Here is a 115,343-nt window from a genome sequence, read left to right on the forward strand (position 1 = left end):
CCCCAATTGCATCACCTTCCATTGATGGTATTAGGGTTTTGCTAACCTCCAAACGTTCAAGTAGTTCGGATGGGAATAAATCTAGCGGTATAAATCTGTTTTTATTATCAGGACTTGGTATTTTAATTCCGTTAACTAGCGTGTTGATGTATCGCTTTTCCATACCTCTAATAATTGGATACCTACCTTCGCCAGAACTGCTCCTTTCGATGGTAACGCCCGATACCCTTTGCATTACGTTTGCTACAGTAATATCTGGCGAAAGCTCAATATTTTGAGCTGAAATGATATTCAGAACCTGTGTTGCATTGCGCTCCAAAGTTCTAGCACGCCTATCGTTCGATATTTGATTGGCTACAACTCCAGTTTCATTTAACATCACTGCATCGGGCTTCATTTCTACATTAACAATAGAAACACCCTTGCCAACGGTTACTTTAGCCTCTTTATTAACGTAAGATAAAATGCGGAATTGAAGTGTGTACGTTCCTGCTTTAATGTCTTTGAAATTGTAAAACCCATCTAACTGTACAGGTTGAACTTTGCCGGTTTCTTTAATTTTTACGTTAGTACCGATTAGAAACTCTTTAGTTACAGCATCAGTTACACTGCCCTTTATAGTTTGAGCAAAAGCTGGTATTGTAAAAAATGTTGCTAGATAAATTAAAAATAATTGGCTTAACTTATGGCCTTTCTTCATAAAAAAAGTATTTTTTTTTGGCGAATATAGGTCACGAAATGTGTAGTAAAACCGCAGATAATCGGTTAACAGAAGACTTTATGATTTGATAATATTGAGGTAATATTCGACGCCAAAAAACAAACTTTTGTTAACGTTTTGTTAACATTGATAATGAGAATTTAGAATAATTCTCTGCTGTTTTTAATATTGAATGGAAAGATTAGAATTAAACAAGAGGGATAATTTTTAGGAAATGCTTCAATTTTTTACCAAATTTATTTGAGTAATAATTGAAATTTAAGAACAGACAGATTGATGTTTATCCAAACAATTCATCGTAAACATCATTTATTAATTCAATAGTTTTGGCTAATGTTTCTGATGTGCGTTTCGTAACTAAACGACTTTTTATAGTCAATAATCTTGGTGCTTAATAAATTGTCGCTTAGCTATCGGGCGTAAACTTTAAACTTTTTTACCCTAAACCTTTCACCTTCCAACCCTCAGCTAAGCCGCTACTTCCCTCATATCTACTGCTACAACCCTCGAAACGCCTTGTTCTACCATTGTTACGCCGTAAATAATATCCGTACTGGCAATGGTTCTTTTGTTGTGAGATACAATTATAAATTGCGATTGATCTGAAAATTTGCGGATGATGTTATTGAATTTATCAATGTTGGTATCATCCAAAGGTGCATCAACTTCATCAAAAATACAAAATGGTGCCGGTTTTAATAGGTAAAGTGAAAATAGGAGAGCGGTTGCTGTTAATGTTTTTTCGCCTCCGGACAATTGGTTGATGGAGAGCGGTCGTTTGCCTTTCGGACGCGCAATAATATCAATATCGGCTTCTAACGGGTTATTTACATCCGATAAGATTAAATCGCAACTGTCTTCTTCATTAAAAAGAGAACGAAATACAACAATAAAGTGTTCGCGCGCTTGGGTAAAGGCTTGCATAAACTTGTCTTTTGCGGTATCGTCAATTTCTTTGATGGTTTGTAATAAATCGGTTTTGGCTGCGTTCAAATCTTTTTTCTGGTTTTGGATAAACACATATCGTTCTTCCATTTCTTTAAAAGCTTCCATCGCCATCGAATTTATGGCACCGAACTCATCCAAATTACGTTTTAATTTTTCAACTTTCTGCCGTAATTCAAACTCGCTCTCAACCCCGGCCTCAACCTCAGCCTCGCTCTCAACCTCGGTCTCAGTCTCAACCTTAACCTCAGTCTCAGTCTCAGCCTCAACCTTGTTCTCATTCTCAACTTCCAATAGGTCGTTAATGTCAATGTTAAATTCTACCGCTAATCGTTCTTTTAACGAGTTTAAATCAATTTTAAGCGTATTTTTTTTGTCCTTTAACTCAGTTATTATAAAATCGGTATCTTCTCTATTCTTACGGATTAGCATTAAATTGCTTTCCATATCATTAATACTTCCTTTGGCTTCAAAGTATTCTTTTTCAGCTTCGGCAAGTGCTTTTTCCATTTCTTCGCGTTGCTGATACATCTCTAAAAGTGTATCATCGCTTAAATCGGTATGCTGTAAAGTTGCCGTAATTTGGTTCAAGGCTTCTTGCAATTCCTTGTCATTTTGCTCAATGCGCTTGTTTAAAGCTTCTTCTTGCACAAAGCGATAATCTAAATCCTTTTCTAAACCAGCTAATTTATTTTGTTGCTGATGAAAGCGGATGTTATCTTGATTGTATTTGCCAGCATTTTCATTCACATCTTCAGCAAGTTCTTGGTAATTTTGCTGTTGCTCCTGCAAATTCAAATGGTCATCCTGTTGTTTCTTCTGCAATTCAATTAACGTAGGTAATTTTTCTGAAAGTGATTTTTCAATGGAAGCAATTCTTTGCGCAATGTCGCTTTTGCGGTTTTCGCTGGTGGTAATAAAATCCTGATATTGATCTCGGCGGGTTTGCACAGAAATGTGCTCATTGCTTAACCGATTTAACTCTTGTTGAAAAGTATTAATTTGATCAATTTTTGACGATTCTTTTAAATTAAATATGCTTTCTGTAGCCGTACTTATCGCTAAATTATATTGGTTAACTAATAAATCTGATTGCTTAATTTCCTTAATTAAATTTTCTAAATTTTTAGCGCGACCAATCCTTTTGCCTTCAAATAAACCAATTGATCCACCTGCCAACGTAAATTTAGTTTGTGCATATTTTCCGTTTTGGGCTAAAACAGTTAAGCCCTCTTTTGGGTTTTCTTTAAAAATATTTTCTTGCTCAGCTACCGCGATGTAAACATTTTGCAAAAGTAAATTGCAAAGAACTTGATATTTTTTATCTACCTCAATTACCGAAAGTGCAGCAATTAAGCCTTCATAAACTCCAATTGATACATTTTTATCGGGTATGTTTTCCAATATAAAAAAATTGGCTCGGCCTCTGCTTGCGTCCGTTAATAAATTAATTGCAAGTACCGCATCACTGTATTTCTCTACAACGTAATGGTTCATTACAGGCTCTAGGTAGTTTTCTATGGCAATGCGATAGTCTTCTTTACAAAATAAAATATCAGATAGCAACAATGCTGATTTTGCAAAAGCATTATTTTTTTTAAGAAATCGAATAGATTCCGGAAAGCCTTCTAAACTATCAACAAGTGATTTTGTGAGGTTGTATTCGTTCTGTTTTGCGTCTTTCTTGCGGTTTTCGGCAGTTAGTTTTTCCTTATTCGAACTTAAATTTTGTTCAGCTTCGGTTAACTTCTCTTTTAAAATTTCTTCTGCCTCTTTAAAATGTTTAATTTTACTTTGTTTCTCGGCAATTGAAAGGTCAAGTTCTGCCAATGCATGGTCGAAGGCTTTTAATTCTGATGTTTTGGTATCTGTATCATCAACATTTCTGCTGGTTTCTTGCACCAAAGCATCTTTCTGGATGTTTAAAATATCGATGTCTTTTTGCGCTTGATAAACCTGATTCTGAAAATCGTTGGTTGATTTTACAAAATTATCTAATCTATTTTTCTCTATTTGCTGTTGTTCCCTGAGGTTCTCAAGAGTTGTTTTTAGTAAATTTAAGTCAGATTCTATTCGGCCAAATATTTCAGTTTCTATAACTACTTCTTCATTTAAGCGCTTAATATTGTATTTAACGTGGTTAACCTGATTTTTATCTTTCTCTAACTCACCCGATAATCTGTTTTCTTTTTCTTGTAAAAAACGCATTTGTTCATTTTTTACTTTTTTCTCACTTTCGTAAGCACGAATTTTAGCTACCAACTCATTTGTAGCCTTTTGCTGTACCGAAAGGTTTTTTTCTTGATGAATACTGCCCAGTTTGATTTTTTGTAAATCAGCTTCTTGCAAATCTATTTTTGAACTTAAAGTTGTGCGATTAATCTGTTCATTTTGTTCTTGCGACTCTAACGCATTTAAATCCGTACGAAAAAAACCAATTCTATGCGTTGCCAATTGCACGCTTAAATCTCGATATTGTTCTTTTATTTTATAATATCTTTCAGCTTTTTTGGCTTGGTTCTCTAATGTTTTTAAGTTTTTTTCAATCTCGAAAAGTAAGTCTTCCACCCGTTCTAAATCGGCTTCTGTATCCTTTAACTTACTAAAAGTTTGTTTTTTACGTAATTTGTACTTAGAAATTCCCGAAGCTTCTTCAAACAACGAGCGCCTACTATGTTCTTTATTTGAGATGATTTCATCAACCATTTTCAGCTCGATGATGGAGTAACTATCTGAGCCAATTCCAGTATCTAAAAATAAATCTGTAATGTCTTTTAATCTACATTGAACATCATTTAAACGGTATTCGCTGTCGCCATTTCGATACAATTTTCGGGTAACTGTAATTTGCGAGTAGGCCGTTGGTAAAATGTTTTTTGTATTATCAAAGCTTAAAGAAACTTCTGCTAATTGCGATTGTTTTCGATTTTTTGTGCCATTAAAAATGATGTTTTCCATCTTTTCAGATCGAAGTGCTTTGGTGCTCTGTTCGCCCAAGACCCATCGCATGGCATCAATAACGTTCGATTTTCCACAACCATTTGGGCCAACAATGCCAGTTACGCCCTCATTAAAATTGATGATTACCTTATCGCCAAAGCTTTTAAAACCTTTAATTTCTAATCGAGTAAGTTGCATGGTTAACCGCTGCAGAAGCGATTTCAATATTAACGATAATTTTGCTGTATTTCAAGTTTTTGGATGGATGTATTTAAAAAAGATGATTTTAAAGTTTTAAATATTTTATCGGACTAAAACTTTTTTACTATTTAAATGGTAGTATTGATGAATAAAACATTAAAAATGGAATATAGAAGATTAGGCAAATCGGGTTTGCAAGTAAGTGCACTTAGTTTAGGAAGTTGGTTAACTTTTGGAAATCAGATTAGTGATAAGGTTGCCGATGAATTAATGGGCATTGCTTACGATGCTGGTGTAAACTTTTTCGATAATGCGGAAGGTTATGCAGAAGGCAAATCTGAAATAACGATGGGCAAAATTTTAAAAGCTCAAAAATGGGATAGGGATAGTTTTGTAGTATCGAGCAAGGTGTTTTTTGGCGCTGAAAATAAAGGGCCAAATCAAATGGGTTTATCGCGTAAACATGTTATTGAGGCTTGCAATGGCGCTTTAAGTCGTTTACAGGTTGATTATTTAGATTTATATTTTTGCCATCGCCCTGATAAAAATACACCAATTGCAGAAACTGTTTTGGCGATGAATACTTTATTGCAACAAGGTAAAATATTGTATTGGGGAACATCAGAATGGAGTGCTGCGGAAATAACCGAAGCGATTGGCGTTGCTAAGGATTATCGTTTAATTGGCCCTACAATGGAGCAACCGCAATATAATTTACTAACTAGAGATAAATTAGAACAAGAATTTTTGCTACTTTTTAGAGATCATGGTATCGGCACAACCACTTGGTCGCCATTGGCTTCGGGTTTATTATCTGGCAAATACACCAAAGGTGATGTTAAAGACACTCGCTTAGATATGAAGGGTATGGAATGGCTTAAAGACCGTACTTTAGCTGATGAGCGGATGAAAAAAGTTGGCGATTTACAAAAATTAGCCGATAAATTGAATGTTTCTTTGGCAAAAATGTCGGTAGCTTGGTGTTTAAAAAACCCAAATGTGAGCACGGTTATTTTAGGTGCGAGTAAAGCTGCGCAGTTGAAAGAAAATTTAACTTCGTTAGAAGTTTTACCATTATTAACAGACGAGATTATGCTTCAAATTGATGAAATGATGGGTACTAAGCCTGTACAGCCACAGTTTTAAATTTAGTTAAAGACGTTGTCTCATATCTATAAGTTTTTCATTCTGAGCTTGTCGAAGAACTCGTAAATTATTTTTAGGTATTTCGACAGGCTCAATGTGACAGATTTAATTAATAATTTTTATAATTCATTGACTTCGGCTTGGTTATCGACTAAATGAAATATTTTATGATGAAAAAAGCACTTCCTATATTTTTTTTGTTAGCCTGTTTGCAGGCTTGTACATCAAAAACTGAAACAAGAATAGGTATTTTTGATATATCCAAGGATGACGAAATAATAATTTTCACATGGTACTATGGTAGCGGTGCGACTATTTTGAGAGTGGATATTGATGGAAAGAACCTACAGCCTGTATCTCCATTTTCTAAAGATAGTAGTTATGTAAATCCAAAATATAATGAAAAAGGTACTAAATTATTATATATAGGAAGGAAAAATGGAGATGTCAGTAACAGTTCTGTATATATAGCTGATGCCGATGGGGGTAATAGATATTTGTTGGCTAAAGAGTCTGGAATTATTGACGAAGCTTTTTTCTCATCATGTGATGATTTGATTTATTATATAAAGTCAAGAGAATTTGGTAATAGCTCCCCAGTAGCTAGGCCGCAACCTCATGGTTCAGATGTCTATTCCCTAAATATTAGAACAGGAAAGAGCAATCAAATAACAAATTTTGATGCATATGGTCTATATCGTCCATCAGAATATGATTGTCAAAGCATGATCTTACATATGCCCCTAAAAGGTATGATTAAAGTCCCTACAGATGGTTCCAATAAACAGTATGATATAAACCCGATAAACGATCCTAGGAAAGATACATCTTTGTATGGCTCGCCGTTATTTTCCAAAAAAAATAATATATTGTTTTTCTTGGCACCTTATGAAATGTACACTATGAAAATGAAAGATAGAATGGCAAAATTAATAATAAGAGACGATGACATGATTAATAATTTTAGGCTTTTTAACAGACAAAAAAAAATTATTTATACAAATTATAAAGAAAATTATTTTTATACTATAGACTATAATGGAAAAATTATAAGGAAGATAGAAGTAGATCTTAACGCTAATTGAAATTTGAGACCATGAAATACAGAACCCCTCGTTTTCATGAAAAAAAGAGACAGTTTTTATGCCTGATAATAAAATTCAATCGTTCTTTAGTTTATAATCTACCCTTTCACAATCATCAGTTTTGCAAACTTCAATAATAACTGTTTATTTCCTAATCCTTGAAAAAATACCGTTGCTTTAACATCTGGCAGGTTTCCTTCTAAACTAATAATCTTCTCACGGTTTGGATTTGCAATCCGAACCCGTCGAGTAGAGGATTAAAAATCCTCAGTTCAATAAGTCAGGAAAGTATTTCGTGACTGGCGAATTTTCTTTAATGCACTAAACTTTGTTTCTAAACCCGATAGCAATGTAAAGCCCGATTTTTCATCGGCTTGGAATGTATAGCGGGGCTACCGAACCTGTGAAATACAGAACCCCTCGTTTTCATAAAAAAAAGAGACAGTTTTTATGCCTGACAATAAAATTCAATCGTTCTTTAATTTATAATTTACCCCTTTACAATCATCAACTTTGCAAACTTTAACAACAATTGCTTATTCCCTAAACCTTGAAAAAACACGGTTGCCTTAACATCAGGCAAATTTCCTTCTAAGCTAATGATCTTTCCGAAACCAAATTTTTCATGTTCTACTTCCATGCCTCCTTGAAATTCGTGAGGTAACGATGGCGCAAAACCCGGCGTTGGTATATGTGCTTTAGCAAGTAGCGACGTTGTTTTTGGTCGAACGGGTGGGGCAGAAGGTGCCGTTGCACCAGCTTTCGGTTTAGTTAAAAAATTACGTGGTTGCGAAGTCCAACTTTTCTTTTCATCATCAAAATTACCCTCAAAAACATTACTTTTTGCAGGTTTTACATCAAGTTCTAAGTATTTTTGGTCAATTTCATTAATAAAACGGCTAGGTTCACAATTGGTTAAAGTGCCCCAACGATAACGAGATGTGGCGTAAGTTATAGTCAATTTAATTTCTGCACGGGTTATTGCCACATAAAATAAACGGCGTTCTTCTTCTAAATCCGCTCTAGAATTTACCGATAATTGTGAGGGAAACAAATTCTCTTCCAAGCCAACAATAAACACATTTTTAAACTCCAAACCCTTGGCAGAGTGTATCGTCATTAACGAAACAGTATCTTTATTTTTATCACTGTCTTTATCATCATTGGTTAAAAGCGCAACATCTTGCATAAAAATATCAAGTCCTTTTTCTTCAATATCTTCACGCTCAGAAAACTCTTTAATACCGTTTAAAAGTTCCTGTATATTTTCGTACCTACTTCTACCTTCTACACTATCATCTGTATAAAGTTCTTTTAAAATACCGGCATGTTGTGCAATAAATAAAGCCGTATCATAAGCATCAAGTTTTTTCGCTTCCGCTTGGAAACTTTGTATCATTACCGCAAAATCGTTCAGTTGATTGGCTAAACGACCTTCTACAAACATGTGTGGATTAGAAATCACCTCCCACATGGTTTTATCATTTTGATCGGCAGCTACAATTATTTTATCAATAGAGGTATCGCCAATACCACGTTTCGGATAATTAATTACCCGTTTTATCGCCTCTTCATCCTTCGGATTAAAAGTTAAACGGAAGTAAGCAATTAAATCTTTAACCTCTTTACGTTGGTAAAAAGATTGCCCGCCGTAAATTTTATAAGGAATGTTTAATTTGCGTAAACCTTCTTCCATTGCCCTGCTTTGGGCATTTGTACGGTATAAAATTGCAAAATCTTTATGGTTGTATCCTTTTGTGGTGCGTTCTTGAATAATAGATTCGGCAACCATTTTGCCTTCTTCATTATCGGTAAATGCTCGGGTAATCTTAATCCGATCTCCCTCCAGATTTTCTGAAAAAACATTTTTTTCGAGCTGATTTTTATTTTTTGCAATCACACTGCTCGCTGCATCAACTATGTTTTGTGTAGAACGGTAATTCTGCTCAAGTTTATAAACTTTTAAATCGGGGTAATCGCGTTCGAAATTTAAGATGTTTTGGATATTCGCTCCACGGAAAGCGTAAATACTTTGTGCATCATCACCCACTACGCAAATATTTTGGTAAGCAGCTGCCAATTTTTTCACAATTGTATATTGCGAAAAGTTGGTATCTTGATACTCATCAACCATTAAATACTTAAACTTTTGCTGGTATTTATTTAAAACATCTGGGTGCTCTTTAAGTAAAATGTTGGTTTTGAAAAGTAGATCGTCAAAATCCATTGCACCTGCTCTAAAGCATCGCTTTGCGTAAGTTTCGTAAATTTGCCCAATTAAAGGGCGCTTATTTTGAATATCTTCTGCCTGAATTTGATCGTTTACTTGGTATTCGCCCCAAGAAATAAGGTTGTTTTTTGCTGATGATATTCTATTAAAAACAAAGTTGGCGGCGTATAATTTATCGTCTAATTGCAACTCTTTTAAAATAGCACGGATTACACTTTTGCTATCATCGGTGTCATAAATGGTAAAATTACTCGGGTAGCCAATTTTTTCGGCCTCTACACGTAAAATTTTGGCAAATACAGAGTGAAAAGTACCCATCCAAATGTTTTTTGCTTCAGCACCACACACTTTACCAATACGCTCGCGCATATCTTTACTCGCTTTGTTGGTAAACGTTAAAACCAAAATATTAAAAGGATCGGTGCCGGTTTGGATAAGGTGCGCCACACGGTATGTAATTACGCGTGTTTTGCCCGATCCGGCGCCTGCAACAATCATTACTGGTCCTTTTGTGTTCTCTACTGCTGCTCTTTGTTGTGGGTTTAATCCTTCTAAATAATCCAAAATCGGCTCCTCTTTTCTTAAAATTCAAAAATAACAAATCTAAAAGGTTTTAGCGATTGTGTTGGTAATTAGTTGCATATTGGTTTAGCTTATTTTTTGGAAAAGCGAAAGCAGTGGTCGTTTTTTCTGTAGTGCTTTGTACTGAAGGTATTCTTTTGGAACTTATGCTCCATAACTGCCTAAGACAGTTAGGCGCCTGCAGGCCTTGAGTTTTTGACCGGTATCCGCTACGCCAAGTTTAAATAATTTTCTTCTGTGCTATTAATAAAGGATTTAGAACAAAGTTGTGCTAACAATATGCCAAAATTTCATCCTTTTTGTTTGGGTACAGAATTTGATATATAAGTGTTATGGAAAATACTAATATTGAATTTACCGATCTTCCTGAGGGAACTAACCCAGATATTTACGCCAATTTAAAAGAGAAATTGGAAAGTGTTGAGAAATTTCCTGGTATTTATAATTTCAAATTTATAATTACTGGTGGCTTAGATAAAATAGAGGAGTTACGATCGATCTTACCCGACGATAAATTTATAGAGCAACCCTCTAAAACGGGTAAATATGTTTCTATTACTGTAAAAAAAGAAATGCAAAACGCCGATGATGTAATTGCTATTTACAAAGCAGTAGGAGAGATTAAAGGAATTATGATGCTCTAAAAAAAATATATAGCTGTTCGAAATTTATTAAAAACGTTTCGAACAGTTAATTAAGTTTTGCCTTAACTGTAAATTTCGTACAGTTAATTTAAAGTATCAAAGCTAAACGCCTGCCAATTAATAGGGATTGAGTTTTACCCTCTAATCTTTGTTCTTTGCTCCTTGGCTTTGCTCCTTAATCAAAGTTTTACATCCAATCTTCATTACCACTTTCTACTTGGTAGAGCCAATAATTTACCAAAAGCTTAATCTCCGTGTAATTGCCATATTTAAAATGGATTTTACCCGCGGCGGTATGCAAACACAAATGGCCAACATCTATACTTTTATGCCATGGATATTGAAATGTAGTAATAGCCTGTATTTTATTTGGCGAAACAATTTCTTTTGATATATCCCAAATTCCACTAGATTTAATTATAAAATATTGACTAACAGCGATTCTATGTTTTCGGTAGCTGATATAAATCATTAAAATACCAATTACCGAGTAAGGAATTGCTAAACCAAAAAAGGATTTTACCTCTGGCACATTAAATCCTACGATCAGAAAAACAGCTACCGGAAACACGATTTTGAAGAATATTGGTAAATTTAAAAAGCGCCAATTTGGAACAAAAGTTTTTCCATTTAGGGGTTGTTGACCTAAAATCATTTTGAGCAACTCATTTTTTTCTTTTAAATTACAGCCAGGTATGTCTATTGTATTGCCCTGCATTTCGTGGCCTTTTTTACTTTCGCCAAAATGAGCTTGCTTTAAACTCATGTTTAGTATGTTCAGTTTCTTTTGGAAGTAATTTTGGCTGTATTTCGAAATCTGAACTTTATTCGGACTTACCAAAGTGGTTTTTTTGGCTATTAAACCAAAAGATATTAACAGAGAATGTTCATGCTTTGTAATTTCGAGCTCAAAATATTTGTAAAATGTTCTAACTAGGTTAATAACTAACAATAAAATTAAAATGGCTGCGATTAGAATTATAAAAGTTGCGATGGAAACCATGCTGGATAAAGTAGATTGGATTTCACCTTTGTCGATTTTAAAACTATCTACCAAATGTCTTAATTCGTAAATTCCGTATAAAAATGCTACAATACTCAACAAGCTCCGGCCGTAGTTAGAGGTTAGCCCCACTTTTAATAAAGTAAGCGAGCTAATTCTTAAAAATGGAGTCTGTTTAATTTGGTTATGGATCTGCTCTACCAAAGTGTCATCAACATTAAAAGCTTTTTTATTTAATAAATGTTCTTTTAAGTTATAGGCAGATGCTTCATCAATGGCCTTTATACTCACTTCTTCTCCATTCGAACCTGCGGTATCAATCTTCAAACCGTAAACACCAATTATTTTCTGCAATATGGATTGATTGATGTTAACCTGTTGGATTTTATTAAAAGGTATTGTAACCTGATCACGGTTAAAAATCCCTTTGTTAACAACAAATTCTTGTTTAGTTTGATCTAAAAAGAAAGTAAAATTTATGTACCACAAATACGCAAAAACAAAGCTTAGTAAAATTATTAGGCCTATACCCAAAACCATGTAAGCAAGATAGTTACTTGGTGTTTTTACAAAGGCTAAAATAATTAAAACCCCAAACGCTTTACCTAGTTTTACAACAGTATGCGCGGCCATAATGATAATCCCAAAAGCAGATTGACGCTGAGGCTTACTAAAATCGTACGCCATCATTCTGCGTTTTTAGTGATTTGGTTTTCAGTTAAGTCAAGTTTCTTCAGTATCATATCTCTTAAACTTTTTGCCTCATCAATCGGGATACCCGAAATGCGGATATGGCCGGTTTGCCCACCTGCAGTAAATATTTGCAAAGTGCCGAGTTGATACATCCGAGAAAAAACACCTTGGTTTAATTCGATATGCTGAATTCTATTTAAGGGCACAATGGTGGTGCTTTCTACAATTATTCCGCTCTTGCACATTACATCGTGTGCCCGAAAAGCATAGCCTCTATTTTTAAAACTAAGTCTAAAAAACAAGAAGAGAATTAATGTTAATGCGCTATAAATACCGATAATAAACTTGGCTTCTGCCCGATATTCGACAAGCGTTAATGTTAATACAATGGCGCCGATGCCAATTATCCCTAAAAAAATAAGCAGATTTATAACAATAATTTTCCAATAATTTGAGTGTGGTTTGTAGAGTTCAACTACTTCGTATTTTGGAAGTGCGGGTATATCAATCGTATCGTTTGTGAAAAGCTGCATTTAAACAGAATTTGAAATCATTAAAAAATAAAATCTATACCAACTACGACTCGCGTTTTGGGATATTGTTACCTTACTACAATAAATTTCTTAGTCGCATTGTGTGAGCCGGACTCGGAACTGACTTTAAAAAAATATACACCAGGAACCATGTTTGTGGTATTTATTTCTAAAGTATGTTTACCTGTATTTAGGTAATCTTGAATAACTGTTTGAACCAAACGACCCATTATATCATAAATTTGTACATCAATTTTATCCGCTTCAGGCAATACAATGTCCAATTTGGTAAATGTATTAGCAGGGTTTGGATAATTCTGTGTCACCACAAACTGTAAAAAATTATCAAAAATAGCCTTGTTTATTGCATCAAATATTACAAAGCTAATTATTTTATAACCCCTCTCGTTGGGATGATAGGCATCTTGATACAAAGCAAAGTTACTTCGCAGTGCGCCATTAATATTTGCTAAGTATATTTTATTTTCTGAGGCGATTTTTCTGTAAATGGTGTTTAAGCTTTTTATGTGCTTATTTACGGTTACGTTTATTGTACTTTCCCGATCATCTACATTTTGTAATGTACAAATAATTGGTATTAGCTTTTTCGCAATTACAATTTTAATAATTGCGCGCATATTTGCCTCTGTTTCGGTAATTTTTAATTTTCCATTCGTGATCGCAACAGCATCATTAATGCCCATATTTACCACAACAAAACCAGTTCTGTTTTTTATAGCATCATTTATTCTTAGTAATCCTTGCGCAGTAGTTTCACCGCCTATACCATGATTTGTAATGTCAACAGTTTTTCCACTGTAACAATTTTTAAAGTGCTCGACTAAAAATTTTTGGAATCCGAAGCCTTTAACGCCTTGAACAGTGCTTGCACCGAACGTTACAATGTTTATACTGTCTTTAGCATAATATTTTGCGGCCTCTGGGCAACTTAATGCTGTATTACTCGGCTTTTTTTGCGCTTGTACATTAAATATTGAAAACGCAACCAATATTAAATACAGCAATATAGTCTTGTTTATTTTCATTTAATTACTCGGCGCGATTGGTTTTAGTGAATTTTAATCGTGCAATTTAATAAAATTTAAATGTAATAAACGTTCATATTTTGTTTTTATTGGTTATTAAAACCTGCTTATTATTCACTTTTTGAGCCTTAAACATTTATATTTGCTTAAACTAATTTGTTATGCAAGAGATTAAAAAATATGTAGAAACGCACAAACAGCGTTTTTTAGATGAGTTGTTTGAATTATTGCGTTTTCCTTCGGTTAGCGCCGATCCAAAATACAAAACTGATGTTTTAAAAACTGCAGATTTTGTTGCCCAAAAACTTAAGGATGCTGGTGCCGATAAAGTTGAAATTTGCGAAACTGCGGGCTATCCAATTGTTTATGGTGAAAAATTTGTTGATGCTTCGTTGCCAACTGTGTTAATTTATGGGCATTATGATGTGCAACCTGCAGATCCATTGGAGTTATGGCACACGCCACCATTTGAACCTACTGTTCGTGACGGTAAAATTTATGCCCGTGGTGCTTGTGATGATAAAGGACAGTTTTACATGCACGTTAAGGCATTTGAATTGATGATGGAAACCAATACTTTGGCCTGTAACGTTAAGTTTATGATTGAAGGGGAGGAAGAAGTTGGTTCTGCGAACTTAGGTATTTTTGTTAAAGCCAATGCCGAGCGTTTAAAAGCAGATGTTGTGTTGATTTCTGATACTTCGATGATTAGCATGGAGCATCCATCAATAGAAACTGGTTTACGTGGTTTAGCATATATGGAAGTTGAGGTTGTTGGTCCAAATCGCGATTTACACTCTGGTGTTTATGGTGGTGCAGTGGCAAATCCTGCAACTATTCTTTGTAAAATGATCGCTTCTTTACACGATGAAAATAACCACATCACAATTCCAGCTTTTTATGATAAAGTTGTTGAACTTAGTGATGCTGAAAAGAAAGCTTTAAACGGTGCACCTTATAATGAGGAAGAATATAAACAAGATTTAGCGATAGATGCGGTTTGGGGTGAAAAGGGTTATTCTACTTTAGAACGTACAGGTACACGCCCTACTTTAGAAGTTAATGGAATTTGGAGCGGATACATTGGCGAAGGCGCAAAAACGGTTTTACCAAGTAAAGCCAATGCAAAAATTTCGATGCGTTTGGTGCCAAACCAAAGTTCAGAAGAGATTGCAGCAATTTTTACCAAACATTTTGAAAGTATTGCACCTAATTATGTAAAAGTAAAAGTAAAAGCACATCATGGTGGCGAACCCGTAGTTACCCCAACGGATAGTATTGCTTATAAAGCTGCAGAGAAAGCCATTCAAGAAAGTTTCGGTAAAACAGCGATTCCAACCCGTGGCGGTGGTAGTATTCCTATCGTTGCTTTATTTGAAGATGTTTTAGGTATTAAATCGGTGCTTTTTGGCTTTGGTTTAGATAGCGATGCTTTACATTCTCCAAATGAGAAGTACGATATTTATAATTATTACAAGGGTATTGAAACTTTGCCATTGTTTCATAAGTATTTTGCCGAAATGAGTAAATAAAATAATTTATAATTTTTTGATAAAGCCCTGAATATTTGTTATTCAGGGTTTTTTTGGTTAAAAGTTACTAACGCTAAATAGCAGAGAGCACATCAGCGTTAGTGATGCCATTTTTAATTATTATCTAGACCAAAGAATCAGATTAATTATTTAACCATTAAGGAATTAAGAAAATTAAGTCGGACTATTTATTATGCAATTGGTATAACTTTGAGCTTGTCTTCTTTATCCCGAGTATTGGGATTTTAAACCATAAAAAAAGCCGACACTTTTTTGGGTATCGGCTTAATTATATGCTAATGCTTTTTATTCAAAATATTCTTTCATTCTTTCGAAGAAGCTTTTATCATTTTTACCAGGTTGTGGCTTAAAATTAGCCGAATCGCGCAGGTTTTCCAAAACATCTCTTTCATCGCTACTTAAAGCTTTTGGCGTCCAAATGTTAATGTGGATAATCTCATCGCCTCGATGGTAAGAATTAACTTCTGGTAAACCTTTACCTTTTAAGCGCAATAACTTGCCACTCTGTGTACCCGGTTCGATTTTAATTTTTGCTTTGCCATCAATTGTAGGTACTTCAATACTTGTACCTAACGCTGCATCAACAAAACTCAAATGTAAATCGTACACTACATTATTGCCTTCGCGTTTTAGGGTTTCATGGGCGCTTTCTTCAATTAAAATAATTAAATCGCCTGGTATGCCACCATTTTGTGCTGCATTTCCTTTTCCGCTCATGCTCAATTGCATGCCTTCGCTCACACCAGCAGGAATGTTAATGGTAATTGTTTCTTCGCCACGTACCACACCCTCGCCGTGGCAAGATGTACATTTTGAAGTAATTTGTTCACCATTGCCATTACAAGTAGGGCAGGTAGATGCAGTTTGCATTTGGCCCAAAATGGTATTTGTTACCCTTCGAACCTGACCACTGCCACCACAAGTGCTACAAGTACTAACTGATGATTTATCTTTTGCGCCACTACCATCGCAGGTTTTGCAAGCAATTAGCTTATTTACTTTTATTTTTTTCTCGGCACCATGCGCAATTTCTTCAAGAGTTAATTTAACCTTAATCCTCAAGTTTGTGCCCTTGGTTACTCTGCGTCCGCCACGTTGCTGACCGCCACCGCCAAAAAAGCTTTCGAAAGGATTATGACCACCAAAAACATCTCCAAAATTACTGAAGATATCATCCATATTCATACCGCCACCACCATAGCCACCGCCACCTGCACCGCCAACACCCGCATGACCGTATTGGTCATAGCGTTGCTTTTTCTCGGCATTGCTTAAAATTTCGTAAGCTTCTGCAGCCTCTTTAAATTTATCTTCAGAAGCTTTATCGCCAGGGTTTTTATCCGGATGATACTTGATAGCCATTTTACGGTAAGCTTTTTTGATTTCATCTGCTGATGAACCTTTGCTTACACCTAATATGTCGTAATAATCTCTCTTACTCATGTTTTTTATAATGTACTAATTAGCTAATTAACCAATTAGCAAATTGACTAATTTTATGCTCCAACAACAACTTTAGCAAAACGGATTACATTATCATTTAATGTATAACCTTTTTCTACCTCATCAATAACTTTGCCTTTTAACTTTTCGGTAGGGGCGGGTACGTTCGTAATGGCTTCGTGATAATCAGTATTGAAATCATTATTAATGCTATCAACCTCTTTTAAACCCTTTTGAGCCAATAAATTTTTCAATTTATTGTTTACTAGCAAAATACCTTCTTTAACAGGTGCTACATCTGTAGCCGTTTCCATTGCTTTTAAAGCACGGTCAAAATCATCCAACACTGGTAATAATGAAACGATAATATCTTTACCTGCAGTTTGCAATAATTCAACACGTTCTTTTTGTGTACGGCGTTTATAATTATCAAATTCTGCATACATTCTTAAATACTTATCATTAAGTTGTTGCACTTCTGCCTGTAACTTTTCCTCTGCAGATAATTCAATAACTTCCTCTTGATTATTTTCTGCATCAGGGTTTTCTATATTTTCTGGCGTAGTGTTTTCTAACGGCTGTTCAGTATTCATTATATTTTCCTCTTTATCGTTATTTTTCTTCTTATTAAACATAATATTAGGCTGAATTTTCAATCCTATTCTCAACAATTTTGCCATAAACGAAAATCAGCCAAGCTGACAGATTTATATAAAAATATCTGACCAGATTGGCTGATTGACTGACAATTTAAAGTACGATTTGCGAAGTGCGATTTTAGATTTGAGTATTAAAATCGTACTTCGTAAATCTAAAATTGTAAACTTACTTAGGCTATTTTTGCATCTTCATGCACAACGCCACCTTCGCATTTTATAATGCGCGAAGGGTAGGTGCGAATCATTTGATAATCGTGTGTGGCCATTAAAACAGCGGTTCCATTTTGCGAAATTTGTTTTAAAAGCGTTACAATTTCTTCTGATGTTTCTGGATCTAAATTCCCGGTAGGTTCATCAGCTAAAATAATTTCAGGGTCGTTTAATAGGGCTCTAGCAATTACAATACGTTGTTGCTCTCCTCCAGAAATTTCGTGAGGCATTTTTTTGATTTTTGATCTTAAACCAACCTTATCCAGCACATCTTTAATCCGCTCGGTAATTAAATTTTTATCTACCCAGCCAGTTGCCTTTAAAACAAATTCGAGGTTTTTCTCAATCGTACGGTCGGTTAGTAACTGAAAATCTTGGAAAACTACGCCCAATTTTCTGCGTAAAAAAGGTACTTTGCTTTCTGTTAAGTTTTTTAGATCGAAGCCAGCAATTTCTCCACTGCCATTGCCTATATGTAAATCGCCATATAAAATTTTTAACAAACTACTTTTGCCTGAGCCAGTTTGACCGATTAAAAATACAAACTCTCCTTTTTCTACATGTAAATTTACATTCGAGAGTACTAAATGTTTTTGTTGAAAAACATCAACATTGCTTAAATGAATTACTGCGTTTTCTGCCATTTTATATTTCTAATTTAGCAATCTGCCCAAAAGGCAAATTATTAACCATTTCCATAATGTAATCTTGCTTATCGCCCAAACCTAACTTTGTTAACGATTTGTCTGGTCGATCTACCCTAAAATAAGCCAATAAAGTAAACTTTTCGTCTCTTAATTGTACGTAATCGGGAATTTTGGCAATGCCTTTTACTTTGATGATATACATTCTGCTCAAAAATAGCATTTCAAAACGAAAAGCCGAACATAGAAGCGCATTTTATCTCGTCAAAAATACCCATCCCGAATAGGTTTTAAAATCTTCGTTAAAATAAATCGTATAATAATACGTGCCAACGGGTAAATCTTTTCCGTTTAATTTTCCATCCCATGGTTTATAAAACCCTACACTTTGATAAACGAGCGCTCCGTAGCGGTTTACTATTTTAAGTTTAGGATTGGGAAAAGCCCCAGCAGCGGGTATGTTCCAAGTATCGTTGAAGCCATCACCATTGGGAGAAAAAGAATTAGGAATTAAAATGTCTGGATAAACTTTAATAAAAACAGCATCAGTACTGCTAACACATTTTGAAATCACGTTTAGGGTATAAGTAATGTCGTATTTCGGGGTTGCAATTGGATTTAATTTAGTCGGATCATCCAAAAAATCTGCAGGACTCCAAAAATAAGTTACCTCATCGCCACTTATTTTTCCGTTTAAAGTAACTGATGATCCAGCAAAAATCTTCTTATCGTCACCGGCATCTGCCATTGCGTTTTTAAGTACATTAACCTTAATTTCCTTCATTTCGTAGCAAACGCCATTAGATATTTTAACCTGATAAATGGTAGAATCTTTCGGCGATGCAAATGTTTCGTCGCTATTTAGATTAGATAAGCCTGTTGCGGGCATCCAAGTATATTGTGTGCCACCAAAAGCTTTCAAAGTTATGCCGGTATTTTCGCAAATATCAACCGAGGAGAAATTAGTTGACCCAACAACACGGTCTAAAATTTGCAACTCCGTATTTGCAGGCGCAGTACATCCGTTTAGGCTAACCGTAACACTGTATATGCCCTGCATGGCGGTTGTAGCATTTAAAATTATCGGGTTTTGATCCGTTGAAGTATAATTGTTTGGGCCAGTCCATTGGTAGTGATCGCCGCCCTCGGCACGCAGCTGAATTTCATCGCCAGCACAATACGGGCCGCCATTACTAGCTTTTGCTATTGGTAAAGATTTTACAAAAAAATCTATTGGCGCTGATACCACTCTACATTTTAAAGAGCCAATATTTATTCTCTCTGCTGCTGCGAGGCGATAATGATAATCACCTACAACGGCGTTGGTAAATTGTACGACATAATCTTTTTGGGTTGCACCTGGTATGTCAACCCATTCGTTGTTGGTTTGTTTTTGCCACTGAAAAGCTACATCTGTAAAGCCAACTGGTTGCAAGGCGTCAATGTTAAAAGTCATATCGTTGCCTTCGCAAAAACTGGCCGTTGTTGCATTAGTGCCCCTTAAAGCTGGTGATATTACTGGCCCACATGGTCTAAATGTGATGTCATCAAGTGCCACATCATTACCATTACCGCCGGGATTAACATTGCTCATTGTTAAGGTAATGGTGCCCATATTTGCAGGCGTGGTAAATGTAGTGCCGTATTTTTGCCATTGTGGCGTGGCCGATTCGGGAATATCTCCTGTGGTAAAACCTCCTGGAATTTCTATACCATCATTTTCAATCGTGAACTTGATGTTGGGTTTAATGCCACTTCTATTTAATATATTGATGATGTAAGAAGCAAACTCGTAAGTTGTATTTGGGCACAAATCCCTTACTGTGGTTTTAAAAAATATGTCTTGCGTATAGCTGGCGTTTACCACCATCATGTAGCCATTAGGATCATTAGGTGTGTGGTTTGTTATGTTTTGATGCCAAGCGGTGTTCATTCCAGCGGTTGTTTTTGCCAAAGTATAAAACCCATCTTGTGGTGTGCCTGCAATATATTGATAGGTTGTATTTGCAGGTGTAGGATTTCCAAAAGTCTGGGTGCCTCTACCAAAATCACTTCCAGCTTCAATTATTGGGTCGCCGAGATTACCTGTACATACCTGTTGCGCCTTTACAAATGTAAAAGCATATACAAAAATCAAAATTAACTGTAGTCTAAGCATTTATATGCGATCTGCTTGCAATATCCTAAAAAATATCTGTTTTGAGGCTGCGCTAATTTAGGCCGTTCAAAAATTCTACGGTATTTACGTTATCGGCATAATCCCACAGTTTTGGGTGCTGACTTTCGCCAAAATTAAAAGTTTTCATGCGCAAAGGAACCTGTGTAACAATGCATTGAATATTTTCGGCTTGCTCATTCAAAGTATTTTCTACCTCGTTAATGCTTTTATATTCCTCGTAAAATAAAACCGCTAGGGGCGAAGCAATATTTTTATCCTCTTTTAACAATAAAAACCCGTTATCGAAATGTTTGGCCGCATTTACCAAATAAATAGATTTATTGTAATCGTAATTGTTGTTATATTTAAAGTGATTAATAATGGGTTGATAGCTTTCAATGCCTTCGTAAAAATTGGCAATATTATAGCCTTCCGGGAAGTAAATTTTAGAAATATTTCTACAACCTAGTCCAAAATAATCGAAAATATCAGCACCTAAACGATTGAGTTCTGCTTCAGTTTCTGTGCCACTTAAAACCGCCACGCTATTTCTATTTTTGCGGATGATGTTTGGCACTTTGCTAAAATAGAAATCGAAGTATCTTGATGAATTGTTGCTTCCAGTTGCAATAACAGCATCAAAACCTTTTAAACGCTCTACATATTGTATTTTATCTGCAAATGCAGGTTCAATTTTAATCAACTCAGTAATTACCGTTTTAATCAGTTTATCATCCGAAGAAGAAAGTTTTATTAAAGCAATATTGCCAGTTGCTAAAACGCAAAGTACATCGTGGAAACCAACCATAGGGATGTTGCCGGCAAGGATTAAGCCTATTTTTTTTGGTGATGAACTAAATTTAATAGCTTGAAACCAAGTATCGATGTCTTGGCTGTTTAACATCGCCGCAAAGGATGCGATAGATTTTTTTACGTTATCTAAAGTAAACCAAGCATTGCTGTTTAGGGCGCCATTTACCTCATTCTCTACTATGTCGGTAGGGTTTATCAGCTTTGATCCTAGTTGTTTAAACGCAATAATTACTTTATCTTGAGTTAAAATAGACATATTTAGAATTGTTATTAATGGTTTATGTGTTATATTTGCACCGCAAAGGTAAACTAAGCAAAAGAATAAGACGAAAACATGGCGATTAAAATAACTGATGAATGTATAAATTGTGGCGCTTGCGAACCTGAGTGTCCAAATAATGCAATTTACGATGCTGGTGCTGCGTGGCGTTTCTCCGACGGCACAAATTTAAACGGAATTATCGATTTCGGTAATGAGCAAATTGAAGCAGATAAATCTCAAGATGCAATTTCTGATGAGGTTTATTATATCGTATCTGATAAATGTACCGAATGTAAAGGGTTTCATGATGAGCCTCAATGTGCTGCGGTTTGCCCGGTAGATTGTTGTGTGGATGATGAGGACGTACGAGAAACAGAAGAAGAGTTGTTGGCTAAGAAAGCTTGGTTACACCAGGAGGGATAGGAGCCCCACCTCTGCCTGTCCGGCAGGCAGGCAACCCTCCCCAAATGAGAGGGCTTTTAAATATTTATATAGAAGGCGCTTAATAGGTTAGGCGCCTTTTTTTTGTTTAGACCGTATTTTGTTTCGAATTAAAATGCCTATTGAATATGGGATCTTTTTATCCAGAACTTAAATTTTGGGGGGTTCTAAATTTTACATTTTAATATAAATCTTCAATAACATACTTCGTTTCATTATATTGAAAAGAGCTTCCCTTTTTCAGGTCTTTCATGCTTGCATAAATTGGCGCATTGGTAGAAATACCAAAAAATACCTCACCATCCACCTCAACTTTTTCACTAGATACACTGATGAAAAATGTAATTTGATCTGTTACCACCACTGCTCCGGACTCAACAATTTTACTTTCTTCCATTACGTTCATTGAATTAAGATAGTTTAATTCTTGATCAGCAAATATGAGTTCATTTCCTATCGCGTTTAGTACTTCCAGTTTATCCGCTTTGCGATCTTCAGTTTGACTGTCGCTTTCGTTTTGGCTATAGGCATCTTTATGGATTTCAGCCTCCCGCTCCTTAAAACTATCAACAAGTTCTTGCTGTTTTTGAATACAAGCTTTTAATATCTGTGTTTTGGTTATTTTATTTTGCATAATTTATTTGATGTTTTAATTGTGATAAAGGTATTATTATTTATCTCTCGATGATAGTTAAAGCGCTAAGATAATTTTCAACTAATCTCGATAAACTTAACTTTTTTGTTGAAGCGTAATGCTTAGCTTTTTCAATCATCCGTTGATTGAGCTTTAATGTGAGTTTAGTTTCCATATTTGTGATTTTTATACGGTTAAATATGTTAAAATTTGAACGTATTAAATGTAGTTTGCTTTTTTTCTGGAATTTCTGCTAAATTTTGGAGATTTGAAACCGTGTATTTAAGCTAATAATGATTGAGAGTGTTTTGAAAGGCAAACGCTGTGAGGTTTTGCAAACCCTTTTATGGTAAAATCTTGCAAAACTTGAGTTGCCCATTTTCTGGATTGAATGGCACGTTCGGAATTTACTTTGTAGCCAACGGCAATAATAGCCGAAAGATTATAGTGATTGGTGTTATACGTTTTACCATCTTGGGCAGTTATTCGAAAATTTCGAACAACTGCTGTTTCCTCTAGCTCACTATCAGAAAATATTTTTTTGAGGTGATAATTAATCGTGTGTGTTTCTACTTGATAAAGCTCGCCATCATTTTTTGGCTTAGCCAAATGTTTTCATCTTCATAAATGGCATTTATGCCACCATCTCCTGAAGATGCAATAAAGGTTAAATACTCAACCGATGAAGAGCGCATGAGTTGCTTGTCTTGATTGTTTTTTTTCATAATCGTAACTACTTAACCCTTATTTATTTTAATTCATCGGTTTAATCATACTTTCAATAAACCCAATTTCTGCTTCAGTTAAACCGTATTTGGCATAAAGCTATTGATCTATTTCTGAAATTGTTTTTAACCAGTCATTAGCTTATTTTTTTGTGAAGTTTTGAAGAGGAAAGAATTTGTAGGTTTTTAATTATACATCATTATTTTCTTTCAATTCATTTGTAATACCAAGGTTTTTAAAATTTTGTTTACTTATAACTTTTGCACCCGATTTTTTTTCTAATTCTTTTCTTGCATTTCCTGCTATCGTTCCGCCCTCTTTGGCAGCTTTGTGATTTTCTACAAAACCTGTGGCATTTTTATTTTTTGCTATTTCAGTAGTAGATGCTTCGCCAAGCATAGTGAAAATTAATTCCAAATCAGACATGTGGTCGCGAAGATTTTCGTTGGCTTTGGTTAAGCCTTTGAGATTTTTATACTCACTCGGAATTATGCCAAAGGTAGCTTTGCTGATTTCGGCTGTTAAAATGGAGTATTCTTTGCCCTCTTTTACGCCACGTTGTTTCCATTCGTTGGTTAATTCATCACGAACTTGTATGCCTCTAATTCTTTTTTCTATCCAGGCATCGCTATAGCCTTTGGCTTTATAAGTGGCTCTTATGCGTGCTTGTGCCAATTCAGGATTTTCTATTTCGGCAATGCGTTCGGCACCAACTTGAGCCAGCCATTGTTTGAAAGGTTCGGCTTTGGGTGAGGGTACGGATTGAATAATTCTTAATAAGCCTTGCTTGGAAGCACAATCTGTAGCATATTTTTTTCCATCAGTGGCTACTAATTTGAGTTGTCGACAAATTGTCGATAACTCGAAACCTGATAATTTTTCACGCTTTTTCATTCTGTACCAATAATCCTTTGGATCAGCACTATCTGTCAAAACAGCTATAACATCTACCACTGCAAAAAACCATTCTTGCTCTTCTTCATTCCAGTCAGAACGAATTTGTTTATTTTCAAATAATTTTACACCGCTCATCTTTTTTTAATTTTGTAAAATTCATCTAAATCACGCCATTGGTTTAATCATGCTTCCTATAAACACAATTTTTTCTTCGGTTAAACCGTATTTGGCATACAGTTGCTGGTCTATTTCTGGGATAGGTTTTGACCAATCAATATCAGAAGTAGTTGTGAAGTCTTGGAGGGGAACGAATTTATAGGTTTTTGAGGTAGCATCTTGACTGGCTTTTGCTAAACTATGCATAAAACGTACAAATCTTGTTGACAAGTATTTAGTTAAATTTCACTCATATCTTCCCCGAAGGTACGAATTTTACAACCCCCAAATCTCCCTACTCAATCTCACACTTATTCGGCACAATCAAAACCGGACAAGCAGATTTTCTGGCCACATGCTCCGCAACACTGCCCATTAAAAAGCGGTATAATCCGGTTCTACCATAAGTGCCAATTACAATTAAATCAGCCTGCCATTCATCAGCTTGCAAAATAATACCGTTAACGGCCATATCGAGCACGGTTAAATAGGTGGTTTTTATGCCATCACTAAATTTTGACTCCACTTCTTTAAGCAAAACATGGCTGTTTTCTTCGCTGTTATCGTAGGTTTCTAAAAATACTGGCGCCAGCGTTAAATCGGGATTAATGTTGGCGGGCACAGGTTCAATTATATTCACTAAGGCCACTTCTGCGCCAAATGTATGCGCCATGGCATAACCCGCTTTTGCAGCCTTTTCTGAGCAGGTGCTATTGTCAACAGCAATTAATATCTTTTTAAAGTTCATAACGTTTGGTTTTTTGTTCCTTATAAAAATACAAATTTAAAGCGAAAATGTAAGGCCATGGTCAGATTTTATTAGCTTAGCATTAAAATTCACTTTTACGAGAAATGGAAAATCAATATGGTATTTGCCGTATCGCAATCGCACCGTTAAGGGCAGAACCATCGGATAAAGCAGAAATTGCTTCTCAGTTGTTATTTGGCGAACATTTAGAAATTTTGCAAAAAGAAGAAAACTGGTGGTTGGTTCAAAATGGATACGATGGTTATCAAGGTTGGGTCGATTTTAGGCATTTGGCATCCATTTCTCAAGCAGAATTTATCGCCATGCACGATTGTAATGTACTCGTTCCACAAGGTTACAACCATACGCTTTCCGCAGAAAATGGTTCGCTTTACCATTTAAGTCCGGCTAGTAATTTGCCGTTTTTTAAAGATGGATATTGCTTTGCCGGTCCAGAAAAGTTCAAAGTAAACTTCGAACCTCACGATGCTAATAAAGCAGATTTCGCAATTGAAATAATTTCTTTTTCTAAGTTCTTCCAAAATACGCCATACTTATGGGGCGGACGAAATTTATTCGGACTAGACTGTTCGGGCTTTGTGCAAATCGTGTTTAAATTATTGGGCATTAAACTAAATAGAGATGCTTACCAACAAGCTGAACAAGGTGTATTGGTTGGCTTTTTAGCGGAGTGTAAACCTGGCGATGTTGCTTTTTTTGACAATGCCGAAGGTAAAATTACCCATGTTGGTATTATGTTAAGCAACAACGAAATTATCCATTCCTCGGGTAAAGTTAGAATAGACCCTATAGATGATCAAGGTATTTTTAATAAGGAATTGGGTAGGTACACGCATAAGTTGAGAATTATCAAACGGTTTGTAGATTAAGAAGTGGCCTAGACGTATATGATTTGTTTCATAAATGTCGCTACGGAAGTACGAAATACACTGAAAAGAAAAAAGATTCAATATAAAGCTGTGTTTCTGTGACAAAAAAATATAATTTAACATACTGATAATAGTTAGTATGCACAGTTCCCGATGTATTCCTAAGGTAAGCCTAGAGGTGTTTTCGGGGTAAAATTCACTTAATACCATTAAAAATATCTATGAAAATATCTTTAGCGTTCCTCCTACTTCTATTTTTAACTGCGCCAGGTTTTGCTCAAAATAAACTCTCACAGAGTAGGCAGTCGAGTAAATATGCTTACATCTATAAGTTAACCGATAAAGAAGCTTTTGAAGTTTACTCAAAACCGAAATTCAACATTACGGATAGGTTTTTCCACACGGTTGTAGATAGTTTTTTAATCGAGAAATTTTATAATAAACAATTGGATTTTGGCCATTATTTATTTGTGAGTGTGGTTAGAAACGACATAAATTACAAACTCAAAAGCGTGCAGAATACAAACATTCAGTTTGTAAATAATTTAAAGGAGTTTCAGTTTTCTGTTGCCGATTTAAAAGGTAATCTGATTCAAAACGCCGATGTTACCATCGCAAAGCGTAAAAAAATAAATTTTGATCAGAAAGCCCAACTTTACAAATCATCATTCCCTAAAAAAGAAGAGGTAATTACCGTTAAATACGATGGCTTGAGCAATTTCTTTAATTACGATTTGCACGACAGCGATTATAACCCTGAAAGATCTTGGTCGTTCTTTAAAAAATTGATTTATGCTTTTCCGATAAAATATACTTGGCAACCAATTAAGAAATTGTTTAAAAAGCGATATAAAAAGCCGAAAACGTATTATTCAGGCTATATGGTGTTTAGCAAACCCAAATACAAACCTTTAGATACCGTTAAATTAAAGGCTTATGTACTTACAAATAAGGGAGAATTAGTTAAGAATATTCGTGCAAAAGTGGGGTTGGTGACTGATGGTAAACCGAAAACTTTGGCTACGATTTCGCCATATAAAGATGGTGGTTATGAGTACAGTTTCGTTTTAGCAGATAGCTTAAATTTAAAATTAGATCGAAGCTATAGTGTTTCCTTAACCGATAATAAAAAGCTGTTTAATATGGTTTCTCAAAGCTTTAACTATGAAGATTATGAGCTTAAATCGCTTAATTTTTTAACCAGAACAGATCGAGAAGTTCATCAAATTGGTACGCCAATATCACTTTATTTAAAAGCAACTGATGAAAATGAGCTCGCTGTACCCGACGGTAGAGTGGAGATTGTTGCCTTAACGGATAACGTATCGGCATTTTATAAAGATAAAATTTTTGTACCTGATACACTTTGGAAAAAAAGCCTAAAATTAGATCCCGTTGGAGAAACAAAACTTATTCTGCCCGATAGCATTTTTCCTAAAGCGGATTTAAGATTCAGCCTAGATATCAATTTTTTAAATAGCAACAACGAAAGTAGGAGCGATAGAAAATCTTTAAGCTATAAATACCTTAAAGGCGATTTGAAAGAAATTGAATCGTCGTTGGTGAAGGATAGTTTATTAATTGATTATTGTGTAAATGATAAATCTACTAAAGAGAAAGCAAGTGTTTTGTGGTTTACAAAAGACGATTTATTGCTCGATTCGCAGTTTGTTTCTTTACCAAAAACTTTTAAAACCGATTATCGTGCTTCCTATATTAAAGTAAAAACTGCGGGAGGTTTAAAAGAACATATATATATTAGCGATTTTTATCCAAATCTTTCAATTGGTGCATTGCAGTCGAAAGATTCGTTACGTGTTTTGGTCAATAATGAAAACAAAATCCCGTTCTGGTACACAATTTTTTCTGGCAATAAGGTAATTTCGAAAGGTTATACAACGGTTTTAGATACGCTCTTAAAACATACGGCTAATAAAGCTGCGCAAATTCAAATTAATTATTTTTGGGATGAACGAGAGAAAACTGAGGAGGCAAGCGCAGTTTATAATCCAAATATTTTAAATGTCAAACTCATCTCGCCTGATGTGGTATATCCAGGTCAAAAGGTAAATATGCTGGTTAAAGTAACGGATGTGAATAATTTGCCTGTTGCAAATACCGATTTAACCGCCTACGCATCAACTTCAAAATTTAAAAATAATTACATCCCTTTCATTCCTACGTTTCAAAAAGGATTGAGTGTTCGCAAAAAAAACAATCTGCAAATTGAAACTGATGATAGCAGTATTGGTTATAATGTTAGATTAAATTGGTTAAAATGGGGCAAAGCTTTACGCTTAGATACCATAGAATATTATAAATTCACCCATCCGAATAATATTTATTCTATCACAGAAAACACGAACGACACCACTACTCAAGTTGCTCCATTTGCGATATTAAATGGCGATATAGAACCCGTAAAAGTTCTTTATATAGATGAAATACCAGTGTTTTTTAATCAGGCAGACCAATTACAGCATTATGCTTTTAAGGTAGAGCCGGGTAAACATAATTTTAGGTTGCGCACTGCAAATTTCATGATTACACTTGAAAACTTTGAGGTAATAAAAGGTAAAAAAACAATTGTTGGTATTTTGGCAGATAGTACAAATACGCTGGCTAAAGTCATCAGGCAACCAATTCAGTTTAATGCTTATGAAGCCCAACTTTTAAATAAGTATATGCTCAAAGTGGTGAATAATTTTAATGGAGAAAAAACAACAATTGACGCTGGCGAAGATAAACTTCTACTTAATCCACCTCCAAATACTTTCGCTAATAATGAGTTGGTCATCGGACCGATAAAAGAAAATTTTTTGAATTTTAAAAGTGGAGGCGTTAGTCAAAATTTTATTAAAGAGAGTGGTTATACTTACACCTTTACACCAGGCTTAATTAAACAAAAGTCGTTTTTGGGCAACTATGCCTTTAACACGAATTTAGGCGTAGGCTCCAATACTTCCAGTACCGATTTTACTCAATCTTTGCTTAAGAAAGGCGAAATTGATAGTATATGGGCAGATTACCTAAACCTTAGAAGTTACAGCACACAACTTTTTAAAAACATTTTTACTAAATACAATGAAGGCGGGCGTTTAGCATTTAAAATCGATACCGCATTTACCAAAAAACTTCCTTACATTAAAAATATAATCATATACAAGCCTGATGAACCTAGTTTTATTCAGATTTTTCCGGGCAAAGAGGTTTCCAATCGCTTTAATTTAGAAAAAGGCGAATACCGGATTCTATTTCTATTAAAAGACAATCGATTTTTTATTGCAGAGCAGGTTAATGTTTTGGAAAAAGGATTAAATTATTATGAATGGGAAAATTTTAAGGTCCAAATTGCGGATCAATTTAGTTTAAAACTTGATGAATTGATAAAGGCAACAATTACAACCGATTATTACGATGTTAGGCCAATAGATGTAGCGATTTTGGAAACGTTTAATGATCGCTATTTCGATGGTAAGGTATTAAAAGGGAAAATGACAGGTCGTATTATTGATCGCGCTAAGCATGCGATACCCGGTGTAATTGTAAAAGTTGTTGGTTTAAGTAAAGGGGTTTCTACAGATGCAAAGGGTTATTTTATTTTGAATGTTCCACAATCTGGCCAAGTTTCCATCTCTTTAATCGGTTACAATACCAAAGTAATTAAAGTGATAGAAGGTAGTATTGGCGATAAAATTTTAGAGGAGAGTAGCAATTCTTTACAAGAAATTGTGGTAGTGGGTTATGGTACTCAAGCAAAAAAAATGCTAACTGCATCTAGCGTAAGTTATTTAGAAGGCCGAGTTGCGGGTTTAAATATTGAAAATAACACAGGCGCGCCTGGTTTTAGAGGAAGTGTTCAAATACGGGGAATATCCGAGATAAAAATTAGTGGGCGAGGTTCGTATGATGCAAATGGCACCAAACCCTTAATTTTAGTTGATGGTAATCCATTTGTTGGAGATTTAAATAGTTTATTACCTGAGGATATTTTATCAATAGAAGTATTAAAAGGGGCAGATGCCACTGCTGTTTTTGGTGCAAGGGGTGGCGATGGCGTAATCATCGTCAAAACAAAGAATGGTAATGTACGGGTAAATATGGGCCTTAAGTCAGAAGGTGCGTTCATCTCACAACAACAAACCATGCGCACAAATTTTTCTGATGAAGGTTTTTGGCAACCAAAATTAATAACAGACGAAACTGGAACAGCAAAGTTTTCAGTTAAATTTCCTGATGACATTACCAAATGGACAACCCGTGTAATTGCCATGAATGGCAAAAAGCAAGCTGGATATACTGAAACTTTTATAAAATCCTTTAAATCGTTAAGTGCGAATTTTGTGTCGCCACTTTTTGCTACCGATGGCGATGAAATTAATGTGATTGGTAAATTGATGAGCTATACACCGTTTGAAGAAAGTGTAAATCGTAAATTTAGTTATAACGGAACAGAACTCAGAAATTCGACTTTTAAATTCAAAAATGCGCATATAGATACCGTCGCCATTGTTGTATCGGGAAAAGATAGTTTGAAATTTGAATACACTTTGAAACAAGATAATGGCTATTTCGATGGTGAAATACGTAAAATTCCAGTTTTTGCGCAGGGCGTGTTAGAAACTAAAGGCTATTTTTCTGCAATGCTGAGAGATACTTCGATCACTTATAACTTCGATAAAAACTTAGGTAAAATCACTTTAAGAGCGGAGTCGTCGGTTTTTCCAACTTTGTTGGATGAAATGACCAACTTGCGCAATTATGAGTATTTGTGTAACGAACAATTGGCATCTAAATTAAAAGGTTTATTGCTCGAGAAACAAGTTCGAAAGTTCTTGGATCAACCGTTTATCCACGAGAAAGATATTCTTTTCATTATTAAAAAATTACAACAAAATAAGAAGCCACAAGGTACTTGGCCATGGTGGCAAAATGGCGACGAACAAATTTGGATCAGTTTACATGTTGCCGAAGCGATGCTTAATGCTGAAAAAAATGGCTACAAAACGAATTTTGATAAACAGGTATTGTACAGTTATTTAGTGAATAAATTGGTAGATCAGCCGAATACTTATGAGCAAATTCAAACCATAAAGCTTTTGCATCTATTGGATGATAAATATTTTATTAAAGACTGGGTTGAAGCTTTTGAAAAAAAGAAATTAGATGTTAAGCCGAATCTTTTTGAGCAACTGGAGTTGATGGAATTGAAGCAGATGGCTGAGATTAAAATTAATATAGATTCGCTTATTAAAATAAAAAAACAAACCATGTTTGGCAATATTTATTGGGGCGATCAAAATACACGCTTTTGGGACAATAGCATTCAGAATACTATAATTGCTTACCGGATATTGAAAAATGCCGGTGGTTATGCAAGCGAGTTGGAGAAAATTTCGATGTACTTTTTAGAGCAACGCAAAGATGGACAATGGAGAAATACTTTTGAGTCGTCTTTAATTTTAGAAACCATATTGCCAGAAATGATTGCTGGTGATAAGAAAGCTGGACCTGCTTCTTTAAGTTTGAATAATGAAACGGTTAATACTTTTCCTTACGATAAAATTTTAGAACCTGTTTCGGAAATCAAGCTGGATAAGAAAGGCAAAATGCCTTTGTATTTTACTGCTTTTCAGCAGTTTCAAAACCCGAAGCCCGAAAAGGTGAGTAAAGATTTTACAGTGAATACTTCGTTTATTCAAAATGGCAGTGCGGTGAGCAAGCTTAAAGCGGGTACATTAACTACGTTGAAAGTAGAAGTTGAAGTACGTGCCGATGCAGATTATGTAATGATTGAGATTCCTATTCCTGCTGGATGCAGTTATGAAAATAAAATACAAAATTTTTGGGGTGTAGAAAGTCATAGAGAATATTTTAAAAACAAAACCACAATTTTCTGCACAAAATTAAAACAAGGAAAATACACTTTTAACATCGATTTAATGCCACGTTATTCGGGTAGTTATGTGTTAAATCCTGCGAAAGCAGAAATGATGTATTTCCCAGTATTTTATGGTAGAGAAGGAATGAAAAAAGTTGGGATAAATTAGGGCGCAAAACCCCTAAATCCCCTAAAGGGGACTTGCCTTTCTTGCGTTCATGTTATGCTTATCATGTTAAAGTCCCCTTCAGCGGATTTAGGGGTAGGCAATTGGTCTGGATTTGAAGCTAGATCCTCGAGGGCAAAAGGATAGGAATAAATTAGGTATTTGCGTATATTTGAGTATAATAAAATAACAATGGAAGTTAAAAAGCGTAAAATGGCAATGGTTGCAAATAGGGTAAGGATGGAAGATGAGGATGCAATGGATGTTGTTTTTTGGCTTAATCAACCCGTAGCTGAGCGAATAAAAGCTGTAACTACTTTAAGAAGACGTTATTTCACTTGGCTCCATGGATCATTCCCAGATAAAATAGCTAAAGCGGTAAATAAACGAAAATTTGATGTTTGAACAGAATGATATTATGTTACCCAATTAGGTTATCCACCGCTTAGAATTGATATTTTAAATGCTATATCTGGCGTTCAGTTTAAAGAAGCTTTCGGTAATAAGATTAATGCTGATGTGGAAGGATTGATGATTAATTTCATCAATGTTGATGATTTTATTGCAAACAAGCTGGCATCAGGAAGGAAAAAAGACTTAGGAGATATTGAGGCATTAAGGAAAAACAAACCTTAACCTTCCAACTCCCAAACCATCACTTTTCGATCATCGCCTGTAGAAATTAGATATTTTCCATCTTGGCTCCAGATTATTTTATTAATGGAGTGCGTATGCCCAAATTCGCCTTTTTCTAAACTCAAAATTTTATAGAGTTTATAGTTATTGGCATCCCAAATTTTAATGCTTTTATCGTTACTGCTTGTTGCAAAAATGGGTAAAGTAGGGTGGAAGGCAATATCGTAAATGGTAAATAGGTGTGCAGGAATTGTCTCCTGCAATTCATACGAAGGTAGAGCCCAAATTTTTAACTGCGCATCTCTGCTTCCAGAAATTAAGTATTTACCAGTAGGATGATACGCTAACGCAGTAACAGGAAGTGTATGACTGTCTAATTTTTGCTTTAAACTGTAATCAGAAGTGTTATAAATTCTGATTAAATGATCTTTGCATCCAAATGCCACTTCGGTTTCATCTGGTGAAATAGCGATCGTTCTAACCGTATCGTATGCTGCCTGAAAGCGATAGATTTCCGAGAAATCTTCAAGCGACCAAACAGCAACCGTTCCATCTTCGCTTGAGGTGAGAATTTCGTTTTTGCTTTTTACGATTTGAATATCAAAAATGGGCTTGGTAAGTGTACTAATTCTAGCGATTACTTTTTGTTCAATAAAATCGTAAACACTAAAAGCACCACTTCGCTCACCTACGAAAAGCTGATTATTGTAGTTTTGCAAACAATAGACCGAACTCTGTACTGGCATTTTAACCATTACAAAAGCCATTTTGTTAAGCGACCATTCTACAACGCCTTTATCGTTACCTGCACTAAAAAATATCCCTGCTTTATCCGAATTTACAAGGGCGTAAATAGGGTTTTGATGACCGCTAAAGGTTTGTAAGTGTTTAAGCATTTGGTTTTGGGTTGCGTGTTATGAGTTGCGTGTTGTAAGGGAAAGTGTAGGGTAAGCGATTATACGTATAACTTACAACTCCTTTATTTTTTTTTAAATTATTAGCTATAAAGCGATTAGACCTATAACTTATAACCTATAACTAACAACTCACTTATGTCTTTTCTCTAAATTCTGAGCAATATCTTTTAAGCTTAATCCTTTTTCCTTTAGCAGGAAAGTTAGGTGAAACAATAAATCAGATGCTTCGCCAATAAATTCTTCTTCGGTTTCCGCCAATGCTGCAATTACGGTTTCTACGCCTTCTTCACCAACTTTTTGAGCAATTTTGTTTAATCCCTTGGCTCGCATTTTATTAATGTACGATCCTTCAACAGGGTTTTCATATCGATCCGTTATAATTTTCTCTAATTCGAAAATAAAGTTTTGATTGAATTCAGTTTTAAAACAACTTCTGCTACCAGTGTGGCAAGTTGGGCCAACGGGATTGGCTTTTATTAGAATGGTATCGTTATCGCAATCGATATGGATTGATTTTACAAAAAGGAAATTGCCACTTTCTTCGCCTTTAGTCCATAAACGATTTTTAGAACGAGAGAAAAACGTAACTTTTCCTTCATTTTGTGTTTTCGTTAAGGCTTCATCATTCATGTAGCCCAACATTAAAACTTCTAGGGTTTGTGCATCTTGAATGACTACTGGAACCAAACCGTCGCTTTTGTTAAAGTCTATTTTCATTTTTTTTATAGCTTTCCGTCATTGCGAGGAGCGAAGCAATCTATTTTGCTAGAAAGATTGCTTCGTGCCTCGCAATGACGGGTTATTTTTTACTGTGTTTTACACTCCGAGGGGGAAGTTCCCCACTTCAGGGGGCTAGGGGGTTCTAACCGCAACCCCATTCCTTTTTAACTCTTGTTTTAAATCTGGTATTAAAATCTCTCCGTAATGAAATACCGAGGCTGCTAAGGCAGCATCCACATTTGCTTGTTGGAAAACATCCGTAAAATGTTGCATATTACCTGCTCCACCCGATGCAATAATCGGGATATTGATCATTTGATTTACTTTTTTCAATAACCCACAATCAAAACCCGCTTTTGTACCATCGTGATCCATAGAAGTTAATAATATCTCTCCTGCGCCTAAATCTTCTGCTTGTTTAATCCAGTTTTCGGTTTCTAATTCGGTAATTAATCTACCACCATTTAAGTGAACCATATTTCTTCCATCTACAAATTTTGTATCGACAGCTAAAACAACAAATTGAACGCCAAATGCTTTTGCTAATTCTTCAATTAATTTTGGGTTACGAACAGCGGCCGAATTGATGCTTATTTTATCTGCCCCAGCATTTAATAAAGCTTCTGCATCTGCAAGTTCGGTTATGCCACCGCCAATGGTAAATGGAATATTCAATTGCCGAGCGACGGATTTCACCATTTCAATCATCGTTTTTCGTCGTTCGTGGGTAGCGGTAATGTCTAAGAAAACCAATTCATCGGCACCTTGTTGTGCATATTGCGCAGCTAGTTCAACAGGGTCGCCCGCGTCACGCAAATCGACAAAGTTTACACCTTTTACCGTGCGACCGTCTTTCACATCAAGGCAGGGGATTATTCTCTTGCTTAAACCCCCTCTGCCCCCTAAAGGGGGGACTGCAAATTGCTGAGCCTGTATGGCTTCCTTTATTTTGGTCAAAACAGTATTTATATTGTTGTAAAGTTCTTCGTTTTTAAATCTTATAATCTTTATTCCTAACGCTTCAAGATTTTTTTGTCTTTCTATATCGTTTTTTAAAACTTCTGGTTTATTGTGGATGCTTCCGTCAAGTTCAATAATCAATTTAACCTCATGGCAAAAGAAATCGGCAATGTAAAAGGAGATTGGATGCTGTCTTCTAAATTTTACACCCAATTGCTTATTACTTATATGTTCCCACAGCAAACTTTCAGTGGCTGTAACTCTATTCCTTAGCGCTTTTGCATTTTTAAATATCAAGTTTGATGCACCATAGAACATCTTTGGCTCGTTGACTTTTAAAAAGTCAAAATCGTCATCATTAATGCTGTATGTCATTTACGTTTGCTATTTCCACCTTGCTATTTGCTCCCCCTTTAGGGGGCTGGGGGGTTATATACTTGTCAACATTTTTAAATTCCAAGCTTTAATTTCCTCAATGGTAATTCTATCCTCGTAAATGGCTTTTCCAACCACCACGCTTCGAATTGGATATTTTGCCAACTCGTGTATATCATCCATAGAACTTACGCCACCTGAAGCAATCAATTTAATCATTGGGGAGTGATCCAACAGTTTTTTGTATAAATCTACTGCTGCACCACCTAATTTTCCGTCCTTACTAATATCGGTGCATAAGAAACGGAAAAACCCAAGTGCCAAACATTTATCAACGTAATCCATCAATTTAATTGGCGAACTTTCCATCCATCCTGAGTATTTAATCACTTCATCTAAAACATCAATGGCGATAACTATTCTATTGGCGTAATTGTCTTTTTTAGAGAAAGCTTCACTCAATTCTACCAAAAATTCGGGATTTGTAATGGCTTGAGTACCAACAATTACACGGTGAATACCAGCATCGAGTAGATTAGTAACTTGCTCAATTGTGCGAATGCCACCACCATATTGAACTTTCATTTCTGTTTTTTTGATAATATCGAAAAGTGATTTTTGATTGCTAAAATCGCCTTTTGCGCCATTCAAATCAATAATATGGATAAAATCTGTACCGTTTGAACGATATTTTTCTATCATTTCGGCAATAGAAACATCGTACTCGGTTTTTTGGTTATAATCGCCTTCACGTAAGCGAACAACCTTCCCATCCAAAATATCAATAGCAGGTATTATGTACATTTTTTTTAAGTTTTAAGTTGAAGGTTATAAGTTTTAATTAAACTAGATGTCTAAATACTAACTACTTCAATCAAGTTTGAAAAATTTTTTAATATTTGTTCGCCAGCTTTACCAGATTTCTCTGGATGAAACTGAACGCCGTAAAAGTTATTCTTTTGTACCGCTGCCGAAAATTTTAATCCGTAATTGGCAGAAGCAATGTCAAAAGTAGGGTTATATTCAATAAAGTACGAATGAACAAAGTAAAATTGTGCCCCATCTTCAACATTATTAAATAACAAGTTGTTTTGATGATGAACAGAGTTCCATCCCATGTGTGGGATTTTGATATTCAAAAACTTATCGAATTTTTTTGTTTTTACAGGTACAATATTTAGAAGCGATGCATCACCTTCCTCAGAATGTTCGGTAATTAGCTGCATGCCCACACAAATACCCAAAACAGGTTTAGATAGCTTTTTTATAGCATCTATCAATCCACTGCCTTTCAATTTTTCCATTGCTGCGCCAGCATGGCCAACACCCGGAATAATAATGTGACTGTATTTTTCTAAATCACGCTCGGTATTTACCATCCCATAAACAAGATTTAAACGTTCCAATGCTGCGGTTAAAGAAAAAATATTACCTGCCCCGTAGTTTATTATTCCAATTCCCCCCCCGCCCCCTAAAGGGGGAGCTGAATTTCTACCGTTCATATCAGTTTGCATAATAGTTGGGTTGTTAACACTTTTAATATTTTTGTTTTTTTTCCGAAATTGCTATGCCAATTTGCCTGTAGCTCCCCCTTTAGGGGGTTGGGGGGATTTACAAAACCCCCTTAGTACTCGGCAAAATCATTTTTTCCGCGTCGCGTTTTAAGGCAACTTTAATGGCTTTTGCAAAAGCTTTAAATATTGCTTCAATTTTATGGTGTTCGTTTTCACCTTCGGCTTTAATGTTCAAATTACTTTTTGAGGCATCGCTGAAAGATTTAAAGAAATGAAAAAACATTTCTGTGGGCATATCGCCCACTTTTTCGCGTTTAAATTCTGCATCCCAAACAATCCAATTTCTACCACCGAAATCTATAGCAACTTGTGCCAAGCAATCATCCATCGGAAGGCAAAACCCATAACGCTCAATACCTAATTTATTTCCAATCGCTTTGGCAAAAGCTTCGCCTAAGGCAATTCCGGTATCTTCAATGGTATGGTGTTCATCAATATGCAAATCGCCTTTGGTAATTACAGTCAAGTCCATACCACCATGACGGGCAATTTGATCCAACATGTGATCGAAAAAATTTAAACCTGTACTAATGTTGGCTTTGCCTGTTCCATCCAAATCCAGTTCGATTTGAATTTTTGTTTCGTTAGTGTTGCGTTCGTGCTTAACCGTTCGTGCGCCACCGCGTAAAAAGGTGTAAATGTCTTCCCATTTTTGGGTTTCTAAAGTAATAACATCAGCTAATTCTTCGCGTTTAGCTAAATTTTCGTTAGCACCCAAAGCATCATTCTGACGTAAGAAAATGCCCTTAGCGCCTAAATTTTTGGCCAAAACAATGTCGTTTAAACGATCGCCAATTACGAAAGAGTTTTTTAAATCATAAGCTGCACTGAAATATTTTGTAAGCAAAGCCGTACCTGGTTTGCGAGTTGGGGCATTGTCTTTTGCAAATGTTCTATCTATTATCACTTCGCTAAAGTGAACGCCTTCTCCTTCAAAAGTTTCCAACATAAAATTATGGATTGGCCAGAAATTTTCTTCAGGATTTGATGGTGTACCTAAACCATCCTGATTGGTAACCATAACCAATTCGTAATCCAATTCTTTTGCAATTTTTGAAAGGTAGTATAGCGAGCGTGGGTAGAATTTTAATTTTGAAAAACTATCTACCTGTTCATCATCGGGTTCAATATTTAAAGTGCCATCTCGGTCGATGAATAAGACCCTCCGGCCCCCTGAAGGAGGAGTTAACCCTAAATCCCTGCCTGACCGGCTGGCTGGCCCTAAAGGGGACTTTTCCTTTCCAACGGTCTTTTCCAGGTTTTCTATTATGTCTTTTTTATTCTGCTCCATATTAAAACTATAGGTTTAAGCCCCCTTTAGGGGGTTTGGGGGTTTAGTGCCCTTAACAATTTCTCATTCTCTTCTTCTGTACCAACGGTTATTCTCAAGCAACCTTCGCATAACGTTACTTTAGAACGATCACGAACAATTATCCCTTCTTCAACCAAATTGGTGTAAATTTTAGATGGATCATTCACCTCAACCAAAATAAAATTGGCATCAGATGGATAAACTTTTGTAACGATATTTAAGTCGTTTAATGCTATTGAAAGTCGATCGCGTTCTGCAACAGATGCTTTAATCCACGCGTTTACTTGGTCGATATTTTTTAAAGCTTCAAAAGCTAAATCTTGCGTAGCCTGATTAATGTTGTAAGGTGGTTTAATTTTGTTTAATACATCAATTACCTTTTGCGAGGAGAAAGCCATACCCAAACGTAAAGCTGCTAAACCCCAAGCTTTAGAAAAAGTTTGTAAAACCACCAAGTTTGCATATTCTGTAAGCTCCTGAATAAAGGTTTTTTGTTGCGCATAGTTTATATATGCTTCATCAACAACTACAATGCCGTTAAAATTAGCCAAAATAGTTTCTATGTCTGTTCGGTTTATCGAGTTCCCGGTTGGATTATTTGGCGAACAAATAAAAATTAATTTAGTGTTTTTATCAATCGTTTCGGCAATTTTTTCCATATCCAACTGGAAGTTTGGAAGCAACGGAACTTTACGAATTTCAACATCGTTTATGTTCGCCGAAACCTCGTACATACCATAAGTAGGAGGCAGTACAATAACATTGTCTTTACCGGGGTTACAAAACGCACGAAACATCAAATCGATCGCTTCATCGCTTCCGTTGCCTAAAAAAGTATTCTCAATTGGCACACCTTTAATTTTGCTAATCGCATCTTTCAAATCTAACTGCAAAGGATCTGGATAGCGGTTGTAATTTACGGGTAATGGTGAGCCATAGCTATTTTCATTTGCATCCAAAAAAATTGATGCCTGTCCTTTAAACTCATCTCTAGCGGTAGAGTAGGGCTTAAGGTTTTTTATATTTTCTCTTACTAAATCGTTAATATCCATTTTTTTTTGAGATATGAGATATGAGATATGAGATATGAGATAGGAGACTGAGATACGTTTTAGTTTCTCAAATCTCATATCTAACTTCTCACATCTTTTTTAATCTAATCGTAATTGCATTCTTATGCGCATGTAAACCTTCTGCTTCGGCAAGTACTTCTACCGTTTCGCCTATGTTTTTTAAGCCAGTGGCTGATAAATGCTGAAAGGTTATTTTTTTAAGAAAAGCATCGGTTGATACGCCTGAATATGCTTTTGCAAATCCACTTGTCGGCAATGTATGGTTCGTGCCTGAGGCATAATCGCCAACACTTTCGGGCGTTAAATTTCCTAAAAATACCGAGCCAGCATTGTAAATTTGCGGAATGAGTTGCTCAAAATTTTCGGTCGCCAAGATTAAGTGTTCGGGTGCATATTCGTTAGAAAAATCCATGGCCGCATTTAAATTATCAACTAGAATTGCGTAAGAATTTTCAATCGCTTTTTTCGCAATATCCTTACGGGATAAATCATTTAGTTGTATTTCAATCTCCTTAAGTGTTTCGTTAATAACGCTTTGCGAGGTTGAAACCAAAACTGCCTGACTATCTACTCCGTGTTCGGCTTGGGCCAATAAATCGGAAGCCACAAAAGCTGGAACAGCAGTTTCATCGGCTATAACCAGCACTTCTGATGGTCCTGCAGGCATGTCGATAGCTACTTTATTTTGCACCATTGTTTTTGCAGTGGTTACATAACGATTACCGGGGCCAAAAATTTTGTAAACTTGAGGTACCGTTTCCGTTCCGAATGCCATAGCTGCCACAGCTTGCGCACCACCAATAAGATAAATCTTTTGCACACCTAAAAGTACCGCACAATATGCCAAGTAGCAATTCGTTTTGCCATCACTTTGTGGTGGCGAGCATACTACAATTTCTTTACAACCAGCAATAATTGCAGGTGTGGCAAGCATTAAAAAAGTACTTGGTAAAACCGCTGTACCACCGGGAATGTAAAGGCCAACTTTTTCTATCGCTCTATGTTCTCGCCAGCAAATTACGCCTGGCATTGTTTCTACTTTATCTTCAGTTTTAAGTTGAGATTGATGAAAGGTTTTAATGTTTTTATAAGCCGTATCAATTGCTTTTTTGGCATCTGCGGGAATAGTAGAAGCAATCGCTTTTAGTTCTTCGGCACCTAAAAACAAGTTATGCAAATCAACCTTATCAAAGTCTTTAGCGTATTTAAAAATGGCTTTATCACCTTGTGCTTTCACTGTGTTAATAATTTCAGCAACCCGTTCTGCAACTAATTTATCATCCTCAATTTGCCTCGAACACAGTTCTTCAATTTTCGATTTAGATAAATCATTATAATTGTAGATTTTCACTGTTATAGTTTTTAAATATGATTAAGTAATTATTTTCTCGATTGGCATTACTAAAATACCCTCAGCGCCGGCTGCTTTTAAGCTGTTAATCTTATCCCAAAAATCAGCTTCGGCAATAACAGAGTGTACGGCAACCCAATTCGGTTCGAAAAGTGGCACAACCGTCGGACTTTTAACGCCCGGTAACAAATCCACAACTTTTTGCAGGTTATCTTTCGATACATTTAACACCACATATTTATTCGATTTTGCACTCAATACCGAACGGATTCTCTGCAATAATTCGGCTACTTCAGGATTGTCAAGAATAGATTTGTTTCCGATTAAAACTGCTTCTGATGACATTACATCTGCAAAAGGCATTAATCCATTGCTCTTTAATGTTGCTCCTGTAGAAACGATATCGAAAATAGCATCACTTAAACCCAAGCCCGGACCAATTTCTACCGAACCGGAAATGGTTCTGATGGCAGCATCTATACCTTTTTCTTTTAAAAATTTTTCGAGAATAACAGGATAAGAAGTGGCTATTGCTTTGCCGTTAAGTTCTTCGAGGTTTTGGATTTTACTGGTTGCCTGAACTGCAATTTTTAAAGTGCATTTTCCAAACCCCAGTTTTTGTAGATAATTGACCTCAGCTTTTGCCTCAACAATTACGTTTTCCCCAACAATGCCCAAATCGGCAATGCCATCCTGAACATATTCGGGAATATCATCATCACGAAGAAAAAGAATTTCTAGTGGGAAATTTGCAACAGTAGCAATTAATGAGCTTTTATAGTTTTCGAAAGAAAGACCACAATTTTTTAGTATTTCTACAGATTTTTCGTTTAACCTACCCGATTTTTGGATAGCGATTTTAAGTGTTTTCAAAGTATTGAATATAGAATGAACAAGAAATAAATATTACGGAAAAAAGTTTTGAGTACAAAACAAACATATCATATCGCCTTTTGGCGATGGTGTAAATGTAAGTGATGGTTCAAAAATAAATCCATTTTTTTTATGCTTGTATCAATACTAATGCCGAACAGCTCGGCAAATATAAAGATACAAACCGTAAAACAAAAAATAATGGCACTTAATTTGTCATTAATCTGTTTTTAAATAATTGTTGTTATTCGAATTAAAATTACCGTATTGAAAAATTTTTACTTGCTTCTCGCTTTCTCTTCAATAATATGCTTGTCATCGTGTGGATGGTTCAAAAAACCGCCAGAAATAGGTAAAGTTTTGGCAGATTACAGCAAAAATAAAATTTACAACGATTTTGATAGTGTAGCGTACGATAGCGTTTTTGTCAAAACAATGGCTACTTTGGCAGAAGATTTTATCAATCCAAATACAATTAAAAGTTTTTATTCGGCTAATAGTAATCAGCCAGAATTGGTGACCAAGTTTTTTGTTGACAATAGTTTAGACTCTTTAGCCAACTACTTACAGAACAGTACGGAACATGGGTTTAATCCAAAACTTTTTAAAACTGACGAAATTAAATCCTTAATTACGCAGCTTCGCGAAAATAAATTTAAAAAGGTAGACCAAAGTTATCCCATTATTGCAAAACTGGAGCTTTTATCGGCAAATGCATATTTAAATTATTCAAACTATTTAAAATATGGGCTGATTAATCCACGCAATCTTTTCTCTAGGTATTACATTAAGGTAAAGCGCCCTGATAGTTTGGGCATGATTAAACTGTTGGGTGGAAAGAATTTGATTGACAGTTTACATGCTTTTCAGCCAAAATCGGATCAATATAAAGCTTTACAAACTGCTTATTTAAGTGCAGATAACGAATCGGAAAAACACATTCTGCTGTTAAATATGGAACGTTTGAGATGGAAAATGCCGGCCACAGGAACCTATTTTGTGCAGGTGAATATTCCCGATTTTAGATTAACATGGTTTGATAAAAAGGATACCGTAATAAGTATGAAGGTTTGTGTTGGAGGCAAGCGCGAAGCGGATTATGAAAGTAAATTTAAAGTTTTTGCTAAATCGGGAAATTTAGATGATAAGCCAAAAAACCACGAAACGCCATTGCTTTTTAGTAAAATTAATTCTATTCAGGCAAACCCTGTTTGGAATATTCCGGTTAGTATTGCACAAAGCGAAATTTATTGGATGGCAAGAAAAGATCCATATTATCTATCAAACAGTAATATAAATGTGTATTACAAAGACAAATTGATCGGCGAACCCGATACAATTAATTGGAGCAAATACTCCAGAGATAAATTGCCATTTAAATTTAAGCAAGGTTCGGGAGGTGGAAATGCTTTGGGCAAGTTTAAATTTATATTCGATAACAGTTCGAGCATTTATCTACACGATACCAATAATAAAAATGGTTTTAATTTAGCAAATAGAGCCATTAGCCATGGATGTGTGCGCATAGAAAAACCTTTAGAATTTGCAGAAAAGTTGGTGAATGATACTTATGCTTATGATAAACTTAGGGCCGAAGTAGATTTGCCTCCAATAGATAGCACCCACGTAAAATGGTATAAAAAACGATTGGCTGCAAAGGCCGATACCTTAAAAGCATTTCAGTTAAAACCTACATGGTTTGGGCCAAAAAAGGCTGTTCCTTTGTTAATAACCTACATTACGGCTTGGGCGCAGAATGGCAAAATAGAATATCGTCCTGATATTTACGGCATGGACGAAATATTGTGGTCGGCCATTAAGAAATTTAGATAATCGAAAACTGCGTAATCTTTTTAACTTTGTGTTGTTTTTACACAAATTGAAATGGAGATTAAGCAACAAATTAGGTTAGCAGTAGATGCAATTGTTTTTGGGTACGAAAAAAATACACTTTATGTTTTGGCCGTACAGCAAAAGTATGGCGTATTTAAAGATTTTTGGGTATTGCCCGGTGGTTTTATAAAAGACGACGAACCTTTAATTACAGCGGTAAAACGCGAGCTTTTGGAAGAAGCCGGTATCAGTGTTAACTATTTGGAACAACTCAATACCTATGGCGACGATGTTCATCGAGATTCCAGAGGTAGGGTAGTTTCTGTTGCTTATTTTGCCTTAGTTAATCCTCAAAATTTTGTTTTAAAAGCAGATACTGATGCTAAAGATGCAAAGTGGTTTCCGATTGATAAACTTCCAAAATTAGGCTACGATCATAAGGAAATGGTCGATCTGGCTCATCAGCGATTAAAGGGCAAATTAACTTATCAACCCATTGGCTTTGATTTATTGGATGACGAATTTTTGTTCTCCGACTTAGAAAATTTATACTGTTCTATATTGGAACAAGATATCGACAGAAGAAATTTTAGAAAAAAGATTTTGAGTTTTGGTATTGTTAAAGAAACAGAAAAATTGGTAAAAATGCGCGCTAGTGGTCGACCAGGTAAACTTTTTAAGTTTGATAAGGACAAATACGATTCACTTTTAGGTGAAAATTTTCAATTCGAAATTAAGTTTGCGTAAAAAAAACGCAAATAATTCTTCGACTTATCAAAAGTCTTTTTATATTTGTGTAATTAATACGCAAATATATGTTAAACTTAAGCAAAAATTTTAGTCCGCTAGGCGAAGAAAATTTAGTTCCTTTTCAAACTTTCACATTTGCCGGAGGTGAACCTCACATTAAAATTTCGAATAATTTTGATGCTACGAAACCAGTCACCATTACACAACGCATAAATTCATTTAACGATTTAGGTTTTATTTGCCTCGCTGTTGATGCTTTACGCAGGATGGATGTTGAAGAAATTCACTTATTTATTCCATATTTTCCTGCAGCTAGGCAAGATCGGGTTATGGTTGTTGGCGAACCTTTATCGGTAAAAGTTTATGCCGATATGCTAAACGCTTTAAACTTCGAAAGTGTAACTATTTTCGATCCACATTCTGAAGTTGCGCCCGCTCTACTAAATAACTGTAAGGTAGTTTCCAATAATTTGTTTATAAAAAAGGTTATCGAATTAATAGGTTCTGATGTGAAATTGATCTCGCCTGATGGCGGTGCTTTAAAGAAAATTTATAAAGTTTCTGAGTTTTTAGGTGGTGTAGAAGTGGTAGAATGTTCAAAAAGTAGAAATGTTAAAACAGGAAAACTATCGGGCTTTAAAGTTTATGCTGATGATTTGAACGGTGCAGATTGTTTGATTGTTGATGACATTTGCGATGGTGGAGGCACATTTATCGGTTTAGCAGAAGAGCTTAAAAATAAAAATGCAGGCAAGCTCTATTTAGCCATTAGTCACGGTATTTTTAGCAAAGGTTTTAATGAATTAGGCAAATGTTTTGAGCGAATTTTTACCACAGATAGTATTAGGGAAATTGAAGAGGAGAAAGTAACGCAAATTAAATTGTCGGATGTTTTATAAAAACTAAAAAATGAAAACTAAAATTATTCACAGCGCCATATTTGGCTTAGTAGTTGGAGATGCGTTAGGCGTTCCGGTAGAGTTTCAAAGTAGAAGTCACTTACAAAAATATCCGGTTTTAGAGATGACTGGCTACGGTACACACAACCAGCCGGTTGGTACTTGGAGTGATGACAGCTCGCTTAGCTTATGCCTTGCCGAAAGTTTGTGTGGTGGCTACGATTTAAAAGATATTTCAAATAAATTTCTGAAATGGTACAAAGAAGAAATTTGGGTGCCACATGGTCACGTTTTTGATATCGGCATTGCCACAACAAGTGCAATGATGCGCATTGCTAAAGGAACTGATCCTGTTTTATGTGGCGGAAATTCTGAAATGGACAATGGAAATGGCTCATTGATGCGAATTTTGCCAATGGTGTTTTATCTGCGAAATGAAACGGATTTAGAAATTATTTTTGATAAAGTAAAGGCAGTCTCTTCGATTACCCACGCACATTTTCGCTCGGTTTTTGCTTGCTTTATTTACGTCGTTTATGCGTTAGAAGTTTTAAAAGGAAACACTAAAAAGAAGGCTTATTTTAACATGCAATCGAATGTAAAATTGTTCATCGCTAAAAACAGTTTTAATAAAACTGAAATACAGTTGTTTGATCGAATTTTGATGCATGATATTAGCAAACTAGCTACCGATGAAATTTTTTCTTCGGGTTATGTAGTGCATAGTTTGGAAGCCAGTTTGTGGTCGTTATTAAACTCAAACACTTATGCTGAAGCTGTATTAAAAGCAGTTAATTTAGGCGAAGATACAGATACAACTGGCGCAATTACGGGTGGAATAGCTGGCTTGGTTTACGGTTATGAATCGATACCAAAAAACTGGATGGATGTGATTGTGACGAAAAATGAAATCGAAAATTTGTGTAATTTAATGACACAGAAATTTTATCCTGACCATCATTACAACATCAAAAATATAGCTGAGCGCAGTAATAATGAATTTATTTTCTTCTGTAGCCATGCGCCTACAAAAGATGGTTCCATTTCTAAATCTTGTTTAAGTCAGTGGTGGCCATCTTCTTTTGTTGCTGATGATGTAACTTATAAAACAGCAGAACACTGGATGATGGCAAAAAAAGCAGCACTTTTTAACGATTTCGAGATCGTTGATAAAATTTTAAAAGCCGATAATCCAGCTGATGCAAAAAAATTAGGTAGAGCAGTGAAAAATTACAATGACACAGTATGGACTGAAAACAGATTTGAGATTGTTAAAAATGGAAACCATTTAAAGTTTAGTCAGAATGATGAACTGAAAGCGTTTTTGCTAAGCACAAATGATATGGTTTTGGTTGAGGCAAGTGCTTCAGATCTGCTTTGGGGAATGGGTTTGGCAGAAAATGATGTTGACGCCATGTATCCTGAAAAGTGGAAAGGATTAAACTTATTGGGTTTTGCTTTGATGGAAGTTAGAGATGATTTGAAAAAATAGAATATTATGAATGAAAAAATAGTAAAAGGGATAAGCAAATATTTAAGCTTAGTTCTCAGGCACGCTCCAGAAACAATCCAATTAAAATTGGATGAAAATGGTTGGGCTTTAGTTGACGAATTGATTGAGAAATTAAATTTGTCAGGGCAACAAATAGATTTAAGTTTGTTAAAGTATGTTGTTGAAAACAACGATAAAAAAAGATTTACTTTTAACGAAGATGAAACAAAAATTAGGGCTAATCAAGGCCATTCGATAGATATAGAATTGGCACTTGATGCAGTTGAACCGCCAGAAATATTATATCATGGAACTGTAGCTAAATACCTGGATAATATTAAAATTGAAGGTTTGCAGAAAATGAGTCGACAACATGTTCATCTTAGTAAAGATAAAGAAACGGCAATTATAGTTGGAAGTAGAAGAGGTTCTGCGCAAATATTGAGTATAAATGCAACTCAAATGTATAAAGATGGCTACAAGTTTTACCTATCAGAAAATAAGGTATGGTTAACTGATGTTGTTCCCGCAAAATATATAGTATTTTAAAAAATGAAAAGAACTTTAGTTATTGGCGATATTCACGGAGGACTAAAAGCCTTAACTCAATTATTGGATCGCGCAGAAATTTCACAACAAGACGATTTAATATTTTTAGGCGATTATGTGGATGGTTGGAGCGAATCGGCTCAGGTAATCGAATTTTTATTAAAGCTAGAAAAAACGCATAATTGCAGCTTTATAAAAGGTAACCATGATGCTTGGTGCCAAAATTGGCTTTCGGATGAAGTTGTAGATGAGGTTTGGTATCATCACGGAGGAAAAGAAGCAATAGAAAGTTATGCTGAATTTGACGGTTTAGCTAAAAAAAATCATTTAAGGTTTTTTGAGAGAATGAAAAACTATCATATAGATGATCATAACAATTTATTTATTCACGCAGGTTTTTCATCCATGCATGGTCCTGCGCACGAACATTACGCATCAAATTACACTTGGGATAGAACACTTTGGGAGGTTGCCTTAACCATGGATAAAAGAATTAAGAAAGATTCCTTTTTGTATCCTAAAAGATTGTTGCTCTTTAATGAAATTTACATCGGCCATACGCCAACACTTAATTATAATGTTGATGTGCCGATGCAAGGTTGTAACGTTTGGAACATTGATACCGGTGCAGCATTTAAAGGAAAATTATCTTGCATTGATGTAAAAACTAAGAAAATATGGCAAAGCGAAATTGTACAAACATTATATAAAAACGAATTAGGTAGAAACAAAAAACAATAAAACTATGAATCCTTTATTATTAACCGATGGTTACAAAGTTGACCATAGAAGACAATATCCAGATAAAACAACTCTAGTTTATTCTAACTGGACACCCAGAAAAAGCCGTCACGAAGACATTAATCACATTGTTTTGTTTGGCTTGCAATATTTTATCAAAAAGTATATTATCGAAGAATTTGAAAAGAATTTCTTTGCGCAACCAAAAGATGAAATACTAAAAAAATACGCACGAAGAATAAATAACTACTTGGGCGATAATTTAGTGGGTACGGATCATATTGGCGCATTGCACGATTTAGGCTACATTCCCATGGTTTTTAAATCGTTGCCCGAAGGTGCTAAAGTGCCATTGCGAATACCAATGTTTACCATGTATAACACCAAACCTGAGTTTTTTTGGTTAACCAATTATTTTGAAACACTGTTATCTGCTGTGGTTTGGTTGCCTTGTAACTCTGCAACTTTAGCCGTTCAATACCGTCAAATTTTGGATAAAGCGGCGTTAGAAACTTCATCGGTACCAGAATTTGTAGATTGGCAAGCACACGATTTCTCTATGCGAGGAATGGGTGGAATTGAAGCTGCCGTAACTTCTGCAGCGGGGCACTTGTTAAGTTTTACCGGGACAGATACCATCCCAGCGATAGATTTTTTAGAAGAATATTATAATGCAGATTCAGATAAGGAATTAATTGGCGGTTCGGTAGCTGCAACTGAACACTCGGTAATGTGCATGGGCACAAACACGGGCGAGTTAGAAACTTTTAAGCGCTTAATTTTAGAAGTTTATCCAAAAGGAATCGTCTCTATCGTATCCGATACTTGGGATTTGTGGAAAGTACTGACAGAATACTTGCCTCAACTAAAACAAGAAATTATAAATAGACCCGGTAAAGTGGTTATTCGTCCTGATTCTGGCGACCCGGTAGATATCATTTGTGGAAATCCAAACGGTAAAAATGATAACGAGAAAAAAGGTGTAATAGAACTGCTATGGGATGTTTTTGGGGGAAAAACAAATGAAAAAGGTTTCAAAGAATTAACCCCTCAAATTGGTGCGATTTATGGCGATAGTATTAATTTAGAAAGGGCAACTGAAATTTGCGATCGCTTAAAAAATAAAGGTTTTGCCTCCACCAACGTAGTTTTAGGCATAGGTTCGTTTACCTACCAATACAATACCAGAGACACTTTTGGTTTTGCAATGAAAGCCACTTACGGCGAAGTTGATGGCGTTGGAAGAGAGATTTTTAAAGATCCAATTACTGATGATGGTACCAAAAAATCGGCTAAAGGTTTATTGCAAATTTTTATTGATGAAAGTGGCGAATACCAATTGAAAGATCAATGTACTTGGGCAGAAGAAAAACAAGGAGAATTGAAAGAGGTATTTAGAGATGGAAAATTATTGATCGATCAATCGCTTTCTGAAATAAGAGCGAGATTAAAAAAATAATTTATGCTTCCAATTGTAGCTAAATTTTAGCTTCAATTGGAAGCTTTATATCTAAAATATCAATTGAAAAACTTAAAACCGCCACAATATTAGATAGAAGCCGTAACTTTGGCAAATGCAAGAAACACCAACGTTTAATCATCAGGCAGATTTAGTAAATAGTGCGATCCGTTTTATCAATTCATGGTTCAAACAATCTAAATCCATTACCGAAGAACTTGGCGATTTTTTTATCCTGCCGGGAAAAAAGGTGATTAACAAAGATGTGATTATTGCCCGTTTGAAAGGTGTTTTTGGTCAATCGGATGAATATGTTGGTGGCAGATATGATATTATTGATACCAATTTCGAATTATTTAACGCTGGCAAAGGGATGGGTTTTGTAGAAGGTGTTGCAGGGTTTAGAGCCGTTCTTAAAAAAGAATCAAAAATTATTAGCGGTCCATTTAAATTGTACTTTGCCTTACAAAATGGATCGTGGAAAATTGTTAATATAGAATTCCCGGGGTTTTCTTATTGATGTTTCTGGCTGGATATTTTTTATTATTTGCCTTAAAAATTCTACGCTAACTAAAACAATTAAAATTATTTTTTTATCTTGGTTTTATGGAACAGCAAGATTTACCCGAAGATGCTTTTGAACCAAATTCTGACGAGGCATTACAATTTGAGAACGAATTATTGAAGTTAAAAATGAGGGCCGAGTTGGGGGCTTCAATGTTTGAGGTAAACAGCGATATACCTGCAGGCATTGAAAATGCATTTTTAAAAAATATTTTGGCTTTCGAAAAAGCATCAGCAGAAAAAAAGGTGGTTACAGTTTACGAAAAGCTATTAAATCCCGAGTTTTTACCCGAGGCCGAATTAAAGGATGGCGAAGTAACAGAAGCACTTTTAAAATTAGAGGAACTTTTACATAGCTATAATATCGTTGTAGGCTATGCTAAAGATTACAGCGATAGGATAAAATATAAATTTTTAACAGAGGAATTGTTCGATGTGGAAATTGATGGTTTTGATATTCCGGATATGTTTACCCATTTTAATTATGAAGAATTTCATCCAGATCATCTTGCAGATTTAATAAGTAGTACTGAAGAATTTATTAGTGATTGGTTTCAAAAATCAATTGATAAAGATTGCTGGATTATCAGCGAGCACCTCATTTTACCAGATGCTAAAGTTTTAGAAAAGTCTGTGGTGATGCTCCAAATCAACAATATTTTTGAAAATACAGGTATTTATACAAATACAAAATATGAGGTTCTCGATTCTGATTTTACTTTAATGGATGATGAGAAAGGAATGGGTTTTGTGGAGGGGCGTGCAACTTATTACATCAACGCAAGTAATGGTACAACCGAGTGTATCGAAGGCCCATTTAAGCTCTATTTTTCCTTGTCTTTTGGTTTGTGGCAAATTTTTCACATTGTTTTTCCAGGGTTTTATTATTAAGCTTGCTTGAAAAAATCAAATTTATTCAGGGTTTGTATTTGAACGTTTCCTGCATGCTGGCAAGCAAGGGTAAACTAAAAAGTTGCTCTTTTTAGGGATTTACTTTTTAGGTTGAAGCTGATGGATATCGCTTTACTATTGCCTTCGGTTTTAACTGACGGATATTTATTGAAAATATTATAGCCTTTAGTCAAAATTACGACAAGCATTTCCCCTTAAATATTTTTAAACAAACAATTATTAAATAGATTTTTTTCTATCTTTGATATTTGATGAATTTCCTGTATCCGGGTTTCCTTTTTGCATTATTATCGGTTGCCATCCCGGTCATCATTCATTTATTCAATTTCCGGAAATTTAGAAAGATTTATTTTTCTAATGTTCAGCTTTTAAAAAAGGTAAAGCAACAAAATTCATCAACAGAGAAGCTCAAAAACTTACTCATTTTATGCTCGCGCATTTTAGCTATTGTATTTTTGGTTTTAGCTTTCGCGCAACCGTACATCCCCCAAAACAATCAAAAAGCCACATTTTTAAATAATATAGTTAGCGTTTACATCGATAATTCTTACAGCATGGAAGCGGTTAACAAAGATGGAAACCTGCTTGATGAATCCAAGAGGCGTGCTAAAGAAGTAATTAAGAGTTTCGGTATAAACGATCGCTTTCAAATTTTAACCAACAGTTTCGAAGGCAAACAACAGCGCTTACTCAATGCCGATGAGTTTCTGCAAGCTTTAGATGATGTGAAAATTTCGGGCACTAGTAGAACACTGCAACAAATTTTTAATCGTCAAGCAACTATTTTAACAGGTTCGACAAATAAATATAGTTTTATAATCTCCGATTTTCAAAAGAACATCAATCCAAATAAGAAATTAGAAACTCAGCCAGATATTCAATATTCTTTATTAAAATTAAATGCATCAAATTTGCCAAATGTGGGTATAGATAGCGTTTGGTCATTATCTCCAAATCATCAGCCGGGCATTACAGAAAAGTTTGTTGTTCAAATCAAAAATTATGGCGATCAGGAAGCGAAAAACATCCCGCTAAAATTAACAATCAACAACCAACAAAAGGCTCTAAGTCCGGTAAGTATCGCATCTGGAAAAAGCATTAAAGATACGCTAAGTTTCTCTGGCTTAAATTCAGGATGGCAAAAAGGCGCATTAACTATCAAAGATTTTCCAATAACTTTTGATGATACTTTGGCTTTTAGTTTTAAAGTTGATGAAAGTCTGTCTGTTTTATCAATAAACGGCAACGATGCTGGAAACTACATAAAAGCACTTTTTGGCGCTGATTCTTATTATAAGCTTGCTGAAAATACGGAGAACAACATCAGTTATGGCACTTTTGATAAGTATAAGTTAATTGTACTTAATGGATTGAAAAATCCTTCGAGTGGTTTGGCAGATCAATTAAAAAAATATTTGGAATCTGGCGGTACTTTGGCAATTTTCCCTAATGTTAATGCAGATATGCAAGTTTACAATGGTTTTTTAAAATCATTGTCTCTACCAATAATCGCCTCATTAATTACCACTGAAACAAAGGTTGATAAAATAGATTTACAGCATCCTGTGTTTAAAAGTGTTTTTCAAGAAATTCCGAAAAACATCGATTTGCCATTAATTAAACGGTATTTTTCTTTTTCAGACAACAATAACTCGAATAGGGAAAGTATTTTATCGTTTGCTGGTGGACAATCATTTTTTGCCAAATATAGCGTAGGCAGCGGAAATATTTATTTATGTGCAACGGATTTAAACGCCAGTGAAGGCAATTTTGCCCGGCACCCAATTTTTCTGCCGTTAATGTACCGTTTGGCTTTTAGTAGCTTGGCCGAGCAACCATTATACTATAATTTAGGTAACGATGTTGCTTTACAGTCTAACAAGATCAATTTAGCACAAAATCAAACGCTAAAGTTAGTTTCTAAAAATTTTGAAGCCATCCCTGAGGTTAGGCAAATGAATGGAAAAACTTATATTTATGTGGCCGATCAGTTAAAAAATGCAGGTTTTTATGATTTAAAGTTAAACGATTCATTGCTATCGGTTTATGCCTCAAATGTTGGCAGAACTGAATCTGATATGCATTATTTAAGTGAGAATGAGTTGGGTAATCTTACAGCAAAAAGCAATATAAAAATTTTCGATGCCGATAAGGATGCTGTGAAATTAATTTCGGGCACACATAAAATCAAACAAACATTATGGAAACTTTGCCTAATTTTGTCGCTGGTTTTTATAGCAACAGAAATTTTGCTGATCAAATTTTTTAATCAATCAAAAAAGTTAATATGAATCTACTCGTTAAAAACGTAACGATTATCGACCCTCAAAGCAAATTTAATACACAGCAATGTGATGTTAGGGTAGTTGATGGAAATATTGCAACTATTGGTAAACTTCAAGCCGAAAAGGATGAAACTATTTTTAATGGCGATGGCGCATTCTTATCGCCGGGTTTTTTCGATTTAAATTGTGTTGCTGGCGATCCTGGTTTTGAAACTAAGGAAGACATAGAAACGTTGACGGCAACGGCAGCTGCGGGCGGTTTTACAGGTTTAGCGTTGTTTCCGCAAACCAATCCTGTAGTTCAGTCAAAATCTCAAGTAGAATATATAGTTAACAAATCCAAAGGTAATTTGGTTGATGTTTTTCCTGTTGGCGCAATTAGCCAGAATAGAGAAGCGAAAGAATTGGCCGAGTTATTTGATATGAAAAATGCAGGAGCAGTTGCTTTCTCTGACGGCGATAAAGCGCTACAAGATGACGGTTTTATGAGCCGTGCTTTACAATATGCAAAAGGTTTTGATGCTTTATTAATGGTTTATCCCGAAAATAAATCCATCGCTGGCAAAGCCCAAATTAACGAAAGTAAAAATTCTGTTTTATTGGGAATGAAGGGTTTACCTAGTTTGGCAGAAGAAATGCACATTGCCCGCGATATATTTTTGGCTACTTATAACGAAACAAAAATCCACATCAGTAATATTTCTACAGCGGGTTCTGTTGCGTTAATCCGCAAAGCGAAAAAAGATGGCGTTCAAATTTCATGCGATGTTACCGCACACCACTTGGTTTTTACCGAAGATCTTTTAAATGATTTCGATAGCAATTATAAGGTTAAACCACCATTAAGAACCAAAAACGATATTAAAGCATTAATTGCCGGATTGAAAGATGGTACTATCGATGCCATAACTTCGCAACACCGTCCAGAAGAAATTGAGTTTAAAAATGTAGAATTTGAAATTGCACATTACGGCATTATCGCTTTACAAACCGTTTTACCTTTGTTGTTAAAAGCAGGCTTGGATGTAAACCTAATTGTAGAAAAATTAGCCGTAAACCCGCGTAAATTGTTAAATTTAAATGTTCCAGTAATAGAAGAAAGTGCTAAAGCCAATTTTTGTGTCTTTAATACCAACCAAAAATGGGATTATAATACAACTACTAATTTTTCTAGGTCGGCAAATAGTCCATTAATGGGGACAGCATTAACTGGAAAAGTAATTTTGACGTGTAATAATAAGAAGGTAAGTAGATATGAGGTATGAGATATGAGTGATGAGTTTTCAAGTGGCATAAAATAGGCTACAGCAAGATGTAAATAATTAAAAAAGATACCAAATAATAAGTGTCAGCGGCCAATTACCAATAAACAAAAAAGTTAAAATCAGAAGCACAAATGTTGAAGATAATCCCACGTCTTGATACTTGATACTAAATACTTGATACTAATAAAATAGAAAGTAAATAGTTATGAGATATGAGTGATGAGTGATGAGTTTTCAAGTGGCATAAGACAGGCTGTTGCAAGATGTAAATAATTAAAAAAGATACCAAATAAATAAGTGTCAGTTGCCAATTGCCAATAAACAAAAAAGTTAAAATCAGAAGCACAAATGTTGAACACAAGCCCACGTCTTGATACTTGATACTAATAAAATAGAAAGTAAATAGTTATGAGATATGAGTGATGAGTGATGAATTTTCAAGTGGCAGAACAACTAAAAAGATAACACATAGATAAGTAGCAATGGCCAATAAGCATTTACCAAAATGTTAAAATCAGAAGCACAAATGTTGAACACAAGCCCACGTCTTGATACTTGATACTAAATACTTGATACTAAATACTTAATACTAATAACATGGACAATAGAGTAAAAAAAGCGCTTAGCGCATCAATTAATAAATACATAGAAGTATCAACAATTAATCCAGAAGGTTTTGAGGCCGAATTGATTGCTACGTTTGAATTAGATTTGAATTTTTTAGAAAAAGTAAAAGCTTTTGATGAGGTTTTTGATTCAAATCCAAAATTTGAAGAGTTAAGAGAAGTATCGTTTGATTTATTAATGGTTAATTTCTTCAGTAGCGATGTTCAAAAACTAGAAGAAGACTATTTAGAGGGTGATGAATGGGCTAAAATAGAAGAAAAAACGATTGATAGAGGTACTGAACTTTTGAACTTATTGCTATACATCAAAGAATGTAAGGATGAAGACATTGATCCAGAATTGGGCGATTTTCTTAAAGAATTTTTATTGGTTGAAGATGATGAATTTCAAGATGAATTTGAGATTTATGAAGAATTAATCAGCAACCAGCAATTGGCAGAAAGTGGAATAGAAGAGCTTTGTAAAACTGCACCAACCTTAAATGTGAGTGAAGAAATGGAAGAACTTTTTGTTCCGTTCATGGCTTTCTTTTTCGATACCGAGGGAAGTGAATCAACTACCAAAGAATTAGCAAAATTTAGTGCAAATAAGTCTTTTGATGTTGCTGTTTACACATTAATTACACAAATTAATAATTAATTTACCCCCAATGGAAGAGCAAATTTTACCAGAACAACAAATAATACCCGAACAAAAGAAACCAAATTCATTGGCTTTTAAAGTTGCGATAATTTTTGCGATTTATACACTCGCCTTGGTTTATATTTTTAAACTTGCAGGGATCGATTCTACAAATCCAGATATGCCAATTGTAGAAAAAATTATTTCGATGGTGCTATCCTACGGAGTATTTATTTTGGCCATTTTGTACGCGCAATTAACGCATAAAAAAGAATTGGGCGGTTTTATTAGCTACGCTAGAGCTTTCTCTACGGGCTTTAAAGTGGCAGCTTATGCTGGGTTGTTTATCGGATTGTTATTTATTTTGTATTACAAAGTTTTAGATACAGCGGCATTAGATCACCTGATGAATGTAGCGATTGAAAAAGCTGGAGATAATGAACAACAGGTTAGAGGTGTAGAAATGATGCGTGGTTATATGTGGATTTTTACATCGTTCGGCGCAGCTATATTTTATACTATTTTTGGTTTAGTGGTAAGCGTTATTTCTGCTGCGGTAGTTAAAAAAGAACCTTCATTGTAATTCGGGTTTATCAATTTAAAATGCCTAATTTATATATCATTTCTGGATGTAACGGCGCTGGCAAAACCACCGCATCTTTTACGGTTCTGCCCGAAATGTTAAATTGTAGAGAGTTTGTTAATGCCGACGAAATTGCTCGGGGAATCTCTCCTTTTAATATCGAAAGTGTTGCCATTCAAGCTGGTAAAATTATGCTAAATAGGATTGACGAATTGCTGAAACAAAGAATCGATTTTGCAATTGAAACTACGCTAACGACAAAATCTTATCTAAATACAATAAAGAGGGCTAAAGAAGCCGGTTACAAGATCTCGCTTTTGTATTTTGGTTAAATGATGTCGAGCTTGCGATAGAACGTGTTAAAACAAGGGTTGCAGAAGGTGGTCATCATATTCCTGAAGATGTAATTAGGAGAAGATATTTTAAAGGGATAGAAAATTTAAAGTTATTCATAAATTAGTGTGATTTTTGGTTTGTGTTAGATAATTCAAAAGCAGAACTTAAATTTATTGCCGAAGGAAATGGCACTGAAATAACTATCTTTGAAAAAGAAATCTGGTCACAATTAAATTAACTAAATATGCAAGATAAGTCAACAAAACTTAAAGAACTTCATGAGAAGATAAGTTTAGGAATGGATTTAACTTTCAAGAAATTAGTTGCTTACAAAAAGAAAAATGATGGTTTTCTCGTATTTTCTGAACATGGAAAAATTGTAAAAGTAAGCGCTAAAGACTTAAAACTGTAAACAATAAGAAAATTTCAAACGTGCAGTTTTATCATTTAATTTGATGAAATTTGCACGTTTTTAAATACCACGTCATTGCGAACGAAGCGTGGGAATTGCGTAGGAGTGTGGCAATCTTTCAGATAGATTGCTTCGTCGTTCCTTCTCGCAATGACGATAACACTTGAAAAAAATGGATATATCAGTTGTAGTACCCTTATTTAATGAAGATGAATCTTTGCCAGAATTAACGGCATGGATTGCGCAGGTAATGAACGATCATAATTTCAGTTACGAAGTTATTTTGGTTGATGATGGGAGTACAGACAATTCTTGGGAAGTGATCGAATCGTTACGACTGCAGAATCCGGCTATAAAAGGAATTAAATTTAGGAGAAATTACGGTAAATCTGCAGCTTTAAATGTAGCCTTCGAAGCTACGCAAGGCGATGTTGTAATTACGATGGATGCGGATTTGCAAGATAGTCCTGACGAAATACCCGAATTATACCGCAGAATTAAAGAAGAGAAACTCGATTTAATCTCAGGTTGGAAAAAGAAACGTTACGATCCAATTACGAAAACCATTCCCACTAAATTATTTAACGCAGCCACTCGCAAAATGAGCGGCATAGAATTAAATGATTTTAACTGTGGCTTAAAAGCTTATAGAAGTGATGTTGTAAAAACCATCGAAGTTTACGGCGAAATGCATCGTTACATCCCTGTAATTGCAAAATGGGCAGGGTTTAACAAAATTGCCGAGCAGGTTGTAGAACATAGAGCACGTAAGTACGGCACAACCAAATTTGGTTTCAGTAGGTTTATAAATGGCTTTTTAGATTTACTATCGATATTCTTCGTAGGTAAATTTGGCAAACGCCCAATGCACTTTTTCGGTTCGTTAGGTGTGTTGAGTTTTATTATCGGTATGGTGATGTCGATTTATATGTTGATAGAAAAGCAATATTTAATTCATAGTGGATTAGAGTACAGAAATGTAACCGATCAACCCCTGTTTTATTTATCGTTAGTTGCAATTGTTGTGGGTTCTCAACTGTTTTTAGCTGGTTTCATCGCCGAACTTTTATCACGAAACGCACCAGAAAGAAATCAATATTTAATAGAAAAGCGGGTGTAAGGCAAAAGGTTTAAGGCGTAAGGTTCTTTGCGCCCAAACCTTCAACTTTCAACCTTTAACCTTAAACCTTTTCAAAATGTTTTTCTCTATAATAATTCCACTTTATAACCGGCCGCAAGAAATAGACGAGCTTTTAAATACCCTCGTGAACCAAACTTATTTACAGTTTGAGGTTTTGGTTATAGAAGATGGTTCTACAAATGATGCAAAGTCGATTGTTGATTCTTACGCTGATCAGCTCGATATAAAATATTTTTTTAAAGAAAATGCTGGTCAGGGTTTTGCCCGTAATTTTGGTTTTGAGCGGGCGAGAGGCGATTATTTTGTAATTTTTGATTCTGATTGTTTAATTCCTGCTGATTATTTAGAAACGGTAAAAAATTATTTGTACGAGCACCATTTAGATGCTTACGGCGGACCAGATGCTGCGCATGAAAGTTTTACAGCAATTCAAAAAGCCATAAGTTACGCCATGACGTCGCCTTTTACAACCGGTGGCATTCGTGGTAATAAAAAGCACGTAGGGCAATTTCATCCACGCAGTTTTAACATGGGCGTATCGCGCCAAGCCTGGGAAAAAGTTGGTGGTTTTATCCTAACCAGATTAGGCGAAGATATCGAATACAGCATCCGAATTCAAGAAAATGGCTTTAAAATCGGCTTAATCCCCGAGGCGAAAGTTTATCATAAAAGACGAACAAGTTTTGCCCAATTTTATAAACAACTGCATTTTTTTGGTAGGGCAAGGATTAATATTTACAAGCATTTTCCAAAAGAGCTAAAACTCATACATTTCTTCCCGGCTTTTGCTACTTTGGGTATGATAGGTACATTGGCAATGAATATAATTTATCCGCCTTTGGCCTATATTTTAGATTTTTTAGTTATAATGTACTTTATGTTGATATTTTTTCACTCTTGGTCGGTAAATAAGAGTTTAAAAGTTGCATTTTTGAGTATAATATCTTCATTCATCCAATTAACGGCTTACGGTTTAGGGTTTATGCAAGATTTTGTTAAACGAGTGATTTTTGCGACGAACTAAAAAACCAACCAACTAAATAACCAACCAACTAAAATAACCAATCAGCTAAAAAACTAAAATGATTAACTATTTAAAAGAGAGTACTTTTGCGGTAAAAGAGGTTGTAACAGATGCTTGGGTGGTTACCAGAGATAATTACGTCTCGATAGCAACATTGTGTTTTCTTATCTTTTTAACGGTATCCACATCAACTTTTATGGCCTTTTTTATGGGCGAGTTACACATCGGAATCCGTATTTTAATGTCGCTAATTTTTATAATGAGTTATTGCATTGTAGAACTTTGCTTAATTAAATATATTATCAGATTATTAGATGGCGGTAACCCGGATATTAAAATTATAGAAACCTTACCAACCCGACAAGAAATTGTTCGTTTTTTAATTGGCACGGTTTACTTTGGGGCGAGTATTTTTCTTGTGGGTGTTTTATTAATGCCTGTGCTTTATTTGTTAGATTTGGTTTTAAACTTTGCGGTAAGAGAAGGCTGGATCAATAACTTTACCGACGCCGGTAAAACCATTGTAAACGTTGCCGTGGCGATTGCAGCGTTGAGCATATTTTTTACCTTTATTAGAATTGTATTCTTTCCGTTTTTTATTATCGATAAGCACTGTTCTCCGTTCGAATCGCTGAAATTAAGTTTGGCAACCACAAGAGGTAATTTTGTTAAATTATTATTCATTTTTGTTGGTTTGGTGGTTGTACAGGCCTTAGTTTTTGGTTTCTTTTATGTAGTCGTAATGACAGGTTTTAGGCTAATCAATTTCTTTTTCGATTACGATATTAACCAATACATTTCCTTTATAGTTGTTGTATTCAGTTCCTTCGTAATTGTGCCTTTTACAACTGCATTTTTTGCGGTGGCTTATCGCAAGATTATGCACGAATATAAAGGCGATGAACACCCAGATATTTTACATAATATAGTTTAAACCCCTAAATCCCCTAAAGGGGACTTGTAGTAGTTGCATAAAATGACGAGAAATAAAACACTAAATATTAACGGAAGAAGGGAAAAGCCCCTTTAGGGGTTTGGGGTATTATGGGTTTGAAATCGATATTAAGTAAGCCATTCGCTAATTATGCAGTTTGGCAAATTAGTAAATGGAAAAATAATGCTGTTTCAGCTCAAGATAAAATCCTTCAAAATTTAATCGAAAGTGCTAAAGAAACCGCTTTCGGAAAAGACCATCACTTTACAGAAATTAAAAATTATACTGATTTTAAATCTTTTGTGCCCATTCGGGATTATGAAGGTTTAAAAAAGTATGTAGATCGAGTTGTTGCTGGCGAAGCCGATGTGCTCTGGAAAGGGAAACCACTTTATTTCGCCAAAACATCTGGCACAACTTCAGGCGTTAAATACATTCCGCTTTCTAAAGAATCAATGCCAGAGCATATTAAGGCCGCTCGAAACGCAATTCTTACCTATATTAACGAAACTGGTAAAGCCGATTTTGTTAATGGTAAAATGATTTTTCTGCAGGGTAGTCCTACGCTAAGCGTTAAAAATGGAATAAATATCGGGCGTTTATCCGGTATCGTTGCGCACCACGTTCCAAAATATCTCCAAAAAAACCGGTTGCCATCTTTAGAAACCAATATTATCGAAGATTGGGAAGAAAAAGTAGATGCCATTGTGGATGAAACCATACATGAAGACATGACTTTAATTTCTGGTATTCCGCCTTGGGTGCAGATGTATTTTGATAAACTTTCGGAAAAAAGTGGCGGCCAAAAGATTGCCGAAATTTTTAAAAACTTTAGTTTATTTATTTATGGCGGTGTAAATTTCGAACCTTATCGGGCAAAAATAGAGCAAAGTATTGGTCGTAAAATAGATTCGATAGAAACCTATCCCGCTTCCGAAGGTTTTATTGCTTATCAAGATTCTCAAAAAGATAAAGGTTTGTTGTTATTGGCCGATGCGGGAATATTTTACGAGTTTATCCCAGCGGATGAATACCACAATGATAAACCCACCAGATTATCGCTTGGCGAAATTGAATTAGATACAAATTATGCGCTTATTTTAAATACGAATGCTGGTTTGTGGGGATATAGCATTGGCGATACTGTAAAATTTGTATCCAAAAATCCATATAAAATTATCGTTACCGGACGCATAAAACACTTTATTTCTGCTTTTGGCGAGCATGTTATTGGCGAAGAAGTAGAACATGCATTATTAACTGTTGCAAATGCAGAAGGTGTAAAAATTACGGAATTTACGGTAGCACCACAGGTAAGTCCGAAGGAAGGTTTGCCCTACCACGAATGGTTTATAGAATTTTCTTCGCCACCAAAAAACATCACTTCTTTTAGTAAAAAAGTTGATGAGGCTTTACAAAAGAAAAATATTTACTATTTTGACCTTATTGAAGGTAATATTCTTAAACCTTTGGTAATACAAATTTTGCAAAAAGATGCGTTTGTGAATTATATGAAGAGTAAAGGTAAATTGGGCGGACAAAATAAAGTGCCGAGGTTGAGTAATGATAGGGATTTGGCAGATGATTTAGGGAGATATATTGTTTAGTCATCGCGTCATTGCGAGGAGGCACGACGCGGCAATCTTTTTTGGTTTTGTCCTAGCCAGACGGACTTTTTTTTTGACAACAAAAAGACCAGCGAAGCTAGCTTGAACACATTTAAAAAATAAGCACTAATGAAAACACAAAAGTGTCGGCTTAAAATTTTTATATTTAAGTCAGTACCTTGGCTTTGACAATGTGGCCCAAAAATTTGTTAGGACGATTTAAGTAGAACGAAGATGTACTACTTAGGCTTAGCTAGGTTGAAAAGCCTAGAGTTTAATGTAATGATTAAAAGGTTTGGCTTCAATAAGCATTTGAGTATTTGACGATTTTCTTTGGTAAAATAAACCCGATAGGAATGAAAATACTTTTAAAATGGCCTTTGAAAGTTACTAACTCTAATAGGCGCATGGCTAGTTAGAGTTAGTAACTTTGCCATTAAAAGATTGAAATGGAAAGCGGGACTTTCGTAACCGAGAAGCACTAAGCCTGCTTTTCAAATAAAAAAAATTCAATTTAAGTAGCGTAAATTTTAACAAGAAGAAAAAAAAACAATTGAACAATAAAACAATAAAACAATATAATACCATCATCATACTCGGCTCAACAGGAAGCATTGGTACACAGGCACTTGAAGTAATTAGAGATCATCCTAATCGTTTCAAAGTTTCCGTTCTGTCTGCACTTAAAAATGCAGAACTGCTAATTCAGCAAGCTATTGAGTTTAAGCCAGAAATGGTTGTAATTGGCGATGAAAGTAAATATTTGGAGGTTAAAAACGCTTTAGCATTGTATAATATTAAAGTTTTGGCTGGTGAAGAGGCTTTAAGTGAGGCTGCTGTTTATCCTAAGGGGAATATTGTATTGACTGCAATAATGGGTTCGGTTGGTTTAAAACCCACAATAGCTGCCATAAAAGCCGGCAAAGATATCGCCTTAGCCAATAAAGAAACGTTAGTTGTAGCTGGAGAATATATCACTGCCTTGGCTAAAGAATATCAAGTCAAGATTCTTCCGGTAGATTCCGAGCATTCAGCAATTTTTCAATGTTTGGTAGGAGAGGAGCAGAATGAAATCGAAAAGATTTATTTAACAGCCTCTGGCGGTCCTTTTTTAGGCAAGGATAAAAATTTTCTATCCTCCGTTAAAAAAGAGCAGGCCTTAAAGCATCCAAATTGGGTAATGGGTGCAAAAATTACGATCGATTCTGCATCGTTAATGAACAAAGGATTGGAAGTAATTGAAGCTAAATGGCTTTTTAATCTTGATGTAAATCAAATTGATGTGATTGTGCACCCTCAATCCATCGTTCATTCTTTGGTGCAGTTTACTGATGGATCGATGAAAGCGCAAATGGGTGTTCCGGATATGAAGCTGCCCATCCAATACGCGTTAAATCATCCCGATAGGTTAAAAAATAATTTTAAGCGGTTTAATTTTTTAGATTACCCAACTTTTACTTTTCAGCAGGCTGATAGCAAGACATTTAGGAACTTGGAATTGGCTTTCTCATCCTTGAAAAAAGGTGGCAATATGCCGTGTATTCTTAATGCTGCAAATGAAATTGTTGTAGAAGCATTTTTACAAGATAAAGTGGGTTTCTTGCAAATGAGCGATGTTATTGAATGCTGTATGGACGAAATTTCTTTCATTGAAAAGCCAGAATTAAACGATTATTTAGAAACTGACAAACATAGCCGTATCTTAGCGGCCGAATTAGTAACAAAAAGTATATTTTAACATCTAACATAAAATTTTATTAGAAAATATGAATGGATTGATTATGGCGGGGCAGTTGTTGCTCGGATTGTCTTTATTAGTGATTTTACACGAATTGGGGCATTTTTTGGCAGCAAGAGCATTTGGTATTAAAGTAGAAAAGTTTTATTTGTTTTTTGATGCATGGGGATTTAAGCTCTTCAGTTTTAAAAAAGGCGGGGTAGAATACGGTGTGGGATGGTTGCCTTTGGGTGGCTATGTTAAAATTGCGGGCATGATTGATGAGAGCATGGATACTGAGCAACTGGCTCAACCTGCACAACCTTGGGAGTTTCGCTCAAAACCTGCTTGGCAACGGTTAATTGTAATGCTAGGCGGTATTTTCGTAAATATTATTGTAGGTATTTTTATTTTTTGGATGCTTACTTTTAAATACGGACAAAACTATGTGGTTAACGATAAATTGGTTGACGGTATTTCTGTAGGGAGTATTGGGAAAGAAATTGGATTGCAAACAGGAGATCGGGTTTTAGCCATTAATGGTAAAAAACTGATCCGTTTTGATGATTTGCTAAGTACGAAAGTACTTTTTGGAGATGCACAACTTACAGTATTACGTGGTGAAAAAACATTGTATGTTGCCGTACCAGATACCATTTTAAATAAAATTACTAAAAACGATAAAGAAAGTTTTATTGCGCCAAGGTTTAGAATGGGTAGCATACGCGAAATTAGTGTGCCTGATGAAAAAGCAGATGCTCCTTCGTTTATGGATAAATTATTGAAACGTAAAAAGGAGAAGCCAGTTTACCCGGCTTTTAATGCAGGGATAAAACCAAAAGATAGTGTGTTATCAGTTAATGGTACACCTATTGTGTTTTTCGATCAGTTTAAAGGAGAAATATCTAAAAATGCCAATAAAGAAGTTAGTATTCATGCGTTAAGAAATGGACAGCCGATTGATTTTAATTTAAAGGTAAATAGCAACGGAACCATTGGTGTAATCCCTAATTTTAATTCGTTGGCTACAGCACATGTAAACTTTGGTTTTTTCGAATCGTTACCCGAAGGTTCTAAAATGGCGTATAATAGCTTTTTAGATAATGCGAAAGGGATTAGTAAGATGATTACAGGCAAGTTAAGTGCCCGTAACATTAGCAGTCCGGTGGGTATTGCACAAGCCTATGGCGGCACTTTCGATTGGGTTAAATTTTGGACTTTAACAGGTTTAATTTCGATGGCATTGGCATTTATGAATTTATTGCCTATACCAGGTTTAGACGGTGGTCACGTTGTGTTTTTATTAATAGAAATGGTGCAACGCAAGCCAGTTAGCGAAAAGGTATTGGAAAAAGCGCAAATTGTTGGTTTTGTAATTTTAATCAGCTTAATGGTTTATGCTTTCGGAAATGATATTTTTAAGGCATTTGGGAAGTAGTTGTTGAGGACGAGGTTGAGGTTGAGGTTGAGATTGAGGTTGAGACTGAGGTTGAGGCTGAGGATGAGGATGAGATTCAAAGAAGTAGGTAAAATAAATTAGACTTAATCTTTTTAAACTGGCATAGCTTGGCCTCAACCTTATACTATTTACATGTTTAACCTAAGCCTTAACCTTATGGCAAAATTACCGACTTAGCCTCGATCTCAGCCTTAACCTTATAGCAAAATTACCGGCTCAGCCTCAACCTTAACCTTATAACACAATTACCGGCTCAACCTTAACCTTATAACACAACTTTACAGGCTCAACCTTAACCTCAGCCTCAACCTTAAAATATGAATTACTTCGAGTTTTACGAATTGCCACTTCAATTTCACCCTGATTTAAACGTGGTTAAGTCTAAGTTCTACGCATTTAGCAAAAAATTCCATCCCGATTTTTATGCCAATGAAAGTGAAGAGAAACAGCAGGAGGTTTTGGATTTATCTACGTTAAATAATAAGGCTTATCAAACGCTAAGTAATCCTGCTAAGTTATTGAAGTACGTTCTGGAGTTGAAAGGCGTTGTGCAAACTGATGAGCATTATCAATTGCCACAAACGTTTTTAATGGAAATGATGGATGTAAACGAAGCGTTAATGGATATGGAGTTTGAGCCCGATGCTTCCAAATTATTAACTGTACAAGCCGAAGTTGATGCCATTGAGGAGAAGCTATTTGGCGAGCTTAAAAATTTAACAGACTTGTTCGATCAAACTGGTGGAAATGAAAATACCTTGTTGGCTATTAAAGATCTTTTTTACCGTCAGAAGTACCTAAATAGAATAAGAGAGCGGTTGCCGAAGGGTTAATTTCTATATCTCGAGGATCGTATGTTAATTACCTTTACTGGCGCTTTAAATCACTATGCGATTTCTGTTTCAACTTTTGTTTTTCTACTTGTATTTTGTATTTCCCTGGCAAAATTTTAAATCAATTTGACACGCCTTTAAATTCTTATGTGCGTTTCGCTCAACTCAAAAACAGTTTACTGTCAAAGTTTATTAACTTATTTGATAAGCAAGAGTTAACTCCTATTTTCGAGAAATTTAGTTGATCTTATGAATTCTACACTTTCCATATTTAGAAAAATTGCCGTTGCTGAAGGTATCTCTTATCTTCTGTTATTATTTGTTGCCATGCCTTTAAAATATTTTGCAGGCTTACCATTGGCGGTTAAATATACAGGTTGGGCACATGGATTGCTATTTGTACTGTATGCGGTTTTTTTAATTATGGCTTGGCAAGAGCAGAAATGGAAATTTGGAAAAGCGGTACTGATATTTTTAGCATCTTTGTTACCTTTTGCTCCGTTTGTGGTAGATCGGAAATTGAAAGATGAACGCGCAGTGATTGCGAATTCAGCGGCTTAAAAGGTTGAAAAAATATTTCAAATGTATTTGAAAATAATGTTGTGATTTAGGATTGTGTTGCATACATTTGCAACCCGTTACAATAACAATGCCCAGTTGGCGGAATTGGTAGACGCGCTGGTCTCAAACACCAGTGGGAGACCGTGCCGGTTCGACTCCGGCACTGGGTACAGCTAAAGCCTCAGAGAAATCTGAGGCTTTTTGCTTTTAAATTATTGCGTCAGTGTATATTTTATATTCTTTAGAACTCAACAAATTCTACATTGGAAGTTGCATTGATTTTGCTGAGCGCTTATAGCAACATGAAAGTAAATTTTTTTCAAATAATTTCTTAAAAGTTCATAATCTATCTGCAATTTTAAGATTAGAGAAATTTGTTATAATTCATTTGCCTAAAGTATATTGCTTTATCATCACTGTATGTTAGTAATCTCCGGTAATTAAGTCTTAGTAAACAAAGGAAGCTTCTCAATAACCCTTATTCTTTTCTTTCCAATTGGAATTTTTTTAGTTTTGCAACGTTATAACATATATATGCATTTTAAATTTTTAAAAAACTTATAAATCATGAAAAAATTTCTTTTATATTTCTCCGTTGTAGGTCTGTTATTATCATCCTGTTCGAAGGTAGATCTCAAGTCTGATGGGTCAAATGGAGAATCTGGTGTCGCACCAAAGAATATTCCTACTGGAACTACATCTGTTACCGGTAATGGCGATGTAGTTACTGTTAACCGGACGGTTGGAGATTTTGATTCTATTGATTACACTGGAATCGGTTCCTTAATTTTTGTGCAAGGGAATGAAACTTATACTAGAGTGGAAGCGGAATCCAACATTGAACCACTTATTAAGACTGAATTAATAAATAGAACCTTAAAAATTACTTTTAAATCAAATACTTCTATCTCTACTACGAAGCCTATAAAAATATATTCAGGCTCCCCTTCTATTAATAGTTTAACTTTAAATGGTACTAATTCCTTATTTAGTAATACTATAAATACTCCATCGTTAACTACTAATATTACGGCCGGTTCAAAGCTTGATTTAAGTGGTTCGGCAACGAAATTATTTTCTACTTTAGCGGGTACATCTAATCAACAAACTGTTGATCTTGTTGCTGATGAGGTCACTGTTAACGCAACTGGAACAAGCAAAGGCTATGTAAATGCTTCTAAAAAACTTAATGTTAATTTAGATGGTGTTGTGAAACTCTATTATAAGGGCAAACCTGTTATTACCTCTTCAATTTCATTTACTAGTAATCTTATTAAATTATAAACAAGATCATTTAATATTATTTAAGAAGAGGCTTTCTCAAAATAGGAGAAAGCCTCTTTTCTATTAATATGCAGCCCATTTTCAAAGATATGTCTGGGTCACGGAGGCATTTTAGTGTATCGTTAAAAATTGAATATCCACAAACAATTATTATTGGATGTAATTTTACGTAAAACAGTATGTTTTGCCGAGAAGTTGGTTATTGTATTGAAGGGTATCATTACAAAAGAAGTCGTTTAAATCCTCATTGCCACAATCAAATGCTTCGCAATTTGCTAAAACCTCTTGGTCGAGGTTTTGGAAAGTACAGGCGTCTAATAACAATGCACTATTATTTAAGCTTTGCTTTAGCCAATATTTTTGATGCTACAGCAGTTTGTTGAGAAAAATTAACCGTTGCTTTTTTAGACACAGTAGCTTCTGCTTTTTTTACAAAATCGCCAGCTACCTTACTCCTAAGAACCGGAATTGATTTAATTGCTAATGCCATTGATAATTTTATTTAACTGCAAAGGTAAGGATTTAGAATTGATAAACAATAAACTCTAATCTAATACATTTAGCAAGTGAAAAATTAAATGCAAATGAAGATATAAGTTAATTGAACTGTAGTGAACCATTTCCGCTATTTAAAATATTATATACGCTTATCTTCATCGTGAATTGATTGTAAAATGTTAAAACACTTGATTTAGATTCTTGATAAATTACTTATAGTTTTTCAGCGCCTTGCATTAACTGATTTCCAGTTACAATTGGCAAAAGTATATTTTCTATACAAGTTTTTGAGCAATCGCATCAGCTGCTTTATTTACTACGGTAGGTATTTGGTAAATTGGCTCACCTATTACCAACGAAATTTTAGTTAACGTTTGCTGCGTAAAGTTATGCCCGCCACTAAGCCACTTACTTATTTCAGATTCTCTCTTCTGTAATTTTTGTGCAAGTTGCTTTTGCGAAATTTTATGTGCTTCTAAAAGGTGCGCAATCCGATTTGCCAATGCAAACGAATTATCTATTTGAGCTTGTTCCTCTATTGTTAAACCTTTTCTTAGGCTTTGCATTAATGGATTTTTAAGCATGTTTTTTAGAAATTTTATGTAATGTAAAATTTAGGTTTTTCTGTTAGGTTTTGAACAAGCATTCTATTTGGCCACGCAATTTTTCTTAAAATACGATCTAATTGATATACTTGCCGAATACTACTTTTTTGAATTGAATGTAAAAAATTTAACTCATTAAACAGCTAAACTTACTGGCATTTCACGGTAGATTTTACCATCTAACTGGCAACCACCTTTTGCATGTTTTGGATGATCCGGAAGTATGGTTGGGTCTAATTGATTAACATTAAATTTAGGTTTACCCCATTGCTTAAAGAAAAAGGGTACGTTGCTTTCTAAACACTTGTCTTTAACATAATCAATCCATTTTTTTTCCACTGGTCTAGCTTTATGGCCGGACTCACCACCTACAATAACCCAGTTAATATGCTTAAGATTTAGCGTTTTAACTTCACCTATTAATGGTTCTATGGACAAAAATTTTACGGCTGCACTTGTTAGTGATAAATCGTCTATCCTAAAACTAAACTCTTCATTCTCGACAGAAACACCCATCCAAATATTTTGAGTCCAATTTAACTGGCCAGATAATTCTCGTACTCTTTCTGAACGCTTAGTTAACACCTGATAAATATGCTGAGGTGTTTGGTTCATTACAGCAAAAACAGCTTTTATAAATTCTGTTGGTACTTCTGGATGAAATAAATCGCTCATAGAGTTTACAAAAATCACTTTCGGCTTACGCCAAGTAAAAGGCGTGTTAAGCGTATCTGGATGCGTTTTAACATTTTTAAAACCATCTTTATATTTGTCCACGCCCATTGCCTTTAAACGTCTGGTCATGGTTTCGGCATAACAAAACTTGCAGCCAGGGCTTATCTTACTGCAACCGGTAACTGGGTTCCAAGTTAATTCTGTCCATTCTATTGTTGATGTGGCCATTATTCTTTATATTTTGGTTTGATGACATCATTAGCAATTTGCAAAGCCGAACTATTATTTGTGGCCATCATAAAATGATACATAATTGAATTAGTTTTATTTCTCATAATAAACGGCTCAGATACAAATTTAAAAACAGTATTTAAGCGCTGTTTATATAATTCTCCAGCTTTTATTACCGTACTTTTTTCTTTATTTACGAGAGTTTCTTCCCCAAATAACGTATTAACAATTTGTGTTTTATAAAAATGATTTCTTATTTCTTCCCTACCTAATCCTAAAAACTTTTCCAATTTCAAAAGCCAAGCTTCTGAAATCTCACCATTATTTTTTAATAATCTGTTTATTCCCAAACCAGTTGGAACCAATATCCATAAATCAATTCCCAAACCTTTTAGTTTACTAATTGAATCCCAATTTACAGACATACCGTAAGGATCAATAAATCCTAAAGCCCTAAAGCTTTTATTTCTTGTAAGGAAATTAGCCATAGCAACCAACTTAACATTACAATCTTCACAAACTACATGTGCATTCTTTTCCTTATCAGGATAATTAGTTTTGATATTATTTTCTAGGGCTATTTTTATTTTTTCATCCTTCTCTACAAAATAATACGTATCAAATGGTTTTGGCTCTAATATATCTAAAATCCTGAGAGAAGTTCCTTTAACAACATCCTCTCTACCGTCAACTTCTATAAGACCAGATCCCGCAAACCCGTCAAAATAAATAGTTTTTGCCCAAGCCTGCTTACTCATAATTACCAAATATGCTTTAGCATATGCAACAATTATTTCCATTTTGGCTTCCGTCCAGTTTCCACCGAAAGTATTTTTCATAATCTAAATTACTAATTTTTTTAGTAAATATACAATTTTTATATATTTTCCTCCCTAACCTCCAAAGCCTCTTTTAGCACCTGTTGCAACAATTGCTCATTTTGTAATTGGCTTTGTTTTATACTGGTTTCTAAATCATCGCAAGTTTTCATTAAATTATCTAATTTGGAAACGATTTGGGTTTGCATGGATAATGGTGGAAATGGTATTTGAAATGACCTAATTCTCCCTAAGTTAAAATTACCAGCAGAACCTCCTTTACTTCATATATTTCCTTTCGCATATCTAATACCGTAGGAAGAATTGAATACATAAGCCAAATAATTTGAATTGATAAATTTTTTAAATAATTGAATTAAAGCTACACTTACATAAATACAAAAGTCTAAATTTCGATCAATTACCACAGTTTCTCCAATCCCTGCTCCAACACGTTCAACATTGGGTAAGTTTATTCCATCCGGCATTTTCAATCGCGGGCGAAATAAATTTTGTACAGATGTCGCGTTCAGAGAGTAGCTTTTTAGACATAGCGTTAGTTATTTTCCGAATTTAGAGATTTTAACTGAATAACTGTAAACATATAAGCTTAAAATTAAGTGGTTTTTTTGATGCAAATTAGTTAAAATTATCTTTTTTTAGGTTACGGGAAACCGTAGTGTGTGGATTGTTCAAAACGTCCATTTCATTTTAGCTTCCCAAAAACCGATAATTCTCCCTTCAAACAATCAATATTGATGATAACTATCATCTCGATCTGTGTCGTAAATCAGTGCAGGTTAAATCATATTTAGCGATATTACAATATTAAACTATTGTTGTTCTCCCTATTTCTACTGAGAAAAAATACCAAACCAATCAGTGATATTGTGGAAGCTAAACAAATAACATTATGGAAATTAAAACGTATTCTAAAGTCTATCGAATTGTACATTGGGCAATTGCCATTTCATTTTTGCTGTTATTGGTTACAATTTTTTTGCGCTTAACGTGGATGAATAAAAATAATATGGCTGTGATTATACAAGATTTTCTACCGGATACGGGGCAGAAGTTATCTCAGGAACAGGCCATTGCGTTGGCAAAAAAAATAAGACAACCGATGTGGGATTGGCATATCTACATTGGCTATGTATTGCTTGGTTTGTTTAGTATTCGATTTATCCTTCCCGCTTTTGGAAAAATGAACATTCAAAGTCCTTTTCTTCAAAAACAATCGTTTAAAGTAAAATTTCAGAAATGGACATACCTTATTTTTTATGCTTGTGTTATTGTTTCGCTTACTACAGGAATGATGGTAATGTTTGGCCCGAAACTATTACAAAAGCCGATGGAAGAAATTCATGTGCTTGGCATTTACTATTTATTAGGGTTTATAGCAATCCATTTGGGAGGTGTATTAATAGCAGAATTTACCACACAAAAAGGAATTATATCGAGAATAATAAGTGGCTCGAGAGAATAATCAAAAAAGCAGAATTAAATTTTTAGCCATTTTAATTAGCTTGTAATCAGTATTTTATTTGCGAAATATATTTCAAGTGACCGTAATTTTTATCTATTCAAATTAATTTATAAGTATGAAAAGGCGCGATTTTTTGGTTTTAGCTGGTGGTACAATCGTAATTGCGGGTGGTATGAGCTATTTGTTAAGTGATAAAAATAATTTTGTTAGGGATGACTTTAAAATCAAATTCTCTGATAATTTTTTGTTTAAACCTAATGAACGAGAAATTCTTTCTTTAGCTTCTCTCGCCCCTAGCGGGCATAATACGCAACCATGGTTTATAAAATACCTCGAGCCCTACCACTGGATTATTTGTAATGATAAAAGTAAATGGCTCCATGCTGTTGATCCAACGCAACGAGAAACCATACTTTCTATTGGGGCATTTATTCAAAACCTGAAATATGCGGCTGGTAATGCTGGTTACAATTGTGAGCTTGAACATTTGGCTTTGAGTAACCAAGATGAAAATATAATGTCGGTAAAATTGATTAAAGCTGAAAATGCCGTGGTATTTAATATTGATAAAATTATCAATAGAAGAACAATTAGGTCTAATTATTTAAGTGATTTGTTTACAAAAGAGGATACGGATGTACTTTTTAAGGATGATAAAGATTTTTTAAATTTTATACCTATTGGCTCAAAAGAATATCAATACTTAAATGAGCAAACCATCGTTGCTAATAAAATTCAATCTTATCGTGATGCAGCAGAGAAAGAACTTTCGGAATGGATTAGATTTTCAAAAAAGGATGCCGAGAAATATGGTGATGGTCTTACGCCTGCTAGTATGGAGATTGAGGGAATCGCTGGTTGGGTAGTCCGTAATTTTTATGATAGGCAAAGTGTAATGAAAAACAGTTTTAGGGATAAAAATATTGAAAATGTAATTAAACAGGTTTCTCAGTCGGCCGGATGGTTATTAATTACGAGTAAAGATAATGCTGTCGAAAGTTTATTGGAGGCTGGTATGCGGATGCAAAGGTTGTTTTTAAAAGTTAGAGATAGGGGAATCGCAGTCCATCCCATGACACAGATTTTAGAAGAAAAAGTTACCTCACAAACCGTAAACCAATCCATCGGTGTTAGGGATAATATACAATTTATTTTGCGTATGGGCTATGTAAAAGCGTACGCTAAGCCTGTTTCGTTAAGGCGACCAGTAGAATGGTTTGTGAAAATATAAGCATTAATAGAAACCTTGACAGGATAATTCTAGTCATTTGGGATTAAAAGAATTTAACAGGTTATCTGCTAATCATTCTATTTAAAAAAACACACCATGCGGTAAATAATTTAAAAAGCGCAATACAGTTTCGCCCCAAATTACAATCATTATCCAGGTGATAACTAACATGGTCATGCCGAATTTTGCCGAATCTACAATGCTGTATTGGTTGGTAGAATAAAGCAATGCTGCGGGTTTGCTATTAAACGGCAATACATATACATGCTCAATAAGTAAGGCCAAAGGGAAGGCTAAACTCATTATTGGGTAGCCGAATTTCTGTGCGACACCAATTGATATTGGAATAAAAATCAACGCTCGCATGGTTTTAGATTGAAATATAATCGAACTGAAAAGCATGGCGAAGGTTAATCCTAAGTATAACACCCAAAAAGGTGTCGAAGCCGTAATATTGAAATACGTAAATAAAGAGTCGATCAAACTTCCCGGCAGGTTTGTTGCATCAAGGCCTGCACCTAAAGCATAAGCGCCCGCCGAAAATAACATTAAATGCCAAGGAATATCAACGTCGTTCCATTTTACTACACCATATTTTGGCAATAAAGCTACAATTGCACCCATCAGGGCGACTGCGGTTTGAGAAATTCCGTGTTGTTTATCGGTTACCCATAAAATAAGTACAGAAACAAAAATCGCCAATGATTTATATTCATTAACGGTCATCTTGCCTAAACCGGCATATTCTTTTCGTAAGCGGTCCATTCCACCTTCAATTTGTGGCTGTTGCTCTTCTGCCGTCATCGGGAAGATAAATTTCGTACCCACAATCCAACCGATTAAAAGTAGAATTACACACAATGGAAAAGCTGCAATAAACCATTCTTGAAAGCCGAAAAACCGCTGACCCAATGCACCGGCAATCATGGATCCGGCTAGCAAATTTGCGCCAGAACCGGTGATGAAACCACTTGCACCTACATTATTTTGAAAAAGATTTTGCAAAACAATATTTCTACCAAAATTATTACGGTGATTTGAATTGGCGCCATAAATAGCAGCAATAACCATAAAAATTGGCAGTAGGATGGTGGCTTTAGCCGTTGTTGCAGAAACAAATACTGAAAGCACCACATTAATGATAATAAAACTGAAGAATATGCCTTGTGCACTTTTACCAAATTTGATTACAAACCAAAGGGCAAATCTTTTAGCGAGTTGGGTGGTTACCAACATGCTAGCCAGCACAAATGAAAGGATATTTAACCACATCACAGGGTGGCCCAACTGTGCATAAGTTACAGTTTCGGAGGTTACGCCCGTTACTACCATTAATAAGATAACAATTAATGAGGTAAGGTAATTCGGAATCGCTTCGGTTATCCATAAAATGATAGACGCTGCGAAAATCGCCAACATGGCATAATTTATTTTTACAAACTGCAAAGCACCGAGTTCTTTAAAGCGTTTTGCACTTGAAGCTTTTAGTGCCTCAAAATTTAGGTGACTAAGAAAAGAAAAATCGGCAATAAAGTAAATAAAAATAAAAACGACGATGGCCAGCGGCGCTCCGGCTATTTCCATCCATCTTTCAAAACCAATTTTCTCGATTTTTTTAAATTTCTCTACCCGATAATTATTCATATCGAGCGGGTCGAAAACGACCTCGTCCGATATAACATTATTGGCCTGTATTTTCTTTTCAGTCATTATTTTACCATTTGGAAAAAGGCGATTTCATTAACATTGCGTTGTAATACTTTTTATCTCCAGTTAACTCTTTGCCAATCCAATTCGGGCGGTCAAAAGCATCGTTTTCATTAGCCAATTCAATTTCGGCAACAACAAGTCCGTTGTTTTCGCCATGAAATTCATCTACCTCAAAAGTGCCTCCATTTGTTTTAACTTTATACCGCGTTTTATCAATTACGCCTGGTTCACACAACTTAATTAAAGCTTCGGCCTCATTAAGTGGCATTTCCTTTTCCCATTCGAAACGAGATGCACCAGATTGGTTGCCAATTCCCTTTATGGTAATAAAACCCGATTGATCTCTGATGCGAATCCGCACTGTTCTTTCTGGTACCGATGATAAATAACCTTGGATGATTTTCGAGCTTTCGAAAGCTTCTTTCTTGAAATCATTACCAATAACCAAAAATTTTTTCTCTATTTCTTGTGCCATTTTTTTTATTTTTTTATAGTTTTATTATTTATTCCAACAACTCGTTTTAAGGCTTGTAAATAGTTTACATTTTCCATTCCTGCTAAACCGATGTCTGCAATTGTTTTTTCTATATCTTCTATTTTGGTAGATTCTGAACTGATAGTTGAGATTTCTGCACCATTGATTAGCACTTTAGCAACTTCGCAAATTGTATTATTTACAAAATACGCAAACCGCTGTTTATGCACCTGTACCGGCAATACCTCTTGATACGAATGAATTAAATTTAAAAACTCATCATACGTATAGTTTTCTTTGTCTGAATTTTCGAGTTTTATACAAAGTGCCGGAAGAATTTCATTTACAAGCAACTCAGCTTTAATTGGAAAGGCCTCTTTTAAAACTGGTTCCCAAAGTTCGAAACCGTTAATTGCTTTTACAAAATTTTTAATATCGATTTTCCCATCTCGAATTTTAACACTGCTTTTATCATTTAAACGTGATAAAATGTAAATTTCGTCGCTATTTCTTTCCCAAATCTTTTCGGGAACAGGCATTGATAATCGAGCCATACGTTTTGCCGCATCGTCCAGTTTCTGCCCAAAAACCCGAAATTCAAATCTTGATTCTTGCAATGCTTCGTCTTTAATTTTTGAATCCATTTTATTGTTTTATTACGATTAATTGTTAGATGTTCCTTTTGTTGGCGTTGTAAATATCACAAAGTTTGTTGAGCCATCAGGTTGGCGACCATAAGATTTTTTACCCACTAAGCTTATTGATGAAAAATCTAGTGATGAAACCACTATGCCCGTTGTGTTTTCTAAATAAACGGCATCTCCTGAGCTACCTAATCCAAATTCTACAGCATACTCACCAGCAGTGTTCTCAGTTTTTAATACTAAAAATCCTTTAGCGGGAATAATTGTTCCGGAGTTTAAAATTCGTTTGGGTTTTGCGCCGGCCGAACTTTTTATTCCTTCATCATAAAAAGCATAGCCACTTAAATCAACAGCAATATCAGATCCATTGTAAATCTCAACCCAATCGGGATCTGTAGCGTCTTTTGTACCATCAGAAAATGCTTCGTTAATAAAAATCTTCACTGCGCTGGATACGCCAACCGTATAACTTGCCAATTTAGCTGGCGCATTGGAAGGAGATACCGTGGTAAAACCTCCGTTATTTTTTACTTCGATATAGTATTCTATTTTAGTATTTAAAGGAGATGCTGGTATTGTGCCGCTGAACATAAAGCCAGCGCCAGATTTCATTGTAACGGGTAAAAAAGTTGCCGAAGGCGATATTCTGTAATATAAAGTTGCCGACGTAATCCCTTTTAAATCTGTAATCTGGGCGTTTACGGTAACATCATCGGTAGATTTTGGCGCCTCTGGCATAATCGATACTTTATCTATTGTTGCAGGCCCATTATAAATTTCATCCTTTACGCATGCGCTAAAGAACATTAATGGCGTAAGGCCGATTAGTATAAAATTTTTGAGTTTCATAATTAAGTTATTTACAAATGAGGTTAAAAATCAATTTCGAAACGCACGCCGAGTTGATTGTATTTTTCGCCAGCTTTGCCACTAGCGTCGGCAACTTTTGTTGGGTCTTTTGTTAATACGCCGTTTATATCATAACCTACGAATAATTTGTTTTTTCCGCTTGCATATCGGTCGTGGTTAATGTTGCTAAAATTTACTTGAAATTTGATGTTTCTAGAAGTGTAAAAATTTACGCCACCTGTAAAGGCTTCGGCAGCACCACCGTAAACATCTTTATCATTTAAGTTGATGTAATCATAACGTACAGCTAACTCAACATCGCCCCATTTTTTACCCCTTACTGGTTGTGTAAACTCACCACCCGATTTATCGTAAACTTGTTTCCCTCCAAATAGAAGGTAAACTGCTTGAGCATAGTAGCCACCAAAATTTAATGTTGGCAAATTATTATCTCTTTTGGTGCGGTTGTTAATAATTTCGGTTTGAATGGCGAGACCTTTTAGGTAAGCGGCAAATTCGATGTTACTAAGCAATTGGTATTTATATCCGGGTATAAGGTCGGTATCGAGATATTTTTTGCGGTTAATTGAGCTAAGTGAACGGGCGCTATATCTAATATTGTCATATTCTGCAGGTGCAACATCGGTTTTTGGCTGGCGATAAGAATATCCGTAGGCTAAATGTACACCGTGGTCTTTATTGTTTCCAAACGGCTGAAAAACAAATTTACCGGTAAGAGAAATGCCTTGGTTCCGTCCGTAACTCTTGTTGTTATCTTCTACAAAGGTATTTGTTTCGGCATCTTTAACTTCTTGAAAGAAAACACCACCGGCCACTAAGAATTTCTTTCCATTGTATTCGGTTTCTAAACCAATATGGCGCGAAGGTGCGAAAGCAGAAGTGACCATCGATCTTTCCATAAATTTTAGGTAACGAGAAGTTGTGGATTTGGACATTGAAAACCGCTCTTTATAATTCCCCACGCGGGCTGAAAATCCATTTAGAAAATTATAATTTAAATAAGCATCTTTCAATTCTATTGCACCGTTTGCAAAATCTAAATCAATTTCACCATACCAGTTTTTGCCTAAGTTGGTTTTGGTGGCGAAACGAGCGCGACGAATGGTAACACCGTTGCCAATTGGGTTTAGTGTTTTACAAAGAAATATCTGCCCGTCGGTTTGTACCCGAATGTCGAACCACAGCCTGTAAAGCTGATCTTTCGATTCAAAAACTAAAATTCCATTTCTACTTTCAGCTGTCACCGGTACTCGGTCCACTACTTGGCCATAATGGTCAGTTCTTACAGTTGTATCCTGAACTACTTGGCTAAAACTTGCGGTAAAACATAGCGCAATGGCCATTGTTAGTAATGTTTTTTTCATGGTAGTTTTATTAATTAACGATAGTATAAAGATGCTAAACCCTTGCTTAAAGCGAAATGATACAAATCAAATTATGAGGTGATTCTAAACCATATTGACTATTTTTTCTAGTTAATTAAGGGTTGGAATAGCTGAGTAGCCGACAGATTTATAGTATTTGATGAATGGATACATTAGCAAGCGGACTAATTGAATAGGAGTGTTGATTAAGCACGTTTAAGTTAGGAGATTTTTATAATGCTAATTCGATTTTCTCATCAGGCAATACAAGCAATGGAATAGCTATATGTGTCGCCATTTTTTGGGTTTGACTTCCTTTTAAAATTATATCTATAAAATTGTGTGGACGATGTACCATAACTAACAAATTGATTTCTTCATCCATACAAAATAAATCTAAACCTGTTATCAAATGTTCGTTTTGGATGGACCTGTAACATATATTTGGATATTTTGTGTGCGTACTTATCTTAATTATTAAATCAGCATCAGCTTTGCTTACTTCGCTTTTTTCGTCGTGAACGTGTGCAATAAGAATTTGAGCAGAAAATGCATTTGCCATGTATATGATTTTAAAAATATCCTCACAATCTAGGTCTGGATATTCAAAACTGGTGGCAAAAGCGATTTTATCGAGATTTGAAAACAATTTCCCCGAAGGAACCAAAAGCAAAGGGCATTTGGTGGCATTAATCATGTTTTTACTGTTGTCATCGGCGAGAATGTTAGCAATTCCTTTATTGTGAATACCCATTACAATTAATGTTGGATGGTAAGAATCTGTTACGATTGAAACTACATCATCCAATCGACCAGTTTGGTTTATACAACTCACTTGTGGTTGAAAATCTCCGATAATATTTTCATCTTCAAAATCTTCTCTCAGTCGGGTAAGTTGCTTATCACTGTCGTCCATAACGCTATCGTATCCATCCATCGGCCAAACGATATCGCCAGCTACAGCAATTTGAGCTGGAATAATTACTGCATTGCATAAGATTACGTTTAACTTTAAAGCTTTTGCCAGGTGGTATCCATATCGTGCAGCATTATCGCCATTTGCAGAAAAATCGGTAAGTATAAGTAATGATTTCATGAAAGATATTTTAAATTAGAAAAATAATCTGCTTAGCATGCAGGTTCTCAAATGTGGTAAATTGTATCTGCTTAATTATGATAGGCATCATTTGTACACCTGTTGCTCATCATGTACAGTAAACCGTAATTCTGATTTTAATGGTACATAAATTAAGTTGATGCTTACGAATATCCACGGAAGTAGCACCAATATCGAACTAAAACCATCAAATATGTAATGTTGCTTTTTATTGTGGTTTCAGTTTTTACCTTTGATATTACCGATAAATATTATTTGTATGGCTTTGAAGCGAACATGTTGCCAATTTTCTTCGCTGTGAGTATGATGAAGATTTTTGTTAGGTAATGCTAATAAGTTAAACTGTTTTTTTTAGAATATAAATTATTAATGACGAGTTCTACTTTTAAAATAAAACATCTAAATTTTATCAATTTAATAACATTCTTAATTTTTTTTGGAGTTGTTATTTTTAAAACTGTACAAAAGTCAAAAGCTAATATAGAATTAGTTTCAACTGTGACCAGCGTAAAAAAGAGTACTAAATATAAAATAAACTATATAAGTGTTCAGTTTAAGAACAACGAGCGTATTGTAATTCGCGATCCATACTCTTTTTTTGATATAGAAGAATATTTATCAATCAAAATTGGGAATTCAGTAAGATATAGTTTATTCAATGATAAGGTTAGTGCCGTTACTAATTTGAAAAATAATAACGAGTTAGATGAGCTTTATTTTGTAATACAAGAAACCGATGGTTTTCAATTTTTAGTAATTGTCTTCCTCTTATCGTTTAATGCGTGGCAAATGGTAAAACTTGATGATTTTGCGGGAGTGGTTAATGTTAGTGAAACTCAATTAAAACGAAAAATATTTATTCAAAAGGCGAATGATCTCACAAAAAAATATGTGTTTATCACACTAGCAATTTTAAGCGTAATCGTTTTTTTTATTTATCAATTTTTTAGTTATGTTAAACAAAACCAGTTGTTTTTTGACAACATCTATTTTTACAAATATCTCATTTTTCTGTCTGGCTTACTAATTCCTCTACCTTTTATGATTGTAAATTATAGACTTTTAAAAAAGGTAGATTCATAAAAATATATATGTACGGTGAATCAAATTTGTGTAATAGATAGAGGCTTATCAGTAGGTTTAATATAAAAAACAACAAACATAAGTAATATGACAAACAGTTTTAATTGTCCGTAAAATTTTATTTTTTCAGAAGAAGGATTAAAAAGATTTATTGCTTATAGTTTTAAATAATAGCTACCTTAAAGAATGAAGACAATCATTAACAAACAACTATTACATAAAATACTGAGGGAAGTATTTTTGTGTAAATTCTTTTTGGTGACTTCAGTTTTAATTACGTTTTCCATTACTGCTAGTGCGCAAAAAACTAACAATATTGCGATTGGTTATTTAGAAAATTATGAAAAACTGCCTAAAATTAAGCTTGAGCAAACCACCGAAGCGGAATACAATAAGTATAAGATATCTGGTAAACCTGACTTACTAAAAATTAAAGAAACTGAAACTCATTTCACGCTTCCAACAAAAGTCAAAAAAATCAAACTTAAAAAAACCAATGGAGCGCTAAATGATTTTGATGGTTATGAATACCTTGGTTATTACCCCAAATTGAAAATGTATGCCATAACAGATAATTCGATTGCAGATAACTTAACCTTTAGTACGTTTGTGCTCATAGATAGTTTAACTGCACAAGATTACAGTATTGTCTCTATAGGCGATGGCGCTGTTGAAACACCAATTCAATCAATAAACAGCAACTATTTACTATATTATTATAACAGACCTTATCGTGGTGATGGGTGTTTCATTGGCTTGTTAGCAATAAACAAAAATGGAAGACCACAACATCGTTTTAAAGAAAAAATGAGCTTTAATTTTGAATCGAAAGGTTTCTCGGTAGAAGGAATTAAATGGGTTGATGATAAAAGTTTTATCGCAAAAACTTATGTTACTAAAATTGTGGATAACAAAAGTGTGAAAGAATTCAGTTTTTATAAGGCTATCATTAACTAAAAGAGAAGTTGTTTGTATTAAGAGCTAAATCTTTGTCAAAATAAAAATTAACTCAATATAATCAGTTAAAATAAATTTACCAAAGATGCAAAGTGACAAAATTTGACTAACACGTTGCGTTTAAAAAGAATTAAAAAATAAGCAAAAAAGGATTGTTATATTAAATCAGAAATTTTATACTATGAAGTTCAAATTGATTATTTGTTTATCACTGTTATTTATATCTGCTGGAGCGTTTGGCCAAAGCAAAAGCGTTTATGAAAAAGCAGTAGATTCATTCAACCAAAAAGGTGAGGAGGAAAAAATTATTCCATATTTAGAAGCCGAATTAAAAAAGCAACCTAAAAATGAAAATCTTTTACGGTTGATGGGCTACCAGTATCTGCAATTAAAAAACAATGAATTTGGAGAGAAGTACTACCGTGAAGCGTTAGTGGTAAATCCTGCTTGTGGGCGTTGTTACCTAAATATCGGGCGTATTTATGCACAGCGGAATGATTTCAAACAAGCACTAATTTATTTGGATAAAGCGGTAATTGCAGACCCAAAAGATGAATTGTTGCTATCTAATCGCGCAAAAATAGAAGAGATGAGTGGCGATAAATTTGGCGCTTTGGCAGATCATAATAGAGCCGTTGCGCTAGCACCCAAAAATGCTGATAGCTATACGGAAAGAGGTATTTACAACCTAAATCAAACATATAATGCGTTGGCTTTAGCCGATTTTAACAAGGCGATAACGTTAAATCCAAATAGTTCTTATCCATACTTTTACCTAAGTAAAATTAAATATGAGAACAATGATTTAGAAGATGCATTAAAGTCTATAAACCAAGCGATTTTGTTGGATGACAAACAGGGCATGTTATTTAATTTTCGTGGTAACATCTACACTGCCTTAAAACAGTACGAAAGTGCATTAGAAAATTATTCGGCAGCTATAAAGCTACATCCTGACGATTTTTCTAGTTATTTAAGTAGAGCAGGAGCTTATTATGGATTAGAAAATATGGATGCTGCATGCGAGGATTATACAATAGCGAAGAAGCTAGTTTCAAAGCAAAAAACCATTAGCCCAGAATTGTTAAAAAATATAGACGCATCAATCCTTGATCTCTGCGACGCCACCAAAGCAAGTTATTTTTACCAACGCGGTGTGGCTTTTTATAATTTGAAACAGTACGATAAAGCCCTGGAAATATACAAGATGGGGTTACAAAAGTTCCCAAAAAATGCCATGATTTTATCTTTTTTAGGGAATGCTTACTTGGCTCTTAAAGATTATCAGAACGCCAGTATAAACTATGAATCAGCATTGGCTAATAAATCCAACTTGATGACCGAATTGGCAAATAATATTCGTTATTCAAATTCAAGCGAGCAAGATCGACTGTCTTTCTATAAGGCTTCACTGGCTTCTATTTATTATAATATTGCAGAATGTCACATCTATAATGAAAAATTTGATGAGGCGTTAAATGCTATGGATGAAGCCATTTCCCTTGCGCCAAACATCGCCGGTTTTACAAAGGAAACTTATTACAATAGGAGGGGAAATATTTATTTAGAAATTAATAAATATGATTTAGCACAAGCTGATTTTAGCCAAAGCATAAACATGAATCAAAACTATGCGCCAGCATACATTAGCCGGGCGATTGCTAAAATTAGTGTAATAGAAAATGTCAAAAAATCTGATGCCATTATTAGTGCAAAATTACCTTACCAGCCTTTTCGTACCAATTGGGGCATAAAGTCTAAGAAGTCATCAAAAAACTCAGAACCGAGTATCATTTCTGCGTTGGAAGATTGCAATAAGGGAATCGGACTTGATGAAAATAATGGTTTTGCCTATTACATTAGAGGGCAAATTAAATCTTTTCTAGGTTATCCTGATTACTGTATTGATTTAATTAAAGCAAAAAAAATGGGCGTTGAAGTAGAAGCATCGCTTTTAGCGGGTTGTAATTAAAATCAAATAATTGGCAATTTTATTTAGTATTTATATTCATTAACTCGTTGTGAAAATCAATAAATTATAAAATCGAATCGTATTTATGTCAAACTTTAAACTTATGAAATTAAGCATGTCCTTCCTGTTAACTGTTTTAGGATTACAAAGTTGTAACGGTCAAGAAGTTAAAACCTTACCGGCAGAATTCGAAGAATATTCATTGTTGAATGCCAATCTTAAATCTGATAAATTTGAAGTGGTGTTGCTAGCAAAAGCTATGATTTACATGAGTCCTCATCCGATACGGTTATTTTATTGCCTTAACAATGTGGTGATTTTAGAAGAAGAAAGAGAATCTGACACTACGAATGGTGGTAATTGTTATTCTAAATTAGATGAAAATGCGAACGTTTTAGATAGCATTTATGTGCCAGCTGAGGGCGGAGAAGCTACTTTTTTTATTCGCGAATATATGATTCACACTCGTACTAAGGGAGATTGTGAGTACACTACATGGCCATTAAACGGGGATAAGACATCAAAAAAGATGGCTATTTTAAATGAAGATTTAACCTGGCCAGAGGAAAAAGTCATTGCAGAACAAGAAAAGCTTATAGCTAAAGCAGATTATTATTTTTATGATATTTCTTACTTTACCAATACAAATGACCAAAGTTGGAGCTTACAAAAGCTATTTTACTGCACAGATGGTAAATGGCAAATATTGTACAGGCCATTTCCTAAAACCATTTATTTAGATGCTGACCTTAAATATTCTCGTTATCGAGATGATTTTTACCGCAGTTCTAATGATGCACAAGAAGATTTTGCTACGCAAAAATTTACTTTAAAGTATTATCATAAAGAAAAGAAGTTAAAATACGAACATTCCATTGGTGGCGGGTCGCAAAGTTCTTCAGTTAAAGGCTGGATAGGTACTGGCTATATAGATATTCCTTTATTAAATGATACCCTAAAGATAAAGCAATCTCACTTTATCGTAGAAGAAGCTACGCCGGCTATTCCTAAAACACGTTATTTTTTGAGCAATGGCGAAGAAAGAGCTGTTTCTCCATTTAACATAAATATTTTCAAAGACCCTAAGCTTAACTATGCGCTGTATTCCGATAGTAAATATCGGGTTTACGCAATCAGAAAAAAGCAGAAATAAATGGTTAGCGGATGAATGTAAAATTAAAAATTGGACTTGTTTTTTTAGCGTTTAGCTTTTTGTTTTTAGGAATTAAAGTTGATGATAAATTTAACGATCATAACCGAGTTTTTAAACATATTTTAAAACCTCGTTGGGCATTTAAGACATGACAATAAAAATCATAAAAAAGTAAGAAAAACAAAAATGTAATTATAAATCTATGATCATGAAAATTAGTATCTCTTTCTTTTTAGCACTGTTCGGTTTGCAAAATTGTAAAGCTCAAAAAGATAAAACATTACCAGCAGATCTTAACGAATACTCGATTTTAGATACAAATCTTAAGTCCGAAAATTTGGAAGTGATATTGCTTACGAAAGAGGCAAGATATAGTGGTCCTATACGCCTATTTTACAGCGTAAATAAGCAAGTTATTTTAGAGGAAGATCTTTTTGGATATCGTTATACTAAATTAGATGAAAACGCCAACGTTATAGATACTTTGTTTGTTCCGTTAGAAGGCGGACAAAGGACCTGTTTCATTAGAGAATACGCAATACATAAGCGCTCTAAAGCAGATTATTATTATACCACGTGGCCGTTAAATGGAGATAAAACACGAAAAAATATGTCTGTTTTAAATGAAGATTTAAGTATGACAGATGAAAAAACTATTGAATTAGAAGAACAGCTATTGCGCAAAGCTGAGTATTATTTTTACGAACTTGACTATAGAACAAAAGCGAATTACGAGGTTAGTAGTACAAAAATGCTTTTTGCTTGTAATGATGGTAAATGGCAACTATTATATATTACATCACCAAAACGAATTGCTTACATTAAGGATGATCTTAAAAGCGATCGATATCGTGATGATTTCTATAAAAATTGGACACATGAACGTGATGATGAATATAAAAAGTTTACTTTAAAATATTTTATTAAAGAAAAAAAGGTTAAATACACTATGCCACAGGGTGGCCATTCTGGTGGTAGTTCAGGTGGTTACTCTGATAAAGCTTGGGCAGGCACTGGCTATTTTGATATTCCTTTGCTAAATGATACCCTAAAAATAATGCAATCGGACCTGATTGTAGAAGATGTGTCGCCTTTCCCTAAAAAGCGTTATTATTTAAGCAATGGTAATAACGAACCTCTTTCTTCATTTCATTTCAATATTACTACAGGTTCATCTCTAAATTATGCCATTTTGTCTAATAGTATTTGGCGAGTTTACGTTATAAGGAAAAAGCAGAAATAAACGGTTAGCGGATGAATGTAAAATTAAAAATCGCGCTTGTCTTCTTAGCGTTAAGCTTTTTGTTTTTAGGGGTTAAAGTTGACGATGAATTTAATGCTGCTTATTTATACTTTTGAGAATTATTATTCATCTTCTGATATACTTTAATTTTTACGAATATCCACGGAAGTAGCACCAATATCGAACTAAAACCATCAAATATGTAATGTTGCTTTTTATTGTGGTTTCAGTTTTTACCTTTGATATTACCGATAAATATTATTCGTATGGCTTTGAAGCGAACATGTTGCAAATTTTCTTTCTTATTGTTAATGCTATTCTTAGCTTTTTCTTGCACACAAAAAGAAAAGAACTCAACTGCTGTCGCAAAAAATCAGCACAATATATTGTCTGAAGATGATTTATCTACCATTATTGCTTTTGATACGCTGAGCACAGCGGCAACGCTCAAAAAAGTAGATGAAAAGCTTGCATCACTTCAAAATACCAAAAATGAAGACGGCGAAGCTTACTATAATTATTTCGCCGGCATAAAATTTCACTTGGAGAAAAAAAGAGACAGTGCAAAAATTATGTTCGAAAGCATTGTGCTGCCAAAAGATAATCAGGATCTTTTCTTTCTTAAAAACATCAGTTTACTAAACTTAAGTATTAATAACGGAGTAGCTGTAGAATCGGAGATTATGGATCGCATTCATCAACTAACAGAAACTGCGGAGACCCAAAAAAGCAAATTAACCTATAAACTTTACGATTTGTTGGCAAAAGCTTATTATCAAAATCATGATGATAAAACATCTTTGCAGTATGTAGAAAAATATTATGCCAATCATCCGTTTAAAAATCACCCAATTATAGTACAAAGGTACTACGACATTTCTTTTATGTTGGCTTCTAGAATGAGCAATTATGAAAAAATGTTAGCCTATAATGCAAAAGCTCGAAAGCTTGCGCTAAGTATAAAAGATAGTTTGGCAATTGCACGTACTTATGATAATGAGGCGCAGATTTACGGTAGGCAGTTGGATTACGTAAAGGCGTTGACTTACAGTAAAATTCACACTAATTATCTTCTCAAAACAGATAACATTAACGATGTAGCTTATTATAACTTAGCCATAAGTTTCCAAAAAAATAAAAAAGTAGATTCCGCTATTTACTATTATAAGCAAGCAATTGCCTTGAATCAAAAATTAGCGCCAGGTAAACCAAAATATTTTTATTACACGGGTTTAATGGATGCCTACAAACTGCAGGGCAATTATAAATTGGCGTTGGCATCTTCTGAAGAAGCAAATGCTATACAATTAAAAACAATTAAGGAAATTGAAGCGGTAAAGGTTGCAGAAATTAAGGAAAAGTACGAAGCGGAAAAAAAGGATAAAAATATTGTTGCATTACAAAGCAGAAATAAGCTTAGCGAAAAGGTTATTGAGCAACAAAAAGTAACTATGATTTTATCGTCGTTAGTGTTTTTAGCGGTTATTACATTTTTGTATTTTAGTTATCGGCAACGCCAATTAAAGCAGAAAAATAAATTGCTAAACCTAGAAAATAAGAGATTAAACATGGAGCAGAAGTTGTTGCAGGTGCAACTTAATCCACATTTTATCTTCAATTCTATTGCCAACTTACAAAGTTTAGCCTCTGCGGGTAATACAAAAGATACCGTACGTTATCTAAATGTTTTTTCCGGACTTTTACGCAATATTTTAGAGCAAAGTCGTAAAGATTTTATCACTTTGGAAGAAGAGGTTGCAACTTTAGAAAACTATTTAAAACTGCAGCAAATGCGGTATAAAGATTTGTTTGATTATAAAATTACCACCGCCAATACCGTTTATTTGCCAGGCATTTTAATACCGCCAATGCTGATACAGCCATTTGTGGAAAACGCAATTGAGCATGGTTTTAGAAACATTGATTATAAAGGTTTGTTAACATTAAATTTTAGTGTAGAAAATGAACAATTGATCATTGTTGTTGATGACAATGGAAAAGGTATCGAAATTAAAAATCCAAACGATCAGAAAAAACAATCGCTTGCCGGCGTAATCCTTAAAGAAAGATTGGATGTGATTTTTAATTCGCAAGGACAAAACGCAAAATACGAACAAACGGATAAAAAACAATTAGGCAATCATGGTTATGTGGTCAGGATTTCTATACCAGAATTAAAAGATTAATTTGAATAATATGCAAATGAAACTCTATATTATCGAAGATGAAGTGTTGATCCTAAACCATTTAGTAGAAATGGTTAAGAATATTCCATTTATCGAACTTTTAGGTACTTCGCCAAGTGTGGCAAAATCTGCTCAAGAAATTCCATTACTTAAACCGGATATGGTTTTGGCAGATATAAGATTGAAAGATGGCGATAGCTTTCAGTTATTTGATGAAATTGGAATAGAAGATTTCCAAGTGATATTTTTGACTGCTTATGACCAATATGCAATACAAGCACTAAATATGGGCGCTTTTGGTTACCTGCTTAAACCGATAGATGAGGTAGAATTAACCAATTTATTAAGTAAATGTTTCCACCATAAAGAACAGGAGCGTGCAAACCAGCAACAGTTGGCAATTGCAAGAGAAAACTATTTGGCAAATGGCGTTTCTACCTTAAAACGCATTGCCTTAAAAAGTATGGAATTTATTGAGGTGGTGCCAATAGAAGACATTGTTTATTGCAAAAGCGACAAAGGTTATACTTCATTTTTTCTTAAAAATAAACGAGAAATTGTAGTTTCTAAAGGCTTAAAAGAATACGAAATACTGTTGACAGCACATGGATTTTTGCGCTGTCATCAATCTTACATGGTTAATTTTCTGTATGTGAATAAATACTATAAAGAAGGCTATTTGCAATTGTTGGATAAAGAAAGTATTCCCGTTTCTGCCCGTAAAAAAGAAGAAGTGCTGCGGTATTTAGAAAATATCGCTTAAATGGAACCAAGTTATATCGTAAATTTCGAGCGTAAATTAGCGATTAGGAAATATATTTTTTTCGGCTTTCTGTTGGTGTTGCTTTTTGGTATTCCACTTTGGTTTTATATAGATGCTTCTTTAGAAACTGCTAGTTTTGGGGATAATTTAGATGTCGATACGTACAATGCTAGAACGAATGATGCCATGTTATTTACATTTATTATGCTGTTCCTTATGTCAGTATTTGTTGTACCAACTCTTTTATACATAAATCGTTATTTTAATCGCTATCAAACGGTATTAAATCAACTTAAACCTAAAGAAATTGAAACCCTAAAAACTATAAACGATGCGCTGTATGCACGCTAACTTATTACCCACTATATGGAGCACATTTAATATAATAAGATAGTGATGGATAAGGTAGTGATGGTTGGTGATAACACCAACCAGAAGCAAATTAAATCAGTTGAAGATGTGGTTAAATAATAGTGCTAAGAATTCTTAACAAGATTTTACAATTATTTTGAAAAACAATGTCAGTGAACAATGGCTAAACCCGTCCCGCTAATGCTCCAAGCTCGTGAAAAACTCACTTTCCACGAATATCGGGTTTAAGGTACAAAGCATCAAGCTTTTGGCTTGGGCTTGTTGCCTAGCAATTGTATATAGCTTATGCCCGCGAGTAGCAAAATCTTTGGTGTTATCACCAACCACTAAAATTCTTATGTTGCTAATTATGCACGCTAACTTATTACCCACTATATGGAGCACATTTAATATGATAAGATAGTGATGGATAAGGTAGTGATGGTTGGTGATAACACCAACCAGAAGTAAATTATTTATCTGTTAAAATTTTTCATTTCAATATGGTCCTGGAGATGTCGCTTTTCCATCGCACTATTTAATGCATTGTAAATTTTTTTGAAATATCTTCGGGACATATACATATCAAAATAGTGCGTATTTTGAATCTCCAATGCTCTATCATCTGTTTTTAGTTTAATCCAGAATTTGGTAATGTGCTTAAATTTCACTTCACCAAAAGTGTTATCGTTGTATGGTTCTACCGAATTTGGTCCAAATACAAATACGTTTTCTTCGAGATTGAATATCTGCCTCTTAAATAACGTAATGTAGGTTACACAATCAGTTGTGATGATAAACTTTTGTGCAATGCCTAAGATAGCATAGATGACAATGACGAAAAATTGTATTAGAAAAAAGTAGTAATATTTTATTATCGTGTTTAAATCGTGGTAAATATTGAGCAATATAAGTTCGATAATTAAAGCACACGAAAAAAAAATGACGAATTTAAAGTACAAACCGTTTGGGTAAAAGATTTTTTTCATTATGGGATGATTTACAGGGATGGATGATGTAAAGTAAAAATACTTTTTTTTATGAAAAAATTCTCACTATTTAAATTTTTATTGGTTTTCTTTTTAAAAATGGTTTGCATCTATAAAATGATGGCGTAATCGGCAAATGTATTTGCAAGAAAAAATGGCAATTTACTTAGCTCGGGGTAACTAATTAAATATTTCCGCCCCAAAGGTTAACTGTAGTTTTGTGTTAGTGCTTCAGTTATCTTGTCTCCATAAATCGAGATCACGGTTTTTACAGTAGAGAAGAACCTGATCGCGAAAATTCGAGACAGCATGACGATAGGTTAAAATACAATCTCAATTTACGATGATTGGCAACGCAACAATTATAAAATCCATGTTATCGAGCTCAGCTCGATATGTAGTTGCAAGAAAAATTTTATATCGTTATTCATCTATCTGATTTTGCCCGACCGAGATGCAGATATTATTCCGTAAATTGCTTGAAATATAACAGAGAAAGCAATTACCAATATGGTTCGAGCAATTTCTTATCAATGGAAATAAAATGATTTTAATAATTTTTTAAAATGGAAAAAGTAGATAGGAATATCCTTGATTTCAAAGACTCGGACTCAATGCTTAGAATTGTTGTTGATTTATATAAAGAAATTTGGAATGACTCAACAAAATGGAAAGAAAACGCTTTTAAAATGGAGCAAAATTTAAATGGATTATCGGCGGTAAATCCAAATGATACCAGAGTATTGACTAATCTTGGCGCACTATATTCGTTAAAAGGAGAACACAAACAAGCGCTGGAAGTATTACTAAAAGCGGAAAAACTGAATGCTACAGATGCCAATCTTTACAGCAACATTGCAATTGCAAAAATGAATATGGAGGAAGAAAGAAATAATGCAAAGGAATATTTTGAAATGGCTAAAAAATTAAAACCTAACGAATTGACAATAGAGTCTTATTTTGACCCTCAAGGATATTAAAATGATAACGATCGACAAAGCAATAGGAAAAACGTTTATATCTGGCCCTTTAGCAAAGACTGACATCCATAATGGAGGAACTATTTTTGGAATTATTTATTATCAATATCTCGAATTTATTTCTAAAACTGAAGTAAGAATAACCAATAAGGTAACTTTTAATAGAGGAATGAGAGAGGGGCAATATTCCAAAGAAAAGGAAATTTGGGTGGGTGCTTGTTCATTAGATAGCGACAAAAAACATATAAAATGTAATTTGAGTTATATGAATTTGAAGAAGACATTATATGTAGATTTTATAGATGAAGAAACGCTATTGTGTGCAGAATACTTTATGGATGATTTCAACGGCGAAGGAAAGGTATTTTTATGTTCAACTATTTATTAAAATTACTCTCTTCAATATGATCCTGAAGCTGATTATTTTCCATCGCGAGATTTAATGTATTGTGAACTGCCGAAATTTTATTTTTTAGTCACTTATTGCTAAATATAATAAGATTTTATTTGCTGTATATTATTCCTAGAAATCCTTTGTGTATAGGCTCTTCAAAAATCTTGTTCTTCGTTTTATAATATTTATATTTCCAAAAAATATCAACAGTTGTTTCTAGTGTGTTTTCTTTACCAGTTATATTATCTTTAATTGTTATGTTTTGATGTGCACCTTTGCCACTATCCTCGTAAGCACCAATAACGGTTGCATGTGGTACAAATGCTGTCGAATTATCAAAACCAACATTTACCATCATCACCGTAAAACGGATTATTGCAATAAATAGCAAGCCTATAAAAAACAACATAAAGATAAAACCTCCAACAGCGGTTTTTTTTGGTTCTTTTACATCCTCATTGTTTCTAAAATCTTTTTGTAAATATTTATATAGAAAAATCGAAGCGAAAATTGCTGGCAATACTGTTATTTTTATACTTAGCCAGTTGAGTGTATCAGCATCCCAAATAGAATAGAAAAAATAATTAAAATCAGTAAGAAAAATTGCTAATGCAACGGTAATTATAATAAATCCTAAAACCAAAAGTCCTGTTTTAATTGATTTTTTACTGAAATTATTTTCTTCTGTATTCATAATATATTTTATGTTGAGTTAAAGGCTACTAATAGTAATGATGGATCTCTTAAAAAAAAATCAATTTAATCTCTCTAAGTAAAAGTATCTTATTCTATTTTTTGCGTCAATTAAAGTGTGTTGTCATTTTATGATAAATCGGTTCAAAATATTATAAAGTTTTGCATCCCTCAATGTTTTAAAGTGCTTATTGTTGGCTGTTTTTTACCGATTTTTTGGTTTTGATAAGTTTTTTTACCTGTGTTTCACTCCATTTCCATATATAGTCTCCTTCTTCGATGGTATTTTTTTCCTTATTATACGTTACTGTTTTAGGGTTTGCACCAGGTATAATGTTTACACCTTGATATACGTGGTTTTTGTCTTTTGCAAACCAAACGGCATGTTCTTTTTCGAAAGTATCAAAGCTAGCAACATCGGCATTTTGAATTTTAGTTCCATCAAAATAAACCACCCCATCTATTGTGAAATAATCTTTGTAGCAGTACATCTTTACCGAAGCCGGGTTTACTATCGGAAATTCAAGGATTCCATCTACATTAGTACCAATTTCTCCATAGAAATAAAAATATTTATCAGTTCGAATAACATCTCCGCTTAAAACAAAGTACTTACTATTTAGTGGATTTCTGTTTGGCATTTTCATTAATCCTTTGTTATATTCGTAGTGATAAATATAATTTTTATCGTAATAAATGTAAGGGGTAATTAAGTTAAATGTGGCGTGATCTACATCCGCAACTGTATCTCTTAAAAAGTAGTGTTTATCGTCTTTTTTCCAATAATAGTTAAGTGCATCATGCTCATCGTTATTTAGCGTAATTGTTTTATAAGTAGCAGGGTTTGCGCCTTCTAATATTTTAAGTTTGCCTCCATATACCGTTAAATAGACATGGTTTTTATCTTTTAAAATATAATTTTTCTCGCTCTTAAAGGTAGCATAATCTACATTATCAATACTATTTGTACCCCAAAATATGTGGTTCTTGTCTTTTGCAAATCCATTTTCTAATACAACAAAAGTTTTTGCATCTGCAGTCACTTTAATCCAATCGTAATCCCAAAGTTGCGAAACATCGGGTGCGGTGGAATGTCTGTACCAAATATTCTTTTTAAAAAGAGAATAATAATATCTGCTTTTTGGTTTAGATTTATCTACCAAGCCACCTTTATTGCAAGATGTTAGCAAAAAGATAGATGTGAGGCAGAATAGTATATAATTACTTTTCATTTAAAAATTAGTATTGTTTACAACCATTGTTCTACTTGTTATCATCGCTATTAAATTAACGGTTTAATTTGCAATTTACTATTTGTTTTTTCTCGAAGGCGCCGGGGCAATAACCGGCATGTTTTCATTAATTTTTATACTTAATAATAGATCTTTCTGCTCAATTGTGTAGTCGTAACGTTTGTTAAAAAAGTACTGATAGTAGCGCAGGGAGTTTTTTGCTCTTCTTAATTCAGCCACATTATCGGGGAGACCTACTATTGTTAAAGATTCCACATACCCTTTTTTTGTTTTTGGTTTCGTTAATTCGAAATATATAGATGGAGGATTCCCATTGCTAATAAAACTACTGGTGTAAGTACCTGTAAATGTTTTTTGGGAAGCTAACGTTACCTTAAAATTTGCATCATCTAAAAATTCTACCTTGTTATTGTATTTCTTTTCTTCACTCATTTTTATGCCCACAACATATTCGTCAGGGTTTGATTTATCTTCCTGTAAATCGGTATCAAAATACCAGGTACTGTTTTGTAGCGGGTAACTGTCGTTGTTTCTAAAAACTCCTCCTTTTTCGGCTAAACTATTTTTACAAATAAAACTTAAGAGCGTATATTTTTTTCCTTTAAAGAGGCTGTTTCTTTTAATTTCTATTTGATAACTGATGTTCGGAAACTTTTTTTCGAACAGATTTTCGTTTACTTTGTCGAGACCGGATTTTCCTGCTCTATTGGCAAAGCGAGTTAAATCTGTTGCCACGGTATAATAATCTATCCTAATGGTCGTGGTATTTCCTTTATTGTTTGCAGAAAATTGAACCACCTCTGATGATTTTTTATTCACATACAAACTATCGTCCATCCGATCAAAACCTTTTTCAATGAGTTGATAGTCATTGATGTTAATGATTTTGCTTTTAGGCAAATTTTCATCAGTTATCAATGAAATTAAATTTAACGGGTAAAATTCTTGCGCAAAGCTGTTGCTCGCAATGAGCATAAAAATGGCAACAATGCTGTATGTTATTTTCTTCATGTTTTACTAAATTGACAGTGCTTGTTTTAATTTTTTGAGATCGCTACTAAAAATGTCCAAATCTTGCTCAACTGAATTGCTTTTTGAACTATTTCTGGTAATCACCAATTTGTGATAGGTTTTTTTAAATGTCGAAACAATTGGTCTATCGGCAATCGGAAGATCATAATCAGCAATGCTGAACTTAAATATTTTAAACGGATACATCTTTTTCCCGATACGCACACCATTCACAGATACGGTACAAAGATTATTTCGATAACTGGCAAATAGTAATAACGGTAACAAGATAAAGCCAAACATACTGAACGCACCTAGGCTAATGACCGAACCAGTGCCGTTGATAATATTCATTAGATTTACGAATGATGCGTAACCTAGAATAGTGGACAACAGACTGTAAAATATCACCAATTTTTTCGATAGACAAACTTTATAGATCATGAGTTATAATTTTGGATAACCTCTTTGAGGTTTTTAATGTTTTTGCTGAACATGGCTAAATCTTCTTGGAAAACTATTCTTTGATCTCCTTTTCTCCTCACTTCAAACGTTTCTTTGGTTTTTTTAAACGAAGAGAACAGTGGTCTATCCTTAAACGGAACGTCGTATTTTACGATCGCAAACTGATAGTTAGCTGATGGGTAAAATTTTTTGCCCACTTTAATACCATCATTTTTAGCAGTAAGCAAGTTATGATAATAGGTAGCAAATGCACCTATTGGAATTAAAATAAAACCTCCTAATGCAAATGCGCCGTAGCCAACAACGCCACCAGTATCATTGATGATATTCATCAAATTATTAAAAGAGGCATAGCAGATAATTGGGCAGATTGCAACCAAGGATATCACATTGATTTTCGATAGACAAACTTTATATTCCATAATTTTAGTGGCTTTATTTATGATTCTTCTCTAAGTATTTTTCAACTTCTAACTTCACGAAATAATTTCTTCCCAAAACCAAGGCAAGCATCACCGCCATCAAAGGAATGAAAAATCGGGTGCCTAATTCTTTTAAAAAATGTATGCTTCTTGCAAATAAACCACCTCGCTCCAAACCTTTGTAGGCTAAAATTGAATCGAGATTAAAATAGAATACCAAGATAAAAGCAATCAATATTAACGCTAAAAATATTTTATAGCTCGTTGATTTAAAAGCCTGATTAAAAACAATTAGACGTTGCTCATAAGGTATTTTACCCAATGCAGGAATTTGCTTGGTAAGCGTTTCGGTTCTTTGTTCGGGGTTTTTTGTAAGCATTGGAATAATAATTATCGTTTTGTATAATGCTACTGGTTATTTTATTGCTGTAAGTATCAAAAAGCTTTTTATTTCTTATAGTCATATCTACTTCTAAATCGCTAATAATTAGATATTTTATATCACTTATTTCTACTTTTAATATCTTCCAAGATGATGTCTGATAGTATGTGTTTAGCGTAAAAATCGTTCTCCGTTTTTGTATCTGAAAAAAAGTCGGTTAGCGCTATTTTTTCTTCTTCCAGCTTTTTTTTCATCTGTTGATTGATAACATAAACCTGATAAGTGGTAATTGGAATTACACCAACATCTCCAGGATTAGCGCCTCCATGTGCTAGGGCTATTCCTATTATTTTATCTTCGTTTTGCCAGTATAATTTAACTTCTTGCCCTACAATTGATTTTCTGCCTTCGTTTATAGCCAAATCTACAGGTGACCCATATTTTTTTGTGAGGTTGTTGATTGTGCTTTGAATTTCATCGTCATTTCCAAACTTTATTTATTGTTCTTATCGTAAAACTCAAAAAAATCTTTTAACCTAAAAACTTTATAGAGGAAGGAATAATCTTGATTAATTCTGCTGTAACTTTCCGTAGATGGTTCTTTGTCATCAATATTACCCTTTCCATTCGTTAAATCTGGAATAAATAATGCTGTAGAAACTTTAGGCGGATCGAGAAATGAATATATCTCTCTTCCTTCAATTTCATAAGGTTTAAATTTATCACGTAAATCTTTCTCAGTGTAGATGATCATATAGGTTACATACTTAGATTTTGTAGGATTTATCACTCCGTAAATAACAGGATCTATGTTTAAATCTTCATCGACGATGTTATGGGCTTCACAAGTGATTTTATGCTGTCCTAATTCTAAATTTACTTTGATAAATGTATTGGCCGGAATATTATAGTTTGTTCCATCAATCGTTACATCAATGGCTTGTGCAGTTGGGTTATCAATTAAAGTGCTTCCGTTAATTTTGGCTTTCAAGACGAGCTCATAATATCCATAAGCACTAAGAACTGCAATAAGAACGACAAAAAATAACAGGTGTTTTTTTGTGAATTTTTTAGAATTATCTGTTGGCGTATTCATTTTCTGTTTTTTTAATTGATTAATTTTATCCTTTAAACTGATATTTTGCATAAATATCAATGTCCTCAACTTTTCTTAACGATGGACCTTTGCTGTTGTAGATTTGCTTAGCTTCCACAATGATTTCCTCCAAATCAAAGCCTTGAATTGTTCTGCCCAGCAAAAATGAAATCGTATAATCTGACCAATTTTTTCCTTTGATGTTGGCAATTTCTGACGCCTTTTGCATGATGTCCCAAGTTTCTGTTTCGGTAAGATAACCCACCCAATAGCACCATTTTGCTAATGATACCGCTCTGCAAATATCCCATGCGTAGGCAGATTGTACTTGTGTTACCAAGCCTTTTTCAATTCCTAAACCGCTTGCAATTTCTTTTCTGATTTCATCTATTTCTTTAGAAGATTGCTGTAATAGCGGTTCAAATTCATTGCTTTTCTTTAAGGTTAACAAATCATGCAAAGTTTCTTTTGCGTCGGCTGGATTGGTAATTTCCCATTGTTGCGCTAAACCTCCAATAATTTGATCTAAGCTTTTTGTTGGTGTAATACCTAAAATTTTTTCGCCTCTGAAATAAAATAGAATTCCACCAAATGCAAGCAATCGTTTTTGGCTTTCAGTTAATGGCGAAGTAGGATTGTTGTTATTAAATTCATCCAAGTGTTTCTGATTTCTCTTTGCCATCATTGTTTTTAAGAAAATCATATAAGCAATAAATACAATTGCAATTGCGCCAATAATTAAATAAATGTTTGTGCTCATAAAGTTTAGATTTTTGTTTTTTAATTAATTAATTTTAACCAGTCTATTGAATAATACTTTATCAGCTAGCTGTGGATTTTACTCGTAAATATAACAATCAAAGAGTCGATATGCTAGGTCTAGTTTATATTCGCCAACTTTCGGTATAAATTCGTTGTATATTAATGCGTTTATGTACAACCAACTTCGTTAGAATACTCTTTAAAGTGGTAGCTTGATGTAGTTTTATTTCTTAGTCAAACTCCTTAAAAAATCCCAGCTTTCTTTATCATTTGGTGGTTGATAGTTTAACAACAGGCAATTAAAACTTAAAATTTGCAACTGTTTCAACATCAATTTCATTTTATCTTTTTCGGTTAATTTTTGATTGTTATCGAAAGCTACCGCATCTTTATAGCGAACTTCATCCAAAGCTTTAAACTTAATTTTATCCGATTCAGAAATTTGAAGGATAGGAGGTAGCGATTTGTATTCTTCCAAATTGAGTTCAGAAATAAGGAGAACACTCATGCTTTTGGTTAAGTTCTCTTTATTAGCTAAGAAGTTATTTATAGATGGAATAGTAACAAAACCAGTATCCAGAAAAAATTCAAGCTTTCTCGATTGTGGATTAACAGCCAATAAATAATAATTGCCCTGATTTGGCTTTTTATATTGCATTTTCTGGATGTCCACATAAAATACATTAGCGATTTTAGTGGGAAATATTTTCTCTTTTATGGTAGTTTCTAACCCTTTTTTAAACTCGCTAATCGTTATTTCATCATCATTCAATGCGATAGACATTAAAACATTATCCGTCCCACTAAAAGCTCGATAGACATTTTTGTCTTGTCCTGGCGGATGTTTAATCAATTGTTTTCGGATGACTATTTTTTTTGAAAATAACAACTCAATTTTTCCATTTTCGCTCGTTACCGTAATTTGGTTTGGCTCATAAACTGCAGTAATAATATCTTGTTTATTTTCTTTTTCATCTTTTTTGGTTACACTTTCTACAATTTTAATAGCTCTATTTTTATCGTCGAAAATGTATTTTGAAGTTCTGGTTTCTACGTAATTGTCGTTGATAAACACTTTAATCTCATGCAACTTTAAAAATCCTTTAGGATTGTAAACTGTTTTTATCTCTTTGTGCACTCCATAAGCTCCACCTTCAATGTAAGTTTCTGTCATGGTGGTATCCGTATAGGTGTAGTCGTACTTTTCTGTACTGTACTGGATAGGTTTTCTCCTATACGAGGTGGTATCTTCTGCCTCAATTTTAGCCCAATCTTTTCTATATGAAAAGTATGTTTTCAGTGGCGTAGTCTTGATGATCTTTCCATCTACAACTTCTTTTAGCGTATCTGCATTAGCAAAATCTAGGAATTTATTAGCCTTAAGAATTTTGTACGCATCTAAGGATAGATTTTCGCTTTTGGAAAACGACATCGGTGGAGCTATGGCTACTTGACCATATACATTGGCGGTGAATACACTTAAAAAGACAATGAATATAATTCTCATTTGTGGATTTAATTAGTTTTTACCTGCAGGCGTTTTTCAGTTTCTATGTGTCTGTTGTTACTTTGTCCCAATCTTGATTCATAAATTTTATAAGCCAATTTAATGAGTAATGTCTTTCGTAAACAACACTTTTGTCAAGTCCTCCTGGCGCAGTTTCGTTTTTTACTCTTGCATTTACACAAGCCCAGTCAAGTCGCAAAATTAAATCTGCTTGGTCAAGTATTTCTATTTTAGTTCTCAATTTTGAATTTTCTCTAAATTCTTTTTCTGTCCTTGAGAATAAGTGTTTTACATCATCAGCAACATTACACACTTCATTAGGATATTTTAAAGCCTCTATATAACCCAACGCCCACAACATTACGTGATAGCTTTCGGCTCTCCAATTTGCGTCTGTCATTTGTTGTTGAGTTGGATTGTCTGATAATGCAAATTCCTTTTCATTCGCTGTTAATTTAGCCATGACGTTATATTTTTTGTCAAAGTCAGCCAAGATTTTTTTGTCTGCATGCTCACTTTTAAGTTCTAAATAGCATAAAGCAATTGCTCGATCTACAACTTCGTCTTTTTTTCTAATTGTAACATTCTCTTCTGCGTCAACAAACAATGAGTTTGGATTTTTATAGATAGGAATGTTTTTTGATTTGCAGAAATCTTCCGATTTAGCCCGTCTTTCACTTTGATCTTTTGTTGCGGTAATATTGTCAACAGGTTTTGTAATAGGTGGAGTTTCTGAATTACCAGTAGTAGTGTTATTGGATTTATTCTGTCCACAACCAAAAAGTGTTGCTAAAAATCCCATAGTCATTATAATTGTTAGTTTTTTCATTTATGTCGGTCTATTAATGGTGTGGCTTGATATGCTAGCTGGTGACGTGTTTCGGGGATTTGTGTTCGGGCGTGTTTCGGAGCGCAAAAGCTGAATTTATTATTAAAGTTCAATTGAAAAACTGCCGTTGAGTTTTGTACTTGAGCCCGCCTGACTCAAAACCCTTGTGAACTGTAGACTTTATCGTTATACAAGTTTGTTTTTGTATTCGTCATATAATTCAGGATTGATAAGTTTGAAGTTTTTCTTTAAATCGCCTTGTTCGTAATCCGATGCTACAATCACAAAATCATCAGTTTTAATAAGGTCAAATTCAGAAATAATTTCCTTTATTTTTTTACAACACTCTACAATCATTTTTATCGTATTGTTTTCTTTATTGTTCAAAGAAGTTTCTTGATTGTATAATTTGAATAGATTTTGAGTTTCTACGTCTGGTTCGATTTCAATCATATGAGAATAATCTATTGGGTTCCAAATTATCCATTTGGATCCTTCGCCTTTTTCGTTTATCCATTCTTCACGGTCAGCTTGTGTTCCAAACCCAATTGAAGGTGGTATCATAACTTCGTGATAGTAATAAACATAAATACAATAAAGTTTTTCTTGCATGTTGCAATCTGAAATATTTTTCTTCAATAGCGACAAAATTTTTTCAAAAACAAGTTCAGTCAATTTTTTGTAGCTGATTTTTTTGTCAGGTTTATTGTAATGAAAATGTTCTTTTTCTTTTATGGATTGAAGTTCTCCAATTTCATTGAAAGCGTAGTCGAAAATTCTGTCAGGAACTTCTTTCTTATCATAAATACGTTGCATAAGTTTTGTTGAAAGTTTCCCATTCTGATAGTTATAAGAATATTTTATCCAACCATTTTTAACAACAATGTAACATGTATTTAGTCTTGAATTCTCATAGTTGAAAGATTTCACATTATCTATCTTTTTTTCAGGACTGTAATCGTATCTGTAGCTTTCTATTTTATCTTTTTCTCTTATATAGAAAGTTTCGTAAAATAATCCTTTTAGCCCTGTGAATTGCCTTTCAACAATAATTTCTTTATTTGCATCGATACCGTATTGATATTGATTTTCTTTTTTTATAGGTTCGGCTTTTTTTATTCTTCCTTTGGAAAACCGATTTTGCTCAAAATAAAATGGTTCGAGGTCAAAAATACTGTCAGTTGCCCAAAACCAACTTACAACATATTTTTCTATGCTTTTTTTTATTGTCTTGTAATTTTTCTGAGCTGTAGAAAATGTTTCTTTTAGTTGTTCAATATTTTTCATTAAGTCTTTAAATTTGTGTTGTCTGTTTGGTAAGCCTACAGCTAAATACAGGCTTTGCGTTAGTTATTTACTTTAGTGAGGCTTATTTTGTTGTTTAATTTTAGTCCTAGAAAAGGTAACCTTTTTATGAGTTAAATCTCCCTTTATTTTTTCAGATTGAGCTAAGCTATAACCATCTGTAATTATAGTTTTGATATCAAAATCTATAACGTCATCAAATTTGTTATTGAATCCTTGTCCACCTTTTAGATATTCATTTTTGATTGACAGAATATATTTATTCTTTGATTGCCTTAGACTAATCATTGCTTTCTTGATTGGTTTTGTCCTTTTAGCTTTCAAACCTTTATAGACCAAAACTACCTCATTTAACATTGGGTTGTAGGTATAAATCCCACCAACTGTTTCTGTAAAATACATGTCACCGGAATAATAAGTAGTGGCTTCAAACTTACCATTTTCGTAAAAATTGTAAACTGCACCGAAAATTACTGCCCCTCCAGAAATATCGCCTTTGATTTCCCAACATTCATTTGACAAAAAATCTTGCTTTTTATCTTGCGCTAACACATTTGTGAAACAAAAAATCAATAGTAAATATTTCATTTTTTATGGTTGGTGATGAGTAACTGATTGGTTATTTGAAATGTGCTAAAGATGAAAAATCTACAAAGTGCTTAATATTTGAAATAGAAATAAAAAAATGGAACCGACAATAAAAGTAGAGAAGCAATAAAAATAATGGCCGTATTTCTCAATTTTACTTCGTTATTTTTATGAAATTTATTGATTTCATAAATTAAAAACGACATAAATAAAATCACAAAAACTAAACTTAGTTTAATGAACATCTCACCTTCTGCCAGGAAACCAAATTTGGCGTTTAGCAATTCATCAGGTACTAAATAATGTGCGCCATTCCAGAATAGTATGATCACAACCACTAGAATGATGATCCTTATGATGAGGTATTTAAATATGTTCATTTCTGATGCTATTAAAAGTAAATCGTTACCTACATACTTTTGCTACTACCTTTAAAAGCAGTCGGATTGTAGACACGTTTAGTAGTCAAACTTTGCAACCGTATGGGTTCTTTATTCTTGTTGAAAAATATTTTAAATTTCTTAACAGCTTTGCTATCCGTTTCTGTCAGAATTAATAGATCATTTTTAACTTCGAATCTGTAAATAAGTGTTTTGGAAATGAAGCTAGGATTAGCCAAGACGCCATTTTCATCAGGCTTAATGGTGCTGTTAAAATCAAATGGTTCATCCTTAAAATTTTCTTCAATAGTGACCAAATCATATTCAAATTGTATGTTTTCTTTAAACACCTTATTTGCTGGTAAAAGCTTTTGATCTGTAGTAATTTGCCAAGAAAATGCTTTTCTGATGCCAAATAGGTAACTTTTTGTTTTAATTGGTGCATTTGCTTCTTGTTTCGAAGTTTTGCTTTTAACAACAGTTGGTTTTTTTTGCCCAAATGCTGAAACGCTTACAAACGTGAGGATGATGAATAGGTATCTCATAGTTTTTTACTTGAATATATTTTTGATGTTCAACATCGATTTTCTACTAATTTTTTTTTGAGTTTTTAAGAATCTGCGCCAGCCATAATTAACTGTTCTACAATTTCATTAAAACCTTTTTCAGATGCGTAATGTAAAGCAGATTGTTGGTCGTTGTCTTTCTCATTAACGGATGCACCGTTGCCAATCAAAATTTCTGTGATGTCATTACAACCACACATACTCGCCACAATTAATGGCGTTTCGCCTTCATTATTTTTTGCGTTCACATCCATTCCGTTTACAATTAGCAATTTAGTGATTTCTTTGTTTCCTCTGCCACACACAAAGTGAAGAACTGTGTTTCCATCCAATCGTCTCAACAACAAATCTGCGCCAGCATCGATTAACAATTGCGCAATTCTCAAATTATTTAACACGCAAGCCATAATCAATGGCGTTTCTCCTGCATCATTGAGTGTGTTTAAGTTGCTTGCTTTGGTTTTAATCAGCTCGTTCACAACTTCTGCTTCGTTATTGTAAACAGCTTGATGAAGTGGTGTATTGCCAAAACTATTTTTGTCTTCTGTTTCACCAACCAGTAATGCCACTGTGTCTCGCAAACCTCTACTTGTTGCGTAATCTAATGCGCTATGCCCGTCATTATCTTTAATGCTTTTATCTGCTCCGTTGATCAACAAGAATTTGGTAAACTCTGTCCGTCCTTCGGCTAGCGAATATATTAAAGGTGTTTTTCCATCTTTATCTGTGGCATTAATATCCGCTCCGTTTGTTAATAAAATAGCTACAATTTCCTTATTTCCACTTTGCGAAAGAATATGTAAAGGCGTTGTGCTGTGGTTATTTGCCAAATTTACATCGGCTCCGCCCTCCACTAAAATTTTAACAATATCTCTGGCGCCTTTCTGACTGGCGTAAAATAGTGGCGTATTGCCCATTGCATCACGTTTATCGAGATTTATACCGCCTTTTTTTAGTAAGGTTTGTACAATTCCTTTTTGATTATTTTTGCAGGCATTTAAAAAAATAGTATCCATTTGTTTTGTGTTTTATTATCGTTGTTGTTTTTTAGCTGTTTCTAATAATTCATTCAAGAAATTATCCATCTCCTCATCTGGTTCGTCCGAGAGGAAACTACTGTCATCATTCGGGAAATCTTCGGTCCAAATAATTGTTTCAGCCTTGATGTCTGGATTTTTAATTTCAGACATTAATTCTACAATATAACTTGTTTTATTTTCAGGATCGTAATCATCATCTTCATGGTCAAAAAGTTGCTTTACAATTACCCTATAAAAACCATTTTCAATATTTATTTTTTGGTCATTGTTTAGCTCTTCAGGCAATGTTGTGTTTTTAAATTGAAGAGAAGAAGTTAAATCAGTCCAAGTTATCAAATGCAAAGCATTATCAGTGATTTCAATGCTTTGCTCAAATTTCCTGAAAAAATCTTGTTTATTTTCTTTGTTAATTGAAAACTCAAATGTCCATTCTTCTCCGTAAGCGCAATCAAAAACAACTAAATTATCTTTATTCGTCTCCAATAAAAAAGTATTAAGCTGTTTCCAACTCCAATTGGTTTGGTTATTTAAAGTCTCGTTATATTTCTTTGTATTGGCAATGGCGATTATTGAACCATCTGCGATGATATTTATTTTTTGCGTACTCATCTTCCTTTTAAATTTAGATTACTGTCTTTCCAGCAACCAAGCTACCAAATTCTCATTGTCTTTTTCTACCGCATAATCTAACGCAGATTTTTCTGAATTATCTTTGGCGTTGACCAATATATCTCCGAATTGTTCTAATAATTCGCAATAGGTTTTAGCGGTAGATTTTTCTGCATTATTGGTTGCATAAATAAGTGCTGTTTTTCCATTTTTGTCGATTAAATCTGTTTTTGCACCTTGCTCTAATAGCATCAGTATTTCTTTTTCAGCTCTTGATAAATCAGCCAATCCTAAATACATTAAAGCAGAAATTCCGTCTCTATTGGTTTTGTTCACATCGGCATCCGAATAAATGGCTTCTTCAATTATCGACTTTGCAATGGTGTAATTATTATAAAGTTGTAAGTTGTCTGCGTTTTTAGCCGATAAATTGACTATTGTATTTTCTTCATCGTCTAAAAATGAATCAATATTAAAACCTGCGGTAACGAATGATTTTAAGATATTTGCAAAGACTTTTTTCTCAAACTGATCAAAACTTGTATTTACTGCTGATGAAGCCGTGTATAAGTACCTCAATGGGTGCCAAGATTGACTATCGACCAGCATTGAATCTGCCCCATTTTTTAATAATAAAGCTACACTTTCGAAATCGTGATGCACAACCGCAATGGAAAGTGGCAACATTTTATTGTAGTTGTTTCCTTCCTTGTCATATTCCTCATTCGGGTTTTCGCCAAGTTTAATCAAAGCTTCAATTGCCTCTAAATCTCTGTTAATGCAAGCCTGAAATAAATCTTGACCACCAGCTTTAAGATAGGAATCAGAAGTTTCGTCGTCAGTAAAATCGTAACCTTTAAGGTAGGCGCCCACTAATTTTGACTTCCTTTTAATGGCAAAATCAATTGCGGTTTCGCCATAATTATTTTTTTGATAAGGATCTAAACCTGCATCCATACAAGTTGAAATAAACGCGACGAAATCGCCCAACCTTGATGCTAACAATTGGCATCTTAAGCCAAGTTCTTCTTTTCGATTTACATCTCGGCGACTGTTAGGATCAAAATTAGAATCCTGATCAAAATTTTGCAGGTCGTTTTGAGCATAAGCTAAATCTGAAGCAATTTGACCTGAATTTTCTGCACAAATGTGCAACAAGGTATTGCCATCTCTATCAACCCAATCTATTTTTGCACCAACTTCTCGATAGGCTATGAGCATTTCATAATAGCCAGCTTTGGCACCAATCATCAAAGCCGTAAAGCCATCGCTATTTTTCCGTATCGGACTCACTTTATTAGCCAATAACCTTTTAGTGGTTTCGTAAATCTGTCCTTCAGCCATCATGTAAGAGCGTTCAAATTCTGCTTCGGCCATTAGATGCAATAACGAATTTTCGTACCGATCTTGCACACCCATCGCTCGCCAACCTTTTTCTATAAGCTCATCAATCATTTCGAAATTGGCGAATGCACAAACTTGCTTCCAAACTTCTAATTTTTCCTCGTCATTGAGTTCGCCCTCAGCAAGTAAGTTTCTATAACTTTGATTAATTTCTTCAATTGGCGTTTGTTGTTGGTAAGCGCTTTGTATTTCGTATAAATTCATGAGGTTTTTTTAAGAATTAATATTGTTTTTTTGCTATCGCTACTGCTTCAATTACATTTGTACATTTTTCCATTTCGGGTAATGAAGCCAAGCGAATCACTTCTTGCCAATTCTCTATTTTTACATTTGCATCTATCAATAACCTGCGAATTCTCAACTTAACTATGGCAGGGTTTATACTAAAAATCGTTTCTGTCAGCGCAAAAAGATGCGCATTAGTTTGATGTTCTACAACCCATAATTGCTCTGGGAAATTACTTGCTTGGTTAGCTAAACTAGAGGGTTTAGCTGTTTTTTGTAAAGCTTCGTTTAACATCACAATGGTTTTTACATATTCCTCTGCAAAGAAATGACAAAGCGCCATATTATAAAGCATAGCGCCACTTGGATTTTTTACAGCTGAAATTAGTTGTTTAAAAATGCCATACGCCAGCAACCATTGAGCCGAGTTTATGCACATAACTCCCTCCATAAACAGTTCGCTATCATTGGTTTGGCTATTAATTTTTTGGTCGATTAGCATAGATTTAAGGATTTACAGCCTGCCATTCCATGAATAATTTACCATTGTACAGTGCCATTTGTTGCTTGTCTTTTATGCCCTCTAATTTTGTCATGAGCTCATTTGATTGCAGGTTCCACGCCTCAAAATCTTTTTGAAGTAATGCAACAGCCGTCGTATCTTTTGCTTGATTGGCTTGTTTATATTTGACTAACAGCGTTTCAAAATTATCAAAATGCTTGTCGTATTGTGCGTCACCAAATTCAGGTCGTTCCATCGTTTTCATATCTTCCATTACTTTTGAGTGACGTTCATCAGAATCTTTAATCAAATCATCAGAAGTTGTTTTTTTACTGCCTGTAAGCAATAAAATGGAGAAGAAACCCACTAAAAAAACGCCGGTAATGGCACCCAATGTAATTACCTTGCCTCCGTGATTTTTCCACCTCGCAAACCCAAAGTAGATTAGCGCTAAACCCAAAACAATCATGGCTACAGCCAAACCCTTGTTGCCCAATGTTGTATAAACCGGATAAAGGATGCGAGGAATGTTGTAACTAGATTGTTCTTTAAAATACAAAGTACCTTGACTAAATATTCCGACTCCGATAAGCGTCATCGCACAGGCTTTAACTTTTTCGGCAACTGTTAATGTTTTATTTTTTTCCATTGTATATCTCGTTTAAGAAGATGAATTTAAGGTTTTCAAACGTAGAATTTGTCGAAAGTTTTTATCCGTAAACAATTAGTCTTTATTCGTTAGACCCTAAAAAATATTCGTTTAGTGGATTTGTAAATTAACTATCAAATAAAGCATCATTAAATTTCATCCAACTTTTTATTCCAGCTTTTTAAAGCTTGCTGTAATTTTAACAAAAAATAATCCAGTCGATCTTCGCCATCCGTATTTTCTAACTTATAATTCATGAAGTGAATTACACTTTTTACCTGTGTGGAATTGAGAAGCGAAAACCTTATGAGTTGGTATTCATTTTCTGGTTCATAGCATAAGGTAAATAACACATCTGGGGCTTAAACTTTTTTTTCTTTATAATCTCTTCCTCCAAAATATCAAAAATCAAAAATTTTGGGAGATGAAATCTCATTCCTTTTGCATCAAAAAAAGAGAGTGAACTTTCGCAGTAACTAAGGTCTTCGTAAGGAAGAAGTTTCCAATTATCTTTTTCGTCTTTAGCTCTTAGCGTTACAATTTCTTCTTCGCTCGCATAATCATCAATCCCTTGTGCCTGCCAAAGCCCAATTCCATCTTCTAATTTAACGTCTGCAAAAGCGAGTTGTATTTGGGTAACTAAATCTTCTTTTATCATTGAAAAAAGCTTTGTAATGTTTAAAAATCAAGTTTAAAAAACCAATATATCCATATCATAGTTAAAAGTTTTAAACTTCAATAATTAACCGAATTTTTAAAACGATATTGGCAATAATTATTCTGCAGATTTTATCTTGATAATTAAACCACCTCCTAAAAAATCCCTTAATACTCCTTCAGAATTATCTCTAACATATAAATAGTCTTTAAAACTTCCTTCCCTTTCTTTTCCATTACTTAAATAGTAACTAAAAAAATGGCTTGGACTAAATTCGAAATCATTTTTTTCTATTTTACAACTATAAAAATTCATTCCGCTATTTGAAGCATAATAAATTCCTATCCACCTTGCACCAAAAATGCGACAAATCGTCTCTCCTAAATAAGCGGTCAATTCCGCTACTAATTTTCCAGTTTCGATCCGACCTTTTGGAATTTCGTTTTTCAAAATTTTGTCTATTTCATTTTCCAAACTTTCTAAACTGAAATCCAATTTGAACCCTTTCCTCAAATACTTTTCACTTACTTTTTCAGCAATTTGTTTTGGGTTATCTCCTTCATTTAACTTTTTCATAATAGTTGCTAAATTATAATTCCATCTTCCAATTCAGATTCTGCAAAAGCAAGTTGTATTTTGATAATCAAAGCTTATTTTGTTATTTTGAGGAATGTTTTTTCTTAAGCTTATAATTCTTAACTACCTACATATCCATATCGTAAGTAAATGTTCTCCATCTCAATAGTTGTAGTTCATTTTTATCTTTTTGTTTAGCAAAGAAAAAATAATGGTAATAATCTATAAATTTCGGAACGCTTCCTTTTTCCCATATTCCGGACAAAGCAGGAAAGTTAATCATTGCGTTTTTTTTGCCAGTTGATATATCATATTTTAATCCAAGGGTTGCCATTTTGCCATTGTCTGTAAAAACCAATTTGCAACTATCTATTGGAGGTAAGTTCAGTTTGTTTTTAAAAAAACGTTCTCTTTCTTTAAATACCCATTCTTTTTCCATGTTACGCAATTGTGCAGATTGATATTCTGCTACCTCAATTTTCTTTACAAAAGCCTTCGCATTTTTATCATTTACAGCATAAAGAATTGATTGATAGCGAGCATACAAACTATCTAATAAATCGGGTTGTTTTCTCAAATCGACATATGCTTCTTCCTTAAAAAAATGATAAGCTGGCTTTGCCTCAAATTCTATCTCCTTCACATAATATCCTTTTTTGAAATCTCCATCCTTCAAGTCTGAGTACAAGAGTCGAAATGTTATAGCATTATCATCGTCAAAGCCTTTTTTAAGATTAATGCTTAAAATTTGATCTTCTGGTTTAGGTGCAAAGTTTTCAAGTGTGACTGCATTTAAATCTAAAATTATTTTTAATTTTTGAGTTCCTACTTTTTCTATTCCTAAATCCAATACAGTTGCTCCAACCCACGGCAAGACTGGATGAATTGGGAATCCATTAATGAAAATCTCTGCCTGATAGGAATTGCTTAAATGCACAGTGTAGTTGCTGTTTTTTTTATTGTAAACAAGTTTATTGGTTAAGCCCACTTCTTCTTTAATTTGGCCTTTACTACAACTTGTAAAAAATAGAACCGCTATTAAAATTGGTAAATATCTCATGGTTAAATTTATTTTTTCGATACATTTTTATTGTAAAGTCCAATACATTTCTCTTGATAATCAAAGTTGATAGCATCGCTAAAAGTTTCTAAATAGGTTTTCGGAAAAATCATCTCCGCATTAATAAATTTCTCCACCACTTTGCCCTTCATCTCTGTTTCAACCACACCCACGTATTTATTGGTCAGTAAATTCACGGTCGATTTATACAGGTTTTGGTTAGGATCATCTCTCCCCAACATGTCATCGCTTCTGCGCATTTGCACCAACTGCATTTTCTTAGCCGTTTTATTGTATTCAAAAACATTGATCCAGCCCGAGCGGTCGTAATCGTTCCAAAACTCAAACCCTTTTTTGGTTTCCACTAAAGTATTCCCGAAATTTAGGTGTGTTATTTCTTTACTTTCTACTCGCTTGTATTTTTGTGTAGATAGCCAAACCATCAGCATGTCTTTCTTGCTATCTATAAATACGCTGTCTTTTTTTCCATCACCGTCAAAATCTTTTACAATTTTACGCGTGGTTTGGGCAGATGCTAGATTTACCAATAGTAGGAGCAGGAAGAGGCAATAATATTTCATTTTTTGTTTGTTTATTAATTATTTGGGCGCCTGCCTGCCGGCCGGCAGGTTCCCCAATCCCGATAGCTATCGGGAGGGCTATTCATTACAATCTTTTTATGCTCGTTCCTCGCAAAAAAAAGGATTTTCATTGCCATCCCTAATGCAAAAAATCAAGGTTCAAAAATCAATCAATTCGATTAAAAGTATAAGTCCGGGTTTGTTTATTTGTACCTGAATAATTTACTTTGTAGGTAACATAAAAAATGGTGTTTTTTGTTCGTATCAGTAATGGATATTTCTCTTTTCTAAAGTCAATTTTAGTTAACCCTTTTTTGTCTTTGTAATTTAACCGATAATAAGTTAACGGAACTGGCCCATACTCTAAAACCACTATCGGAGAATTTTCGGCTCCGCCAACACCCGCGTTTGACCCAATCGTAACTTCATCAAAGGCTTCTAAATCGGCATCTGTTTTAGTTGCAAATGCACCCTGAACCCAAGGCGTGAACAAAGTATCAACGTCTTTGACATTAACATCAGCAATTGTTTTGAATTCACTGTAATTGGTTTTTGCTTCGTATTTTCGTTTTCCAATAGTTAGATTCTTTTTGTCATCCAAATCGAAATTAAAACTAAAATCTTTATCTGTCCATCTATTATGTTTTGTTTTATTTCCTTCAATTTCCAATAAGTCAACCGTATAATTTTCACCTCCGTATGGATAATCAGGATGGTCTGAATTGGTATAAAAAGTAATAAAATAAACAGCGGAATCTTTAACCAAATACCTAAAATAATATTTGTTGTTTAGGTTTTCAGCTTCCTGATTTAGCTCCAAACTAATTTCTGCAATTTGCTTAGCATTAAATACATCATCCTTAAACATTGGAAAATTAGGGATTTCTGGATATTTATCTTTCTCTTTTACCACATTATCACACGAAATAGTGGCTATTGATATGAGCAGTAAGAGGAAGACTTTTATTCGCATAGCTCAAAAATAGGTTATTTGGCACAATAGAAAGGTTTGTATTACTTATCCGTAAGATTTCAACCGTTATTTAAAGCTATCAATTTATTATTCGTTTGTGTTTAAGTGCTTTTTAAAGACGTAAGCCAGACCCCGATAAGGAGTGAAAATATAAGTATCGTCTTATGTTGTTTCTTTTATTTAAGATTATTCTTTTTAATCAGTTATGTTTTTCTCAAAGTACTCCATAATGGTTTCTTGGAAATCGATTAGATTTTGTAGCTGAGTTTTAATGATTTTTCCTTTATGGTAAATGTCGTACTTGCCATTTTCATCATCCGTTGGTGTGAAAATTATTCCATTTTCAATACTTCCAATTTTGTCTGTTACTAAGTATCCAGTCATTAAAGGTTGCGTTTTTTCTGCATAGCGACCTAAAAAAATCCGCAATAAAGCGTCTTCCTGCGAAAAAAAATTGGCTACAGAATCAAAAACAGCATCAATATCATTCAAATCTGCAGGGATAGTCAGTCGTAAAAAAAGTTTATATGATTTGTCTAATCTATAACCTTCGGTGTTTTCAAATTGCATTTTGCCAATGTGGCTTTCAATTTTGCCCTTAACTATTTGGTTAGTTATCGTACTGCTTTTTGGTAAATTGTTGAGATCAAAAGCAATCGCTTCGATAGAAGAAATCACTTTTTCATCATACAAAAAATTCCGAACCAAAAATTTATCTCTGAATTCAATTTTAATTTGGGTATTTGGTTCTTGTGCATTTGTAATTAGGATGAGATCATTCACTTTAGTAAACGTCAGTGCATTTCCATAATTCATGGCATACATTTCTACTATCATACTTTCTAATTTCTCTCCGATATAATTTTTAGTAGTTTGTCCACTTTCAATCTTCACAGTGATAGAATTTTGGATTTGTCCAAAGGATGATGCGCTCATAAATAGTAAAACTAAGAAGAATATTTTTTGAATATTGAGTCGATTTTTCATAACCATTATTTAGAAGGCAATTTTTTATAAACGGTAATCTTGTTTTTTATAAAGCCGTTTTTATCAATATGGATGTCCCATTTTTGATGTCCAATAGTATCTATATCTTCTTCGCCATTTTCAACGTAGCCCCAATCTACTTGGTCGAAAGTAATCTCCGTTTTGTTGATGATTTTCATTGCAATAGTATGGCTAGTCACATCAAAATCTGTCGCCGTACCAATGTATAATTTATCAATTAGGTTTAGTTTTTTATCATGCGTGCATAAAAACATTTGTGCAGAAACGGCACTGTTGTAGAGCATACCGGCTGAAATTCCATTCCCAGGATTCAAATCGAGTTTTTTTGCAGTCAATTTGAACAACCGTTTAATCGTATCGGTAATGTTGGGATAATACTTCGCTAAACTTTCTTTTGTGAGTTCTCCATAAATGGGTAAATCATTTCTCGAAATTTTTGTGGTGTCTGGTTTTAACAAGACGTCGGTAGCTCTTGCGTTATCTTCATTCACTTTTGCTGTATCAACAGTTATTGAATCCGTTTTTTTATCAGCTTTTTTATTAGATGTGCAACTGATCGCCATCAAAGATAAAATGATGATATTTATAATTGAATTCTTCATTTATTTATTTCTCTTACTTGTTCTTACTGCACTAGATTTGATAATTTCAGCGACATAAACACTATTGGTATTTTTGTAGATTGCTACAATCATCGTTGCTATCCCTTCTTGAAAATCCGTTTTAATTTCTAGAATATATTTGCCATCTTGTTTTTTCACGCCAATAATTTCGTCATAATTCCCATCATCTGCTTTAAGTTCAAAATACGGATAATCATCATACACATATTTATTTTTTATCATTCTCACAAGACCTTTGTATTGTGCGTTTTTATCAGAAAAAATAACCGGACTTCGAGTTTGGCATCCCGTTAATCCATTATCGTCTGCAACGCCAATTCCATAATATTGGGTAGGGGTAAAGGAGATTTCATTTCCTTCAATTTTAACGGTTTTGTTTTGCTCGTCATTAAGTAATTGGTAAACTTTTCTACCCTCTACAACACCTTCCAAACCTTTCGCTAATACCTTAACATATTTAAATTCTTGGCAATATTCATCTTTTGGATTTGCTTTATAAGTGCTGTCGCTCACACCAATTACTTGAATAATCTGTCCATTCATAAATGAAATATCTTTAATTTCATTTAGACGCTCGTCCAATAATTTAATGTCCTTACCAATTAAAACGCCTTCGTTAGTAGTTTTTTTAAAAGGGATAGCTTTAGTTTTTTTGACTGCATCGCGCTTTAGAGAAGTTTTAACTTCAGATTGCTTTGTGCTTGAAGTGTTTCTATTCTCTTGGCAGGAAATAAAGAATAGAATCGGTAGGAGATAAATTAGTTTTTTCATATTGACACTTTAATTCTTTACGTTTTCTTTTCTATACGATTTAATCTGTGCTAAAATATTCCAAATGAAGGCACAATAAAAGCCAACATTTAAAATCGAGAGCAATAATGTTGAAAGTTTAAAACCATCTTGTTGAAACATCTTGTAAGCCAATACCGAAAATGCGGGACACAAGAATAACAGTCCGATATTAATTAATAAAGCCTTTTTATTAAACTTTTTTACTGTTTTAAAAGTAGGAATACCTCGGTTTTTAAGTGCATTTTGATAGGAGGTAAGTGCTGTAAATTCTACATTCCCTGCGTTTTCGAACCCTGTTCCGTGACCAATCAAATCTTCTACAATCAGGAATTTAATTTTTAATGGTTCATCGGCTTCAATGGCTAATAACTCATCATTAAGCGCATCGCAAAACTCATCAAGTGAGTTATAGAACCCAGAAAATTGGGATATGTCCAGTTCTAGGTGGTCGTAATTTTTAGATTTTTCTTTAATAAGATCTATAAAGTCATCAAAAAGCGGAATGGTTTTAGGAAAGTGCTTAAGCAGAAATATCCGTCCATTTTTAGCATTTATTTCAAACCTTTGTTTGCTTATCGATATTTCGTTGGAATTTAGAGCTAAATACTTTTCGGTTTCCTCTTCATCATGAGTGCTTTCATAGGTTTCAGCTTTTTTCCAAACTTCAATTTGTTGCCCTAGAGTTTCTTTATCTAATAGCAATAACCAGAAAAACGGCAAAGAGTTATTTGCATCAAAAATATTTAATGCTTCATTTTCATTTTTTAGATATAGATAGCTTCTGTTTCCCATGTGTTCACTTCTTAGAGTTTTATAAAGTATTTTAGCATTGATTCTATTTACAGCTTCTAATTATCTTCAAGGTTAGGGTATTGAATACTTTTGCCTATCAGATCTCTATAGCTTTTTTAAATATTAATCCAACACTTTGAGCCGTCGAATTCCGAAGTTAGTTTCACATCGTCTTCGCTTTAATCTATTATATAAATCTTAAATTTTGTTTGGTCTTTTATGGGATCATCTTCATAAATATTTTCTTTTGTGATTGAAATCTTCACACCAGCATTTTCAATTTCTAGTCTATCGCCATCTTGGTCTACTACTTTACCAGTTTTTCCGTAATAATCTTTCACTTTCTTAAAATCATCCTTTGTAAATGAAATAAAATCTCCGCCGATTGTACCTGCTTTATCAGTACTTACATTGATATAGGTTACTTTGCTGTTAGGATATTTGCTTATCAGTTTAGTTACTGGTTCAGGTAGTTTTTCAGCATCAGAACTTTCTCTATAATAATAGCTTATACCGCCTTTATCATTTGGAGTTCCTTCTGCCTCGCTACTGCTTTCGTAATAATTTATACCTACCGCCGTTAATAGTAACATTGGTAAACCGATACCTATGCACAAGAAGAAAATTTTTCTGCGCTCTTTGTTTTGTAAAAGAAAAAGAATGGAACTCATAATTTATTGATTTTTAATTTGCTTTGTAAATAAGTTAAGCTGTCTATAGTTTAACGTTTTTTGGTAAATGTAAGATTTACATTAAAAACACGGTTTTCTTTTTAATTATATGCTTCAAAATTCTCACCACCAATCCTGCTTCCAGTTTCTTTTATAATTGGTAAATATTTTTTGTTAAAAATCACAAAATCAATTTCAAGTCTTTTTTCAAAATACGATTTTTCGCCAGCGCTTACGGAATAAGTTTTCTCCATTTTTACCAACCGATAAATAAAATCTTCGTTTTGGTAATCGGAAATTTTTTCACCGCTGAAGTCAGATTTGCTTGCTTTTCCTACTTTGTATTTCGACTTTAAAAAACGTTCTAACGTATCAATCACAGCTTGTTTCATTTCTG

At 34.3% G+C, this 115,343-nt stretch carries 116 protein-coding genes, 1 tRNA gene and 2 pseudogenes (2 of these 119 cut by a window edge); 46 read left to right on the forward strand and 73 right to left on the reverse strand.

The features are described from left to right. Together EZJ43_RS07355 and smc are read right to left on the reverse strand one after the other, a co-directional pair. Positions 1–700 carry the 5' end (the start) of a TonB-dependent receptor gene (locus tag EZJ43_RS07355; RefSeq protein ID WP_133262064.1) on the reverse strand. It extends 2,066 nt beyond the left edge of the window, so only the first 700 of its 2,766 coding nucleotides appear in the window; it begins with the start codon at positions 698–700; its stop codon lies off the left edge, out of view. A gap of 489 nt (positions 701–1,189) precedes the next feature. Beyond that, entirely contained in the window at positions 1,190–4,804 is a 3,615-nt protein-coding gene (gene smc, locus EZJ43_RS07360; protein ID WP_133262065.1) for a chromosome segregation protein SMC, read from the reverse strand. Positions 4,805–4,951: 147 nt separating this feature from the next. Between smc and EZJ43_RS07365 the strand changes: the two genes are divergently transcribed. After that, positions 4,952–5,953, forward strand: coding sequence for a potassium channel beta subunit family protein (locus EZJ43_RS07365; RefSeq protein ID WP_243718056.1), 1,002 nt, complete (start codon positions 4,952–4,954; stop codon positions 5,951–5,953). Positions 5,954–6,123: 170 nt separating this feature from the next. Further along, positions 6,124–7,038 carry a TolB family protein gene (locus EZJ43_RS07370; RefSeq protein ID WP_165953102.1) on the forward strand — a complete coding sequence of 305 codons (915 nt, stop codon included), beginning with the start codon at positions 6,124–6,126 and terminating at the stop codon, positions 7,036–7,038. 490 nt (positions 7,039–7,528) lie between these two features. Here EZJ43_RS07370 and EZJ43_RS07375 read toward each other — a convergent pair whose 3' ends face one another. Next, a complete protein-coding gene (locus EZJ43_RS07375; RefSeq protein WP_133262067.1) occupies positions 7,529–9,832 on the reverse strand; it encodes an ATP-dependent helicase in 2,304 nt (767 codons plus the stop codon). A 350-nt stretch (positions 9,833–10,182) separates the two neighbouring features. Between EZJ43_RS07375 and EZJ43_RS07380 the strand changes: the two genes are divergently transcribed. Then, complete coding sequence (locus tag EZJ43_RS07380) at positions 10,183–10,494, forward strand: DUF493 domain-containing protein (RefSeq protein WP_133262068.1); 312 nt, start codon at positions 10,183–10,185, stop codon at positions 10,492–10,494. Between the two features lie 187 nt (positions 10,495–10,681). Here EZJ43_RS07380 and EZJ43_RS07385 read toward each other — a convergent pair whose 3' ends face one another. The 3 genes from EZJ43_RS07385 to EZJ43_RS07395 form a co-directional block, all read right to left on the reverse strand. Continuing rightward, on the reverse strand, positions 10,682–12,184 hold the full coding sequence (locus tag EZJ43_RS07385; RefSeq protein ID WP_165953103.1) for a PH domain-containing protein: 1,503 nt from the start codon (positions 12,182–12,184) through the stop codon (positions 10,682–10,684). Continuing rightward, a complete protein-coding gene (locus EZJ43_RS07390) occupies positions 12,184–12,723 on the reverse strand; it encodes a PH domain-containing protein (RefSeq protein ID WP_133262070.1) in 540 nt (179 codons plus the stop codon). Before EZJ43_RS07390 ends, EZJ43_RS07385 begins: the two co-directional genes overlap by 1 nt. 68 nt (positions 12,724–12,791) lie before the next feature. Continuing rightward, complete coding sequence (locus EZJ43_RS07395; RefSeq protein WP_133262071.1) at positions 12,792–13,769, reverse strand: SGNH/GDSL hydrolase family protein; 978 nt, start codon at positions 13,767–13,769, stop codon at positions 12,792–12,794. 161 nt (positions 13,770–13,930) lie between these two features. Between EZJ43_RS07395 and EZJ43_RS07400 the strand changes: the two genes are divergently transcribed. Next, positions 13,931–15,301: a dipeptidase gene (locus EZJ43_RS07400; protein ID WP_133262072.1), complete on the forward strand. Its 1,371-nt coding sequence runs from the start codon at positions 13,931–13,933 to the stop codon at positions 15,299–15,301. A gap of 306 nt (positions 15,302–15,607) precedes the next feature. Here EZJ43_RS07400 and dnaJ read toward each other — a convergent pair whose 3' ends face one another. The 6 genes from dnaJ to EZJ43_RS07430 form a co-directional block, all read right to left on the reverse strand. Beyond that, complete coding sequence (dnaJ, locus tag EZJ43_RS07405) at positions 15,608–16,765, reverse strand: molecular chaperone DnaJ (RefSeq protein WP_133262073.1); 1,158 nt, start codon at positions 16,763–16,765, stop codon at positions 15,608–15,610. A gap of 53 nt (positions 16,766–16,818) precedes the next feature. Further along, the gene (locus tag EZJ43_RS07410; protein WP_133262074.1) at positions 16,819–17,400 is read right to left on the reverse strand and encodes a nucleotide exchange factor GrpE; all 582 of its coding nucleotides are present in this window, start codon (positions 17,398–17,400) and stop codon (positions 16,819–16,821) included. Positions 17,401–17,594: 194 nt separating this feature from the next. Next, a complete protein-coding gene (locus EZJ43_RS07415) occupies positions 17,595–18,278 on the reverse strand; it encodes a cell division ATP-binding protein FtsE (RefSeq protein ID WP_133262075.1) in 684 nt (227 codons plus the stop codon). A 1-nt stretch (position 18,279) separates the two neighbouring features. Continuing rightward, positions 18,280–18,483, reverse strand: coding sequence for a fructose-6-phosphate aldolase (locus EZJ43_RS07420; protein ID WP_133262076.1), 204 nt, complete (start codon positions 18,481–18,483; stop codon positions 18,280–18,282). Between the two features lie 51 nt (positions 18,484–18,534). After that, positions 18,535–20,436: a gliding motility-associated C-terminal domain-containing protein gene (locus EZJ43_RS07425; protein WP_133262077.1), complete on the reverse strand. Its 1,902-nt coding sequence runs from the start codon at positions 20,434–20,436 to the stop codon at positions 18,535–18,537. Between the two features lie 52 nt (positions 20,437–20,488). Next, positions 20,489–21,505 carry an acyl-CoA reductase gene (locus EZJ43_RS07430; protein ID WP_133262078.1) on the reverse strand — a complete coding sequence of 339 codons (1,017 nt, stop codon included), beginning with the start codon at positions 21,503–21,505 and terminating at the stop codon, positions 20,489–20,491. Between the two features lie 78 nt (positions 21,506–21,583). On the opposite strand from EZJ43_RS07430, the gene EZJ43_RS07435 reads away from it, so the two are divergent. After that, the gene (locus EZJ43_RS07435; protein ID WP_133262079.1) at positions 21,584–21,934 is read left to right on the forward strand and encodes a 4Fe-4S dicluster domain-containing protein; all 351 of its coding nucleotides are present in this window, start codon (positions 21,584–21,586) and stop codon (positions 21,932–21,934) included. A gap of 199 nt (positions 21,935–22,133) precedes the next feature. Here EZJ43_RS07435 and EZJ43_RS07440 read toward each other — a convergent pair whose 3' ends face one another. The 7 genes from EZJ43_RS07440 to EZJ43_RS07460 all read right to left on the reverse strand — a co-directional run bounded on the left by EZJ43_RS07440 (position 22,134) and on the right by EZJ43_RS07460 (position 25,113). Continuing rightward, positions 22,134–22,586, reverse strand: coding sequence for a hypothetical protein (locus EZJ43_RS07440; RefSeq protein WP_133262080.1), 453 nt, complete (start codon positions 22,584–22,586; stop codon positions 22,134–22,136). Positions 22,587–22,626: 40 nt separating this feature from the next. After that, on the reverse strand, positions 22,627–22,761 hold the full coding sequence (locus EZJ43_RS17475) for a DUF6364 family protein (protein WP_243718057.1): 135 nt from the start codon (positions 22,759–22,761) through the stop codon (positions 22,627–22,629). 107 nt (positions 22,762–22,868) lie between these two features. Next, positions 22,869–23,195 carry a RhuM family protein gene (gene rhuM, locus EZJ43_RS07445; protein ID WP_207924585.1) on the reverse strand — a complete coding sequence of 109 codons (327 nt, stop codon included), beginning with the start codon at positions 23,193–23,195 and terminating at the stop codon, positions 22,869–22,871. After that, a complete protein-coding gene (locus tag EZJ43_RS17335) occupies positions 23,156–23,311 on the reverse strand; it encodes a hypothetical protein (protein ID WP_207924586.1) in 156 nt (51 codons plus the stop codon). Before EZJ43_RS17335 ends, rhuM begins: the two co-directional genes overlap by 40 nt. A 190-nt stretch (positions 23,312–23,501) precedes the next feature. Beyond that, on the reverse strand, positions 23,502–24,344 hold the full coding sequence (locus EZJ43_RS07450; RefSeq protein WP_133262081.1) for a BRO-N domain-containing protein: 843 nt from the start codon (positions 24,342–24,344) through the stop codon (positions 23,502–23,504). Between the two features lie 30 nt (positions 24,345–24,374). Next, positions 24,375–24,596 carry a hypothetical protein gene (locus EZJ43_RS07455; protein WP_133262082.1) on the reverse strand — a complete coding sequence of 74 codons (222 nt, stop codon included), beginning with the start codon at positions 24,594–24,596 and terminating at the stop codon, positions 24,375–24,377. Between the two features lie 64 nt (positions 24,597–24,660). Beyond that, positions 24,661–25,113: a universal stress protein gene (locus EZJ43_RS07460; protein WP_133262083.1), complete on the reverse strand. Its 453-nt coding sequence runs from the start codon at positions 25,111–25,113 to the stop codon at positions 24,661–24,663. Positions 25,114–25,217: 104 nt separating this feature from the next. Between EZJ43_RS07460 and EZJ43_RS07465 the strand changes: the two genes are divergently transcribed. From EZJ43_RS07465 to EZJ43_RS07475, 3 genes are all read left to right on the forward strand, one after another. After that, on the forward strand, positions 25,218–26,003 hold the full coding sequence (locus tag EZJ43_RS07465; RefSeq protein WP_133262084.1) for a C40 family peptidase: 786 nt from the start codon (positions 25,218–25,220) through the stop codon (positions 26,001–26,003). Between the two features lie 221 nt (positions 26,004–26,224). Next, complete coding sequence (locus EZJ43_RS07470) at positions 26,225–32,053, forward strand: alpha-2-macroglobulin family protein (protein ID WP_133262085.1); 5,829 nt, start codon at positions 26,225–26,227, stop codon at positions 32,051–32,053. A 189-nt stretch (positions 32,054–32,242) separates the two neighbouring features. Next, on the forward strand, positions 32,243–32,455 hold the full coding sequence (locus tag EZJ43_RS07475; protein ID WP_207924587.1) for a hypothetical protein: 213 nt from the start codon (positions 32,243–32,245) through the stop codon (positions 32,453–32,455). A 227-nt stretch (positions 32,456–32,682) separates the two neighbouring features. Here EZJ43_RS07475 and EZJ43_RS07480 read toward each other — a convergent pair whose 3' ends face one another. The 10 genes and pseudogenes from EZJ43_RS07480 to hisG all read right to left on the reverse strand — a co-directional run bounded on the left by EZJ43_RS07480 (position 32,683) and on the right by hisG (position 41,841). Next, complete coding sequence (locus EZJ43_RS07480) at positions 32,683–33,582, reverse strand: WD40 repeat domain-containing protein (protein ID WP_133262086.1); 900 nt, start codon at positions 33,580–33,582, stop codon at positions 32,683–32,685. 150 nt (positions 33,583–33,732) lie between these two features. Next, on the reverse strand, positions 33,733–34,320 hold the full coding sequence (hisIE, locus tag EZJ43_RS07485) for a bifunctional phosphoribosyl-AMP cyclohydrolase/phosphoribosyl-ATP diphosphatase HisIE (RefSeq protein ID WP_133262087.1): 588 nt from the start codon (positions 34,318–34,320) through the stop codon (positions 33,733–33,735). A gap of 135 nt (positions 34,321–34,455) precedes the next feature. Beyond that, entirely contained in the window at positions 34,456–35,259 is an 804-nt protein-coding gene (gene hisF, locus EZJ43_RS07490; protein ID WP_243718071.1) for an imidazole glycerol phosphate synthase subunit HisF, read from the reverse strand. Between the two features lie 9 nt (positions 35,260–35,268). Further along, positions 35,269–35,658: pseudogene (locus EZJ43_RS17480) on the reverse strand (endonuclease domain-containing protein); the annotation flags it as partial. A 54-nt stretch (positions 35,659–35,712) separates the two neighbouring features. Beyond that, positions 35,713–36,462 carry a 1-(5-phosphoribosyl)-5-[(5-phosphoribosylamino)methylideneamino]imidazole-4-carboxamide isomerase gene (hisA, locus tag EZJ43_RS07495; RefSeq protein ID WP_133262088.1) on the reverse strand — a complete coding sequence of 250 codons (750 nt, stop codon included), beginning with the start codon at positions 36,460–36,462 and terminating at the stop codon, positions 35,713–35,715. Positions 36,463–36,512: 50 nt separating this feature from the next. Beyond that, a complete protein-coding gene (gene hisH / locus EZJ43_RS07500; protein ID WP_243718058.1) occupies positions 36,513–37,172 on the reverse strand; it encodes an imidazole glycerol phosphate synthase subunit HisH in 660 nt (219 codons plus the stop codon). Between the two features lie 97 nt (positions 37,173–37,269). Next, positions 37,270–38,523, reverse strand: a complete 1,254-nt coding sequence (hisB, locus tag EZJ43_RS07505) for a bifunctional histidinol-phosphatase/imidazoleglycerol-phosphate dehydratase HisB (protein ID WP_133262089.1) — start codon at positions 38,521–38,523, stop codon at positions 37,270–37,272. Positions 38,524–38,549: 26 nt separating this feature from the next. After that, positions 38,550–39,596 (reverse strand): histidinol-phosphate transaminase, encoded by a 1,047-nt coding sequence (gene hisC / locus EZJ43_RS07510; RefSeq protein ID WP_133262090.1) that lies wholly within the window; start codon positions 39,594–39,596, stop codon positions 38,550–38,552. Positions 39,597–39,684: 88 nt separating this feature from the next. Next, positions 39,685–40,968 carry a histidinol dehydrogenase gene (hisD, locus tag EZJ43_RS07515; protein ID WP_133262091.1) on the reverse strand — a complete coding sequence of 428 codons (1,284 nt, stop codon included), beginning with the start codon at positions 40,966–40,968 and terminating at the stop codon, positions 39,685–39,687. A 21-nt stretch (positions 40,969–40,989) separates the two neighbouring features. Continuing rightward, entirely contained in the window at positions 40,990–41,841 is an 852-nt protein-coding gene (hisG, locus tag EZJ43_RS07520; RefSeq protein ID WP_133262092.1) for an ATP phosphoribosyltransferase, read from the reverse strand. Between the two features lie 267 nt (positions 41,842–42,108). Here hisG and EZJ43_RS07525 point away from each other — a divergent pair, with 267 nt between their 5' ends. The 25 genes from EZJ43_RS07525 to EZJ43_RS07640 all read left to right on the forward strand — a co-directional run bounded on the left by EZJ43_RS07525 (position 42,109) and on the right by EZJ43_RS07640 (position 67,729). After that, the gene (locus EZJ43_RS07525; RefSeq protein ID WP_133262093.1) at positions 42,109–43,674 is read left to right on the forward strand and encodes a L,D-transpeptidase family protein; all 1,566 of its coding nucleotides are present in this window, start codon (positions 42,109–42,111) and stop codon (positions 43,672–43,674) included. 51 nt (positions 43,675–43,725) lie between these two features. Further along, positions 43,726–44,421: an NUDIX hydrolase gene (locus tag EZJ43_RS07530; RefSeq protein WP_133262094.1), complete on the forward strand. Its 696-nt coding sequence runs from the start codon at positions 43,726–43,728 to the stop codon at positions 44,419–44,421. Between the two features lie 68 nt (positions 44,422–44,489). After that, a complete protein-coding gene (gene prs / locus EZJ43_RS07535; protein WP_133262095.1) occupies positions 44,490–45,323 on the forward strand; it encodes a ribose-phosphate diphosphokinase in 834 nt (277 codons plus the stop codon). 10 nt (positions 45,324–45,333) lie between these two features. After that, a complete protein-coding gene (locus EZJ43_RS17485; RefSeq protein ID WP_243718059.1) occupies positions 45,334–46,815 on the forward strand; it encodes an ADP-ribosylglycohydrolase family protein in 1,482 nt (493 codons plus the stop codon). A 6-nt stretch (positions 46,816–46,821) separates the two neighbouring features. Beyond that, on the forward strand, positions 46,822–47,364 hold the full coding sequence (locus EZJ43_RS07545) for an RNA 2'-phosphotransferase (protein ID WP_133262096.1): 543 nt from the start codon (positions 46,822–46,824) through the stop codon (positions 47,362–47,364). Positions 47,365–47,367: 3 nt separating this feature from the next. Then, entirely contained in the window at positions 47,368–48,105 is a 738-nt protein-coding gene (locus EZJ43_RS07550) for a metallophosphoesterase family protein (RefSeq protein WP_133262097.1), read from the forward strand. A 4-nt stretch (positions 48,106–48,109) separates the two neighbouring features. Further along, positions 48,110–49,564 (forward strand): nicotinate phosphoribosyltransferase, encoded by a 1,455-nt coding sequence (locus EZJ43_RS07555; RefSeq protein WP_133262098.1) that lies wholly within the window; start codon positions 48,110–48,112, stop codon positions 49,562–49,564. 115 nt (positions 49,565–49,679) lie between these two features. Continuing rightward, entirely contained in the window at positions 49,680–50,084 is a 405-nt protein-coding gene (locus EZJ43_RS07560; protein ID WP_133262099.1) for a hypothetical protein, read from the forward strand. Positions 50,085–50,170: 86 nt separating this feature from the next. Further along, positions 50,171–51,019: a hypothetical protein gene (locus tag EZJ43_RS07565; protein ID WP_133262100.1), complete on the forward strand. Its 849-nt coding sequence runs from the start codon at positions 50,171–50,173 to the stop codon at positions 51,017–51,019. A gap of 272 nt (positions 51,020–51,291) precedes the next feature. Then, entirely contained in the window at positions 51,292–53,331 is a 2,040-nt protein-coding gene (locus EZJ43_RS07570) for a BatA domain-containing protein (protein ID WP_133262101.1), read from the forward strand. Further along, entirely contained in the window at positions 53,328–54,590 is a 1,263-nt protein-coding gene (locus EZJ43_RS07575) for a dihydroorotase (RefSeq protein ID WP_133262102.1), read from the forward strand. The genes EZJ43_RS07570 and EZJ43_RS07575 overlap by 4 nt, the downstream gene beginning before the upstream one ends. A gap of 597 nt (positions 54,591–55,187) precedes the next feature. Then, the gene (locus EZJ43_RS07580) at positions 55,188–55,856 is read left to right on the forward strand and encodes a hypothetical protein (protein WP_133262103.1); all 669 of its coding nucleotides are present in this window, start codon (positions 55,188–55,190) and stop codon (positions 55,854–55,856) included. 10 nt (positions 55,857–55,866) lie between these two features. Continuing rightward, positions 55,867–56,421 carry a DUF4199 domain-containing protein gene (locus EZJ43_RS07585; protein WP_133262104.1) on the forward strand — a complete coding sequence of 185 codons (555 nt, stop codon included), beginning with the start codon at positions 55,867–55,869 and terminating at the stop codon, positions 56,419–56,421. A gap of 20 nt (positions 56,422–56,441) precedes the next feature. Further along, complete coding sequence (locus EZJ43_RS17490; RefSeq protein ID WP_243718060.1) at positions 56,442–56,753, forward strand: zeta toxin family protein; 312 nt, start codon at positions 56,442–56,444, stop codon at positions 56,751–56,753. A 248-nt stretch (positions 56,754–57,001) separates the two neighbouring features. Then, on the forward strand, positions 57,002–57,169 hold the full coding sequence (locus tag EZJ43_RS17070) for a hypothetical protein (RefSeq protein WP_165953104.1): 168 nt from the start codon (positions 57,002–57,004) through the stop codon (positions 57,167–57,169). A gap of 172 nt (positions 57,170–57,341) precedes the next feature. Next, positions 57,342–58,289, forward strand: a complete 948-nt coding sequence (locus tag EZJ43_RS07595; RefSeq protein WP_133262105.1) for a glycosyltransferase family 2 protein — start codon at positions 57,342–57,344, stop codon at positions 58,287–58,289. Positions 58,290–58,365: 76 nt separating this feature from the next. After that, positions 58,366–59,334 (forward strand): glycosyltransferase, encoded by a 969-nt coding sequence (locus EZJ43_RS07600; RefSeq protein ID WP_133262106.1) that lies wholly within the window; start codon positions 58,366–58,368, stop codon positions 59,332–59,334. Between the two features lie 58 nt (positions 59,335–59,392). Further along, positions 59,393–60,268: a hypothetical protein gene (locus EZJ43_RS07605; protein WP_133262107.1), complete on the forward strand. Its 876-nt coding sequence runs from the start codon at positions 59,393–59,395 to the stop codon at positions 60,266–60,268. 110 nt (positions 60,269–60,378) lie between these two features. Further along, on the forward strand, positions 60,379–61,875 hold the full coding sequence (locus EZJ43_RS07610) for a GH3 auxin-responsive promoter family protein (protein WP_133262108.1): 1,497 nt from the start codon (positions 60,379–60,381) through the stop codon (positions 61,873–61,875). Positions 61,876–62,428: 553 nt separating this feature from the next. Beyond that, complete coding sequence (locus EZJ43_RS07615; protein WP_243718061.1) at positions 62,429–63,613, forward strand: 1-deoxy-D-xylulose-5-phosphate reductoisomerase; 1,185 nt, start codon at positions 62,429–62,431, stop codon at positions 63,611–63,613. Between the two features lie 28 nt (positions 63,614–63,641). Further along, complete coding sequence (gene rseP, locus EZJ43_RS07620; RefSeq protein ID WP_133262109.1) at positions 63,642–65,030, forward strand: RIP metalloprotease RseP; 1,389 nt, start codon at positions 63,642–63,644, stop codon at positions 65,028–65,030. A 338-nt stretch (positions 65,031–65,368) separates the two neighbouring features. After that, positions 65,369–65,884 carry an iron-sulfur cluster co-chaperone HscB C-terminal domain-containing protein gene (locus tag EZJ43_RS07625; protein ID WP_133262110.1) on the forward strand — a complete coding sequence of 172 codons (516 nt, stop codon included), beginning with the start codon at positions 65,369–65,371 and terminating at the stop codon, positions 65,882–65,884. Positions 65,885–66,133: 249 nt separating this feature from the next. Next, entirely contained in the window at positions 66,134–66,445 is a 312-nt protein-coding gene (locus EZJ43_RS07630; RefSeq protein ID WP_133262111.1) for a DUF3817 domain-containing protein, read from the forward strand. A gap of 90 nt (positions 66,446–66,535) precedes the next feature. Beyond that, positions 66,536–66,615, forward strand: a tRNA-Leu gene (locus EZJ43_RS07635). 397 nt (positions 66,616–67,012) lie between these two features. Next, on the forward strand, positions 67,013–67,729 hold the full coding sequence (locus EZJ43_RS07640; protein WP_133262112.1) for a GIN domain-containing protein: 717 nt from the start codon (positions 67,013–67,015) through the stop codon (positions 67,727–67,729). A gap of 331 nt (positions 67,730–68,060) precedes the next feature. On the opposite strand, the gene EZJ43_RS17075 is transcribed toward EZJ43_RS07640, so the two are convergent. The 6 genes and pseudogenes from EZJ43_RS17075 to EZJ43_RS07665 all read right to left on the reverse strand — a co-directional run bounded on the left by EZJ43_RS17075 (position 68,061) and on the right by EZJ43_RS07665 (position 71,044). Next, positions 68,061–68,219, reverse strand: a complete 159-nt coding sequence (locus tag EZJ43_RS17075; protein ID WP_165953105.1) for a hypothetical protein — start codon at positions 68,217–68,219, stop codon at positions 68,061–68,063. Between the two features lie 283 nt (positions 68,220–68,502). Further along, a complete protein-coding gene (locus EZJ43_RS07645) occupies positions 68,503–68,811 on the reverse strand; it encodes a helix-turn-helix domain-containing protein (protein ID WP_207924588.1) in 309 nt (102 codons plus the stop codon). A gap of 156 nt (positions 68,812–68,967) precedes the next feature. Continuing rightward, positions 68,968–69,735, reverse strand: a complete 768-nt coding sequence (locus EZJ43_RS07650; RefSeq protein WP_133262114.1) for a DUF5131 family protein — start codon at positions 69,733–69,735, stop codon at positions 68,968–68,970. Continuing rightward, complete coding sequence (gene tcmP / locus EZJ43_RS07655; RefSeq protein WP_133262115.1) at positions 69,735–70,577, reverse strand: three-Cys-motif partner protein TcmP; 843 nt, start codon at positions 70,575–70,577, stop codon at positions 69,735–69,737. Before tcmP ends, EZJ43_RS07650 begins: the two co-directional genes overlap by 1 nt. Positions 70,578–70,615: 38 nt before the next feature. Then, positions 70,616–70,825 (reverse strand): annotated as a pseudogene (locus EZJ43_RS07660) (restriction endonuclease subunit S); the annotation flags it as partial. A 15-nt stretch (positions 70,826–70,840) separates the two neighbouring features. Then, entirely contained in the window at positions 70,841–71,044 is a 204-nt protein-coding gene (locus EZJ43_RS07665; RefSeq protein ID WP_133262117.1) for a restriction endonuclease subunit S domain-containing protein, read from the reverse strand. Between the two features lie 425 nt (positions 71,045–71,469). Between EZJ43_RS07665 and EZJ43_RS07670 the strand changes: the two genes are divergently transcribed. Together EZJ43_RS07670 and EZJ43_RS07675 are read left to right on the forward strand one after the other, a co-directional pair. Continuing rightward, complete coding sequence (locus EZJ43_RS07670) at positions 71,470–72,042, forward strand: cytochrome b/b6 domain-containing protein (RefSeq protein ID WP_133262118.1); 573 nt, start codon at positions 71,470–71,472, stop codon at positions 72,040–72,042. 115 nt (positions 72,043–72,157) lie between these two features. Continuing rightward, entirely contained in the window at positions 72,158–73,273 is a 1,116-nt protein-coding gene (locus tag EZJ43_RS07675; RefSeq protein WP_133262119.1) for an Acg family FMN-binding oxidoreductase, read from the forward strand. Between the two features lie 81 nt (positions 73,274–73,354). Here EZJ43_RS07675 and EZJ43_RS07680 read toward each other — a convergent pair whose 3' ends face one another. From EZJ43_RS07680 to EZJ43_RS07705, 6 genes are all read right to left on the reverse strand, one after another. Further along, positions 73,355–74,983, reverse strand: a complete 1,629-nt coding sequence (locus EZJ43_RS07680; RefSeq protein WP_207924589.1) for an SLC13 family permease — start codon at positions 74,981–74,983, stop codon at positions 73,355–73,357. Between the two features lie 4 nt (positions 74,984–74,987). Then, positions 74,988–75,458, reverse strand: coding sequence for a CYTH domain-containing protein (locus EZJ43_RS07685; protein WP_133262120.1), 471 nt, complete (start codon positions 75,456–75,458; stop codon positions 74,988–74,990). A 5-nt stretch (positions 75,459–75,463) separates the two neighbouring features. After that, a complete protein-coding gene (locus EZJ43_RS07690) occupies positions 75,464–76,102 on the reverse strand; it encodes a hypothetical protein (RefSeq protein ID WP_133262121.1) in 639 nt (212 codons plus the stop codon). A gap of 18 nt (positions 76,103–76,120) precedes the next feature. After that, positions 76,121–76,951 carry a lamin tail domain-containing protein gene (locus EZJ43_RS07695; RefSeq protein ID WP_133262122.1) on the reverse strand — a complete coding sequence of 277 codons (831 nt, stop codon included), beginning with the start codon at positions 76,949–76,951 and terminating at the stop codon, positions 76,121–76,123. A gap of 23 nt (positions 76,952–76,974) precedes the next feature. Continuing rightward, positions 76,975–78,336 carry an OprO/OprP family phosphate-selective porin gene (locus EZJ43_RS07700; RefSeq protein WP_133262123.1) on the reverse strand — a complete coding sequence of 454 codons (1,362 nt, stop codon included), beginning with the start codon at positions 78,334–78,336 and terminating at the stop codon, positions 76,975–76,977. Between the two features lie 232 nt (positions 78,337–78,568). Further along, positions 78,569–79,432 (reverse strand): universal stress protein, encoded by an 864-nt coding sequence (locus EZJ43_RS07705; RefSeq protein ID WP_133262124.1) that lies wholly within the window; start codon positions 79,430–79,432, stop codon positions 78,569–78,571. Positions 79,433–79,651: 219 nt separating this feature from the next. Between EZJ43_RS07705 and EZJ43_RS17540 the strand changes: the two genes are divergently transcribed. The 9 genes from EZJ43_RS17540 to EZJ43_RS07745 all read left to right on the forward strand — a co-directional run bounded on the left by EZJ43_RS17540 (position 79,652) and on the right by EZJ43_RS07745 (position 89,161). Continuing rightward, a complete protein-coding gene (locus EZJ43_RS17540) occupies positions 79,652–79,780 on the forward strand; it encodes a hypothetical protein (RefSeq protein ID WP_262708857.1) in 129 nt (42 codons plus the stop codon). A 42-nt stretch (positions 79,781–79,822) separates the two neighbouring features. Then, positions 79,823–80,536: a hypothetical protein gene (locus EZJ43_RS07710; RefSeq protein ID WP_133262125.1), complete on the forward strand. Its 714-nt coding sequence runs from the start codon at positions 79,823–79,825 to the stop codon at positions 80,534–80,536. 186 nt (positions 80,537–80,722) lie between these two features. Beyond that, positions 80,723–81,493, forward strand: a complete 771-nt coding sequence (locus tag EZJ43_RS07715) for a hypothetical protein (RefSeq protein WP_133262126.1) — start codon at positions 80,723–80,725, stop codon at positions 81,491–81,493. A gap of 181 nt (positions 81,494–81,674) precedes the next feature. Next, complete coding sequence (locus tag EZJ43_RS07720) at positions 81,675–83,465, forward strand: tetratricopeptide repeat protein (RefSeq protein WP_133262127.1); 1,791 nt, start codon at positions 81,675–81,677, stop codon at positions 83,463–83,465. 103 nt (positions 83,466–83,568) lie between these two features. After that, positions 83,569–84,618 carry a hypothetical protein gene (locus EZJ43_RS07725; protein WP_133262128.1) on the forward strand — a complete coding sequence of 350 codons (1,050 nt, stop codon included), beginning with the start codon at positions 83,569–83,571 and terminating at the stop codon, positions 84,616–84,618. A gap of 208 nt (positions 84,619–84,826) precedes the next feature. After that, on the forward strand, positions 84,827–85,861 hold the full coding sequence (locus tag EZJ43_RS07730) for a hypothetical protein (protein WP_133262129.1): 1,035 nt from the start codon (positions 84,827–84,829) through the stop codon (positions 85,859–85,861). A gap of 311 nt (positions 85,862–86,172) precedes the next feature. Beyond that, positions 86,173–88,047: a histidine kinase gene (locus EZJ43_RS07735; RefSeq protein WP_243718062.1), complete on the forward strand. Its 1,875-nt coding sequence runs from the start codon at positions 86,173–86,175 to the stop codon at positions 88,045–88,047. Between the two features lie 16 nt (positions 88,048–88,063). Further along, positions 88,064–88,810, forward strand: a complete 747-nt coding sequence (locus tag EZJ43_RS07740; protein ID WP_133262130.1) for a LytR/AlgR family response regulator transcription factor — start codon at positions 88,064–88,066, stop codon at positions 88,808–88,810. After that, positions 88,811–89,161 carry a hypothetical protein gene (locus EZJ43_RS07745; RefSeq protein WP_133262131.1) on the forward strand — a complete coding sequence of 117 codons (351 nt, stop codon included), beginning with the start codon at positions 88,811–88,813 and terminating at the stop codon, positions 89,159–89,161. Between the two features lie 476 nt (positions 89,162–89,637). On the opposite strand, the gene EZJ43_RS07750 is transcribed toward EZJ43_RS07745, so the two are convergent. Then, a complete protein-coding gene (locus EZJ43_RS07750; protein ID WP_133262132.1) occupies positions 89,638–90,150 on the reverse strand; it encodes a hypothetical protein in 513 nt (170 codons plus the stop codon). A gap of 566 nt (positions 90,151–90,716) precedes the next feature. Between EZJ43_RS07750 and EZJ43_RS07755 the strand changes: the two genes are divergently transcribed. Together EZJ43_RS07755 and EZJ43_RS07760 are read left to right on the forward strand one after the other, a co-directional pair. Beyond that, the gene (locus EZJ43_RS07755) at positions 90,717–91,130 is read left to right on the forward strand and encodes a hypothetical protein (protein WP_133262133.1); all 414 of its coding nucleotides are present in this window, start codon (positions 90,717–90,719) and stop codon (positions 91,128–91,130) included. 1 nt (position 91,131) lies between these two features. Next, on the forward strand, positions 91,132–91,518 hold the full coding sequence (locus EZJ43_RS07760) for a hypothetical protein (RefSeq protein WP_133262134.1): 387 nt from the start codon (positions 91,132–91,134) through the stop codon (positions 91,516–91,518). 115 nt (positions 91,519–91,633) lie between these two features. On the opposite strand, the gene EZJ43_RS07765 is transcribed toward EZJ43_RS07760, so the two are convergent. The 31 genes from EZJ43_RS07765 to EZJ43_RS07915 all read right to left on the reverse strand — a co-directional run. Further along, positions 91,634–92,218 (reverse strand): hypothetical protein, encoded by a 585-nt coding sequence (locus tag EZJ43_RS07765; RefSeq protein WP_133262135.1) that lies wholly within the window; start codon positions 92,216–92,218, stop codon positions 91,634–91,636. Positions 92,219–92,405: 187 nt separating this feature from the next. Then, positions 92,406–93,449, reverse strand: coding sequence for a DKNYY domain-containing protein (locus tag EZJ43_RS07770; RefSeq protein ID WP_133262136.1), 1,044 nt, complete (start codon positions 93,447–93,449; stop codon positions 92,406–92,408). A gap of 78 nt (positions 93,450–93,527) precedes the next feature. Next, positions 93,528–94,481, reverse strand: a complete 954-nt coding sequence (locus EZJ43_RS07775; RefSeq protein WP_133262137.1) for a hypothetical protein — start codon at positions 94,479–94,481, stop codon at positions 93,528–93,530. Positions 94,482–94,487: 6 nt separating this feature from the next. Beyond that, a complete protein-coding gene (locus tag EZJ43_RS07780) occupies positions 94,488–94,835 on the reverse strand; it encodes a hypothetical protein (RefSeq protein ID WP_133262138.1) in 348 nt (115 codons plus the stop codon). A gap of 86 nt (positions 94,836–94,921) precedes the next feature. Beyond that, positions 94,922–95,278, reverse strand: a complete 357-nt coding sequence (locus EZJ43_RS07785; protein ID WP_133262139.1) for a hypothetical protein — start codon at positions 95,276–95,278, stop codon at positions 94,922–94,924. 103 nt (positions 95,279–95,381) lie between these two features. After that, complete coding sequence (locus EZJ43_RS07790; RefSeq protein ID WP_133262140.1) at positions 95,382–95,747, reverse strand: hypothetical protein; 366 nt, start codon at positions 95,745–95,747, stop codon at positions 95,382–95,384. Positions 95,748–95,869: 122 nt separating this feature from the next. Then, complete coding sequence (locus EZJ43_RS07795) at positions 95,870–96,172, reverse strand: hypothetical protein (RefSeq protein ID WP_133262141.1); 303 nt, start codon at positions 96,170–96,172, stop codon at positions 95,870–95,872. A gap of 71 nt (positions 96,173–96,243) precedes the next feature. Then, a complete protein-coding gene (locus EZJ43_RS07800) occupies positions 96,244–96,846 on the reverse strand; it encodes a hypothetical protein (RefSeq protein WP_133262142.1) in 603 nt (200 codons plus the stop codon). 25 nt (positions 96,847–96,871) lie between these two features. Beyond that, entirely contained in the window at positions 96,872–97,606 is a 735-nt protein-coding gene (locus tag EZJ43_RS07805; protein WP_133262143.1) for a DUF1266 domain-containing protein, read from the reverse strand. Between the two features lie 225 nt (positions 97,607–97,831). Continuing rightward, complete coding sequence (locus EZJ43_RS07810) at positions 97,832–99,115, reverse strand: hypothetical protein (protein ID WP_133262144.1); 1,284 nt, start codon at positions 99,113–99,115, stop codon at positions 97,832–97,834. Positions 99,116–99,158: 43 nt separating this feature from the next. After that, entirely contained in the window at positions 99,159–99,944 is a 786-nt protein-coding gene (locus tag EZJ43_RS07815) for a DUF4272 domain-containing protein (RefSeq protein WP_133262145.1), read from the reverse strand. 186 nt (positions 99,945–100,130) lie between these two features. Continuing rightward, complete coding sequence (locus EZJ43_RS07820; protein ID WP_133262146.1) at positions 100,131–101,231, reverse strand: hypothetical protein; 1,101 nt, start codon at positions 101,229–101,231, stop codon at positions 100,131–100,133. Between the two features lie 72 nt (positions 101,232–101,303). Further along, on the reverse strand, positions 101,304–101,837 hold the full coding sequence (locus EZJ43_RS07825) for a hypothetical protein (RefSeq protein ID WP_133262147.1): 534 nt from the start codon (positions 101,835–101,837) through the stop codon (positions 101,304–101,306). Positions 101,838–101,908: 71 nt separating this feature from the next. After that, positions 101,909–102,217: a hypothetical protein gene (locus tag EZJ43_RS07830; RefSeq protein WP_133262148.1), complete on the reverse strand. Its 309-nt coding sequence runs from the start codon at positions 102,215–102,217 to the stop codon at positions 101,909–101,911. Positions 102,218–102,246: 29 nt separating this feature from the next. Continuing rightward, positions 102,247–102,762, reverse strand: a complete 516-nt coding sequence (locus EZJ43_RS07835; protein ID WP_133262149.1) for a hypothetical protein — start codon at positions 102,760–102,762, stop codon at positions 102,247–102,249. Between the two features lie 65 nt (positions 102,763–102,827). Then, on the reverse strand, positions 102,828–103,799 hold the full coding sequence (locus tag EZJ43_RS07840) for an ankyrin repeat domain-containing protein (RefSeq protein ID WP_133262150.1): 972 nt from the start codon (positions 103,797–103,799) through the stop codon (positions 102,828–102,830). Between the two features lie 15 nt (positions 103,800–103,814). Then, positions 103,815–104,432, reverse strand: coding sequence for a hypothetical protein (locus tag EZJ43_RS07845; protein ID WP_133262151.1), 618 nt, complete (start codon positions 104,430–104,432; stop codon positions 103,815–103,817). Between the two features lie 18 nt (positions 104,433–104,450). Further along, positions 104,451–106,040 carry an ankyrin repeat domain-containing protein gene (locus tag EZJ43_RS07850; protein WP_133262152.1) on the reverse strand — a complete coding sequence of 530 codons (1,590 nt, stop codon included), beginning with the start codon at positions 106,038–106,040 and terminating at the stop codon, positions 104,451–104,453. Between the two features lie 16 nt (positions 106,041–106,056). Next, complete coding sequence (locus EZJ43_RS07855; RefSeq protein WP_133262153.1) at positions 106,057–106,563, reverse strand: hypothetical protein; 507 nt, start codon at positions 106,561–106,563, stop codon at positions 106,057–106,059. Positions 106,564–106,567: 4 nt separating this feature from the next. After that, positions 106,568–107,212, reverse strand: a complete 645-nt coding sequence (locus EZJ43_RS07860; RefSeq protein WP_133262154.1) for a hypothetical protein — start codon at positions 107,210–107,212, stop codon at positions 106,568–106,570. Between the two features lie 304 nt (positions 107,213–107,516). Beyond that, a complete protein-coding gene (locus tag EZJ43_RS07865; protein WP_133262155.1) occupies positions 107,517–107,870 on the reverse strand; it encodes a DUF6714 family protein in 354 nt (117 codons plus the stop codon). Positions 107,871–107,987: 117 nt separating this feature from the next. Continuing rightward, on the reverse strand, positions 107,988–108,446 hold the full coding sequence (locus EZJ43_RS07870) for a hypothetical protein (protein ID WP_133262156.1): 459 nt from the start codon (positions 108,444–108,446) through the stop codon (positions 107,988–107,990). Between the two features lie 127 nt (positions 108,447–108,573). Next, positions 108,574–109,506, reverse strand: coding sequence for a hypothetical protein (locus tag EZJ43_RS07875; protein WP_133262157.1), 933 nt, complete (start codon positions 109,504–109,506; stop codon positions 108,574–108,576). 8 nt (positions 109,507–109,514) lie between these two features. Further along, the gene (locus EZJ43_RS07880; RefSeq protein ID WP_133262158.1) at positions 109,515–110,087 is read right to left on the reverse strand and encodes a hypothetical protein; all 573 of its coding nucleotides are present in this window, start codon (positions 110,085–110,087) and stop codon (positions 109,515–109,517) included. A 166-nt stretch (positions 110,088–110,253) separates the two neighbouring features. Then, the gene (locus EZJ43_RS07885; RefSeq protein ID WP_133262159.1) at positions 110,254–111,060 is read right to left on the reverse strand and encodes a hypothetical protein; all 807 of its coding nucleotides are present in this window, start codon (positions 111,058–111,060) and stop codon (positions 110,254–110,256) included. Positions 111,061–111,255: 195 nt separating this feature from the next. Continuing rightward, entirely contained in the window at positions 111,256–112,047 is a 792-nt protein-coding gene (locus tag EZJ43_RS07890) for a hypothetical protein (RefSeq protein WP_133262160.1), read from the reverse strand. Positions 112,048–112,052: 5 nt separating this feature from the next. Further along, on the reverse strand, positions 112,053–112,670 hold the full coding sequence (locus EZJ43_RS07895; RefSeq protein ID WP_133262161.1) for a hypothetical protein: 618 nt from the start codon (positions 112,668–112,670) through the stop codon (positions 112,053–112,055). Beyond that, complete coding sequence (locus EZJ43_RS07900) at positions 112,671–113,462, reverse strand: hypothetical protein (protein ID WP_133262162.1); 792 nt, start codon at positions 113,460–113,462, stop codon at positions 112,671–112,673. Between the two features lie 9 nt (positions 113,463–113,471). Then, positions 113,472–114,275, reverse strand: a complete 804-nt coding sequence (locus EZJ43_RS07905; RefSeq protein WP_133262163.1) for a hypothetical protein — start codon at positions 114,273–114,275, stop codon at positions 113,472–113,474. Positions 114,276–114,454: 179 nt separating this feature from the next. Further along, positions 114,455–114,946: a hypothetical protein gene (locus tag EZJ43_RS07910; RefSeq protein ID WP_133262164.1), complete on the reverse strand. Its 492-nt coding sequence runs from the start codon at positions 114,944–114,946 to the stop codon at positions 114,455–114,457. Positions 114,947–115,047: 101 nt separating this feature from the next. Continuing rightward, on the reverse strand, positions 115,048–115,343 hold the 3' end of the coding sequence (locus EZJ43_RS07915; RefSeq protein ID WP_133262165.1) for a hypothetical protein. The gene runs 466 nt beyond the window's last position; the window shows 296 of its 762 coding nt (coding positions 467–762); the start codon falls outside the window, past its right edge; it ends in the stop codon at positions 115,048–115,050.

The organism is Pedobacter changchengzhani, from assembly GCF_004354365.1.
GTDB classification, from domain to species: domain Bacteria; phylum Bacteroidota; class Bacteroidia; order Sphingobacteriales; family Sphingobacteriaceae; genus Pedobacter; species Pedobacter changchengzhani.

Bases quoted from the DNA above. Each gene is read 5' to 3' on its own strand.
- EZJ43_RS07800 (WP_133262142.1), bottom strand. From the start codon at position 96,846: ATGAATACGCCAACAGATAATTCTAAAAAATTCACAAAAAAACACCTG.
- EZJ43_RS07610 (WP_133262108.1), top strand. From the start codon at position 60,379: ATGGGTTTGAAATCGATATTAAGTAAGCCATTCGCTAATTATGCAGTT.
- EZJ43_RS07580 (WP_133262103.1), top strand. From the start codon at position 55,188: ATGGACAATAGAGTAAAAAAAGCGCTTAGCGCATCAATTAATAAATAC.
- EZJ43_RS07755 (WP_133262133.1), top strand. From the start codon at position 90,717: ATGGAAAAAGTAGATAGGAATATCCTTGATTTCAAAGACTCGGACTCA.
- EZJ43_RS07560 (WP_133262099.1), top strand. From the start codon at position 49,680: ATGCAAGAAACACCAACGTTTAATCATCAGGCAGATTTAGTAAATAGT.
- prs (WP_133262095.1), top strand. From the start codon at position 44,490: ATGTTAAACTTAAGCAAAAATTTTAGTCCGCTAGGCGAAGAAAATTTA.
- hisB (WP_133262089.1), bottom strand. From the start codon at position 38,523: ATGGAGCAGAATAAAAAAGACATAATAGAAAACCTGGAAAAGACCGTT.
- EZJ43_RS07415 (WP_133262075.1), bottom strand. From the start codon at position 18,278: ATGGCAGAAAACGCAGTAATTCATTTAAGCAATGTTGATGTTTTTCAA.
- EZJ43_RS07565 (WP_133262100.1), top strand. From the start codon at position 50,171: ATGGAACAGCAAGATTTACCCGAAGATGCTTTTGAACCAAATTCTGAC.
- EZJ43_RS07830 (WP_133262148.1), bottom strand. From the start codon at position 102,217: ATGAACATATTTAAATACCTCATCATAAGGATCATCATTCTAGTGGTT.
- EZJ43_RS07430 (WP_133262078.1), bottom strand. From the start codon at position 21,505: ATGTCTATTTTAACTCAAGATAAAGTAATTATTGCGTTTAAACAACTA.
- EZJ43_RS07475 (WP_207924587.1), top strand. From the start codon at position 32,243: ATGGAAGTTAAAAAGCGTAAAATGGCAATGGTTGCAAATAGGGTAAGG.
- EZJ43_RS07865 (WP_133262155.1), bottom strand. From the start codon at position 107,870: ATGATAAAAGAAGATTTAGTTACCCAAATACAACTCGCTTTTGCAGAC.
- EZJ43_RS07905 (WP_133262163.1), bottom strand. From the start codon at position 114,275: ATGGGAAACAGAAGCTATCTATATCTAAAAAATGAAAATGAAGCATTA.
- EZJ43_RS07785 (WP_133262139.1), bottom strand. From the start codon at position 95,278: ATGAATATCATCAATGATACTGGTGGCGTTGTTGGCTACGGCGCATTT.
- EZJ43_RS07640 (WP_133262112.1), top strand. From the start codon at position 67,013: ATGAAAAAATTTCTTTTATATTTCTCCGTTGTAGGTCTGTTATTATCA.
- EZJ43_RS07735 (WP_243718062.1), top strand. From the start codon at position 86,173: ATGCTATTCTTAGCTTTTTCTTGCACACAAAAAGAAAAGAACTCAACT.
- EZJ43_RS07740 (WP_133262130.1), top strand. From the start codon at position 88,064: ATGAAACTCTATATTATCGAAGATGAAGTGTTGATCCTAAACCATTTA.
- EZJ43_RS07710 (WP_133262125.1), top strand. From the start codon at position 79,823: ATGACGAGTTCTACTTTTAAAATAAAACATCTAAATTTTATCAATTTA.
- EZJ43_RS17335 (WP_207924586.1), bottom strand. From the start codon at position 23,311: ATGAAAAAAAACAATCAAGACAAGCAACTCATGCGCTCTTCATCGGTT.
- EZJ43_RS07805 (WP_133262143.1), bottom strand. From the start codon at position 97,606: ATGAGCACAAACATTTATTTAATTATTGGCGCAATTGCAATTGTATTT.
- EZJ43_RS07815 (WP_133262145.1), bottom strand. From the start codon at position 99,944: ATGAAAAAACTAACAATTATAATGACTATGGGATTTTTAGCAACACTT.
- EZJ43_RS07480 (WP_133262086.1), bottom strand. From the start codon at position 33,582: ATGCTTAAACACTTACAAACCTTTAGCGGTCATCAAAACCCTATTTAC.
- EZJ43_RS07720 (WP_133262127.1), top strand. From the start codon at position 81,675: ATGAAGTTCAAATTGATTATTTGTTTATCACTGTTATTTATATCTGCT.
- EZJ43_RS07855 (WP_133262153.1), bottom strand. From the start codon at position 106,563: ATGCTAATCGACCAAAAAATTAATAGCCAAACCAATGATAGCGAACTG.
- EZJ43_RS07670 (WP_133262118.1), top strand. From the start codon at position 71,470: ATGGAAATTAAAACGTATTCTAAAGTCTATCGAATTGTACATTGGGCA.
- EZJ43_RS07835 (WP_133262149.1), bottom strand. From the start codon at position 102,762: ATGAGATACCTATTCATCATCCTCACGTTTGTAAGCGTTTCAGCATTT.
- EZJ43_RS07570 (WP_133262101.1), top strand. From the start codon at position 51,292: ATGAATTTCCTGTATCCGGGTTTCCTTTTTGCATTATTATCGGTTGCC.
- EZJ43_RS17475 (WP_243718057.1), bottom strand. From the start codon at position 22,761: ATGGAAACTAAACTCACATTAAAGCTCAATCAACGGATGATTGAAAAA.
- EZJ43_RS07440 (WP_133262080.1), bottom strand. From the start codon at position 22,586: ATGCAAAATAAAATAACCAAAACACAGATATTAAAAGCTTGTATTCAA.
- EZJ43_RS07575 (WP_133262102.1), top strand. From the start codon at position 53,328: ATGAATCTACTCGTTAAAAACGTAACGATTATCGACCCTCAAAGCAAA.
- EZJ43_RS07705 (WP_133262124.1), bottom strand. From the start codon at position 79,432: ATGAAATCATTACTTATACTTACCGATTTTTCTGCAAATGGCGATAAT.
- EZJ43_RS07625 (WP_133262110.1), top strand. From the start codon at position 65,369: ATGAATTACTTCGAGTTTTACGAATTGCCACTTCAATTTCACCCTGAT.
- EZJ43_RS07715 (WP_133262126.1), top strand. From the start codon at position 80,723: ATGAAGACAATCATTAACAAACAACTATTACATAAAATACTGAGGGAA.
- EZJ43_RS07760 (WP_133262134.1), top strand. From the start codon at position 91,132: ATGATAACGATCGACAAAGCAATAGGAAAAACGTTTATATCTGGCCCT.
- EZJ43_RS07870 (WP_133262156.1), bottom strand. From the start codon at position 108,446: ATGAAAAAGTTAAATGAAGGAGATAACCCAAAACAAATTGCTGAAAAA.
- smc (WP_133262065.1), bottom strand. From the start codon at position 4,804: ATGCAACTTACTCGATTAGAAATTAAAGGTTTTAAAAGCTTTGGCGAT.
- EZJ43_RS07460 (WP_133262083.1), bottom strand. From the start codon at position 25,113: ATGAACTTTAAAAAGATATTAATTGCTGTTGACAATAGCACCTGCTCA.
- EZJ43_RS07470 (WP_133262085.1), top strand. From the start codon at position 26,225: ATGAAAATATCTTTAGCGTTCCTCCTACTTCTATTTTTAACTGCGCCA.
- EZJ43_RS07860 (WP_133262154.1), bottom strand. From the start codon at position 107,212: ATGGAAAAAAATAAAACATTAACAGTTGCCGAAAAAGTTAAAGCCTGT.
- EZJ43_RS07895 (WP_133262161.1), bottom strand. From the start codon at position 112,670: ATGAAGAATTCAATTATAAATATCATCATTTTATCTTTGATGGCGATC.
- EZJ43_RS07770 (WP_133262136.1), bottom strand. From the start codon at position 93,449: ATGAAAAGTAATTATATACTATTCTGCCTCACATCTATCTTTTTGCTA.
- EZJ43_RS07790 (WP_133262140.1), bottom strand. From the start codon at position 95,747: ATGCTTACAAAAAACCCCGAACAAAGAACCGAAACGCTTACCAAGCAA.
- EZJ43_RS07600 (WP_133262106.1), top strand. From the start codon at position 58,366: ATGTTTTTCTCTATAATAATTCCACTTTATAACCGGCCGCAAGAAATA.
- EZJ43_RS07745 (WP_133262131.1), top strand. From the start codon at position 88,811: ATGGAACCAAGTTATATCGTAAATTTCGAGCGTAAATTAGCGATTAGG.
- EZJ43_RS07425 (WP_133262077.1), bottom strand. From the start codon at position 20,436: ATGCTTAGACTACAGTTAATTTTGATTTTTGTATATGCTTTTACATTT.
- rseP (WP_133262109.1), top strand. From the start codon at position 63,642: ATGAATGGATTGATTATGGCGGGGCAGTTGTTGCTCGGATTGTCTTTA.
- EZJ43_RS07595 (WP_133262105.1), top strand. From the start codon at position 57,342: ATGGATATATCAGTTGTAGTACCCTTATTTAATGAAGATGAATCTTTG.
- EZJ43_RS17075 (WP_165953105.1), bottom strand. From the start codon at position 68,219: ATGGCATTAGCAATTAAATCAATTCCGGTTCTTAGGAGTAAGGTAGCT.
- EZJ43_RS07450 (WP_133262081.1), bottom strand. From the start codon at position 24,344: ATGAGCGGTGTAAAATTATTTGAAAATAAACAAATTCGTTCTGACTGG.
- EZJ43_RS07700 (WP_133262123.1), bottom strand. From the start codon at position 78,336: ATGAAAAAAACATTACTAACAATGGCCATTGCGCTATGTTTTACCGCA.
- EZJ43_RS07370 (WP_165953102.1), top strand. From the start codon at position 6,124: ATGAAAAAAGCACTTCCTATATTTTTTTTGTTAGCCTGTTTGCAGGCT.
- EZJ43_RS07690 (WP_133262121.1), bottom strand. From the start codon at position 76,102: ATGGATTCAAAAATTAAAGACGAAGCATTGCAAGAATCAAGATTTGAA.
- EZJ43_RS07420 (WP_133262076.1), bottom strand. From the start codon at position 18,483: ATGTATATCATCAAAGTAAAAGGCATTGCCAAAATTCCCGATTACGTA.
- EZJ43_RS07730 (WP_133262129.1), top strand. From the start codon at position 84,827: ATGAAAATTAGTATCTCTTTCTTTTTAGCACTGTTCGGTTTGCAAAAT.
- EZJ43_RS17485 (WP_243718059.1), top strand. From the start codon at position 45,334: ATGAAAACTAAAATTATTCACAGCGCCATATTTGGCTTAGTAGTTGGA.
- EZJ43_RS07365 (WP_243718056.1), top strand. From the start codon at position 4,952: ATGAATAAAACATTAAAAATGGAATATAGAAGATTAGGCAAATCGGGT.
- EZJ43_RS07885 (WP_133262159.1), bottom strand. From the start codon at position 111,060: ATGCGAATAAAAGTCTTCCTCTTACTGCTCATATCAATAGCCACTATT.
- EZJ43_RS07880 (WP_133262158.1), bottom strand. From the start codon at position 110,087: ATGAAATATTATTGCCTCTTCCTGCTCCTACTATTGGTAAATCTAGCA.
- EZJ43_RS07550 (WP_133262097.1), top strand. From the start codon at position 47,368: ATGAAAAGAACTTTAGTTATTGGCGATATTCACGGAGGACTAAAAGCC.
- EZJ43_RS07845 (WP_133262151.1), bottom strand. From the start codon at position 104,432: ATGAGTACGCAAAAAATAAATATCATCGCAGATGGTTCAATAATCGCC.
- EZJ43_RS07875 (WP_133262157.1), bottom strand. From the start codon at position 109,506: ATGAGATATTTACCAATTTTAATAGCGGTTCTATTTTTTACAAGTTGT.
- EZJ43_RS07380 (WP_133262068.1), top strand. From the start codon at position 10,183: ATGGAAAATACTAATATTGAATTTACCGATCTTCCTGAGGGAACTAAC.
- EZJ43_RS07695 (WP_133262122.1), bottom strand. From the start codon at position 76,951: ATGAAACTCAAAAATTTTATACTAATCGGCCTTACGCCATTAATGTTC.
- EZJ43_RS17540 (WP_262708857.1), top strand. From the start codon at position 79,652: ATGTTGCTTTTTATTGTGGTTTCAGTTTTTACCTTTGATATTACCGAT.
- EZJ43_RS07810 (WP_133262144.1), bottom strand. From the start codon at position 99,115: ATGAGAATTATATTCATTGTCTTTTTAAGTGTATTCACCGCCAATGTA.
- EZJ43_RS07850 (WP_133262152.1), bottom strand. From the start codon at position 106,040: ATGAATTTATACGAAATACAAAGCGCTTACCAACAACAAACGCCAATT.
- hisH (WP_243718058.1), bottom strand. From the start codon at position 37,172: ATGCAAACTGATATGAACGGTAGAAATTCAGCTCCCCCTTTAGGGGGC.
- EZJ43_RS07545 (WP_133262096.1), top strand. From the start codon at position 46,822: ATGAATGAAAAAATAGTAAAAGGGATAAGCAAATATTTAAGCTTAGTT.
- EZJ43_RS17490 (WP_243718060.1), top strand. From the start codon at position 56,442: ATGCCTAATTTATATATCATTTCTGGATGTAACGGCGCTGGCAAAACC.
- EZJ43_RS07900 (WP_133262162.1), bottom strand. From the start codon at position 113,462: ATGAAAAAACTAATTTATCTCCTACCGATTCTATTCTTTATTTCCTGC.
- EZJ43_RS07910 (WP_133262164.1), bottom strand. From the start codon at position 114,946: ATGAGTTCCATTCTTTTTCTTTTACAAAACAAAGAGCGCAGAAAAATT.
- EZJ43_RS07890 (WP_133262160.1), bottom strand. From the start codon at position 112,047: ATGAAAAATCGACTCAATATTCAAAAAATATTCTTCTTAGTTTTACTA.
- hisC (WP_133262090.1), bottom strand. From the start codon at position 39,596: ATGGATATTAACGATTTAGTAAGAGAAAATATAAAAAACCTTAAGCCC.
- dnaJ (WP_133262073.1), bottom strand. From the start codon at position 16,765: ATGAGTAAGAGAGATTATTACGACATATTAGGTGTAAGCAAAGGTTCA.
- EZJ43_RS07765 (WP_133262135.1), bottom strand. From the start codon at position 92,218: ATGAATACAGAAGAAAATAATTTCAGTAAAAAATCAATTAAAACAGGA.
- EZJ43_RS07685 (WP_133262120.1), bottom strand. From the start codon at position 75,458: ATGGCACAAGAAATAGAGAAAAAATTTTTGGTTATTGGTAATGATTTC.
- EZJ43_RS07435 (WP_133262079.1), top strand. From the start codon at position 21,584: ATGGCGATTAAAATAACTGATGAATGTATAAATTGTGGCGCTTGCGAA.
- EZJ43_RS07410 (WP_133262074.1), bottom strand. From the start codon at position 17,400: ATGTTTAATAAGAAGAAAAATAACGATAAAGAGGAAAATATAATGAAT.
- EZJ43_RS07840 (WP_133262150.1), bottom strand. From the start codon at position 103,799: ATGGATACTATTTTTTTAAATGCCTGCAAAAATAATCAAAAAGGAATT.
- EZJ43_RS07385 (WP_165953103.1), bottom strand. From the start codon at position 12,184: ATGGCGTACGATTTTAGTAAGCCTCAGCGTCAATCTGCTTTTGGGATT.
- EZJ43_RS07650 (WP_133262114.1), bottom strand. From the start codon at position 69,735: ATGGCCACATCAACAATAGAATGGACAGAATTAACTTGGAACCCAGTT.
- EZJ43_RS07465 (WP_133262084.1), top strand. From the start codon at position 25,218: ATGGAAAATCAATATGGTATTTGCCGTATCGCAATCGCACCGTTAAGG.
- EZJ43_RS07530 (WP_133262094.1), top strand. From the start codon at position 43,726: ATGGAGATTAAGCAACAAATTAGGTTAGCAGTAGATGCAATTGTTTTT.
- EZJ43_RS07665 (WP_133262117.1), bottom strand. From the start codon at position 71,044: ATGCCGGATGGAATAAACTTACCCAATGTTGAACGTGTTGGAGCAGGG.
- EZJ43_RS07630 (WP_133262111.1), top strand. From the start codon at position 66,134: ATGAATTCTACACTTTCCATATTTAGAAAAATTGCCGTTGCTGAAGGT.
- hisIE (WP_133262087.1), bottom strand. From the start codon at position 34,320: ATGAAAATAGACTTTAACAAAAGCGACGGTTTGGTTCCAGTAGTCATT.
- EZJ43_RS07395 (WP_133262071.1), bottom strand. From the start codon at position 13,769: ATGAAAATAAACAAGACTATATTGCTGTATTTAATATTGGTTGCGTTT.
- EZJ43_RS07675 (WP_133262119.1), top strand. From the start codon at position 72,158: ATGAAAAGGCGCGATTTTTTGGTTTTAGCTGGTGGTACAATCGTAATT.
- EZJ43_RS07605 (WP_133262107.1), top strand. From the start codon at position 59,393: ATGATTAACTATTTAAAAGAGAGTACTTTTGCGGTAAAAGAGGTTGTA.
- EZJ43_RS07555 (WP_133262098.1), top strand. From the start codon at position 48,110: ATGAATCCTTTATTATTAACCGATGGTTACAAAGTTGACCATAGAAGA.
- EZJ43_RS07750 (WP_133262132.1), bottom strand. From the start codon at position 90,150: ATGAAAAAAATCTTTTACCCAAACGGTTTGTACTTTAAATTCGTCATT.
- EZJ43_RS07680 (WP_207924589.1), bottom strand. From the start codon at position 74,983: ATGACTGAAAAGAAAATACAGGCCAATAATGTTATATCGGACGAGGTC.
- EZJ43_RS17070 (WP_165953104.1), top strand. From the start codon at position 57,002: ATGCAAGATAAGTCAACAAAACTTAAAGAACTTCATGAGAAGATAAGT.
- EZJ43_RS07825 (WP_133262147.1), bottom strand. From the start codon at position 101,837: ATGAAATATTTACTATTGATTTTTTGTTTCACAAATGTGTTAGCGCAA.
- EZJ43_RS07820 (WP_133262146.1), bottom strand. From the start codon at position 101,231: ATGAAAAATATTGAACAACTAAAAGAAACATTTTCTACAGCTCAGAAA.
- EZJ43_RS07725 (WP_133262128.1), top strand. From the start codon at position 83,569: ATGAAATTAAGCATGTCCTTCCTGTTAACTGTTTTAGGATTACAAAGT.
- EZJ43_RS07585 (WP_133262104.1), top strand. From the start codon at position 55,867: ATGGAAGAGCAAATTTTACCAGAACAACAAATAATACCCGAACAAAAG.
- EZJ43_RS07780 (WP_133262138.1), bottom strand. From the start codon at position 94,835: ATGAATATTATCAACGGCACTGGTTCGGTCATTAGCCTAGGTGCGTTC.
- EZJ43_RS07775 (WP_133262137.1), bottom strand. From the start codon at position 94,481: ATGAAGAAAATAACATACAGCATTGTTGCCATTTTTATGCTCATTGCG.
- hisA (WP_133262088.1), bottom strand. From the start codon at position 36,462: ATGTACATAATACCTGCTATTGATATTTTGGATGGGAAGGTTGTTCGC.
- tcmP (WP_133262115.1), bottom strand. From the start codon at position 70,577: ATGAAAAATACTTTCGGTGGAAACTGGACGGAAGCCAAAATGGAAATA.
- EZJ43_RS07645 (WP_207924588.1), bottom strand. From the start codon at position 68,811: ATGCTTAAAAATCCATTAATGCAAAGCCTAAGAAAAGGTTTAACAATA.
- EZJ43_RS07390 (WP_133262070.1), bottom strand. From the start codon at position 12,723: ATGCAGCTTTTCACAAACGATACGATTGATATACCCGCACTTCCAAAA.
- EZJ43_RS07400 (WP_133262072.1), top strand. From the start codon at position 13,931: ATGCAAGAGATTAAAAAATATGTAGAAACGCACAAACAGCGTTTTTTA.